This window comes from Streptoverticillium olivoreticuli subsp. olivoreticuli (genome assembly GCF_003391135.1).
Lineage (GTDB): Bacteria > Actinomycetota > Actinomycetes > Streptomycetales > Streptomycetaceae > Streptomyces > Streptomyces blastmyceticus.
This window is the reverse complement of record NZ_CP031455.1, coordinates 3056577-3171919: the sequence shown is the minus strand read 5'-3', so window position 1 is coordinate 3171919 and position 115343 is coordinate 3056577. Positions and strand designations below refer to the sequence as shown.

The window sequence follows — 115343 nt, the reverse complement described above, 5'->3', positions numbered from 1 at the left end:
CTGCGGCGCGGCGAGGTGGCCCTGGCCCGGCTGCTGCGCGCGGTGGCCGCGTTCGCCTTCCGGCCGTTGCTGCTGGCCGTCGCCGCACTGGCCGCCGCCGCCCGGCCCCACCGGGCGCCCGTACGGCCCGCGCGCCGCGTCCCGCCCCCGCGCACCCTCCCGCTCCTCGTCCACTCCGTCGTACGGCGCGGACCGCCCCTCTGCCCGGCAGCTGCCTGACGCACTGCCCGCAGCACAGCGGTCCCCCCATCCGTACCTCACCGGAGAAGACATCATGAGCAACCGCAACAACCCGCAGAACAAGCAGGCCGCCCGCGAGCGGCTGCGCGCCGAGCGCGAGCGCCAGGCCAAGAAGGACAAGACGCGCCGCCAGCTCGTCGTCGCCGGGTCGATCGTCGTCGTCCTCGCGATAGCCGGCGGCATCGGCTTCGCCGTGACCAACATGAACGACGGCGGCTCCGGCAAGGGCGAGTGGGCCGCCGTGGCGAAGCAGACGCTCGTCAAGCCCGCCAACACCACCGGTGACAACGGCAACGAGATCGTCATCGGCGACCCGAAGGCCAAGGAGACCCTCACCGTCTACGAGGACGTGCGCTGCCCGGTGTGCGCCATGTTCGAGCAGAACTCCGGCGAGCAGCTGCGCAAGGACGTCAAGGACGGCCGGTACAAGGTCCGCTTCGTCATGGTCAACTTCATCGACGACAGCCCGGCCGCCGGCACCGGCTCCAAGAACGCCGTCAGCGCCCTCGGCGCCGCGCTGAACGTCAGCCCCGAGGCCTTCGTCCAGTACAAGGAAGCGCTCTACTCCAAGCAGAACCACCCCGACGAGCGGGACGACGCCTACTCCGCCGACAAGAAGCTCATCGAGGTCGCCCAGCAGGTCCCGGCCCTCAAGGGCAACAAGGACTTCGAGAAGAACGTCACCGACCGCACCTACGCCAAGTGGGGCCTGGAGATGGGCAAGCTCTTCGGCAAGAACGGCATCAACGGCACGCCGACGCTGCTGCACGGCGACAAGAAGCTGACCAGCCCCGGCACGCAGAACCCGCCGATCGCCAAGGAGGACTTCGTCTCGGTGATCGACAAGGAGTTCGGCCCGAAGAAGTAGCGGACCGACGGTGGGCGGACGGGCCCCCGAGCCCCGTCCGCCCGCCCTCAGTCCCGGGCGATCGGCGCGACCACCGCGTCCGTGAGAGCCGCCAGGTCGGCGGGGGAGAGCTCGATCTCCAGGCCGCGGCGGCCCGCCGAGACACAGATCGTGGGATGCGAGCGCGCGGACGCGTCCAGCGCCGTCGGCAGCCTCTTGCGCTGCCCCAGCGGCGAGATGCCGCCCCGTACGTACCCCGTCGTGCGCTCCGCGGCCGCCGGGTCGGCCATCGCCGCGCGCTTGCCGCCCACCGCCGCCGCCAGCGCCTTGAGGTCGAGGGACCCGGAGACCGGCACCACCGCCACCGTCAGCGCGCCGTCCACCTCCGCCACCAGCGTCTTGAAGACCTGCCGGGGATCGACGCCCAGCGCCTCGGCCGCCTCCTGGCCGTACGCGGCGACGGCCGGATCGTGCTCGTAGGCGTGCACCGTGAACGGGGCGCCCGCCCGCTCCAGGGCGACGATCGCCGGGGTCGAACCGGACTGCTGCTTCTTCGGCTTCTTCACCGCGCCCTCCCGGCCGCTCAGTTGGGGCTGGTCGGCTGCTGCGTGAGGTTCACCGCGGGCAGCGACGGCAGCTTGGCGATCACCGCGGTCTCGGCGCGCAGCACCTTCAGCTCCTCCGCGAGCCTGCTCGCGGTGTCGGGGGCCTGGAGCAGCCGCTGCTTCGCGGGGGTGTCGAGCATCGCCGCCGCCGCGACCAGATAGGACAGCACGGACGGCTCCCCGGGCAGGTCGGCCTGCCCGGCCAGGGAGCTCTCGGCCGCGCCCGCCAGCCGCTTCTGGTACGCGCGGAACGCCCGCACGACCCCGGTGGCCAGCGCGCCCGCCTCGTCGCCCTGCTCCTCCTCCAGATACTCCACCTCGCCCGTCAGATACGGGCCCGAGGCATCGACGGACAGCAGCCGGAAGCGGCTGGTCCCGGAGGAGAGGACCTCGTACGTGCCGTCCGCGCGCTCGCGGATCGTGGCCGCCTCCGCCACGCAGCCGACCGAATAGAACGACTTCAGCGGGTCGGCGCCGAAACCGGACGCCGGTCCGGGCTCCGGCCGCGCGCCCTCCGGCAGGCCGGGCGCGGTGGGCGCGACCTCGTGGCCGTCGCGGATGGCGACGACCCCGAAGCGGCGCGGCTCCTCCTCCGGCAGCTCCGACAGATCGCGCATCAGAGCGCGGTAGCGCTGCTCGAAGACGTTCAGGGGGAGCACGAGGCCGGGGAACAGCACGGTGTTGAGGGGGAAGAGGGGGAGGCGTGCGGTGGTCACAGCCCGTAGCCTAATGGCCTGGGCGGTCGGCTGGTCGGGGGTTTTCCCGGGCTTGTGCGGATGCTCACTGGCGGCGGAGCAGGCGGGACGCCCCCGCCGCCACCGTGGTCGCCAGCACCCAGCCCAGGAGGATCAGGGCCGCCACCACCCACTGCGCCGCCCCCGTCGGTCTCCAGGCCTGCCCCTGGCCCAGGTCGATCACCGGCAGCAGGAGGTCCAGGGCGTACAGCCCGGGGTTCCACGCGGGCCCCTCGTGCTCCTTGATCGGCGTCAACGGGTGGTAGGTGAAATAGACCGTGGCCGCCGCCCACAGCACCGCCATCCACACCGCCGCCCGCCCCGGGCGGTAGCCGTACGCCACCATCCAGTCCTGGAGATACCCCCACGCCTTGCCCGCCAGCGGCAGCGTCTCCCGCCGCCTGCGCTGCTTGGCCAGCAGCACCTCCCGCGCGTCGGCGTCCTCACCGCTGTCGCGCAGGGCGCCCGCCAGCCGTTCGTACGGCTCCGGCGCGTACTCCGGGGTCGCGGCGGCCACCCACTCCAGCCGCCTGCTCAGCGGGAAGCGGCCGAGCGGTATCAGGTTCTCGTAGGAGAAACCGGCCATCACCAGCCCGCCGGGGCCCGGCCAGCTCTCCGCCCGGTCGACGAGATTGACGATCCGGGCCCCCGACAGCACGACCCGGCCGCGCTGCCCCCACTCGCCCAGGAAGCGCAGCTCCGGCGTCTGGATCCGGCGCAGCGACAGCTCCTGGTCCGCCTCCAGGACGAACCGCGCCTGGCTGAAGTCCACCGCGTCGCCGAACCGCCCGTCGTCCAGCCTTATCCCGCCCCGGCACTCGAAGCGCTGCACCCGCGTGCCACGCTCGGGCGTGGTGACGATGCCGTACGGGGGAGTGAACCCGCTGGCGAAGGCGGCGCTGCTGTAACCGGCCGCCGTCAGATAGAGGGTGCGCTCGACCGTCATCTGCGGGGCGTTGAGGGCGCGCCGCCCGTACGGATTGCTCAGGGTGCTGCCGCGCAGGCTGAGCGAGACCCCTATGGTCGCGCCCCGCATGCTCAGCTCGCCGTACGACCGCATCAGCTCCGCCTGGAGGTCCTGCCCGACCGACATGCCGTCGGCGGCGACCGACAGGCCCCGCCGGTCCTGGCGCACCACCACCTGATTGAGCAGCAGGTCCGTCCCTATGTGGGCGTCGGTCAGGCGGATGCCGTTCTGCACGACGCAGCGCGGCAGGTGCAGATCGCCCTCCGTGCGCAGCCGGGCGGCCTCCAGCCGGGGGATGGCGCAGCCGACCAGCCGCAGCGTGGTGAAGCGGCACTCCGGCAGCAGCACCTGCTGGTCGAAGCGGCAGTTCAGCATCTCGACGTACGGGACGACGGTCCCGCCCGACAGGTCGAGCGAGCCCGTGATCCGTACGCCGTTGAGCTTGAGGGCCGACACCCGGCCCGGCTGGGAGGGCGGCCCGTCGAGGAGGAGCAGGGCGACGATCCGGGCGCGCACGCTGCGCTCCGGACCCCAGGGATGCGGGCCGGAGGGGTCGTTCCACTCGGGCTGCGCCACGCGCAGATCGTGGGTGGCGCCCATCCGGAACGCCTGCCACATCCCCCATTCGGCGGTGGTGAGATCCAGCCCGGTGGGTGGTTCGCCGTCGTGCGGTTCGGTCACGGACCGTACCCCCTTCCGCCACGCATACCACTGGGTACCGTCCCCATTCCCGCCGTGTGACCGCTTGAACACCCATGGTGAGAGGTTGATGCGGCCCGGCGGCGCGTATCACCGGTTGGTACAGGGAGCCGTGTGCCGGGGCGGGTCTGAGACAATTGACCCTGTGATCTCCCGAATCGATCTGCGCGGCACCGCCTCCGGCGTCGACCGCGACCTGCTGCCCCGAGCCGAACTCGACGTGGAGGCCGCCCTGGAGAAGGTGCGGCCCATCTGCGAGGACGTGCATCATCGTGGCACCGCGGCCTTGATCGACTACGCGGAGCGGTTCGACGGCGTCACCATCGACCGGGTGCGGGTCGCGCCCGAGGAGATCACCGGCGCCCTGCGGGCGCTCGACCCGGCCGTGCGCGCCGCGCTGGAGGAGTCCATCCGCCGCGCCCGCATCGTCCACCGCGAGCAGCGGCGCACCGACACGACCGTCACCGTCGTGCCCGGCGGCACCGTCACCGAGCGCTGGGTCCCGGTCGACCGCGTCGGCCTCTACGTCCCCGGCGGCCGCTCGGTCTACCCCTCGTCCGTGATCATGAACGTGGTGCCGGCCCAGGAAGCGGGCGTCGGCTCGATGGCCGTCGCCTCCCCGCCCCAGGCCGACTTCGGCGGGCTGCCCCACCCCACGATCCTGGCGGCCTGCGCGCTGCTCGGCATCGACGAGGTCTACGCCGCGGGCGGCGCCCAGGCCATCGCGATGTTCGCCTACGGCACCGAGGACTGCCGCCCGGTCAACATGGTCACCGGCCCCGGCAACATCTGGGTCGCCGCCGCCAAGCGGCTGCTCAAGGGCCGCATCGGCATCGACGCCGAGGCCGGCCCCACCGAGATCGCCATCCTCGCCGACGCGAGTGCCGACCCCGTGCACGTCGCCGCCGACCTCATCAGCCAGGCCGAGCACGACCCGCTGGCCGCCGCCGTGCTCGTCACCGACTCCGAGGAGCTGGCCAAGGCCGTCGAGAAGGAGCTGGAGACCCAGGTCGCCGCCACCAAGCACATCGAGGACCGGATCGTCCCCGCCCTCGCGGGCCGCCAGTCCGGCATCGTGCTCGTCGACGACGTCGAGCACGGCCTCGCCGTCGTGAACGCCTACGGCGCCGAGCACCTGGAGATCCAGACCGAGAACGCCTCCGAGGTCGCCGCCCGCGTCCGCAACGCCGGAGCGGTCTTCGTCGGCCCCTACGCCCCGGTCTCCCTCGGCGACTACTGCGCCGGCTCCAACCACGTCCTGCCCACCGGCGGCTGCGCCTGTCACTCCTCCGGCCTGTCGGTGCAGTCCTTCCTGCGCGGTATCCATGTCGTGGACTACACCCGCGACGCCCTCGCCGAGGTCACCCACCACGTGGTGACGCTCGCCGAGGCCGAGGACCTGCCCGCGCACGGAGCCGCGCTCAAGGCGAGGTTCGACTGGAAGGTGCCACAGAGCAAGTGACCGGGATCGACGACCTGCCCATCAGGGACGAGCTGCGCGGCAAGTCCCCGTACGGAGCGCCCCAGCTCGACGTGCCCGTACGCCTGAACACCAACGAGAACCCCTACCCGCTGCCCGAGCCCCTCGTCGCCCGCATCGCCGAGCGCGTCGCCGAGGCCGCCCGGCACCTCAACCGCTACCCCGACCGGGACGCGGTCGAGCTGCGCACCGAGCTCGCGAAGTACCTCACCCGCACCGCGGGCCACGAGGTCACCACGGGCCAGGTCTGGGCGGCCAACGGCTCCAACGAGATCATCCAGCAGCTGCTCCAGACCTTCGGCGGGCCCGGCCGCACCGCGATCGGCTTCGAGCCGTCGTATTCGATGCACGCGCTGATCTCGCGCGGCACCGGCACCGGCTGGATCCCCGGCCCGCGCCGCGCCGACTTCACCATCGACGTCGACGCGGCCGTCACCGCCATCGCCGAGCAGCGGCCCCACGTGGTCTTCGTCTGCTCGCCCAACAACCCCACCGGCACCGCCGTCGAGGCCGACACCGTCCTTCGGCTGTACGAGGCGGCGCAGGCGGCCAGGCCCTGCCTGGTCGTCATCGACGAGGCGTACGGCGAGTTCAGCCACCGCCCCTCGCTGCTGCCGCTCATCGAGGGACGGCCGAACCTCGTCGTCTCCCGCACCATGTCCAAGGCCTTCGGCGCCGCCGGGCTGCGGCTGGGCTATCTGGCCGCGCACCCCGCGGTGGTCGACGCCGTCCAGCTCGTACGGCTGCCGTACCACCTGTCCTCCGTCACCCAAGCCACCGCGCTCGCGGCCCTGGAACACACGGACACGCTGCTCACCTATGTCGAACAGCTCAAGGCGGAGCGCGACCGCATCGTCGCCGAGCTGCGGGCCATGGACTTCGAGGTGACGGAGTCCGACGCGAACTTCGTCCAGTTCGGCCGCTTCGCGGACAGCCACGAGGCGTGGCAGGCCATCCTCGACCAGGGCGTCCTGGTCCGGGACAACGGCGTACCGGGACGGCTGCGGGTCACCGCGGGCACCCCCGCCGAGAACGACGCCTTCCTCGACGCGGTGCGCACCATTCGCAAGGAGAACAACTCATGAACCGCATGGGCCGCGCGCTGCATCTCCCGGGGGACGACCCCCGGACCCCCGGCCGGACCCACGTCGTAGGGGCCGCGCGTCGCGAACGGCACATCTGCAAGGAGACCAACCGATGAACCGCGTGGGCCGCGCAGAGCGCACCACCAAGGAGACCTCCGTCCTCGTCGAGATAGACCTCGACGGCAGCGGGCAGGTCGACGTGTCGACCGGGGTCGGCTTCTACGACCACATGCTCGACCAGCTCGGCCGCCACGGGCTCTTCGACCTCACCGTCAAGACCGACGGCGACCTGCACATCGACAGCCACCACACCATCGAGGACACCGCGCTCGCGCTCGGCGCCGCCTTCAAGCAGGCCCTCGGCGACAAGGTCGGCATCTACCGCTTCGGCAACTGCACGGTCCCCCTGGACGAGTCCCTCGCCCAGGTCACCGTGGACCTCTCCGGCCGCCCCTACCTCGTGCACATCGAGCCCGAGAACATGGCGCCCATGATCGGCTCGTACGACACGACGATGACCCGGCACATCCTGGAGTCCTTCGTCGCGCAGGCCCAGATCGCCCTGCACGTCCACGTCCCGTACGGGCGCAACGCCCACCACATCGTCGAGTGCCAGTTCAAGGCCCTCGCCCGCGCGCTGCGCTACGCCAGCGAGCGCGACCCGCGCGCCGCCGGGATCCTTCCCTCCACGAAGGGTGCGCTGTGAACAGCCTGTCCACCATCCTGATCGTCGTCGGCCTGTTCCTCCTCGGCGGCATGATCTCCTTCGCCAAGCAGGGCCTGCCCAAGGGCGTGATCGTGCTGCTCGGCATCGGCTGCGCGATGTGCCTCGTCGCCGGAGTGATGCGCCTGGAGGTCTGGGCATGAGCGACCGCAAGAAGGTCGTCGTCTTCGACTACGGCTTCGGCAACGTCCGGTCCGCCGAGCGCGCCCTCGCCCACGTCGGCGCGGACGTCGAGATCACCGGCGACTACGAGACGGCCATGAACGCCGACGGGCTGCTCGTCCCCGGCGTCGGCGCCTTCGAAGCCTGCATGAAGGGCCTGCGCGCCGCCCGCGGCGACTGGGTCGTCGGCCGCAGGCTTTCCGGCGGCCGCCCCGTCATGGGCATCTGCGTCGGCATGCAGATCCTCTTCGAGCGCGGCATCGAGCACGGCGTCGAGAGCGAGGGCCTCGACGAGTGGCCCGGCACGGTCGAGCCGCTCAAGGCGCCCGTCGTCCCGCACATGGGCTGGAACACCGTCACCCCCGCCGAGGGCTCCCGGCTCTTCGCCGGCCTCGACGCCGACGCCCGCTACTACTTCGTGCACTCCTACGCGGTGCGCGAGTGGGGCTTCGAGATCACCGCGGACCACATCCGGCCGCCCCAGGTCACCTGGGCCACCCACGGCGAGCCGTTCGTCGCCGCCGTGGAGAACGGCCCGCTGTGCGCCACCCAGTTCCACCCCGAGAAGTCCGGCGACGCCGGCGCCCAGCTGCTGACCAACTGGATCGAGACCCTGTGAGCCCCGTGATGCCGAAGCTCGAACTCCTCCCCGCCGTCGACGTCCGCTACGGCCAGGCCGTCCGCCTCGTCCACGGCGCCTCCGGCTCCGAGACCTCCTACGGCGACCCGCTCTCCGCCGCCCTCGCCTGGCAGCGCTCCGGCGCCGAGTGGCTGCACCTCGTCGACCTCGACGCCGCCTTCGGCACCGGCGACAACCGCTCCCAGGTCGCCGAGGTCGTCAGCTCCATGGACATCAAGGTCGAGCTGTCCGGCGGCATCCGCGACGACGCCTCGCTCGCCGCGGCCCTCGCCACCGGCTGCACCCGCGTCAACCTCGGCACCGCCGCCCTGGAGACCCCCGAGTGGGTCGCCAAGGTCATCGCCGAGCACGGCGACCGCATCGCCGTCGGCCTGGACGTCCAGGGCACCACCCTGCGCGGCCGCGGCTGGACCCGCGACGGCGGCGACCTCTACGAGACCCTCGCCCGCCTGGACGCCGAGGGCTGCGCCCGCTACGTCGTCACCGACATCGCCAAGGACGGCACGCTCCAGGGCCCCAACCTGGAGCTCCTGAAGAACGTCTGCGCCGCGACCGACCGGCCGGTAGTCGCCTCCGGCGGCGTCTCCTCCCTTGACGATCTGCGGGCGATCGCCAACCTGGTACCGGAGGGCGTCGAAGGCGCCATCGTGGGGAAGGCCCTCTACGCCAAGGCGTTCACCTTGGAAGAGGCCCTGGAGGCTGTGTCCGTATGAGCGAAGCCGTGCAGCGGGTGCGGAGCGACGACAGTCCCTGGGAAGAGACGTTCGGCTGTGCGCGCGCTGTCGCGGCGGGGGACCGGGTGCTGGTGGCCGGAACCCTGCCGTTCAACGGCTCCGTGCTGCACGGCGAGGGCGACCCCTACGAACAGGCCAAAGCGGCCTTCGGGAACGCCGTCGCCGCCCTGGCGGACTTCGGCCTCGGCCCCGAGGCCGTCATCCGCACCCGCATGTACCTGACCCACGCGCGGGACGTCGACGCGGTCGGCCGCGCCCACAAGGAGTTCTTCGAGGCGGTGCGGCCCGTGGCGACCCTGGTGGTCGTCTCCGGTTTCGTCGACTCGCGCGTGCTGGTCGAAGTAGAAGTAGAAGCGTACCGAGGAGCAACGAGCACATGACCCTGGCGGTCCGAGTCATCCCCTGCCTGGACGTGGACAACGGCCGGGTCGTCAAGGGCGTCAACTTCCAGAACCTGCGCGACGCCGGCGACCCCGTCGAAATGGCCAGGATCTACGGCGAGGAAGGCGCGGACGAACTCACCTTCCTCGACATCACCGCCTCCTCCGGCGACCGGGAGACGACCTACGACGTGGTGCGCCGCACCGCGGAGCAGGTCTTCATCCCGCTGACCGTGGGCGGCGGCGTCCGCACCGCGGGCGACGTGGACAAGCTGCTGCGCGCCGGAGCCGACAAGGTCGGTGTCAACACCGCGGCCATCGCCCGGCCCGAGCTGATCCAGGAGATCGCCGAGCGCTTCGGCCGCCAGGTGCTGGTGCTCTCCGTGGACGCCCGGCGCACCGCTGCCGGCTCCTTCGAGGTCACCACGCACGGCGGCCGCCGCGGCACCGGCATCGACGCCGTCGAGTGGGCCCACCGCGCGGCGGAGCTGGGCGCGGGCGAGATCCTGCTGAACTCCATGGACGCCGACGGCACGAAGGACGGCTACGACACGGAGATGATCGCGGCCGTGCGCAAGCACGTGACCGTGCCGGTGATCGCGAGCGGGGGCGCGGGGCGGCTGGAGCACTTCGCCCCGGCCGTCGAGGCGGGCGCGGACGCGGTGCTGGCCGCGTCCGTCTTCCACTTCGGCGACCTGAAGATCGCCGACGTCAAGCGCAGCCTCAGCGAAGCGGGGCACCCGATCCGCTGAGGGGCACCCGGGGCGCTGCCCCGGCCCCGGTCGTGGGTGCGGTCCGGTGGCCCGGTCACGCCCACCGGGGTGGTGCGCGAGCGCGGTGCGCGGCCGCGGGGCGTGTGTGGCTGGTCGCGCAGTTCCCCGCGCCCCTCACGGTGCGTGAGGAACTGCGCGGGGGCTGGGCACCCGGGGCCGGGGGCTAGAGGCCCAGCGCCGCTTCCTGGAGCTTGGCCACCGCGTTCTCGTCGCCCGTCAGCTCCACCCGCGCCGCCGCCTGGCGGCCGAACGCGAACAGGGTCAACTCCCCGGGCTCGCCCGTCACCGTCACCACGGGCGCGCCCCGGTGGGCCACCGCCGTGCGGCCGTCGGGGCGGCGCAGGACCAGGCCCACCGGCGACTTCCGGCCGAGCATCCGCGCCACCCGCTCCAGCCGGGCCCACAACGCGTCCGCGAACACCGGGTCCAGCTCGCGCGGCGCCCAGTCCGGCTGGGCGCGCCGGACATCCTCCGTGTGCACGAAGAACTCGACGGTGTTGGCGGCCTCGTCGACCTGCTTGAGGGCGTACGGCGACAGGCGCGGCGGCCCGGTGCGGATGAGCTGGAGCAACTCCTCGTACGGCTTGGCGGCGAACTCGGCCTGCACCCGCTCGAGCCGCGGGGCCAGCGCCTTGATCACCAGACCTGCCGCCGCGTCGGAGCGGCGCTCCCGCACGACGACATGGGCGGCGAGGTCACGGGTCCGCCAGCCGGCGCAGAGCGTGGGGGCGCCGGGGCCCGCGGTCTCCAACAGATCGGCCAGGAGCAGGCGTTCGCGCTGTGCGTGGGTCGACATGCGGCCACCCTACGGCCGGGGCCCGGCCCGTGCCACGGCGCCGCGACCGGCGGACCCCGCCCGACGCTACTCCGGCAGCGGCTCCGTCAGCTTCGCGCCGGTCGGCGTGATGCTGCGCGTGATCGTGCACGTGATCTGATTCTGGCCACGGTCGTATGTCCGCTTGGCCGGATACAGCACATACGAGTAGTACGTACGGCCGTCGGATATGGAACCCACCCGCTTCTGCGCGGTGGACTCGCACAGGTCCTTCGCCTTGTCCTGGATCGCCTGCTCGGTGTCGAACGAGCCCGTCAGCGTCGCGTTGGATATCACCTCGCCGTCGTGCGTGCCGTTGCACGACCGCTTGATCACCGAGGAGATGCCGGTGTGCAGGCTCGGGTGGTCGAAGCACTCGCCCGGCTTGAGCACCACATACGGCACCTGCCGATCCGAGGGCAGGCCCGTGTCGGAGGACGCGGAGGACGCGGAGGGCGCGGAGGGCTTGGGGTTCGACAGGCCGGAACCGGGCCCGGTGGCATCCGCGGACGGCGCGGACGACGTCACCGACGGGCTCGGCGAGCTCTTCCCCTTCGCCTCGGTGTCACCGCCGCCGCCCTTGGCCGTGAGGATGATGCCACCGACGACCAGCCCCGCCACCAGCACGACGGCGACCACGATCGCGGCGACCTTCGCGCCGTTGCCGCCCGACGGCGGCGGGGGCGGCGGCATCGGCGGCGCGAACTGCTGCCCGTACTGCTGCTGCCCGTACTGGCCGAAACCCTGCGGCTGCCCATACCCCGGCCCGCCGGCCGGCCCGCCCTGCGGCGGGCCGTAAGGCTGACCGTAGGGCTGCGCGGGCGGCTGCAGGGGAGGCTGCGCGGGCGGCTGGGCCGACGGCGGCCCGAAACCCTGGGGCGGGCCGAACCCGCCGCTGTCGCGGGGCAGTTCCGGGGAGTTCGGCGGCGGCGGAGAGGTCATGGTCGAAGCATGCCGTACGCCACTGACAACCCGTCCGCCGGGCTCCTGATCAAGACCGGGACCGGGAACCCGGCCCCCGCCACCGGGCGGGCACCACCCGGCCGGCCGCCCGTGGCGGCAGAATGGACACCATGACCGGCACCACTCGCCCCGCCCCCGGGACCACCGCCCTCGACCCCGCCCTCGCCGCCCGCCTCAAGCGCAGCGCCGACGGGCTGGTTCCCGCCATCGCCCAGCAGTACGACACCGGCGAGGTGCTCATGCTCGGCTGGATGGACGACGAGGCCCTCCACCGCACCCTCACCACCGGCCGCTGCACCTACTGGAGCCGCAGCCGCCAGGAGTACTGGGTCAAGGGCGACACTTCCGGCCACTTCCAGCACGTGAAGTCCGTGGCCCTCGACTGCGACGGCGACACCCTCCTCGTCAAGGTCGACCAGGTCGGCGCGGCCTGCCACACCGGCGACCGCACCTGCTTCGATGCCGATGTCCTGCCGCTGGGCCAGTAGGCTCCGCTGCCATGGCTGCCACGACCACGGGTGACATCACGCCCGACGCCGATACCTTCCGTACGCTCGCGAAGGACCGCCGGGTCATCCCGGTCACGAGGCGATTCCTCGCCGACGGGGACACCCCCGTCGGCCTCTACCGCAAGCTCGCGGCGGAACGCCCCGGCACCTTCCTGCTGGAGTCCGCCGAGAACGGCCGCACCTGGTCCCGCTACTCCTTCGTCGGCGTCCGCAGCGCCGCCACCCTCACCGTGCGCGACGGGCAGACCCACTGGCTCGGCACCCCGCCCGTGGGCGTCCCCACCGACGGCGACCCGCTGGAGGCCCTGCGCGCCACCGTCGCGGCCCTCCACACCCCCCACGACCTCATAGAGGGCACCGGACTGCCGCCCTTCACCGGCGGCATGGTGGGCTACCTCGGCTACGACATCGTCCGCCGCCTGGAGAAGATCGGCGAGCACGGCGAGGACACCCTGGGCCTGCCCGAACTGACCATGCTGCTCACCTCGGACCTCGCCGTCCTCGACCACTGGAACGGCACGGTCCTGCTGATCGCCAACGCGATCAACCACAACGACCTCGACACGGGCATCGACGAGGCCTACGCCGATGCCGTCGCCCGCCTCGACGCCATGGCCGCCGACCTCCGCAGGCCGGTCCCCACCGACCCCACCGCCCTGCCGCCCTCCGAACTCCCCGAGTACACCGCCCGCTGGGGCGGCCCGGACTACATGGCGGCCGTCGACGACATCAAGGAGCGCATCCGCGCGGGCGAGGCCTTCCAGGTCGTGCCCTCCCAGCGCTTCGAGACCCCCTGCACCGCCTCCGCGCTCGACGTCTACCGCGTCCTGCGGGCCACCAACCCCAGCCCGTACATGTACCTCCTGCGCTTCGAGGGGTTCGACATCGTCGGCTCCAGCCCCGAGGCACTGGTCAAGGTCGAGGACGGGCACGCCATGGTGCACCCGATCGCCGGCACCCGCCCGCGCGGCGCCACCCCGCAGGCCGACGCGGCCCTCGCCGAGGAGCTGATGGCCGACCCCAAGGAGCGCGCCGAGCACCTCATGCTCGTCGACCTCGGCCGCAACGACCTCGGCCGGGTCTGCGAACCCGGCAGCGTGGAGGTCGTCGACTTCATGTCCGTCGAGCGCTACAGCCACGTCATGCACATCGTCTCCACCGTCACCGGCCGCCTCGCCCCCGGCCGCACCGCCTTCGACGTGCTCACCGCCTGCTTCCCCGCGGGCACCCTCTCCGGCGCGCCCAAGCCCCGCGCCATGCAGATCATCGAGGAGCTGGAGCCCGCCCGCCGCGGCCTGTACGGCGGCTGCGTCGGCTACCTCGACTTCGCCGGCGACTCCGACACCGCCATCGCCATCCGCACCGCGGTGCTGCGCGACGGCACCGCGTACGTCCAGGCGGGCGCCGGTGTCGTCGCCGACTCCGACCCGGCCGCCGAGGACGCCGAGTGCCGCAACAAGGCCGCCGCCGTCCTGCGCGCGGTCCACTCCGCCAACCGGCTCGCACCCCGCGCCTGACCCGTCGCCCCGGCGCCCGGGAAGCCCCTGAGGGGACCCCCGGGCGCCCCGGCGGGCGGCACAAGAGATAGTGGTAACCGTGAGCGCAGCCGTACCCCACCCCCGTCCCCAGGCCGAGCCCGCCCCCCGCGCCGGTGGCGCCCGGCGGCACAGCGTCGGCGCAGCCCTGCTGTTCGGCGCGGCCGGAGCCGCACTCGTCCTCCTCGCCGGGGGACGCACCTGGGCCGAGGGCACGGCCGCCGCCGACATCGCCCAGAGCGCCGTCTCCAAGCAGGTCACCGGCCAGGACATCAACGGCCTGCCCGGCGCCCTGGCCGTCGTCGGCCTCGCCACGCTCGTCGCCGTCTTCGCCGTCCGCGGGGTGTGGCGCACCGTCGTCGCCGCGGTCCTCGCCCTCTGCGGCGCCGGGATCGTCGCCGGCGCCGCCACCGGCGCCTTCGACACCGGCGCGCTGGAGGAGAAGGCCGCCAAGGCCCAGGGCCTCACCAGCGCCGCCGTCGACCACGTCAGCCACACCCCCTGGCCGTGGGTCGCCCTCACCGGCGGGGTGCTGCTCCTCCTCGCCGGGCTGCTCGCCCTGCGCCACGGGCAGCACTGGCCCACGATGTCCGGTCGCTACGAGCGCGACGGCACCCCCCGCCCGCGCCGCGCCCGCACCGCCCCCGACCCCGAACGCCCCGAAGAGCTCTGGAAGGCCCTCGACCGCGGCGAGGACCCCACCGGCGAGTCCGACGGAGCGCACCCGACTCCCCCCGGCGACAGCCCGGGGAAGCGGCCGTGAAAGACGGCCGGGAACACGCCCCACCCCCAACTCAAGGCACCCCCGGGCGTCGGGGACAATGACCAAGAGCGTTCTCCGCGCCCGCGGGCGCGCCACAGCAACGAGGAGTCATAGTCATGGCGGGTAGCAGCCACGGACACACCCCGGCCGCCTGGACCGGTGTCATCATTTCCTTCATCGGCTTCTGCGTCGGCGGTGCGTTCATGGTGATCGCCAACCCGGTCGGGTTCTGGGCCGGCATCGGCATCGTCCTGCTCGGCGGCGTCGTCGGCGGCATCATGCGCCTGATGGGCTACGGCATGGAGCCCAAGGGACGCGCGAAGGTCCAGCCCCAGACCCAGGGCTGATCCGCCCCGATCTCCCGCCAAGGCGCGGCCCGGGCCCGTACGGACGAACGTACGTCGGCCCCGTGCTGCGCCTTCGTGCTGTCCGGCGCAGACTGCGACATGTGACGGACCGTGCCGACGGCCTGCCGTATGGCCGTACGACGGGCCGCGTGGACGACCACGCGCCCGCGCTTCCGCGCACCGCCGCGCCCGCCCCGGGCCCGGTGCGCCGCCTCACCGCCCCCGCCTGCGTCGCCGCCGGGCTCGCCGCCGCCGTCATCTGGATCGGCGCCGTCGACCCCAACCGGCCCGGCCACTACCCCGCCTGCCCGCTGCTGCGCTGGACCGGCCTGTACTGCCCCGGCTGCGGCGGGCTGCGCGGAGTCCACGCCCTCGCCCACGGCGACCTCGCGACGGCGCTGCGGGCGAACGCGTTGGCCGTCGCCGGCTACGCGGGCTTCCTCGCGCTGTGGATCGCGTGGGTGGCCGCGGCGCTGCGCGGGAAGGACGGCCTGCGGCTGCCGCTGCGCGCGGTCCACTGGTGGGCGCTCGGGGCGGTGGTGCTGGCGTTCACGGTCCTGCGGAACCTGCCGTGCGTCTCCTGGCTGGCGCCGCAGCCGTAGCGGGGGAGAAACCCGCGGAAGGCGCCATGTGACAGGACCGGCGTCAACCGGATGCGAATCCTTCGGTCTGTGGCAAGTACCATCACAATGCCTGGTGAGGAGATTTTGCCGCACCAGCCCAGACCATCCGAGTCCGGAAGGGGGCCGCTCGCGTGAGTGTGCTCGACGAGATCATCGACGGAGTCCGTGCCGACCTCGCGGAGCGGCAGGCGCGCGTCACCCTCGACGAGCTCAAGCAGCGGGCTGCCAAGGCCCCGCAGGCCAAGGACGGCGTGGCCGCCCTGCGCGGCGAGAACGTCAGCGTGATCTGCGAGGTCAAGCGCTCCAGCCCCTCCAAGGGCGCCCTCGCCGCGATCGCCGACCCCGCGGGGCTCGCCGCGGACTACGAGGCGGGCGGCGCGGCCGTCATCAGCGTGCTCACCGAGCAGCGCCGCTTCGGCGGTTCGCTCGCCGACCTGGAGGCCGTCCGGGCCAAGGTCGACATCCCGGTGCTGCGCAAGGACTTCATCGTCACCGCCTACCAGCTGTGGGAGGCCCGCGCCTACGGCGCCGACCTGGCCCTGCTGATCGTCGCGGCCCTGGAGCAGGAGGCCCTGGTCTCCCTCATCGAGCGCGCCGAGTCCATCGGCCTCACCCCGCTCGTGGAGGTCCACGACGAGGAGGAGGTCCAGCGCGCGGTCGACGCGGGCGCCCGGATCATCGGCGTCAACGCCCGCAACCTCAAGACCCTCGAGGTGGACCGCGGCAACTTCGCCCGCGTCGCGCCCGAGATCCCGGACCACATCATCAAGATCGCCGAGTCCGGCGTCCGCGGCCCGCACGACCTCATCGCCTACGCCAACGACGGCGCCGACGCGGTGCTCGTCGGGGAGTCCCTGGTGACGGGCCGCGACCCCAAGGGCGCGGTGGCCGACCTGGTCGCCGCGGGCGCGCACCCCGCGCTGCGGCACGGGCGGGGCTGACGCCCCGCATGACCGGCCGCCGCACCCGCCGCACGGGGCCGGGCCGCCGCCCGGCCGTCGTCGGCATGCCCGCGGCCGGGCGCTCCGCCCAGGATCCTTACGCGCGCCTGGCCCGGGGATGCCGTCCCCGGGGCTGCCGCGCACCGGCCCGCCGTGTCCGGGGCCGCAGGGTGAGGTACCACATCGGCTGCGAGCCCGGTCAGGTCAACGGGCGCCGATGGCGTGGCTGAGCGTCAGCTCAGCGATCACGTCAACTCACTCATCTCCTGAGGAGACCGGCATGCCCAGCGAATTCTTCATCCCGGACCCGGAGGGTCAGATTCCGAGCGCCGAAGGCTACTTCGGCGCGTTCGGCGGCAAGTTCATCCCCGAGGCCCTCGTCGCCGCCGTGGACGAGGTCGCCGCCGAATACGAGAAGGCCAAGGCCGACCCCGCCTTCGCGGCCGAGCTCAACGACCTGATGGTCAACTACACCGGCCGCCCCAGCGCCCTCACCGAGGTGCCGCGCTTCGCCGAACACGCGGGCGGCGCCCGGGTGTTCCTCAAGCGCGAGGACCTCAACCACACCGGCTCGCACAAGATCAACAACGTGCTGGGCCAGGCGCTGCTCACCAAGCGCATGGGCAAGACCCGTGTCATCGCCGAGACCGGCGCCGGCCAGCACGGCGTCGCCACCGCCACCGCCTGCGCGCTCTTCGGCCTGGAGTGCACCATCTACATGGGCGAGGTCGACACCGAGCGCCAGGCGCTCAACGTCGCCCGGATGCGGATGCTCGGCGCCGAGGTCGTCGCCGTGAAGTCCGGCAGCCGCACCCTCAAGGACGCCATCAACGAGGCGTTCCGCGACTGGGTCGCCAATGTCGACCGCACCCACTACCTCTTCGGCACGGTCGCCGGGCCGCACCCCTTCCCCGCGCTGGTCCGCGACTTCCACCGGGTGATCGGCGTCGAGGCCCGCCGGCAGATCCTGGAGCGGGCCGGCCGGCTGCCGGACGCCGCCGTGGCCTGTGTCGGCGGCGGCTCCAACGCCATCGGCCTCTTCCACGCCTTCCTGCCCGACACCGGCGTCCGCCTGATCGGCTGCGAGCCCGGCGGCCACGGCCTCGCCAGCGGCGAGCACGCGGCCACCCTCACCGCGGGCACCCCCGGCATCCTGCACGGCTCACGCAGCTACGTCCTCCAGGACGAGGACGGCCAGATCACCGAGCCGTACTCCATCTCCGCCGGACTCGACTACCCCGGCATCGGCCCGGAGCACTCCTATCTGAAGGACACCGGCCGCGCCGAGTACCGTGCCGTCACCGACGACGAGGCCATGCAGGCGCTGCGGCTGCTCTCGCGCACCGAGGGCATCATCCCGGCGATCGAGAGCGCGCACGCGCTCGCGGGCGCGCTGCAGGTCGGCAAGGAGCTGGGCCCCGACGGCCTGCTCCTGGTCAACCTCTCCGGGCGCGGCGACAAGGACATGGACACGGCGGCCCGCTACTTCGGGCTGTACGACGGCGGCAAGGGCGAGGGGGCCAACTGATGGCGGGCAACATCGAATTGCTGGGCTCCGTCCTGGCGGCGGCCGAGGCGGAGAACCGGGCCGCCCTCGTCGGCTATCTCCCGGCCGGCTTCCCCACCGTCGACGACGGCGTACGGGCGGTCACCGCGATGCTCGAAGGCGGCTGCGACATCGTCGAGGTCGGGCTGCCGCACAGCGACCCGGTCCTGGACGGCCCGGTCATCCAGACCGCCGACGACATCGCCCTGCGCGGCGGCATCAGGATCGTCGACGTGATCCGTACGGTCCGCGAGGCGCACGCCGCGACGGGCGCGCCGGTGCTGTGCATGACCTACTGGAACCCCGTCGACGCCTACGGGGTCGAGCGGTTCGCCGCCGACCTCGCCGCCGCCGGGGGAGCGGGCTGCATCCTGCCCGACCTCCCGGTCGAGGAGTCCGAGGTCTGGCGGAAGGCCGCCGAGCAGCACGGCCTGGCCACGGTCTTCGTGGTCGCGCCGAGCAGCCGGGACGAGCGGCTCGCCAAGATCACGGCGGCGGGCAGCGGCTTCGTCTACGCGGCGTCCCTGATGGGCGTCACCGGCACCCGCGAGTCCGTCGGGCAGGAGGCACAGGAGCTGGTGCGCCGCACCCGGGCGGTGACCGAACTGCCGGTCTGCGTCGGCCTCGGCGTCTCCAACGCCCGGCAGGCGCAGGAGGTGGCGCAGTTCGCCGACGGCGTCATCGTCGGCTCCGCCTTCGTCAAGCGACTGCTGGACGCCCCCGACCTGGAGTCCGGCCTCGCCGCCGTCCGCACCCTCGCGGGTGAACTGGCCGCGGGCGTACGCAAGCGCGGCTAACTCTTTTGGTGGAACCGGCGACCGGGGGCGCGCAGGCCGCGCCCCCGGTTCGTTTACGGGGACGTGAGCCAGAAGAACTCTGATGGGAAGCGCAGCGCCCGCGAGCGGCTGCAGGAACAGCGCCAGAGGGAGGAGTCCCGCGTCAAACGGAAGCGGACCCTCATCGCGGGCGTGATCGTGGTGGCCGTCCTCGGCGCAGGGGCCGGGATCGGGGCACTGGTGGCCAATTCCGGCAAGGGCAAGAAGCAGGAGAAGGCCGGTCCGCTGGTCGCCCCCCAGGGCGCCACCGGCAAGGACACCGTGATGATCCCGGTCGGCAAGTCCACGGCGAAGGCCACCCTGACCGTCTACGAGGACTTCCGCTGCCCCGGCTGCGGCCAGTTCGAGAACGCCTTCCGCGACACGGTCCACGACCTGGAGGACAAGGGCGAGCTCAAGGCCGAGTACCACCTGGTCACCCTGATCGACAACAACCTCGGCGGCAAGGGCTCCCTCAACGCGGCCAACGCGGCGGCCTGCGCCCAGGACGCCGGGAAGTTCGCCGCGTACCACGACGTGCTCTACAAGAACCAGCCGGAGGAGACCGACGACCAGTACGGCAAGAAGCCGCGCCTGATCGAGCTGGCCGGACAGGTCCAGGGGCTGGACACCCCCGACTTCCGCAAGTGTGTCGACGACGGCACCCACGACAGCTGGGTCAAGAAGTCCCAGGAGACCTTCAGCAAGTCCGCCTACCACGCGACGCCGACGATCCTCCTCGACGGCAAGAGCGTCTACGGCGACCAGGCCAATCCGCTGACCCCCGAGAAGCTGCGGCAGCTGGTCGCGGCCGCGAAGGGCTAGGGGCGTTACGCAGCTGTTGTGCCGGGTGGGTTGCCGTCCGCGTGGCCCGGCAGGGTAGCGTCAGTGGTGCCATGGACATCGCTTACATTCCCAGCCCGTCGACCGGAGTGATCCATCTCGGACCAATCCCGTTGCGCGGCTATGCCTTCTGCATCATCATCGGCGTCTTCGTCGCCGTCTGGCTCGGCAACCGGCGCTGGATCGCACGGGGCGGACGGGCCGGGACGGTCGCCGACATCGCCGTGTGGGCGGTGCCGTTCGGGCTTGTCGGCGGCCGGCTCTACCACGTCATCACCGACTACGAGCTGTATTTCGGTGCCGGGCGCGACTGGGTCAACGCCTTCAAGATCTGGGAGGGCGGGCTCGGCATCTGGGGCGCGGTCGCGCTCGGCGCGGTCGGCGCCTGGATCGGCTGCCGGCGCCGTGGCATCCCCCTCCCGGCCTGGGCGGACGCGCTGGCGCCCGGCCTCGCCGTGGCCCAGGCGATCGGGCGCTGGGGCAACTGGTTCAACCAGGAGCTCTACGGCAAGCCGACGGACCTCCCCTGGGCCCTCAAGATCGACGCGGACCCCGCGATCGGGCGGCTCGCCGGGACGTACCACCCGACGTTCCTCTACGAGTCCCTCTGGTGCCTGCTCATCGCGGGCCTGGTGATCTGGGCCGACCGCCGCTTCACGCTGGGACACGGGCGGGCGTTCGCGCTCTATGTCGCGGCCTACACGGTGGGGCGCTTCTGGTTCGAATACCTCCGCGTCGACGACGCGCACCACATCCTCGGCCTGCGGCTCAACGACTGGACGTCGATCGTGGTCTTCCTCGGTGCCGTCGCCTACATGGTCATCTCCGCGAAGCGGTGCCCCGGGCGGGAGCAGGTCGTGGAGCCGGCCGCGGTCGAAGAGGTGGCTCCTTCGGAGGAACCGGCGAAGAAGGCCTGACGCGGCTGCGCCGCTTGTCCTCAAACTCCCCCAGCTACCGCTGGGAGGTGCCCCCACGGGCTGGATTTTCCAGCCCGTCCGGCGTTTGAGGACAAGCGGCGCAGCCGCTTCGGGGGTCCGGGGGTTTCCCCCGGTTTCGGGAAGGGGCGGGGCTGGGGAACAAAACCCCTGAGGCAGGGCTCAGTCGGGCACCCCGCAGCCCCGGCTCTCCTCCCAATTTCCGAGCCCGCACCACAAAACCGCAGGTCACAGAGGTAAGTTCGGCCTTCCTTGCTAGCGCGGGCCATGCGTTCGTGCGTACCTTCGACGCAGGGGGCGAGCGAACGGTGCCCGCCCCAAGGGGAAGGGAGCACCCGGAGCAATGTCTGTCCTCGATGCGGTTGAGGCACCCCACGTGGCCCACCGCGACAACCACACGCACCGCGATGTGAACGGCGGTTGGCTGCGCCCCGCGGTCTTCGGTGCCATGGACGGACTCGTCTCGAACGTCGCCCTGATGACGGGCGTCGCGGGCGGTTCCGCCTCCTCGCAGACCGTCGTCATCACCGGCCTGGCCGGGCTCGCGGCGGGCGCGTTCTCGATGGCCGCCGGTGAGTACACCTCGGTCGCCTCGCAGCGCGAACTCGTGCTCGCCGAGCTGGACATCGAGCGCCGCGAGCTGCGCAAGCACCCCGCCGACGAGCAGGAGGAGCTTGCCGCGCTGTACGTCTCGCGCGGCGTCGAGCCGGAGCTGGCGCGCGAGGTCGCCCGGCAGCTGTCGAGCGACCCCGAGCAGGCGCTGGAGATCCACGCGCGCGAGGAGCTCGGCATCGACCCGTCGGACCTGCCGTCGCCCATGGTCGCCGCGGTCTCCTCCTTCGGCTCCTTCGCCCTGGGCGCGCTGCTGCCCGTCCTGCCGTACCTCCTCGGCGCCACCGAGCTGTGGCCCGCCGTGCTCCTGGCCCTGGCCGGCCTCTTCGCCTGCGGCGCCGTCGTGGCCCGGGTGACGGCGCGCAGCTGGTGGTACAGCGGACTGCGCCAGCTGCTGCTCGGCGGTGCCGCGGCGGGTGTGACTTACCTCCTCGGTATTGCGTTCGGCACCGCATTGGGGTGATGCTTATGCGGGCTGCCGCATAACGTGCGCGTTACCTTGCGGTTTCAAGCCCTTGACGATCGGGCACAATCCGGAAGCGCAGCGGGCAACGCCGCCCTCGCGGCGCTGTGTCCGGCGCAGCCGGGCCGGGTGATCCCACGGCTTCCGGGGCTCGCCACCTCGTCAGCAGAGTCCACATGCTGGACCCAAGCATCCGCTTTCCGAGAAGCGGGCCATCATGTAACCTGCACCAAATTTCTTTCGCAGAGGGCCAACGTCGTCCCTCGGCACATGCACATGCCATGACTGCCATGACGACGACGGGAGAGCCGATGCGCCCCATGTTTGCCGCATCCCACCCCGCCCAGCAGGGGATGTACGACCCGCGTAATGAGCACGACGCCTGTGGCGTGGGCTTTGTCGCGACCCTCACCGGCGAGGCGAGCCATGCGCTCGTGCAGCAGGCGCTCACCGTCCTGCGGAACCTCGAGCACCGGGGCGCCACCGGCTCCGAGCCCGACTCGGGCGACGGAGCCGGCATCCTGCTCCAGATCCCCGACGCCTTCCTCCGGGAGAACGTCGCCTTCGACCTCCCCGAGGCCGGGGCCTACGCGGTCGGCATCGCCTTCCTCCCCGCAGAGACCCCCGCCGCGGACGCGGCCGTCTCGCAGGTCGAGACGATCGCCGCCGAGGAGGGCCTGGCCGTCCTCGGCTGGCGCGAGGTCCCCGTCACCCCCGACCTGCTCGGCAACGGCGCCCGCGCCACGATGCCGGCCTTCCGCCAGCTGTTCGTCACGGACCGCGCCAGCACCGGCCTCGCCCTGGACCGCAAGGCCTTCGTCCTGCGCAAGCGCGCCGAGCGCGAGGCCGGCGTCTACTTCCCCTCGCTGTCCGCGCGGACCATCGTCTACAAGGGCATGCTCACCACCGGCCAGCTGGAGCCGTTCTTCCCCGACCTCTCCGACCGGCGCTTCGCCACCGCCATCGCCCTGGTCCACTCCCGCTTCTCCACCAACACCTTCCCCAGCTGGCCGCTCGCCCACCCGTACCGCTTCGTCGCCCACAACGGTGAGATCAACACCGTCCAGGGCAACCGCAATTGGATGCGCGCCCGCGAATCCCAGCTGGCCGGCGACCTGTTCGGCACCGGCGGCCCGGAGCGGACCTTCCCCGTCTGCACGCCCGACGCCTCCGACTCCGCCTCCTTCGACGAGGTCCTGGAGCTGCTCCACCTCGGCGGGCGGTCACTGCCGCACAGCGTGCTGATGATGATCCCCGAGGCCTGGGAGAACCACGCCTCCATGGACCCCGCCCGGCGCGCCTTCTACCAGTACCACTCCACCCTGATGGAGCCCTGGGACGGCCCCGCCTGCGTCACCTTCACCGACGGCACCCTCGTCGGCGCCGTCCTCGACCGCAACGGCCTGCGCCCCGGCCGCTACTGGGTCACCGACGACGGCCTCGTCGTCCTCTCCTCCGAGGTCGGCGTCCTCGACATCGAACCCGCCAGGGTCGTCCGCAAGGGCCGCCTCCAGCCCGGCCGGATGTTCCTCGTCGACACCGCCGAGCACCGCATCATCGAGGACGACGAGATCAAGGCGAAGCTCGCCGCCGAACAGCCCTACACCGACTGGCTGGAAGCCGGCCTGATCGACCTGGCCGACCTCCCCGAGCGCGAGCACATCGTGCACACCCACGCCTCGGTCACCCGCCGCCAGCAGACCTTCGGCTACACCGAGGAAGAACTGCGCGTCATCCTCGCCCCCATGGCGGGGTCCGGCGCGGAGCCCCTCGGCTCCATGGGCACCGACTCCCCGATCGCGGCCCTCTCGACGCGCCCCCGGCTGCTCTTCGACTACTTCACCCAGCTCTTCGCGCAGGTCACCAACCCCCCGCTGGACGCCATCCGCGAGGAGCTCGTCACCTCGCTGATCTCCTCCCTCGGCCCGCAGGGCAACCTCCTGGAGCCCACCGCGGCCTCCTGCCGCAGCGTCACCCTGCCGTTCCCCGTCATCGACAACGACGAGCTCGCCAAGCTCATACACATCAACGCCGACGGCGACCTGCCCGGCCTCAAGGCCGCCACGCTCTCCGGCCTCTACCGCGTCGGCGGCGGGGGCGAGGCGCTCGCCGCCCGGCTCGCGGAGATCCGCGCCGAGGCCGACGCCGCCATCGCGGGCGGCGCCCGCCTCATCGTCCTCTCCGACCGCCACTCGGACGCCGAGCACGCCCCGATCCCCTCCCTGCTGCTCACCTCCGCCGTCCACCACCACCTCATCCGCACCAAGCAGCGCACCCAGGTCGGCCTGATCGTCGAGGCCGGCGACGTCCGCGAGGTCCACCACGTCGCCCTGCTCATCGGCTACGGTGCCGCGGCCGTCAACCCGTACCTGGCCATGGAGTCCGTCGAGGACCTCGTCCGCGCGGGCACCTTCCTGCCCGGCCTGGAGGCCCAGGACGCCATCCGCAACCTCATCAAGGCCCTCGGCAAGGGCGTGCTGAAGGTGATGTCCAAGATGGGCATCTCCACCGTCGCCTCCTACCGCGGCGCCCAGGTCTTCGAAGCCATCGGCCTGGACGAGGAGTTCGTCGACACCTACTTCCAGGGCACCGCCACCAAGATCGGCGGCGCCGGCCTGGACGTCGTCGCCCGCGAGGTCGCGGCCCGGCACGCCAAGGCCTACCCCGCCACCGGCATCGCCGCCACCCACCGCCGCCTGGACATCGGCGGCGAGTACCAGTGGCGCCGCGAGGGCGAGCCCCACCTCTTCGACCCCGACACCGTCTTCCGGCTCCAGCACTCCACCCGCGCCCGCCGCTACGACATCTTCAAGCAGTACACCCGGCGGGTGAACGAGCAGGCCGAGCGGCTGATGACGCTGCGCGGACTGTTCTCCCTCAAGAACGGCCGCACCCCCGTGCCGCTCGACGAGGTCGAGCCCGTCAGCGAGATCGTCAAGCGCTTCTCCACCGGCGCCATGTCCTACGGCTCCATCTCGCGCGAGGCCCACGAGACCCTCGCCATCGCCATGAACCAGCTCGGCGCCAAGTCCAACACCGGCGAGGGCGGCGAGGACCCCGAGCGGCTCCACGACCCGGCCCGCCGCTCCAGCATCAAGCAGGTCGCCTCCGGCCGCTTCGGCGTGACCAGCGAATACCTGGTCAACTCCGACGACATCCAGATCAAGATGGCGCAGGGCGCCAAGCCCGGCGAGGGCGGCCAGCTGCCCGGCCACAAGGTCTACCCCTGGGTCGCGAAGACCCGGCACTCCACCCCCGGCGTCGGCCTGATCTCCCCGCCCCCGCACCACGACATCTACTCCATCGAGGACCTCGCCCAGCTCATCCACGACCTGAAGAACGCCAACCCCCGGGCGCGCATCCACGTCAAGCTGGTGAGCGAGGTCGGCGTCGGCACCGTCGCCGCCGGAGTCTCCAAGGCCCACGCCGACGTCGTCCTGATCTCCGGCCACGACGGCGGCACCGGCGCCTCCCCGCTGACCAGCCTCAAGCACGCGGGCGGCCCCTGGGAGCTCGGCCTCGCCGAGACCCAGCAGACCCTGCTGCTCAACGGCCTGCGCGACCGCATCGTCGTGCAGACCGACGGCCAGCTCAAGACCGGCCGCGACGTGATCATCGCCGCGCTGCTCGGCGCCGAGGAATTCGGCTTCGCCACCGCACCCCTGGTCGTCTCCGGCTGCGTCATGATGCGCGTCTGCCACCTCGACACCTGCCCCGTCGGCATCGCCACCCAGAACCCGGTGCTGCGCGAGAGGTTCTCCGGCAAGGCCGAATTCGTCGTCAACTTCTTCGAGTTCATCGCCGAGGAGGTCCGCGAGCTCCTCGCCGAACTGGGCTTCCGCACCCTCGAGGAGGCCGTCGGCCGCGCCGAGCTCCTCGACACCGCCCAGGCCGTCGGCCACTGGAAGGCCCAGGGCCTCGACCTGGCCCCCCTCCTGCACGTCCCCGAACTGCCCTCCGGCGCCGTCCGGCACCGCGTCACCGAGCAGGACCACGGCCTGGCCAAGGCGCTCGACAACGAACTCATCGAGCTCGCCGCCGACGCCCTCGCCGCCGACAGCGCCGAGGACGCCCGGCCCGTACGCGCCCAGGTCCCCATCCGCAACATCAACCGCACCGTCGGCACCATGCTCGGCCACCGCGTCACCAGGAAGTTCGGCGGCGCCGGGCTGCCCGACGACACCGTCGACATCACCTTCACCGGCTCCGCGGGCCAGTCCTTCGGCGCGTTCCTGCCGCGCGGCATCACCCTGCGCCTGGAGGGCGACGCCAACGACTACGTCGGCAAGGGCCTCTCCGGCGGCCGGATCGTCGTCCGCCCCGACCGCGGCGCCGACCACCTCGCCGAATACTCCGTCATCGCGGGCAACACCCTCGCCTACGGTGCGACCGGCGGCGAGATGTTCCTGCGCGGACGCGTCGGCGAGCGGTTCTGCGTCCGCAACTCCGGCGCCACCGTCGTCTCCGAGGGCGTCGGCGACCACGGCTGCGAATACATGACCGGCGGCCGGGCCGTCGTCCTCGGCGAGACCGGGCGCAACTTCGCGGCCGGCATGTCCGGCGGCGTCGCCTACGTCATCGACCTGGACCCCGACAACGTCAACAAGGAGCTGGTCACCGCCGTCGACACCCTCGACGCGGACGACCGGCGGTGGCTGCACGACGTGGTGCGCCGCCACCACGAGGAGACCGCCTCCACCGTCGCGGCCACTCTCCTCGCCGACTGGGACACGGCCGTGACCCGCTTCGGCAAGGTCGTCCCGGCCACCTACAAGGCAGTGCTCGCCGCCAAGGACGCCGCCGAGCGAGCGGGTCTCTCCGAGACCGAGACCCACGAGAAGATGATGGAGGCGGCGACTCATGGCTGACCCCAAGGGCTTCCTGACCACCGGCCGCGAGGTCGCGCGGACCCGTCCCGTCGGCGAGCGCGTCAAGGACTGGAACGAGGTGTACGTCCCCGGCTCCCTGCTCCCGGTCATCAGCAAGCAGGCCGGCCGCTGCATGGACTGCGGCATCCCCTTCTGCCACAACGGCTGTCCGCTCGGCAACCTCATCCCCGAGTGGAACGACTACGCCTACCGCGAGGACTGGCGGGCGGCCAGCGAGCGACTGCACGCGACCAACAACTTCCCGGAGTTCACCGGGCGGCTGTGCCCGGCGCCCTGCGAATCCGCCTGCGTCCTCGGCATCAACCAGCCCGCGGTCACCATCAAGAACGTCGAAGTCACCATCATCGACAAGGCCTGGGACCACGGCGACGTCACCCCCCAGCCCCCGGAGCGGCTCTCCGGCAAGACCGTCGCCGTCATCGGCTCCGGCCCCGCCGGCCTGGCCGCCGCCCAGCAGCTGACCCGGGCCGGCCACACCGTCGCCGTCTACGAACGCGCCGACCGCATCGGCGGCCTGCTGCGCTACGGCATCCCCGAGTTCAAGATGGAGAAGCGCCACATCAACCGCCGCATCGAGCAGATGCGCGCCGAGGGCACCAAGTTCCGCACCGAGGTGGAGATCGGCCGCGACATCGACGCCGCGAAGCTGCGGGGGCGCTACGACGCCGTCGTGATCGCCGCGGGTGCCACGACCTCGCGCGACCTGCCCGTCCCCGGTCGTGAACTCAAGGGCGTCCACTTCGCCATGGAGTACCTGCCCGTCGCCAACAAGGTGCAGGAGGGCGACCTGACGGTCTCCCCGATCACCGCCGAGGGCAAGCACGTCGTCGTCATCGGCGGCGGCGACACCGGGGCCGACTGCGTCGGCACCGCCCACCGGCAGGGCGCCGCCTCCGTCACCCAGCTGGAGATCATGCCCAGGCCCGGCGAGGACCGCGCACCGCACCAGCCCTGGCCGACCTTCCCCATGCTCTACAAGGTCACCTCGGCCCACGAGGAGGGCGGCGAGCGGGTCTACTCCGTCTCCACCACCCACTTCGAGGGCGACGAGGACGGCAACGTCCAGTGGCTGCACCTGACCGAGGTCGAGTTCACCGACGGCAAGCTCACCCAGAAGCCCGGCACCGAGCGGCGGATCCCGGCCCAACTGGTCACCCTCGCCATGGGATTCACCGGCACCGACGTCAGGAACGGCCTCGTCGAGCAGTTCGGCCTCGACCTCGACGAGCGCGGCAACATCGCCCGTGACGCCGACTACGCCACCAACGTCCCCGGCGTCTTCGCCGCCGGCGACGCGGGGCGGGGGCAGTCCCTCATCGTCTGGGCCATCGCCGAAGGCCGCTCCGCGGCCCGCGGCGTCGACCGCTACCTCACCGGCGCCAGCACACTGCCGGCCCCGGTGCGCCCCACGGACCGGGCACTGACGGTCTGACCGGCCCCCACGAACCCGCGGCACCCGCCTCCACCCCGACCGGAAGCGGGTGCCGCGTCATGATCTTGGGCTCAGCCGGCCGGCGATTCCCCCGCCTGCGCCGACAGACCGCTGAACTCCACCCGCGCGTCCTCCGTGTACACCCCGACGCTCCCCTTCAGGTACGGGTGCTCCCGGTCCTCGTACGCGACCAGGCCCCGCCCGTCCACGCTCACTTCCATCCGCGCGCCCTGCTGCGCGATCCGGACGTCCGACCACTTGCCGATCGGGAACTCCCCGGCCCCCGTCGCCAGGAAGCGCTGGCCGCCCGCGTACGCCGGATCCCGCTTGCCCAGCTCCCAGCCGTTCGGCTTGAGGGTGATGTAGTAGAAGTGCTCGGGGTCGGTGTACGCCCAGACCAGCCACGGCACTTCCCAGGGATTCGGCTTGGGCGTGCGCAGCTGGGCCACCGTCCGCATCCGGGCCCGGAAGTCCACCGCCCCGTACACCTCGGTGGAGACGATCAGACCCGCGTGCGTCTCCTGCGGTGCCCGCGCCGGCTCGGGGGAGAGCTCCAGGCCGTCGTGGCGGCCGATGTTCTCCCCGTGGCCGTCGAACACCGAACGCCATGGGCCGTGGACCGAACCCTCGGCCCACGGCCGTTCGGGCTTGCCGTCACCGGCCCCCCGGATGACGCTCACCGCCAGGGCGGCACCCGCCACCACGACGGCGGCGAGCAGAGCGAGGCCGAGCAGCCGGTGAACTCTCGTCATGCCGTCGAGTATGACCCCGGACCCTCGGGACGGGAGGCGACCAGTGGGACGACGCCCCGATCGGGTCCGGCGTCCGCGCCGAAGTCCTCCGCGAGCTGCGCGACGATGCGGTCGGTGGCGTGCCCGTCGCCGAAGGGGTTCCCGGCCGTCGCCATCCGCTCGTACGCGACCGGGTCGTCCAGCAGCCGCATCGCCGCGTCCACAATGGCCTCCGGCTCGGTGCCCACCAGCCGCGCCGCGCCCGCCTCCACCGCCTCGGGCCGCTCGGTGGTCGTCCGCAGCACCAGCGCGGGCTTGCCGAGGGTGGGCGCCTCCTCCTGGATGCCGCCGGAGTCGGTCAGCACGAGGTCGCAGGCGGCCAGGGTCGCGGAGAAGTCCACGTAGCCGAGCGGCTCCACGACCCGGATGGCGGGGTGGCCGGACAGCTCGGGGAGCAGCGCCTCCCGCACGGCGGGGCTCTTGTGCAGCGGCACCACCATCTCCACGTCGCCCCGGTCGGCCAGCTTGCACATGGCCCGGCCCATCGCCCGCATGGTGGCGCCCTGGTTCTCCCGGCGGTGCAGGGTGAGCAGGACGCGCCGCCGGTCGCTCTCGAAGAGGTTGCGCCCCGTGCCCTGCGCCAGGACCCACAGCAGATTGTCGATGACGGTGTTGCCGGTGGTGAACACCTCGGCCTCCGGCACGCCTTCGGCCGTCAGATGGGCGGCGGCGCGCGGGGTGGGGGCGAAGTGCCAGCGGGCCATGCGGCCTATGAGGCGTCGGTTCAGCTCCTCCGGGAAGGGGTTGTCGAGGACGCCGGTGCGCAGGCCCGCCTCGACATGGGCGATGGGGAGGTGTTCGTAGAACGCGGCCAGCGCGCCGGTCAGCGCGGTGGTGGTGTCGCCCTGGACGACGACGAGGTCGGGCCGTTCCGCGCGGACGACCTCGCCCAGCCCGTCCACCAGCCGCGAGGTGAGGGTGGACAGCTGCTGCCTCTCGCGCATCACGTCGAGCTCGGTGTGCACGGGCACCTGGAGGAGGTCCAGCATCTGGTGGAGCATCTCGCGGTGCTGGCCGGTGGTGACGACGACCGGGTCGAAGAGCGGGGAGCCGGCCATGGCGCGGGCCACGGGCGCCAGTTTGATGGCTTCCGGCCGGGTGCCGAGGACGAGCATGGCGCGTACGGGGGCGGTGATGATGTCCGAAGACATGGTTCTCCCTAGGAAGGGTGTGCCGATGTGCGGAGAGGGGCGCTGCGTTCAGGTGCGCGCGGTCTTCAGCCAGGTCTGTTTGCCGGTGAGCATCCGCCACAGGCCCCACCATCCGGCGGCGAACCAGATGTAGCCGTAGAGGATGAAGACGTGGGAGAGCAGGACCGCGCGCAGCAGCCCGAGTCCTTTCTCGCGCCGGGAGTAGACGAAGGCGTAGATGTACGCCGCGGTGAAGGACAGGACGTACGGGCCGAGCACCCACCACGGGGAGATCAGCGCGTGCCCGGCCTCGACGGAGCCGACGACCGTGCCGCCGAGGGCGACGAGGAAGGACAGCGGGAGCAGCGAGGTGAGCAGGATCAGCACCGGGCTGGAGAGGTGGTAGAGCAGGTCGACGGCGGCGCGGGTGGGGACCTCGCGCAGGATCAGCGGCACCAGGCCCGCCGACTGGAGGTGGCCCTGGAACCAGCGCGAGCGCTGGCGCACCAGGCGCCGCACGTCGAGGACGGCCTGCTGGGAGACCGCGGCGTGGGTGCAGTGCTGGTTGACCCAGCCGCGGGCGATCAGCCGGACGCCCAGGTCGAGGTCCTCGGTGAGCGAGTCGCTCCAGGGGCCGCCGCCGTCGGGTCCGATGAGCGAGTCCAGGGCGGCGAGCCGCATGAACTGCCCGTTGCCGCCCATGCCGACGCTGCCGATGTAGCGCCGGGCGCTTTGGAAGATGTCGCCGTAGATGACGAACTCCATGTCCTGGAGCCGGGCCAGCAGGCCCTTGTCGCGGTTGTACATCCGCACACCGATCTGGGTGCCGCCGGTGCGCGGGTCGTCGAAATAGGGGTCGACGGCCTGGACGACGTGCTGGTCGAGGCGGCCGTCGGCGTCCACGACGCAGACGATCACCTCGCTCGGGTCGTAGCCGTCGAGCAGGCCGGAGAGGCGCAGGTGGCGGATCCCGGCGTTGAGGGCCGCGCCCTTGCCCTTGCGGGCGTTCGGCAGGTGCCGCTGGAGGAGCTGGACCTTGCCGGGCGCCGCGCGTTCGGCGGCGGCGCGGGCGATGGCGGCGGTGCCGTCGTCGGACGCGTCGTCGATGACCAGGGCCATGAAGTTGCCCGCGGGCAGGGCGGTGATCCGGGCCAGGCTCTCACCGAGGACCCGCTCCTCGTTGAGGCAGGCGAGCAGGAAGACGTAGAGGCGCGGCCGGCGCGGACCGCGGCCGCGGCGCATCCGTCGCCTGGACAGGACGAACAGGGTGGTGTTGTAGCAGCCGGCCATCACGATGATGGCGATGGCGGCCCAGAGCAGCACTTCGCCGATCAAGACCGTTCACCGGTATTCCGCAACCGGAACCAGAGCTTGATCGACAGCATGGCTATCGCGGTCGCGCAGTAGAGCAGGAATCCCGCCCCCGCGGCTTCCTGCAATCCCTGGGCGAAAGGCAGGCCCGGGAGCACTTTCGGTGCCGCCGTCAGCCCGGCCATGGGCAGGACTGTGCCCAGAACAGGTTTCCCGTACATGAGTTCCCCCCGAATTCACCTCGCCATGAGGCGTGCGGACGGAAGGTATCAGAGTTGACGGGTTCTCTTGTCCGACTTGGTGGGAGTTGTTTGATCGGAATCCCAAATTCGGTGGAACGACTGTTTGTTAGGGCTGGTCGGCGCGGTGTGTGGCGGGTGGGACCAATAGTCCGAACCAATTCCTGTGAACAGAATTGCCTGCCGGGGATCGAGTTTGTCTATTGACAGCAGTTGTTATGGGCCAGAAGGATTGGCCAACTGTCGGACCTTGATCTGCATGGGGCGACGACAAAGAAAGCATCACCCAGGGGGAAACACAATGCAAAAAAGGAGAAGGAGGTCCAGGATTCCCCGGACCTCCTCCGTCATCATGGTCGTCGCCGCCCTTCTGGGCGGTCTGGGAATTGCCGCCACCGCCGAGGCCGCGAAGACCCCGATACCCAAGCCGCCCGGCAGGGAGGGCATCCACGCGATCTCGCTCTCCCCGCGGAGCGCGAAGGACCTGACCGCCTGGACGAAGTCCCGGCTGGCGCTGGAGAAGCAGCGGAAGGCCCACACCCTCGTCATCCGCCCGGCGGCCGCGGCGGACGCCACGAAGGCCGCCCCCCGGGGAGCCGCCGCCCCGCTGTCCGCCCCGGCGAAGACCGCTTCCACGCGGCCCGCCGTCGCACGGACCGCCCAGGTGAACCCCGTGAACTCCGTGCAGGCGCGGCCCGCCGCGCTGAAGCCGGCCGCCACGCCCGCCGCCACCTCCGCGCTCGTCCTCTACGACACCGCCGGCCCCTACGGGCAGCTGGGCGAGCTCTACGCCATGGCCGTCTCCAACCTCGCCGGCCACTTCGGCACCGTCACCGCCAAGCCCGTCTCCTCCTACACCGCGGGCATGACCGAGCAGTACACCGCCACGTTCTACATCGGCTCGACGTACTACGGGGGTTCCGTCCCCGACGCCGTGCCCGCCGCCTTCTACCGGGATGCGCTGACCACCGGCCACCCCGTCACCTGGATCGGCGACAACATCTGGAACATGGCCAACTCGGTCGGCGTCACCCAGTTCGAGCAGCACTACGGCTGGGACCCGACCAACTCCTACTTCGCGCCCAACGGCACCGTCGGGAACATCAACCAGGTCGCCTACAAGGGGCAGACGCTGACCCGGTCCATCCCGGCCGGACAGGACGGCGGCGTCCTCCACCCCGCCCTCCTCACGGGCCCGGGCTATCCGCAGGTCAACCAGCTGGCCCAGGCCACGGACGCCAACTCCGGCACCACCAGCCCCTGGGCGATCCGCTCGGGCAACCTCACCTACGTCGGCGAGATCCCCTTCAGCTATGTCTCCGAGAGCGACCGCGTCGTCGCCTTCGAGGACCTGCTCTTCGACTCGCTCGCCCCGGCGACCGCCGAACGGCACCGGGCGTTCGTGCGCCTGGAGGACATCAGCCCCAAGTCGGACCCGGCGCAGCTGACCGCCATGGCCGACTACCTGTCCTCGCAGAACATCCCGTACGGGATCAACGTCATCCCCGTCTACACCGACCCCAAGGGCGTCTACAACAACGGGGTCCCGCAGACGGTCACCCTGGTACAGGCCCCGCAGGTCGTCACGGCGCTCAAGTACATGCTCGCGCACGGCGCCGTCCTGATGAACCACGGCTACACCCACCAGTACAGCAACGTCAACAACCCCTACACCGGCGTCACCGGCGACGACTTCGAGTTCTTCAAGGCGCACGTCGACACGTCCAACAACGTCGTCTACGACGGGCCGCCCCCCGAGGACTCCACCCTCTGGGCGCAGACCCGCGTCACCTCGGCCCTCGCCGCCTTCACCGCCGCCGGGCTGCCCAGGCCGACGCTGTGGACCACCCCGCACTACGCCGCCTCCGCCGCGGACTACCGGGTCTTCGGTCAGAACTACTCGGCCCGACTGGAGCGTTCGCTGTACTTCGCGGGAACGCTGAATGGCGGGACGGTTGATTCCAGCCGCTATATCGGGCAGTTCTTCCCGTACGCGGTGAAGGACGTCTACGGTACGACCGTGCTGCCAGAGAACCTCGGCAACTACGAGCCCCAGCCGTACAACAACCACCCGGCCAGGCTCCCCGCCGACCTCATCGCCTCCGCCAAGGCCAACCTGGCCGTCCGCGACGGCGTGGCGAGCTTCTTCTACCACCCCTACTACGCGGTTGATCCGCTGAAGCAGACGATCGACGGCATCCGCGCCCTCGGCTACACCTTCGTCGGCCCCACGGACCTCGGCCAGTGAACGCGATGAAGAGGGCGGCCGCCGCACTGGCGGTCACGGCCGCCCTCTTCCTCGCGGGCTGCTCCTCCACCAGCGGCTCCCCGGACGGTTCCGCGACCGGCGGCACGACCGGCACCCGGCCCGACGACAGGAAGGTGAGCGGATTGCGCGGCATCACGCTTCCCTCGTGGAACACCGACGACTACGAGAGGCCCGAAGCGGGGCAGTTCCTCCGGCAGATCGCCGACACCGGGGCCCGCTGGGTGACCTTCACCCCCACCTGGTACCAGGACGGCCTCACCGACCCCGGCATGCACACCACCGAGGAGACCGCCGGGGACGACAGCCTCCGCCACATCATCGGCCTGGCGCACTCCACCGGCCTCAAGGTCATGGTCAAGCCGCACGTCGACCTGGTGAAGGGCCAGGACCGCGCGGAGATCCGGCCCGCGGACCGGGACGCGTGGTTCGCCGCGTACGGCCGCTTCATCACCCACTACGCGCGGCTCGCCGCCGACACCAAGGCCGAACAGCTCGCCGTGGGCACGGAGCTGGCCGGCACCTCGCAGGACGGCGCGCGCTGGAGCCGCGTCGTCGCGGCGGTCCGCAAGGTCTACGGGGGGCCGCTGACCTACGCCGCCAACTACGACGAGTACAAGAAGGTGCCCTTCTGGGGCGACCTCGACGTCATCGGCATCGACGCGTACTGGCCGCTGGCGGAGAAGGCCACCACGGACGCGGCCGGGCTGCGGGAGGCGTGGAAACCGATCGGCGACGAGCTGGCGGCCTTCTCCGCCCGGTGGCACCGGCAGATCCTCTTCACCGAGGCGGGCTACGTCAGCCAGCGCGGCACGACCACGGCACCGTACTCCTGGACCGTCTCCAAGAGGTCCGGCGACGACGAACAGGCCGCGGCGTACGAGGCGCTGCTCGCGGCGTTCGACGGCAAGCCGTGGTGGGCGGGCGTCTGCTGGTGGATGTGGGACGACTGGCCGGGCAGCGGCGAGACGGCGAAACGCCTCGCGTACACCCCGCACGGCAAACCGGCGGAACGCGTGCTGCGCCAGTGGTGGGGCGCGCGCTGAGCCTGTGCTTGATCCGGCTGATGCAAGCGCGAAACCGAGCCCGTCCGGCGTTTGAGGACAGGGCAGGACCCACGTCCCGGGCGCTCGATGATCCGCCGCACGCCGCAGGCGCTACGTATCGCAGTCCAGGACCGAGCCGCACAGCCCGCACCTGGCCCGCAGGCGGCCCTGCACCGGCACGCGCAGCCGCTGGTGGCACGTGGGGCAGGGGAAGCTGACCCGCAGCGGATCGTGGCCCTCGAACGCGTACCCCCCGGTGGGGGAGCTGTGCGCCGAGCGCCGGTCGCGCGCGTAGCGGTGGCGGCCGAGCCGGCCCGCGGCGGCCAGCGGGGGGCGCTGTCCGTCGCGGCGGGCCCGCGCCATGCCCTTCGTGTACGCGTCGTACGCCTGTGGGCTGGTGAACCACGGCGCGGGGTCCTCCCCGAAGGCCAGCGCCCGCTTGGCGAGGACGTAGCCGAACTCCTCGGGCGTGAGGTAGCCGAGCTTCTGCGTGGTGACGGACGACTCGCGGTACGCGTCGAGCAGCAGCCAGCCCGAACCGAGGTACGCGGCGGCGGTGTCCGTGAGGATCTCGTTGTCCCGGGTGCCGGGGAAGCCCAGGTCGAGCCGGTGCAGATAGACGTGCATGACCTCGTGCGCGAGGGCCGCGCCGATGTCCTTGCGGTGGGTCTTGAAGCGGGAGTTGAGCTCGATGAAGTACTCCGGGCCGGCGGCCAGCTCGACGCTCCCGGCGTGCCGCATCTCGCGGAAGCTGACGATCATCCGCGCGTCGGGCAGCCGGAGGTGGCGGACCATCGCCCCGGCGACCCGCTGGACGCCCAGGTAGGGGTTCTCGTCGTCGGAGAAGGCGACGTCCACGGGGAGCACGCTCGCCGCGAAGGAGTGCACCGTGTCGTAGGAGAGCCGTTTGTACAGCGCGGTGATCGCGGAGTGCACGGTGTCCAGGTGCGGAAACCCGTGCGCGATCTCGATCCCCGAGCCCACGCGACCACCCCCTGGGTCCGTCATGCGCCTTCCACTGTACGCGGGGGCCCGGCCGGGCGCGGGGCCGTCGCGCCCGCCGAGCGCCTGGCCGAAACGGAACGCTTGTCGCCCCTTCGTGCGCTCCTCATAATCACAGCGCGCCGCAAGGACTCATGTTCGAATATCGGATTGACATGAGCCTGACATTCGTCGGTGCAACCCTCCACGAAGGGAAGTCCGTTGCGCACCTTCCTCAAGGCACTGAAGAGAACCGTGGCCGTCGCCGCGGTCGCCGCCGCCACGTTCACCCTCCAGCCACTGACCGCCGCCCACGCCCACGACCCACAGGCCCGCCCCGGCGCGTCCGTCGTCGGCGGCACCCCCGCCCAGCAAGGCGAATTCCCCTGGATGGTGCGGCTGTCCATGGGCTGCGGCGGCGCCCTCTACACCCGGCAGATCGTCCTGACCGCCGCCCACTGCGTCGACGGCAGCGGCCCCAACACCTCGATCACCGCCACCGCCGGGGCCGTCGACCTCCAGTCCCCCCAGGCCGTCACCGTCAACTCCACCCAGGTCCTGCAGGCCCCCGGCTACAACGGCACCGGCAAGGACTGGGCGCTGATCAAGCTCGCCGAGCCCATCGACCAGCCGACCCTGAAGATCGCCGACACCACCGCCTACAACAACGGCACCTTCACCATCGTCGGCTGGGGCGCGGCCACCGAGGGCGGCCCCCAGGAGCGCTACCTCCTCAAGGCCACCGTCCCCTTCGTCGACGACGCCACCTGCCAGAAGGCCTACGGCGGCGCCCTCACCCCCGGCGACGAGATATGCGCCGGCTACCTCCAGCAGGGCGGCGTGGACACCTGCCAGGGCGACTCCGGCGGCCCGATGTTCCGCAAGGACGGCGCGGGCGCCTGGATCCAGGTCGGCATCGTCAGCTGGGGCCAGGGCTGCGCACGCCCCGGCTACCCCGGCGTCTACAGCGAGGTGAGCACCTTCGCCGCGAACATCAAGAGCGCGGCGGCAAGCCTCGGCGGCTGACGCCGCGGACCGGGCCGCCTGGCTCAGCCCGAACCGGGCCTCCCGGCTTGTCGGGTGCCGGTCCCGGGGCGTGAGCCCGATCCGCCGAATGGATCTCTCCGCTGCGCCGTCCGGTGGGTTGCGCCTACCCGGACGGCGCAGTCGGGCACTCTGCCCGGTACGGCTCTCCACGGCCCGTTCACGCGACCCCGGTATGACGTGGACGGGCCACCGTCATCCTTTCGGCCGATGCAGGAATGGTCGGACAGTCGACGTGTGGAGCCCATAAAGGTCCGTAACGTGAGAGCTGTGGCCGACCGCCGGCCGCGCGCCGACCCGTCCGTACGAAAGGGACCTCCGTGTCCGCCAAGCACCGCCTCGCCGCCGTCACCGTCCTCACCGCCGCCGTCGGTGCGGTGGTCTGGCCGACGGCCGGCGCCTTCGCCGCGGGTGCCTCGGGCGCCGCGGACAAGGACGGACACCCCGGCCGCCCCACCACCACCGTCCGCCAGATCCAGCTCCCGGACGGCAGCCACGCCCGCCTCACCTCCGGCGAGGGCGGCACCAAGGCCACGGTCACCACCCAGGGCAAGCAGCAGCGCACCATCGACACCACCCGCCCGGCCGCCGACATCGACCGGCTGCACCTGCGGATCATCGGCGGCGACACCGCCCGCCCCACCCTGCGCGCCGCCCTCGACGGCACCGAGCAGCCCAGCTACTACGACTTCACCTCCGGCTCCCTGCGCCACACCCCGGAGACCACCGTCACCGCGGGCGACGCGACGAAGGACACGACCAAGGACACGACCAAGGACCACCAGCGCGGCACCAAGGCCGCCCAGGGCCACGGCACCAGACCCGCCCACGAAGGCCGGACCCCGCACGGCACCTCGCACGCCCGTAACCCCACCCCGCCGGCCGCCACCGAGCACCACGGCAAGGTCCGCGCCGCGTCCAGCAACCCCGTCAAGCGCGTCGTCGAGGCGGGCGAGGCCATCAAGGGCCGGCACGACATCGGCACCCCCGCCATCGCCGGAGCGGCCCTGCTCGCCGCGGGCGGCGGCGCCTACGGCGTACGGATCGCGCTGCGCCGCTCGGGCCGCACGGAGAGGGACGCATGACCGCTGCGGTCGCGGCACCCCGCCGCCCCCGCTGACATGGACAGACCTCGGCAGGCACACGCAACGCGACGCAGCGGCAAGGAACAGGGCGAGGGACACAGCATGGCGATCACCGTGGTCATCGCGGACGACCAGGAAATGGTCCGCACCGGCTTCCGGATGATCCTGGAGAGCCAGTCCGACATCGACGTCGTCGCCGACGTCGTGGACGGCGAGGCCGCCCTGGCGGCCGTCGAGGAACACCAGCCCGACGTCCTCCTCCTCGACATCCGCATGCCCAAACTCGACGGGCTCGAGGTCACCCGCCGCCTGTCCGCCATCTCCGCCGCCCACCCCGAGCGCCACCAGCGCCCCCGCATCGTCATCGTCACCACCTTCGACCTCGACGAATACGTGCACACCGCGCTCCGCAACGGCGCCTCCGGCTTCCTCCTCAAGGACGCGAGCCCCGCCATGCTCGTCGAAGCCGTGCACGCCGCCGCCGTCGGCGACTCCCTCATCTCGCCCGCCATCACCGTCCGCCTGCTGCGCGACATGGCCCCGGCGGGCACGGCCCAACCCGCCCGCACCCCCTCCGAGCCGCTCACCGACCGCGAGGCCGACGTCGTCCGCTGCCTGGCGCGCGGCGCGACCAACGCCGAGATCGCCTCCGAACTCTTCGTCTCGCTGTCCACGGTCAAGACCCACCTCGCCAATGTGCAGCTCAAGCTCGACGCCCGTAACCGCGTCGAGATCGCCGCCTGGGCCTGGGAGAGCGGGCTGGCCACGGGCGGCACATGAACAGACTGGCCGGGTGGGCCACCCGGTACCCCCGCCGGGCCGCCGTGGCGAAGGCGGCCCTCGGCGCCGTCCTGCTGTGCCTGGTCGGCTTCGAGGGCTTCGCCCTCGCCCGGCAGCCCAGCCAGCCGCACGCCATGGTCCTCGCCTCCGGCGTCGCCGTCTGCCTGTGCGCCGTCCCCTACGGCTGGATCCCCCTGACCGTGCGCGCCGCCGTCGCGGTCACCGTCTCCCTGACCACCTCCGCCGTCCTCATGGCCACCGACCACCCCTCCGTCGTCTGGGGCATGGGCGAGGCCATCGCCCTGCTCGTCCTGCTGACCGCCGTCGTCCAGCAGGCCCCCACCCGCGTCGCCGCCACCCTCGGCCCGATGCTCGGCATCGCCTGCGTCGCCACCCCCATGCGCGACCTCGCCCCCGGGCGCTTCACCGCCGTCTTCGGCACCCTCACCGTCGTCGTCGCCGCGTACTCCCTGCTGCTGCGCAACCAGTCCGGCCAGCGCGTGCGCGACATGGCGGCCGTACGGACCGCCGAGCGGCTCGAACTCGCCCGCGAGCTCCACGACCTCGTCGCCCACCACGTCACCGGCATCGTCGTCCAGGCCCAGGCCGCCCGCTTCACCTCCCTCGACGGACCCGCCGCCGCGGCCGCGTTCGAACGGATCGAGACCTCCGCGAGCGAGTCGCTCAACGCGATGCGCCGCCTCGTCGGAGTCCTCCGCGAAGGCGACGCCCAGACCGAGCCCCTCGCGGGCCTCCCCGAAGTGCGCGCCCTCACCGAAGCCTTCGTCCGCACCGGCCCGCCCGTCGTCCTCTACATCGAACAGGGCCTGGAGGACTGGATCCCCGGCGACGTCGCCGCGGGCGTCCACCGCGTCGTCCGCGAGGCCCTCACCAACATCCGCAAGCACGCCGCCGACGCCACCGCCGTACGGATCGGGGTACGCGGCGTCGCCGCGGGCATCGAACTGCGCATCGCCGACGACGGCAGGAACGCGGCCACGCTGTCCGAAAAGGCCAGGGGAGGGGGATTCGGCCTCGTCGGCCTCAGCGAGCGGGCGAAGGCCATGGGCGGGCTGCTGCGGGCGGGCCCCGCGCCCGAGGGCGGCTGGGAGGTCACGGCCCTCTTCCCCGCCACCCGCCCCCACCCGCCACGCTGACCCGGCGCCCGGAAGGGGCGAGTCCTCCGGCGCCCGCCCGTGGCCGTTAGTCCAACACCCGTCCGCCCTTTGTCCATGGTCGGCCGCGCCCCCACACCCCAGGGTGGCGCCGTACGGACCGCGCGGAGGGAGCGAGCAGCATGACACCGGAAGGACCGCGGCACCCCGCGGACGACGGCCCCACCCGGCGGGCCGTCGTCCTCACCACCACCCTCGCCGGCCTCACCGCCGCCCTCCCCGGCAACGCCGCGAGCGCCGCACCCCGCGAGGCCGTACTGCGCTCCGCCGCGCTCGACGTCCGCGTCGACACCGCCTTCCCCCGTGTCGTCTCCTACACCGACCGCGCCACCGGAGCCACGCTGTACGGCCAGGAGGACCCCGTCACCACCCTCCTCGTCGACGGCGTCACCCACACCCCCCACGTCACCGCCACCACCCGCGGCGACCGCGCCCACTACACCCTCGCCCTCCCCGGCGGCACCCGCATCGACGTCGAGATCCACGCCGACGCCTGGCTCGTCCACTGGCGCGTCACCCGCATCACCGACACCCCCGCCCTGCGCGTCGGCACCCTGCGGATCCCCGGCCTCGCCCTGCTCAGCGTCCGCAGCACCCAGCCCGCCGCGACCCTGCTCGCCGCCCGCATCCAGCTCGACAAGAACAAGAACGGCGACACCTTCGTCCACCCCACCCCCACCACCCCCGCCGACGACCGGCCGACCGGCTGCGCCTACGCCGTCGTCAACGCGGGCCCGCTCGCCGCCGCCGTCGAGACCAACACCAGCCACGACCGGCCCGACGCGCAGAGCGCATGGGAGAACGGGCGGCTGTGGCGGCAGACCCTCCGGCGCGACGGCTACACCAAGGCCCAGCTCACCTGCGGCCAGTGGACCCACCGCGCCGCCGGAGCGGCCGTCCGCGACACCGAACCGCTGCCGTACGCGACCGTCGTCCTCACCCGCGACCGCAACGGCGACGGGCAGGCCGACTGGCAGGACGCCGCCATCGCCTTCCGCGACATCATGACCGACCCGCCCGGCGCCGACGAACAGCACCTGCGCGTCGTCCCGCACATCCCCTTCAACTTCGCCAGCCAGGCCACCAACCCCTTCCTGGCCACCCTCGACCACGTCAAACGCATCGCCCTGGCCACCGACGGACTACGGCAGTTCACCCTCCTCAAGGGCTACCAGTCCGAGGGCCACGACTCCGCCCACCCCGACTACGGCGGCAACTACAACGAACGCGCCGGAGGCCTCGCCGACCTCAACACCCTCCTGCGCGCGGGCAAGAAGTGGAACAGCGCCTTCGCCGTACACGTCAACACCACCGAGTCCTACCCCGTCGCCCACGCCTTCTCCGAGACCCTCGTCGACAGAGACGACCGGCAGTGGGACTGGCTCGACCAGTCCTACCGCATCGACGCCCGCCGCGACCTCCTCTCCGGCGACATCGTCCGCCGCTTCCGGCAGCTGCGCGACGAGACCGACCCCGCCCTCGACACCCTCTACATCGACGTCTACCGCGAATCCGGCTGGACCTCCGACCGGCTCCAGCGCGAACTGCGCGCACAGGGCTGGCGCATCACCACCGAATGGGGCCACGGACTGGAACGCTCCAGCCTCTGGTCGCACTGGGCGGGCGAGACCGACTACGGCCCCGACACCTCACGCGGCATCAACTCCCGGCTGATCCGCTTCATCCGCCACCACCAGAAAGACGTCTTCGCCGACAAATGGCCCCTCCTGGGCACCGCGAAACTCGGCTCCTTCGAAGGCTGGCAGGGCAAGACCGACTGGGAGCCCTTCCACCGGCAGCTGTGGACCGAGAACCTCCCCGCCAAATACCTGCAGGCGTTCCCGATCCACACCTGGGACGAACACCGCATCGAACTCGCCGGCGCCACCACGGTGTCCGACGAGGACGGCACCCGCCGCATCACCACCGACGGCCGCACCGTCTACGAGGGCGGCACCTACCTCCTGCCCTGGGAACCCCGCACGGCCACCGACCCCGCCAAGCTCTACCACTACAACCCCCACGGCGGCAGCACGACCTGGACCCTGCCGCGCGGCTGGTCCCGGCAGCGCACCGTCGTCCTCCACCGCCTCACCGACCGAGGGCGCGCCGACGCCCTCGAACTCCCCGTGCGCGACGGCAGGATCACCATCGAGGCCACCGCCGCACAGCCCTACGCCGTCACCCGGACCCACACCTCCACCCGCCTCCCCCGGAACCCCTCCTGGGGCGAGGGCACACCCCTGCACGACCCCGGCTTCCACTCCGGCACCCTGGACGGCTGGCAGGTCACCGGACCCGCCACCGTCACCCTCAGCGCCCTGGGCGACCGGGAACTGCTCATCGGAGCCGGGGGAGCGGCCACCGTCGCCCAACGGCTCACCCGCCTCGAAGCGGGCACCTACGCCGCGTCCGTCCAGGTCGAGGTCGGCGACACCGCGGGGGAGCGGCGCCGGGCCCGACTGGAGGTCCGCACGGCCGACGGAGTCACCGCGACGAACTGGACGGACACCTCCACGGCCGTCAACCACGTCGCCGCGGACCGCAAACACGGCACCCGCTTCCAGCGGATGACCACCCGGTTCACCGTGCCACCCACAGGCGGCCCCGTCACCCTGGCCCTGACGGCCGCGGCGGGCACCGCCCGCGTACGGTTCGACGCCGTGCGCGTCGTACGCACCGCACACCCACCGGCCACGGCCGAAGGCACCCTGGTCCACGAGGACTTCGAGGACGTCCCCCAGGGCTGGGGCCCCTTCGTCAAGGGCGACGCGGGCGGCGCCACCGACCCCCGCACCCACATCGCCCAGCGGCACGCCCCCTACACACAGCGCGGCTGGAACGGCAAAGCCGTCGACGACGTCATCGACGGCACCCAGTCCCTCAAATCCCGCGGCGAGAACCAGGGCGTGGTCTACCGCACCGTCCCCCACACCGCACGCTTCACCGCCGGACACCGCTACCGCGTCACGTTCCGCTACGAGAACGAGACGGCCGGGCAGTACGCGTGGATCACCGCCGCCGACGAACCCGCACCACGCGAGATCCAGCGCACGCCCCTGTCGGCGGCGACCTCGCCCACCACCCATACCTACGAGTTCACGGCACCCGCGAACGGCGAGACCTGGGTGGGCCTCCGCAAGGTGGGCGACAGCGGCACGGCGGAATTCGTCCTGGACACGTTCACGGTGCACGACCTCGGAGCGTAGGCCCCCACGCCCCCTGGCACGAAGAAGCCGCGTACACGAAGATCGGTCCAGGCGAAGCCGACACGGCGGGAGACCCGGACGCATGTATCACACATGGATGAGGTACTTCACCCCCGGCCCGGTCCACCACCGGCTCGGCCTCGTCTGCCTCGGCGTCGGACTCCAGCACGGCGAACTCCCCGCCGTCGGCCCCCGGACCCTCGACCACCACGTCGCCGTCGTCATCGGCGCGGGCACCGGCTGGCTCCGCACCCCCGACGGCCGCACCCGCACCGTCACCGCCCCCGCCCTCCTCTGGCTCGCCCCCGGCACCCCCCACCACTACGGAGCCGCCCCCGGCACCGGCTGGGACGAGAGCTTCGTCGACTTCACCGGCCCCGCCACCGGCGCCTACACCGAACTCGGCTACATCGAACCCCACCGCCCCCTCGTCCCCCTCACCGACACCGCGGGCGCCCGCGGTGTCGTCCACCGCATCGTCCGCGCCGCCCACCGCGGCAACCCCCACCTCGAAGTCGAGACCTCCGCCGCCGTCCACGAACTCCTCGTCGCACTCCACGGCGCCCGCGCCGACACCGCACCCGGCACCGACCCCGTCCTCGCGGCCCTCGCCCGCGACGCCTTCCTGCCGCTCTCCGTCGCCCAGCACGCCGCACGCCACGGCATGACCCCCACCGAGCTGCGCACCGCCGTGCGCCGCGGTGCCGGATGCAGCCCCAAGGACTACCTCCTGCACATCCGCCTCGGCCGCGCCAAGGAACTCCTCGCCGCGACCGAACTGCCCATAGCGGCCGTCGCCCGCCGCGTCGGCTACGACGACCCCGCCTACTTCAGCCGCCTCTTCGCCCGCCGTGTCGGCACCGCACCCGTACGCTTCCGCCGGCGCCAGGACCGCGCGGTGCCCGGCGGCTGGAGCGACCGGATCCCCGATCCGGAGCACCCACCGGTCATCGGACCTCGCCCTTCCGCATAGGCTCGGTAGACATGAGCGACAGTGCCAACGACGAGTTTGTCAGCGCCGAGCTGGGACGGCTGCGCGACAGCATCGACAACATCGACGCCGCGGTGATCCACATGCTCGCCGAGCGGTTCAAATGCACCCAGCAGGTCGGCCACCTCAAGGCCGCCCACAAACTGCCACCGGCGGACCCCGCCAGAGAAGCCCGCCAGATCACCCGCCTGCGCGAACTGGCCGAGAACGCGAAGCTGGATCCCGCGTTCGCGGAGAAGTTCCTGAACTTCATCATCGCCGAGGTCATCCGCCACCACGAGACGATCGCCCGCGCGTAGTCCCTGGGAGGGCGTCCTCAAACGCCGGACGGGCTGAGTTTCGCGGACCGTAGCCGCGAATTCAGCCCGTCCGGCGTTTGAGGACAGCGCGCGAAGCGTGCTTCGGGGTCTGGGGCGGAGCCCCCACGCGGCGGAGCCGCAAATCGGATGCAGCCGGGAAGGGGCGGGGTGGGGAACAAAGCCCGCCGCAGGCGCGGGGCGGGGCCAAGGCCGTACAGCGAACCCGGCAGCAGACCACCCGGAACCACTCCGGCCCAGCGCCAGCGCTACGGCACGATGACCCCATGCCCGTACTCACACGCGAAGAAGCGCAAACCCGAGCCCAGCTCCTCGACGTCCACCGCTACGAGATCGACCTCGACCTCACCCACGGCGACGACCTCTTCCGCTCCACCACCGTCATCCACTTCACCGCCCGCACGGCCGGCGACACCTTCGCCGAGATCAAGCCCGCGGCCCTGCACCGCGCCACCCTCGACGGCCACGCCCTCGACCCCGCGGCACTCGACGGCAACCGCCTCCCCCTCACCGGCCTCACCCCCGGCCCCCACGAACTGCGCGTCGAAGCCGACATGCGCTACTCCCGCACCGGCGAGGGCATGCACCGCTTCACCGACCCCGCCGACGGCGAGACCTACCTCTACAGCCAGGCGTTCCTCGACGACGGCCAGCGCGTCTTCGCCGCCTTCGACCAGCCCGACCTCAAGGCCGTCTTCGACGCCACCGTCACCGCGCCACCCGCCTGGACCGTCCTCGGCAACGCCGTCGCCACCCGCGTCGGAAACCCCGCGGAAGGACGCTGGAAGCTCGCCACCACCCAGCCCCTGAGCACCTACTTCGTCGCCTTCGCCGCAGGCCCCTGGCACTCCGTGCGCACCGAGCACGCCGGACTGCCCTTCGCCCTGCACTGCCGCCGCTCCCTCGCCGAACACCTCGACACCGACGCCGAGGAAATCCTCGACATCACCCGCCGCAGCTTCGACCGCTTCCACGAGATCTTCGAAGAGCCCTACCCCTTCGACTCCTACGACCAGGCATTCGTCCCCGAATTCAACGCCGGGGCCATGGAGAACCCCGGCCTCGTCACCTTCCGCGACGAATACGTCTTCCGCTCCGCCGTCACCGGCACCGAACGCCTCACCCGCGCCACGACCATCGCCCACGAGATGGCCCACATGTGGTTCGGCGACCTCGTCACCCTCCAATGGTGGGACGACATCTGGCTCAACGAGTCCTTCGCCGAATACATGGGCGTCCAGATCATCGCCGAGACCACCCACCACACCGACACCTGGACCGACTTCGCCGCCGGCCGCAAGGGCTGGGGCTACGACGCCGACCAGCGCCCCTCCACCCACCCCGTCGCCCCCGACGCCGACGCCGTCCGCGACACCGCCTCCGCACTCCTGAACTTCGACGGCATCTCCTACGCCAAGGGCGCCTCCGCGCTGCGCCAACTCGTCGCCTGGCTCGGCGAGAAGGACTTCCTCGCCGGCATCAACGACCACTTCGCCCGCCACCGCTTCGGCAACGCCACCCTCGCCGACTTCCTCGACTCCCTCGCCCGCGCCTCCGACCGCGACGTCCACACCTGGGCCGACACCTGGCTCCGCACCACCGGCGTCGACACCATCACCCCCGCCATCACCACCCCCGACACCGCCACCGGCTGGCAGGTCACCCTCCAGCACGACGGCACCCGCCCCCACCACCTCGCCCTCGGCCTCTACGACCCTCACCCCGACGACCCCCGCACCCTCACCCTCCGCGACCGCCCCACCACCGACCTCCCCGCGGGCGGCGACCACACCCTCACCCTCCCCGGCCCCCGCCCCGCGCTGCTCCTCCCCAACGACGGCGACCTCACCTACGCCAAGATCCGCCTCGACGCCGCCTCCTGGGACACCGCCCAGCGCTCCCTCTCCGGCCTCCCCGACCCCCTCGCCCGCGCCGTCCTGTGGAACGCCGCCCGCGACATGGTCCGCGACGCCGAACTCGCCCCCGCCGCCTACCTCGACGCCGCCCGCGCCCACCTGCCCCACGAAACCGACACCGCCATCACCCGCGGCGTCCTCGCCTTCGCCCGCCAGCAGATCGCCGACCGCTACACCCACCCCACCGCCCGCCCCATCGCCCTCGCCACCCTCACCGACCTCTGCCACGACCTCCTCGACCGCACCACCCACCCCGAAACCACCCCCGGCCACGACACCCAGGGCCTGCGCCTCACCGCCGTACGCACCCTCATCGACAGCGCCACCACCCCCGACACCCTCCAGGACTGGCTCACCGCCGGCACCGCACCCGGCGGACCCGCCCTCGACGCCGAACTCCGCTGGCGCGCCCTCGCCCGCCTCGCCACCCTCGGCGCCACCACCCCCGCCGCCATCGACGCCGAACTCGCCCGCGACCCCAGCGCCACCGGCCAGGAGGGCGCCGCCCGCTGCCGCGCCGCCCTCCCCGACCCCGCGGCCAAGGAAGCCGCCTGGGAAGCCATGTACGACCGCGACGACCTCTCCAACTACCTCTTCATCGCCACCGCCCAAGGCTTCTGGCAGCCCGAACAGCCCGACCTCCTGACCCCCTACCGCGACCGCTACTTCCCCGCCGCCACCGCGCTCGCCGCCCGCCGCGGCCCCGCGCTCGCCGACGCCGCCGGCCGCCACGGCTTCCCGCTGCCCTTCGTCGACACCGACACCCTCCGCCTCGGCGAGGAATGCCTGGACACCGCCGACCTCACCCCCGCGCTGCGCCGCAAACTCGTCGACCAGATCGACGACCTCCGCCGCGCCCTCACCGTCCGCGCCGCCCGGCCCTGACACTCCTGAAAAACGCCGAGGCTCCCGTGACCCTCAACAGGGTCACGGGAGCCTCGGCACACCCACACGGCGCCCGGCGCCGCCGGCGTCAGTCGCGCTTGTCGCCCACCGCGTCCGACGGCTCGGCCGTACGCAGCTCCTCCAGGAAACGGTCCACGACGCCGCTCTGCGACGCGAAGTCCGCCACCGGCTCACCGGCGATCCGGCCCGCCAGCTCCGTCGCCAGCACACCGACCTGCTCACGCAGCTCGGCCTCCGCGACCGCACGCTCGGCGTCGATCACGGCGTGCCCGGCGGAGATGATCTCCTCGCGCTGCCGCTGACCCTCGGCCCGCAGCTCCGCGATGATCGCCGTACCCTGCTCCACCGACTCCTGACGCAGCCGAGCGGCCTCGTGCCGCGCCTCGGCCAGCAGCTCCTGGTACTCGGCGTGGACGCGCGCGGCCTCCGCACGCGTCGCCTCCGCCTCGTCGAAGCGCCCGCCCGTGGCCTTCTCGCGCTCGACGAGGACCTTGCTGATCCGGGGGAGCAGCACCTTCGCCATCACGGCGAAAACGATGAAGAAAAGGACGAACCCAAGGACGAGCGGCGCGGGCTCGGGCTTGAGCGGCCCTACGTCGATAGCGAGAAAGTTCATGGCCATGGGTGCAGATTAGTCGACGACGAGCCCGAAGTCCGCCCCGCACCCCATTAGCAGACCCGACTCCCCGCCGCCGCACGGCATACCACCATCGGGCGAAACCCCTCCGGACCCCGGTCACCGAACGTGCGCCACCAGTAACTTGATGCAGTTACCGCCCACCCGGACCCCGGCCGCCCACCCGCAGGACAACCCAAAAGGGGGCACAACCATGCCCGAGACCGCCCACCCGCCCCTCCCGCCCCTCGCCGGAGGCACCCAGGGCCCCTCGGCACTCCGCCCCCTCCTCGACACCGTCCTCGACGCCCTCACCCAAGGCGCCACCACCCGGGCCGGCCCCCTCCCCGCAGGCGGCCCCCACACCGTCACCGCCCGCATCCGCGCCACCGCCACCCCCGTGCTCCCCGCCGACGGCACCGGCCCCCACGAATCCCTGCGCACACTCGTACGGGCCCTCGCCGAAGGCAGCGCCGACCCCGCCGACCCGCACTGCGCCGCCCACCTCCACACCCCGCCGCTCGCCCTCGCCACCGCCGCCGACCTCGCCGCCGGCGCCCTCAACCCCTCACTCGACTCCTGGGACCAGGCCCCCGCCGCCTCCGCCCTGGAAACCGAGGTGCTCCACGCCCTGGCCGCCCTCGCCTACCCCACCCGCCCCGCACCCGACGCCGTCACCACCACCGGAGGCACCGAGTCCAACCACCTCGCCCTCCTCCTCGCACGCGAAGAAGCAGGCGCGATCCACCGACGCGCACACGAGGGCGTACGCGACCCGGCGGGCGGAATCACACCCGGAACCAGGAGCGACAGGGCCGCGTACGACTGTGCGTACGGACCCGCGACCGCGACCACCCCGCACCGGACCGACCACGCCGACGCCCCCGGCACGCCACCCCCGCCCCTCCGCGTCATCTGCGGAGCCAACGCCCACCACAGCATCCACCGCGCCACCTGGCTCCTCGGCCTCCCCGCACCCCACGTCCTGGCCACCCCCACCGGCACCATCGACCCCGCACACCTGCACACCGCCCTCGACACCCACCACGCCACCCCCACCCTCGTCGTCGCCACCGCCGGCACCACCGACACCGGCCGCATCGACCCCCTGCCCCGCCTCGCCGACCTCTGCGACACCCACCGCGCCCGCCTGCACATCGACGCCTCCTACGGCGGACCCCTCCTCTTCAGCGACACCCTGCGCCCCGCCCTCGACGGACTCGACCGCGCCCACACCATCGCCCTCGACCTGCACAAACTCGGCTGGCAACCCATCGCAGCAGGCATCCTCGCCGTCCCCGACACCACCGCCCTGCACCCGCTCACCCACCACACCGACTACCTCAACGCCCCCGACGACACCCACGCCGGACTCCCCGACCTCCTCGGCCGCTCCCTGCGCACCACCCGCCGACCCGACATCCTCAAGATCGCCGTCACCCTCCGCGCCCTCGGCCGCAACGGCCTGGGCCGCCTCGTCGAACGCGTCTGCGCCACCGCACACCACCTCGCCGACCTCGTCGACGCCCACCCACGCTTCGAACTCCACGCCCGCCCCACCCTCAGCACCGTCCTCTTCCGCCCCACCGGCACCGACGACCACACCCTCGCCACCACCCGGCGCCGCCTCCTCCACAGCGGCCGCGCCGTCCTCGGCCGCGCCACCACCCCCGAAGGACTCTGGCTGAAAACCACCCTCCTCAACCCCCACACCACCCCCGACCACCTCCGCACCCTCCTCAACCTCGTGGAAGGCCACATCCACCCATGAGCAACGCCAACCCCCCGAAGAAGGCCGGCCGCACCACCCCCGACACCGCCACCCAACCCGGCCCCCGCACCACCCCCGACCAGCCCCTCGACATCGCCGGCATCGGCATCGGCCCCTTCAACCTCTCCCTCGCCGCCCTCGCCCACGGCATCCCCGCACTCCGCACCGCCTGCTACGACCAGACCCCCACCTTCCGCTGGCACCCCGGCCTCCTCATCGACGGCACCGCCCTCCAAGTCCCCTTCCTCGCCGACCTCGTCACCCTCGCCGACCCCACCAGCCCCTGGACCTTCCTCAACTACCTCAAGGACCGCGAACGCCTCTACCCCTTCTACTTCGCCGAGCGCTTCCACATCCAACGCGCCGAATACGACGCCTACTGCCGCTGGGTCAGCCAATCCCTCCCCGGCCTCCACTTCGGCCACCAGATCGACGCCCTCCGCTGGAACCCCGAACGCAACCTCTTCGAAATCGACTACACCCAACTCGACACCGAAGGAGAAGCCGAAGCACTCGGCCGCGCCTACGCCCGCAACCTCGTCCTCGGCGTCGGCACCACCCCCCACATCCCCGAACCCCTGCGCCCCCTCACCGAAGCCCCCGCCGTCCCCGTCATCCACTCGGCCGACTACCTCGACCACCGCGAGAAGATCCTCGCCGCCGACCACATCACCGTCATCGGCTCCGGCCAGTCCGGCGCGGAAGTCTTCCTCGACCTCCTCCGCAACCGCCCCACCGGCCGCGAAAAACTCCACTGGCTCGCCCGCACCCCCGCCTTCGCCCCCATGGAATACAGCAAGCTCGGGCTCGAACAATTCACCCCCGACTACACCCGCTACTTCCACGCCCTCCCCGAAGGCGTACGCAACCAACTCCTGCCCCAGCAATGGCAACTCCACAAGGGCATCGCCACCGAAACCCTCGCCGACATCCACGAAGAGCTCTACCGCCGCAGCCTCCACGGCGGCTGGCCCGACACCGTCCTCACCCCAGGAGTCTTCGTCCGCACCGCAGGACGCGTCGGCACCACTCGCGTCGAACTCCACCTCGAACACGCCCAGCAAGGCACCCGCTCCCGCATCACCACCGACGCCGTCGTCCTCGCCACCGGCTACCGCGAACGCCGCACCGACACCCTCCTCGCCGCCCTCGACCCCTACATCCGCCGCGACCACAGCGACCGCCCCCGCATCGACGAGAACCACCGCCTCGTCCTCGACCCCCTGGTCAAGGGCGCCGTCCACGTCCAGAACGCCGAACGCCACACCCACGGCATCGGCACCCCCGACCTCGGCCTCGCCGCCTGGCGCAGCGCCGTCATCCTCAACGCCATCACCGGAAAGACGGTCTACCCCCTCCCCGAGCGGACCGCCTTCACCACCTTCGGCCTGGAGCCGCGACCACAGCCGCGACCCCGGACCACCACCTCAGAAGACCGGCGCACCATCCCGCGTCAACTTCCAGTCCACTGACGCGAAACTCCCCACATCGATCGCCCCCTGGGCCCGCACCCACGAGATGATCGTGTTACGGATCTCCTCCGAATTCGCCCACACCTGCTTCGCCCGGGCGACATGCGGAAAATTCCCCCCGCCACTCGCCCGGTAGTTGTTCACCGCCAACACGAACCGCGCCGCGTCGTCCAGCGGCTTCCCGTCGAACATGAGCTTCGCGATCCGCGCCCCCGGCGCCTTCGCGATGTCGATCTCGTACGAGAGGCCGCTGACCGCGTCATAGTTGAAGTCCGGAATGTTCTCGGCATTCGTCAGCTTCGCCGGATCCACCACCGCACCCGCCGCCGTCCGCACGTAATAGCGCGCCGAGAACTCCAGATACTCCCGCATCTGCGCACCCGTCAGAACCCGCGCCTCCAGCGTGTTCTCGAACGGATAAAGACCCGCCACCTCACGGATCGTCACCTTCCCCGCCGGCACCCCCGCCGTACGCGAGAAACACGACGCCTGCGACAACACCGGCAACCCCGCGAACTCCGTCCCCGCCAACGCCGCCCGCACCGTCTCCGCCTGCACATGATTGATGAAATCAATCACCGGCGTGTCCTTGTACGGAGCCTCCGCCGCACTCATCGCCGCCGACGACGTACCGATCACCTGATTCACATACGCCACCACCTTCCGGTGCTCACCGCGCAACAACCCGGTGATCCTCCGGTCCTCGGCGACCGTATTCGAATTCAGCACCTTCGCCGCCACCCCGGCCACCCGCCAGCAACCCTTCTCCCACACCAGATCAAAGTCGAACAACGTCAACCGCTGCCCCCACTTCAACGGCTCCGACAACACCACCTCCTTGCCCGACTCCTTGTTCACCACCCGGTACTCGGGAATCTCCACATGCGCATGACCGACCAGAATCGCATCGATCCCCGGCACCTGCTCCGCCACCAACGCCGCCGCATTCTCGACATACGGCAACTGATCCCCGTACGACGACGTACCACTGCTCCCCGCATGCGCCGCGACAATCACCACATCCGCACCCATCGACCGAAGCTTCGGCACCCACTTCGCCGCCTGCTCCTCCAGCCCCGGGAACACCATCTTCCCCTGCACATTCGCCTTGTCCCAGATCGCGATCCCCGGATTCGTCAACCCCAGGATCGCCACCCGAACATCACGGCCGAACGGCGCCCGCACCCGCTTGATCACATACGGCGGAAAAGCCGGCCGCAACGTCTTCGCATCCAGCGCGTTTGCACCCAGCAACGGGAACTCGCACTGCTCCTCGAACTTCCGCAGCACCGGAATCCCGTAATTGAACTCGTGATTCCCCAACGCCGCCGCGTCATACCCGATCGCGTTCATCGCCCGCGCCATCGGATGCACCGGACCATGCGCCTTCGTGATCGGATCCACCCGCGCGTAATAATACGAAAGCTGAGTGCCCTGAATCGTGTCACCCGCATCGATCAGCAGCGTATTCCGCCGCCCCTTCTCCTTGCGGACCTCATTCACCAACGTCGAGATCTTCGCCAGACCCACATCGTTGTGCGCCTTGTCGTCGAACTCCGCATCAGTGAAATAGTCCCAGTTGAAGACATTCCCATGCAGATCCGTCGTCCCCATCACCGTCAACGCATAATGCCTGCCCCGCCCGCCACTTCGGCCCGGCACCGCCTCCCGCGCCTCGGCAGACCCGGCACCCACCGACCCCACCAGCGCGACACCCGCACCCGTGGCGGCCGTACGCCCCAGAAAATTCCTCCGGTTCAGCGGCACTTCAACTCCTTGATCCAGCTGCTCACGACACTGACAACGCGCGTAGATTCTGGCCTCGGCACCCCCAACCGGAACACCCCCACAAGGTTGCGAAACGGTGACTCCCGCGTAGCGCCCGCATGCACCCGGGCTGAGACGCTGACCCCATGACCACACCCGCACCCCTGCCCTACGGCACCCCCGACAGCCCCCGCCTCGCCGTCCGCGGCGAAGCCCGCCTCGAAGTCGACCCCGAAATCGCCCATATCGGCATCACCATCAGCGCCCGCGGCACCGACCGCACCACAGCCCTCGGCGACCTCACCCGCCGCAACAACCAGACCCTCGACCTGCTCAAGTCCTACGGCGACACCGTCGAAAAACTCGAAACCGGCACCTTCACCATCACCCCGCAACTCACCGAGAAGGGCCGCCACGAACGCATCCACGCCTACCACGGCAGCGTCCACCTCACCGCCACCCTCGGCGACTTCACCACCCTCGGCGAACTCACCACCCGCCTCGCCGCACTCGACCTCACCCGCGTCGACGGCCCCTGGTGGGCCCTGCGCCCCGACTCACCCGCCCACCGCGAGGCCCGCCAACAGGCCGTACGCGAAGCCGTGCAGCGCGCCCGCGAATACGCCGGAGCCCTCGGCGCCCGGCTCGTCGCCCTGGTGGAACTCGCCGACCTCGGAGCCGAGAACACGGCCCCCGTCGGACTGCCCCCCGCCCCCGGCGGAATGATGCGCTCCGCGGCGTACGGAGGCGCCGCCCCCACCCCCGCGCTCGACCTCGAACCCCAGCGCCAGAGCGTCTACGCACAGGTCAACGCCCGCTTCACCATGACACCCCCCGTCCTCTGAGACCGGCGCGCGGGGAGTGCGCGGAACGCTCATCAGAGCACCCCCGCGCACGTTTCACTAATTGTCAACAAGCTTTTACTCAACGGACGTTGGGGAGTCGCGGCCGGCCAATTCTCTACCCGCCGGTAGGTCATAAGGTCGTGCCATGCGCCGAGCAAAAATCGTCTGCACCCTGGGACCGGCCACCGACTCGTACGAGCAGATCAAGTCGCTCGTCGAAGCCGGAATGGACGTGGCCCGCTTCAACCTCAGCCATGGCACCTACGTCGACCACGAGGCGCGGTATCAGCGAGTGCGCAAGGCCGCCGAGGAGACCGGCCGCAGCATCGGCATCCTCGCCGACCTTCAAGGCCCGAAGATCCGCCTGGGCCGATTCCGCGAAGGTCCCGTACTTCTTGAACGCGGCGACGAGTTCACCATCACCGTCGAGGACATCGAGGGCGACCGCCACCGCTGCGGCACCACCTACGACGGCCTCGCCGCCGACGTCACCAGGGGCGAACGCATCCTCGTCGACGACGGCCGCGTCACCCTGGAGGTCACCTCCGTCGACGGCCCCCGCGTACGGACCGTCGTCATTGAAGGCGGCATGGTCTCCGACAACAAGGGCCTCAACCTCCCCGGCGTCGCCGTCTCCGTCCCCGCCCTCTCCGAGAAGGACGTCGAAGACCTCCGCTGGGCCATCAGGACGGGCGCCGACATCATCGCCCTCTCCTTCGTCCGCAGCGAGCACGACATCGTGGACGTCCACCGCGTCATGGACGAGGAGGGCCGCCGCCTCCCCGTCATCGCGAAGATCGAGAAGCCGCAGGCCGTCGAGAACCTCCAGGGCATCGTCGACGCCTTCGACGGCATCATGGTCGCCCGCGGCGACCTGGGCGTCGAAATGCCCCTCGAAATGGTCCCGATCGTGCAGAAGCGCGCCATCAAACTCGCCCGGCGCAACGCCAAACCGGTCATCGTTGCCACCCAGATGCTCGACTCGATGATCGACGCCTCCCGCCCCACCCGCGCCGAGGCCTCCGACGTCGCCAACGCGGTCATCGACGGCACGGACGCGGTCATGCTTTCGGGTGAGACCAGCGTCGGCAAATACCCCGTGGAGACCGTCAAGACGATGGGCCGCATCGTCACGGCGGCGGAAGAGGACGTCCTCGCCAAGGGCCTCCCACCGCTCAGCGAACGCGGCAAGCCCCGCACCCAGGGCGGCTCCGTCGCCCGCGCCGCCGCCGAGATGGGCGACTTCCTCGGCGCGAAGTACCTGGTCGCCTTCACCCAATCCGGTGACACGGCACGACGCCTGTCCCGCTACCGCTCCCCGATCCCCCTGCTGGCCTTCACCCCCGAGCCGGCCACCCGCTCCCAACTCAACCTCACCTGGGGCGTGGAGACCTTCCTGGGCCCCATGGTCCAGACGACCGACGAAATGGTCGACCAGGTCGACGAACACCTGCTGAAGATCGGCCGCTGCCAGAAGGGCGACATGGTCATCATCACGGCCGGCTCCCCGCCGGGGGTCGCGGGCACGACGAACCTGGTGCGGGTGCACCACATCGGAGAGGAGTAAAAAACCCGCCCGAACGCCGCCCGAAAGGCCCCTGTGACGACCTTCGCCGGGGGGACGGGCGAGCGGGCGTACGGGCCCGAGGGTGGTGGGGTCACGCCGCTCACGCACTGGCCCCAGAGGCCTTCCTACGCGCTCGCGCCATCCCTCCTGAGCTGGGCTTTCGCACCGCTCGGCCGTACCGTTCCCTCAGTCGAGAGGGGGACCGGATGGACCGGAACATACGCACGGTCGACGACGTACTCAAGCTCCTGGACGGCCTGTTCGCACCGGACGCCGACCGCTGGACGGCCGACGGGGCCACCTGGTGGGACGGCTTCTACACCGACCGTTCAAAGCCGGTGCCGTTCTTCGTGGCGAAGCCGGACGAGAACCTGGCCTCGTACGTCGACCGCGGGCTGATCACCCCCGGCCGAGCCCTCGACCTGGGCTGCGGCCCGGGCCGCAACGCGCTGCACCTGGCCGCACTGGGCTTCCAGGTGGACGCCGTCGACCTCTCCCCGACGGCCATCACCTGGGCCGAGGAACGCGCCCGCGAGGCCGGGGCCGACATCCGCTTCCACTGCGGCGACGCGTTCGCTCTGGCCGGGACGGAACTGACGGGCCCGTACGACCTCATCTACGACTCGGGCTGCTTCCACCACCTCCCACCCCACCGCCGCATCAGCTACCGCGCTCTTCTCGACGGCGCGCTCGCGCCGGGCGGCCACTTGGGGCTGACCTGCTTCGCATCGGGAGCGATGGGCTCCGAACTCCCGGATGCGGCCTTCTACCGGGAGTCGGGCCTCGGGGGTGGGCTCGCCTATACGCCGGAGGCGTTGCGCTGGATCTTCTCCGACCTGGAGGAGGTCGAAATCCGGCGGATGCGCGATGAATTGCCGGAGTCTTCGCATTACGGCGTGCCGTTTCTGTGGGCGGCGCTGTTCCGGCGGGGGGTGTAGGGGTCAGTATTTGGGGCCTATGTGGGTGTCCATGAGAGCGACGGATGCTTTGCGGGCGACCGAGATGTTGAACGGGGCGCCGTCGCGAGCCAGGACGCTCCATTCGACGCCGACGGCGGTGAGGGTGTCGCAGTAGAGCTTCCGGATGTCATCCGACTTGTTGGCGAACATGTACCGGGGGTACTCGTAGCGCTTGCGTACACCGCCGACGAGACGGGTGGTCCAGTTGGTGATGCGGCAACCGTCGGAGTGGATGAGCCCGCGGATGAACTCCCAAGGGTGGGCGTCCACGATTTCCTGTTGCCAGGGTTCGAGTTCGATGAGGCGCTCGTGCTTCTTGCCGGGGCCGTGCTGAGGGAACAGGCACCAGAGGTGCTTGGAGTAGATCTTCACGTTGTGGCATCCCTTGCTGCGGACGCGGCAGACGGAGTTGTCGGGGAGGACCGCGCGCATCGCCTTCTCGCAGTCGTCCATCAGCCCCGGCCAGTCGTCGGCGCACGTGATCATGAGGCTGGGTACTCGATGCCCGGAGTACTGGATGATGTGGCCGTCGCCGAGGTAGAGGCCCAAGAGGTAGGAGTACGCGGCCTCGTCGAGCTCACGGCCGTCGCATCTCGGGCACTTGGGGCTGTGGGCTCCTGGGCATTCCCCGCGCTTCGCCCGATCCATGTGAAGCCAATAGCTCACAGTGCCGAGGGGGATGTTCAGGGCGCGGGCGACGTCTGCGTTCTTGGAGCCGTTGCGGAGGAGTGTGAGAGCACGCTGGCGCGTTTCGATGTCGTACACGTCTGCGAGCGTGACTGGATCTCGGCCATCTCGGGCCGGTTCGAAGGCGTGTTCACCGAGGCGAGTGAAGATCACCAACGGGTGTCGAACCTTGGAAATGAAGGTGAAGTGCCCTGGGTGGGACTCGAACCCACACTGAATACTGTTTGAGAGTATCGTCTCTGCCGTTGGACTACCAGGGCTGGCCTACGAAACCAAGGTTATCGTAATGGGGCCGTGCTTCAAACATACCGCAGCTAGGTAGGCTCATGGGGCACCGCCTGCCCTTGATCGAGGAGACCCGTGACCGCCGCCGAGCCCACGCCGCCCGTCGACGACGAGCCGCAGCACACCCCTCCCCACATCACCCGCGTCGTGATCGCCGAGGACGAGGCCCTCATCCGGCTCGATCTCAAAGAGATGCTCGAAGAAGAGGGGTACTCCGTAGTCGGCGAGGCGGGCGACGGGGAGACCGCGGTCGCGCTCGCCCGGGAGCACAAGCCGGATCTGGTCATCCTGGACGTGAAGATGCCCGTCCTCGACGGGATCTCCGCCGCCGAGCAGATCGCCGCCGACTCGATCGCGCCCGTGCTCATGCTCACCGCCTTCTCGCAGCGCGAGCTCGTGGAGCGGGCGCGGGACGCCGGGGCGATGGCGTATCTCGTGAAGCCGTTCAGCAAGAGCGACGTGGTGCCCGCCATCGAGATGGCGGTGTCGCGCTTCACCGAGCTGAAGGCACTGGAGCAGGAGGTCGCCGACCTCTCCCAGCGGCTGGAGACGCGGAAGCTCGTGGACCGGGCGAAGAGCGTTCTTCAGACGCAGTACGGGCTGACCGAGCCGGCCGCGTTCCGGTGGATCCAGAAGACGTCGATGGACCGCCGGCTGTCCATGCAGCAGGTGGCCGAGGCGGTCATCGAGGACGCCGAGGAGAAGAAGGCCAAGGGGCAGTAGGCAGTACACAGCGAGGGCCCACGTCGTGAGGACGTGGGCCCTTCGTATGTCCTCAGTCCTCGCCCAGGTACGCCTTGCGCACCGATTCGTCGTGGAGCAGATCCGCGCCGGATCCGGAGAGCACGATCTTTCCGACCTCCATCACATGGCCGCTGTCGGCGAGCGACAGGGCCGCCTGCGCGTTCTGTTCGACGAGCAGGATCGTGGTGCCGGTGGCTTTGAGTTCGGCGATGGTCTCCATGATCTTCTGCATCATGATCGGGGAGAGGCCCATGGAGGGCTCGTCGAGCATGAGGAGCTTGGGGCGGGACATCAGGGCCCTGCCCATGGCGAGCATCTGCTGTTCGCCGCCGGAGAGGGTTCCGGCGGCCTGCTTTGCCCGTTCCCCGAGGATGGGGAAGAGCTCGTAGGCGCGCTGGATGTCCTGCCCGATGCCGTCGGTGTCCTTGCGGAGGAACGCTCCGAGCTGGAGGTTCTCGGCGATGGTGAGGCGCGGGAAGATATGGCGGCCTTCGGGGGAGTGGGCGAGCCCGAGGGCGACGATCTCGTGGGCGGGGGTGCCGACGATGCTCCGGCCGTCGAAGCGGACGGTGCCGCCGAGGGGTTCGATGAGCCCGGAGAGCGTGCGGAGCGTGGTGGTCTTGCCCGCGCCATTGGTGCCGATGAGGGTGACGATGCGGCCGGTTTCGACGGTGAAGGTGATTCCCTTGACGGCTTCGATCTTGCCGTAGGCGACACGGAGGTTCTCGACCTCCAGGAGGGCGGTCATCGGTCTTCCTCCGCGTGTGCTGCTTCCGCTTCTGCGGCTTCGACTTCGGCGAGTTCCTCCTGGCCGGGGGCGCCTTCGAAGGGTGTGCCGAGGTAGGCGGCGATGACGCGTTCGTCGGCCTGGACGGTTTCCGATGTGCCCTCGACGAGCTTTTCGCCCTGGACGAGGACGGCTACGCGGTCGCAGAGATTGAAGATGAAGCGCATGTCGTGCTCGATGACGAGGACGGCGGTGCCTTGTTCCCGGATGGCGCGGACGAGTGCTTCGGTGGCGCGGGTCTCCTGGGGGTTCATTCCGGCGGTGGGTTCGTCGAGGAGGAGGAGTCCGGGGTCGCTGGCGAGGGCGCGGGCGATTTCGAGCTTGCGCTGTTCGCCGTAGGGGAGGTTGCGGGCGAGGTGGTCGGCTTTGGGGGCGAGGCCGGTGAAGTCGAGGAGTTCCATGGCGCGTTGGGCGGAGGCGGCCTCGGCGCGGTGGAATCGGGGGCTGCGCAGGAGGGCGGAGAAGAGTCCTTCCTTGGTGCGGGTGTGGCGGCCGACGAGGACGTTTTCGAGGACGGTCATGTTGGCGAAGAGCCGGATGTTCTGGAAGGTGCGGGCGATGCCGGCTCGGGTGACGAGGTGGGGTTTGGGCGGGAGGACGGTGTCGCGGTAGGTGACGGTGCCTTCGGTGGGCCGGTAGAGGCCGGTGAGGCAGTTGAAGAAGGTGGTTTTTCCGGCGCCGTTGGGGCCGATGAGTCCGACGATTTCGTCGTGGTGGACGGTGAGGTCGACGGTGCGTACGGCGGTGAGTCCGCCGAAGCGCATGGTGACGCCGGTGGCGGTGAGGACGGGGGCGTTCGTGGTGGTGGTCATGGTGGTCACGCCTCCGCCTTGGTGATGCCGAGGGTTCCGGCGGCGTCCTCGTGGAATTCGAGTTGTTGCCTGCGGTTGGGGATGAGTCCTTCGGGGCGGAATCGCATGAGGAGGATGAGGGCGGCGCCGAAGGCGAGGAGTTGGTAGTCGTGGAGGAATTGGAGCTTGGCGGGGATGAGGTAGAGGAGCGCGGCGCCGAGGAGGGGGCCGCGGATGGTGCCCATGCCGCCGAGGATGACGGCGGCGAGGAGGAAGGCGGAGTTGGGGGGTACGGGTCCGGCGAAGACGTACTGCTCGGGTACGACGGTGTAGGCGACGTGGGCCTGCACGGTGCCGGCGAGTCCGGCGAGGGTGGCGCCGAGGGCGAAGGCGAGGAGTTTCAGGCGGAAGCTGTTGATGCCCATGGCGGTGGCGGCGGTCTCGTCCTCGCGGATGGCGATCCAGGCGCGGCCGATGCGGGAGTTGCCGGCGCGGCTGAAGACGAGGACGACGAGGATCGTGATGAGGAGCATCAGGAGGTAGTAGTTGGCGAAGGGGTTGAGGGTGATGCCGCCGAGGGAGTGGGTGGAGCCGAAGTTGTAGCCGAAGAGGATGAGGTCGGGGATGTTGGGGATGCCGTTGGGGCCGTTGGTGAGGGAGGGGCCGGATTCGCCGTTGAGGTTGCCGACGGTGATGCGGAAGATCTCCCCGAAGCCGAGGGTGACGATGGCGAGGTAGTCGCCGCGGAGGCGGAGGGTGGGGGCGCCGATGACGACGCCGAAGACGAGTGAGGCGGCGGCGCCGGTGAGGACGGCGGCCCAGAAGGGGAAGTGGACGCCGAGGGTGGAGGCGGTGGAGCCGGAGACGAGTGCGGCGGTGTAGGCGCCGACGCCGAGGAAGGCGACGTAGCCGAGGTCGAGGAGGCCGGCGAGGCCGACGACGATGTTGAGGCCGAGGGCGACGGTGGAGAAGATCAGGATGTTGACGGCGATCAGGGTGTATTGGTCGGTGGACTGGGTGAGGGGGAAGAGGGCGGCGGCGGCGAAGGCGGCGGTGATGGTGATGTTGCGGTGTTTGGCGGTGAGTTCGGTGAGCCTGGTGACGATGCCGGCCTTGCGGAGGGCGAGGGTGCCGAAGGCGGCGAGGATGAGGAAGCCGGTGAAGAGTTCGCCGTAGCCGGTGCCGATGCCGTAGGTGACGAGGCAGAGGGCGGTGCCGAAGGCGGCGGCGATGAGGAGGATCTCGGCCCAGGAGGGGAGCGGGCGGGCGGCGGGGAGCGGCCGGTCGGTGCGGCCGGGGCGTACGGTCCGGTGGGTGGCGCGGAGTGCGGTGGCGAGGGGGCCGGGCAGGGCGGCGAGGCGGCTGCTCGGGGGGTAGGAGGCGGTGGTGCGGCGGTCGATGGGGAGGCCGAGGGCGCCGGTGAGGGTGAGCAGGGTGGTGAGGGCGGCGATGTAGCCGCCGGGTTCGAGGTTGGCGAGTCCGCCGAGTTGTACGGCGATGGCGATGAGGGTGTACCAGGTGGTGGCGAGGGTTCCGGCGGCGAGGTAGGCGGTGGCGTCGTGGCGGCGGGTGGGGTTGAGCCAGCGGAGTCCGGGGGTGCCCAGGGTGGCGAGGGTGAGGGCGAGGGTGAGGAGGGCTCCGGTGAGGGTGAGGAGTTGGAGTCCGCCGGGGTAGCCGTTGACGGTGAGGTTGCCGGGGAAGGCGGTGGTCCAGGTCCAGGAGAGGAAGGTGGAGGCGGCGCTGAGGAGGGCGCCGGTGAGGGTGAGGGCGCGGGCGGCGCCGAGGGGGAGGGGGATGACGGGGGTGGTTTCGGTGGTGGTGGTCGTGGTGTCCGTGGGTGGGGTCATGGTGGTCACGCCCGATCCGCGACGCGTTCGCCGAGCAGTCCTTGGGGCCTGATCAGCAGGACGAGGATGAGGAGGACGAAGGCCCAGACGTCCTTCCAGCCGCCGCCTCCGAGTTGGTGCATGCCGGGGATGTTCTGGATGTAGGTGGTGGAGGCGGCTTCGGCGATGCCGAGGACGACTCCGCCGAGCATGGCGCCGTAGATGTTGCCGATGCCGCCGAGGACGGCGGCGGTGAAGGCCTTGAGGCCGAGGATGAAGCCCATTTCGAAGTTGATCTGTCCGGCGCGGAGTCCTTGGGCGACGGCGGCGACGGCGGCGAAGGCGCCGCCGATGGCGAAGGCCAGGACGATGATGCGGTCGGTGTTGATGCCCATGAGCTTGGCGGTGTCGGGGTCCTGGGCGGTGGCCTGCATGGCGCGGCCGGTGCGGCTGCGGGCGACGAAGAGGCCGAGGGCGAGCATGCAGAGGGGGGCGGCTATGAGGACGAAGAGGTCGTCGCGCTGGATGTGGATGTTGTTCGCCAGTTCGAAGGAGTCGCCTTGGAACTGGGGGAAGCCGCGGGATTTCTTGGCGTCGGGGTAGAAGGCCCAGACGAGTTGCTGGAGGGCGATGGAGAGTCCGATGGCGGTGATGAGCGGGGCGAGGCGGGGGGCGTCGCGCAGGGGGCGGTAGGCGAAGCGTTCGGCGGCGGTGGCGACGGCGACGGAGGCGATGGCGCCACCGATGAGCATGAGGGGGAGGGCGGCGGCGAGGGGGGTGTCGCCGGGGAGCCAGAGGTGGATGGTCAGGGCGCCGAAGCCCCCGATCATGACGATCTCGCCGTGGGCGAAGTTGATGAGCTGGACGATGCCGTAGACCATGGTGTACCCGATGGCGATGAGGCCGTAGAGGGCACCGAGGGCGAGTCCGCTGACCAGCGTTTGCGGCAGTGCGTGCACCGCGGGCCTCCGATGTGGTGTCGGATGTGGGTCCGCGCGAGGGCGTGGGTGGCGTCCTCGCGCGGTGTCCTGGGTGGGGGCGGGTGGGCCCGGGTGGGTCAGTCCTGGAAGGTGGCGCTCTTGACGGATTTCCAGGCGTCGCCCTTGACTTGATAGACCGTCAGTTGCTTGTTGGTGGTGTCGCCGAATTCGTCGAAGGAGACCTTGCCGGTGACTCCGTCGAAGGAGATCTTGCTCATGGCCGCGGTGACCTTGTCGCGGGCGTCGGCGGGGAGTTTTCCGTTGTTGTCCTCGACGGCTTTCTTGACGGCTTGGACGATGGCCCAGGCGGCGTCGTAGGAGTAGCCGCCGTAGGCGGCGTAGGGGTCCTTGTATCCGGCGGCGGCGTAGTTCTTGACGAAGGTCTTGGCGGAGTCGAGCTGGTCGACGGGGTAGCCGACGGAGGTGCCGAGGTCGCCGTCGTTGCTCTCGCTGGAGGCGGTGATGAAGGCGGGGTCGTAGATGCCGTCGCCGCCCATGGTGGGGATATGCGCGCCGGCCCGTTTGACCTGGTCGGAGAGGAGGCCGCCTTCGGGGTACTGGCCGCCGAAGTAGACGATGTCGGCGCCGGAGTTCTTGACCTTGTTGGCGACGCTGGAGAAGTCGGTTTCCTTGACGGTGATGTGGTCGGTGCCGACGACCTGGCCGCCGAGGCGTTTGAATTCCTCGGCGAAGATGGAGGAGAGGCCGACGCCGTAGGTCTGTTTGTCGTCGACGACGAAGGCCTTGGTCTTCTTGGCGTCGTTGTGGGCGTACTGGGCGGCGAAGCGGCCTTGGATGATGTCGGTGGTGGCGGTGCGGAAGTAGGTCTTGAAGGGGCGGGTCTTCTGGCCTTTGAGCCAGTTCGGGCCCTGGCTGAGTTCGGGGCTGGTGTTGGCGGGGGAGACCTGGGTGAGTCCGGCGCGGGCGAAGACGCCCTGCATGGACTGGGAGACGCCGGAGTTGAGGGGGCCGACGACGCCGAGTACGGCCTTGTCGGCGACGAGTGTGGTGGCGTTCTGCTGGCCGGAGGCGGGGACGGCCTGGTCGTCGAGGGGTTCGGTCTTGAAGGTGACGCCCTTGACTTCCTTGTTGTCGTTGGCGGTGCGGGCGGCGAGGTCGACGGAGTTCTTGATGCCTTGGCCGAGGGCGGAGAGGGAGCCGGTCAGCGGGGCGTCGACGCCGATCACGACGGTGGCCTTGCTGCCGCCGCTGTTGTCGCCACTGCCTTTGTCGTCGCGGGAGCCGCATGCGCTCAGGGTGAGGGCCCCGGTGGCGATCGCGGTGGTGAGGACGAGCAAGGAACGGTTTCGCACGGTGGAGTCCTTTCCCTGGCGCGGCCTCCTCTGCTGAGGTGCCGTATCGCCCGCCGGGCGGCGCGGCCGGGTGCGGGGTCGGGGTGCGGGCCGCTCGGGGTGGTGACTGGCCGTGACTCTAGGGGTGTGCGGCGGCGGGGGGCAGAGGTGCTGGCCATGATGTGACTGTCTTGTTATGCCTCAGGTCACTTCGGCGGTGTCCTTGTAGCAGTATTGCGCGGACAGTTCTCGCTTTTCGGGTGAACTCCAGCATCCGGATAGTGCGAAGGTGCAGTTCCGCTAATGCTTTTGCGGCGCGATGGCGTCCGGGGTGTGCCGCGTCGGCCGGCGGCGGCCGAAAAGATCGAGGGCGCGGGGCCGGGGGAGAAGTGGATCGCCGGTGCCGCCCGGTGTGAATGTCACGCACTGTTATGCGGGTGGGCGCCAGTTCTCCGAGCTGTGGGTGGCGCCGTCGGCTGCCGCGCAGCGCTGTTGCGCCTGATGCTCGATCAACTTCCGGGCGGCGGTGGTGCCGTGCTGCCGCTGTTCGGCGCGGGCGGCCCGCACGATGTCGTCGTAGATGACGTACTGGTCGTTGGAGAGGCCCTTCTGTTCCCAGTCGAGCCCGGCCCAGTGGCCGCCGGTGAGGTCTTCGCCGGCCCAGTAGGAGATCAGCTTGGCGCACACCTGGACGGGTGGGTCGGTGTGCGTGGCGGCGCTGGCGCCCTCGTCCCCGGAGCCGGAGCAGCCGGTGGCGAGGGCGGTCGCGAACAGCAGGGCGCACAGGGCGGTCGGCCGTGTGCGCCTCGGTGTCGTACGGGCCGGGTCCCTCATGGCGGGAAAGGTAGAGCTCCGCGCGCCGGGGAGGAAGGGGGTGCGGGGTGGTGGCCGGCCCGGATTTCGGGAGGTCGGGTCAGACGGCGGTGTTGGTGCTGTCGGCCGGGCGGAGGAGGCAGGTGAGGCGGGCGGTGCAGACCCGCTTGTCCTGCTCGTCGGTGATGGTGATCTCGTATGTGGCGGTGGTGCGGCCGCGGTGGACGGGGGTGGCCACTCCGGTGACCAGTCCGGAGCGTACGCCGCGGTGGTGGGTGCAGTTGAGGTCGACGCCGACGGCGATCTTGGTGGGGCCGCCGTGCAGCATGGCGCCGACCGAGCCGAGGGTCTCGGCGAGCACGGCGGACGCGCCGCCGTGCAGCAGGCCGTAGGGCTGGGTGTTGCCCTCGACCGGGATGGTGCCGACGACGCGGTCGGGGGAGGCCTCGTGGACCTGGAGGCCCATGCGGTCGCCGAGGTGGCCCGCGGAGAAGAGGGTGCGCAGGTCGTGCCCGCTGCCGGCCCATTCGTCCAGGACCTGCTGCGGGAACGTGGTCTGGCTCTGCTCGCCCATGGGTCCGGCTCCGTTCGTCCTTGTGTTCGTTGCGTGGTGAACGTCTTATCAGGTGGCCGGAGGCGGTCGGGGGCCGGGTGGGCGATCAGGCCGGACGGGCTGGTTCCACCCTGATGACCAGGGACTTGCTCGCCGGGGTGTTGCTGGTGTCGGCGGTGTGGTCGAGGGGGACGAGGACGTTGGTCTCGGGGTAGTAGGCGGCGGCGCAGCCGCGGGCGGTGGGGTAGTGGACGACGCGGAAGCCGTCCGCCCGTCGCTCGCTGCCGTCGGTCCATTCGCTGACGAGGTCGGCGTAGGAGCCGTCGGCGAGGTCGAGTTCGGCCGCGTCGTCGGGGTTGACGAGGACGACGCGGCGGCCGTTCTTGATGCCGCGGTAGCGGTCGTCGAGGCCGTAGATGGTGGTGTTGTACTGGTCGTGGGAGCGCAGGGTCTGCAGCAGGAGGCGGCCTTCGGGGGCGCGCGGGTATTCGATGTCGGCGGCGGTGAAGTTGGCCTTGCCGGTGGCGGTGGGGAAGCGGCGCTCGTCGCGGGGGGCGTGCGGCAGGGTGAAGCCGCCGGGGCGGGCGACGCGGGTGTTGAAGTCCTCGAAGCCGGGGATGACGCGGGCGATGCGGTCGCGGATCGTGCCGTAGTCCTTCTCGAAGTCCTCCCAGGGGGTGGTGCTGGAGGGGCCGAGGGTGCGGCGGGCGAGGCGGCAGACGATGGCGGTCTCGGAGAGCAGGTGGGGGCTCGCGGGCCGGAGGCGGCCGCGGGAGGCGTGGACCATGCCCATGGAGTCCTCGACGGTGACGAACTGGTCGCCGCCGTCCTGGCGGTCGCGCTCGGTGCGGCCGAGGGTGGGCAGGATCAGGGCGCGGGCGCCGGTGACGGCGTGGGAGCGGTTGAGCTTGGTCGACACGTGGACGGTGAGGCGGGCGCGGCGCACGGCGGCCTCGGTGACGTCGGTGTCGGGGGTGGCGGAGACGAAGTTGCCGCCCATGGCGAAGAAGACCTTGGCTTCTCCGTCGCGGAGGGCGCGGATGGCCCGTACGACGTCGAGGCCGTGTTCGCGGGGTGGGGTGAAGCCGAATTCCTTCTGCAGGGCGTCGAGGAAGGCGGGGGCGGGGCGTTCGAAGATGCCCATGGTGCGGTCGCCCTGGACGTTGCTGTGGCCGCGGACGGGGCAGACGCCGGCGCCGGGGCGGCCGATGTTGCCGCGCAGGAGGAGGAAGTTGACGACTTCGCGGATGGTGGGGACGGCGTGCTTGTGCTGGGTGAGGCCCATGGCCCAGCAGACGATGGTGCGGCGGGAGGCGAGGATCATCTCCAGGGCGCGCTCGATGTCCTCGCGGGCCAGGCCGGTGGCGCGCAGGGTCTCGTCCCAGTCGGCGGTGCGTGCTGCCTGCTCGAAGTCTTCGAAGCCGTGGGTGTGTTCGGCGATGAAGGCGGTGTCGAGGGCGCCTTCGGTCTCCAGGATGCGGCGGTTGAGGGCACGGAAGAGGGCCTGGTCGCCGCCGAGGCGGATCTGGAGGAAGAGGTCGGTGAGGGCGGTGCCGACGCCGGAGAGGCCGCGGGCGTTCTGGGGGTTCTTGAAGCGTTCCATGCCCGCTTCGGGGAGCGGGTTGATGGTGATGATCTTCGCGCCGCCGGACTTGGCCTTTTCGAGGGCGCTGAGCATGCGGGGGTGGTTGGTGCCGGGGTTCTGTCCGGCGACGATGATCAGGTCGGCCTTGTGGAGGTCTTCGAGGAGGACGCTGCCCTTGCCGATGCCGATGGTCTCGGTGAGTGCGGAGCCGGAGGACTCGTGGCACATGTTGGAGCAGTCGGGGAGGTTGTTGGTGCCGAATTCGCGGGCGAAGAGCTGGTAGAGGAAGGCTGCTTCGTTGCTGGTGCGGCCGGAGGTGTAGAAGACGGCTTCGTCGGGGGTGTCGAGGGCGTGGAGTTCCTCGGCGATGATGTCGAAGGCGCGCTCCCAGGTGACCGGTTCGTAGGCGTCGGAGCCTTCGGCGAGGTGCATGGGCTGGGTGAGGCGGCCCTGCTGGCCGAGCCAGTAGCCGCTGCGGTCGGCGAGGTCGGCGACGGGGTGCGCGGCGAAGAACTCGGGGGTGACGCGGCGGAGGGTGGCTTCCTCGGCGACGGCCTTGGCGCCGTTCTCGCAGAATTCGGCGGCGTGGCGTTTGTCGCCCTCGGGCCAGGCGCAGCCGGGGCAGTCGAAGCCGTCCTTCTGGTTGACCTTGAGCAGGGTGAGGGCGGTGCGTCGGACGCCCATCTGCTGGTGGGCCATGCGCAGGGAGTGGGCGACGGCGGGCAGCCCGGCGGCGGCGTGCTGTGGTGCGGCGACGTCGGGTGCGTCCTGGACCGGATCGCTGGTCGGCGGCTTGCCTGCCATCTCGCTCCCCCTTGAGCGGTCGGTGTGGTCGCGGATCCGTGGGTGTCGTGCGTGGGTGTGGTCCGCGGATGTCCGTACGTGCTGATCCTGTCACGGGGCACTGACACGGGTGCGGTCGAGGCGGCCGGCAGGTGCGTGTGGCCGGGATTGTCGGTGGTCCGTGGCAGGATCGGGGGCGTGGCAGCAAAGGCGACGAAGGCAGCGAAGATGAGCGCAGTGACCGGGTCCGAGGCGGCGGGGGGAGACCGGCCCCGCCTGCTCCTGATGGACGGGCATTCCATGGCGTACCGTGCGTTCTTCGCGCTGCCCGCGGAGAACTTCACGACGGTCGCCGGGCAGCCGACGAACGCGGTGTACGGCTTCGCGTCGATGCTGGCGAACACGTTGCGCGACGAGAAGCCCTCGCATTTCGCGGTGGCGTTCGACGTGTCGCGCAAGACGTGGCGCTCGGAGGAGTTCCCGGAGTACAAGGCGACGCGTTCGAAGACGCCCGACGAGTTCAAGGGGCAGGTCGAGCTGATCGGGGAGCTGCTCGACGCGATGCGGGTGCCGCGGTTCGCGGTGGACGGCTTCGAGGCCGACGACGTGATCGCTACGCTGGCGACGCAGGCGGAGGCGGCGGGTTTCCACGTCTCGATCGTCACGGGTGACCGTGACTCGTTCCAGCTGGTCTCCGACGATGTCACGGTGCTGTATCCGACGAAGGGCGTGTCGGAGCTGACGCGCTTCACGCCGGAGAAGGTGCAGGAGAAGTACGGGCTGAGCCCGTCGCAGTATCCCGACTTCGCGGCGCTGCGCGGTGACCCGTCGGACAATCTGCCGGGCATCCCGGGTGTGGGTGAGAAGACGGCCACGAAGTGGATCACCCAGTTCGGTTCGTTCGCGGAGCTGGTGGAGCGCGTCGAGGAGGTCAAGGGCAAGGCGGGGCAGAATCTCCGTGATCACCTGGAGTCCGTCAAGCTCAACCGCCGGCTCACCGAGATGGTGCGGGACGTGGCGCTGCCGATGGGTCCGGAGGGCCTGGTCCGTGAGGCGTACGACCGTACGGCGCTGATCGCGTTCCTGGAGGGTCTGGAGATCCGCAACCAGGGGCTGCGGGACCGGCTGCTGGCCGCCGACCCGGGTGAGGAGTCCGCGGAGGAGGCGGCTCCGGCCGCGGGTGCCGAGGTGGACGGTGTGGTGCTGGCCGCGGGCGGGCTCGCGCCGTGGCTGGCCGAGCACGGCTCGGGGCCGTTGGGTGTGGCCATGGTCGACTCGTGGGCGCAGGGCGGCGGGCGGGTCGCGGAGATCGCGTTGGCGTCGGGCGAGGGTCCGGCGGTGTGGTTCGACCCGGCGGAGCTGGACGAGGCCGACGAGCGGGCGTTCGCGCGGTGGAGCGGGGACGCGGGGCGGCCGAAGGTGATGCATGACGCGAAGGCGGCCATGCGGGTCTTCGCCGAGCACGGCTGGTCGGTCGCCGGGGTGGGCATGGACACCGCGCTGGCCGCCTATCTGGTCAAGCCGGGGCGCCGTTCGTTCGCCCTGGACGCGCTGTCGGTCGAGTATCTGGGCCGTGAGCTGGCGACGGCCGCGGCGGGTGACGGTCAGCTGGCGTTCGGTGCGGACGAGCAGGCCGAGGCGGATGCGCTGATGGGCCGGGCGCGTACGGTCCTGGACCTCGGTGCGGCCTTCACCGGCCGGCTGAAGGAGGTGGGCGCGGCGGAGCTCCTGACCGATGTGGAGCTGCCGACGAGTGCTCTGCTGGCCCGGCTGGAGCGGGCGGGCATCGCCGCGGACCGGGGCTGGCTGGAGCGGATGGAGCAGCAGTTCGCGGCGGCGGTGCAGCAGGCCGTGACGGAGGCGCACGCGGCGGCGGGCCACGAGTTCAACCTCGGCTCGCCCAAGCAGCTCCAGGAGGTTCTCTTCGGTGAGCTGGGTCTGCCGAGGACGAAGAAGACCAAGACGGGGTACACGACGGACGCCGATGCCCTGGCGTGGCTCGCCTCCCAGACGGAGAACGAGCTTCCGGTGATCATGCTGCGGCACCGTGAGCAGTCGAAGCTGCGCTCGACGGTGGAGGGCCTGATCAAGGCCATCGCGCCCGACGGGCGGATCCACACCACGTTCAACCAGACGGTGGCGGCGACCGGCCGGCTGTCGTCGACGGATCCCAATCTGCAGAACATCCCGGTGCGCACGGACGAGGGCCGTGCCATCCGCCGGGGCTTCGTGGTCGGTGAGGGCTTCGAGACCCTGATGACCGCCGACTACAGCCAGATCGAGCTGCGGGTGATGGCCCACCTCTCCGAGGACGAGGGTCTTATCGAGGCGTTCGCGTCCGGTGAGGATCTGCACACCACGGTCGCCTCGCAGGTCTTCGGTGTGGCCAAGGCCGAGGTCGACCCGGAGATGCGCCGGAAGATCAAGGCGATGTCGTACGGCCTGGCGTACGGCCTGTCGGCGTTCGGGCTGTCCCAGCAGCTCAATATCGCCCCGGACGAGGCGCGCCGGCTGATGGACACCTTCTTCGAGCGGTTCGGGGGAGTGCGCGACTATCTGCAGCGTGTGGTCGAGGAGGCCCGTGCGACGGGTTACACCGAGACGATGCTGGGCCGTCGCCGCTATCTGCCGGACCTCAACAGCGACAACCGCCAGCGCCGTGAGATGGCGGAGCGGATGGCGCTGAACGCGCCGATCCAGGGCACGGCCGCCGACATCGTCAAGATCGCGATGCTGCGGGTGGGTCAGGCGCTGGAGGCGGAGAAGCTCACGTCCCGGATGCTGCTCCAGGTGCACGACGAAATCGTGCTGGAGATCGCCCCGGGGGAGCGCGAGGCGGTGGAGGCGCTGGTGCGTCGTGAGATGGCCGGGGCGGTGGAGCTGCGTGCGCCGCTGGATGTGTCGGTCGGTGTGGGCGGCGACTGGGAGTCGGCGGCGCACTGACCGCTTGTCGGGTCCGTGCGGTGCCCGGGCGGGCCGGTTTTCCGGTCCGCCCGGTTCTCATCTGCGGCTCGTGTTGCTACGGTGCCCACTCCTGACGGACCATCAGCTCTCCCTCCGGGAGGCGGACGCATGCGCGCCCTCGCCGCCGCGGCCATCGGAGTGGCCGCCGCCCTCGCCCTCGTCTTCACGGTGACCACGATCGGGCCGCCCGGCGGGCGGACCTCCCCGAAGCCGCTCCTCACCTCCGTCCCCGCGCACCCGTAAGCGCCGTGCGCCGCAGAGCGAGCCTCGTCCTCCTCGCCTTCGCCGTCTTCTTCGCGGCCCTGTCGCCGCTGCTGCGCTGGTACGCCTCCCCCCGGCTGGCCAAGGTCCCCGCGGGCCGGTACCAGACCGTCGTCATGGAGGCGAAGGACGCCACCCTCATCGACTACAGCACCCTGGAGCCCCGCAAGGTCGCCCGGATCACCATGACCGAGACCCTCAAGGGCAACGTGGAACAGGCCCGCGAGGTCAAGGACGCGACCGGCCGGGACGTCGTCGTCTGGGACACCCTCACCTACGTCGCCGGGCCCGATGGCGCGATGGTCTCGAAGATCCCCGAGCGCTATGTCTTCGACGCGCACAGCCAGCAGCCCGTCCACGCGGGCGGCGAGCACGTCGACGACACGCCGGTGCGCCGTGACGGCATCGAGTTCAAGTGGCCCTTCCTCGTGCAGAAGCGCGACTACCGGTACTTCGACATGCAGACCCGGACCTCCGCGCCCATCCACTACGGGGGGACGCGGCGCTTCCACGGCCTGAGCGTCTACTACTTCGAGCAGACGATCCCCTGGACCCGCGTCCCCGTGCCGCGGGCGCTGCCCCTGGGTCTCACCCCCGACGCCATCCGGCAGATCGGCCTGGAGCGCTGGTACACCACCAAGCGCATGTTCTGGGTCGACCCCACGACCGGCGCGCCCGTCAACGGGGAGGAGGTCCACCAGGAGGAGATGCGCTGGATCGGCCACCCGGAGAAGAAACCGATCACCGCCTTCGCCGGGCACGTGAAGATGCGCCCGGACTTCGTCGACTCGACGGTCGCCCTCGTCACCTCGCAGCGCCGGCTGGTGCTGCTGCTCACCAGTTGGCTCCCCTGGGGATTCCTCGGACTGGGCGCCGGGCTGCTCGGCCTCGCGCTGCTGCTGGAGGCCCGCTCGCGCGGGGCGGCGGCCGCCGTGGATACCCCAGTGGGAGATCGGCGTGCACTTGTGCCGGAAATGTCACACGATGGAGGGAAACCCAAACAGCCGCCCCCCGGCGGGGGCAGCTGAACTGAGGAGGTCCACCGTGAAGGAGAGCTCCGAGGACACGTCCACCGCGTCCCGGCCGACGCGGCTGTACACCGGCGGTGAGCGGCCGTTCGACCCCGAGGACCTGGTCATGGCGTCGGGCCGGGACGTGACGCCCGAGCGGGTGGAGGCCGCGAAGCGGCTGATGGAGGAGAAGGGATCCGCGGCGGTCGAGCGCTACCTCCCCTGAAGAACCGCACAGACCAGCGCCGCTCCCGAGGTACGGCGGGAGCGGCGCCTTTCGCGCGCGAGCGGCTCCGACCCGCTAGCGGCGGGCGTTCGTCCTGCGGGTCGGCGCCGCCGTCGCGGGGTCCTCCGGCCAGGGGTGGCGGGGGTAGCGGCCGCGCAGCTCCGCCCGTACGGACCGGTAGCCGTCCTTCCAGAACGACGCCAGGTCCGCGGTCACCGCCGCGGGCCGGCCCGCCGGTGACAGCAGGTGCACGAGCACGGGCACCCGCCCGCCCGCCACCCGCGGCGTCTCCTGCCAGCCGAAGAGCTCCTGGAGCTTGACCGCCAGCACCGGCTGACCGCCGCCGTAGTCCACCCGGATCCGGGACCCGCTCGGCACCTCGATGCGCTCCGGGGCCAGCTCGTCCAGGCGCGCGGCGTCGCCGGACGCCCACGGGAGCAGCCGCTCCAGCGCCTTGCCCGCGTCCAGCCGCTCCAGGTCGCCGCGCCTGCGGGCCCGGTCCAGATCCCAGCCGAGCCAGTCGTCCACGCCCTCCAGCAACGCCTCGTCCGACACGTCCGGCCAGGGCGCGCCCAGCTCGCGGTGGAGGAACGCCAGCCGCTGCCGCAGACCGGCCGCCTCGGGCGTCCAGCGCAGCAGAGCGAGCCCTTCGCGCCGCAGTCCTTCGCGCAGGGCCTCCCGTACGAGCGAGGGGTCCGGGGCGGCCAGCGGGCGGGCGGTCAGTTCCACCGCCCCCAGGCGTTCGACCGACCGCGCGACCACGTCGCGCCGCTCCTCGTACCAGCCGACCTCCTCGCCCTGCCGGAAGAGGGCACCGGCCGCCTCCCGGGCGGTGTCCTCGTCGATCAGCGCGCCCAGCGTCACCCGCGCCGACGCGGCCGTCACGGGCCGGTCGGCCACGGCGATCGCCAGCCACTGCCCGCTGCGCAGCCGCGACCCGGCACCCAGCTCGGCGCCCGTGCCGGACACCATCAGATACGCGCCCTCGCCGCGCGCCCGCGCCACCCGCTCGGGAAACGCGAGCGCGGCGACGAGCCCGGCGACGGCGTCGTCACCCGGCGCCGCGCCGCCGACGCGATCCCCGCCGTCCTGTGCGGAAGGCCGCGGCAACGCCTGACCGGCTTCCCCGGCCGCGCCCCGTGCCGCGCTCTCCAGGCGGCGGGCTTCCGCGCGCCAGCGGGCCGCGTAGGCGTCGCCGCCGCGGCGGGCCGTGCGCCAGGCGGCCGCGAGGTCGTCGCCGTACTCGCGCGGCGGCTCCTCGCTCAGCAGGGCCACCACCTCGGCCGCGCGGCGCGCGCCCACCTCGCGCGCCCCGTCCAGCAGGGCGCGCGCCAGCCGGGGGTGGAGGCCCAGCCGGGCCATGCGGCGGCCGCGGTCCGTGGGCCTGCCGTCGGCGGTGACCGCTCCCGTGGCCGTCAGCACCTCGCGCGCCGCGGCCATCGCCCCGGCCGGCGGAGGGTCGAGGAGCGCGAGGCCGGACGCGTCCGGGTCGCCCCAGCACGCCGCCTGAAGGGCGAACGCCGTCAGGTCCGCGACCGTGATCTCCGCCGCCGGGAACCGCGGCAGCCGCGCGTCGTCGGCCTCCGTCCAGCAGCGGTACACCGCGCCCGGCGCCTCGCGCCCGGCCCGGCCCGCGCGCTGCCGGGCGGCGGCGCGGGACGCCCGTACGGTCGTGAGCGCGCTCAGCCCCCGCGCGTGGTCCACGCGCGGCTCGCGCGCCAGGCCCGCGTCCACCACGACGCGTACGCCCGGGACGGTGAGGCTGGACTCGGCCACCGAGGTCGCGAGCACCACCCGGCGGCCCCCCGAACCGCCCGCGAGCACCGCGTCCTGCACAGCGGCCGGGGCCCGCCCGTGCACCTGGAGGACCTCGGCGCCCAGCGCCTCGGGCCCGCCGAGCCGCCCGGCCACCCGCGCGATCTCGCCGACGCCGGGCAGGAAGCACAGCACGTCACCCGGCCGTTCCCGCAGGGCCCGGCGCACCACACTCGCGACGTGCTCCAGCAGGGCGGGGTCCACCCGCATCCCGTGCGGCGGCCGTACGGGGCGCTCCGGCGGGGCCCACACCACCTCCACCGGGTGCGAGATCCCTCGCGCCTCCACCACGGGGGCGTCGCCCAGCAGACGGGACCAGCCCTCGGCGTCGGTGGTCGCGGAGGCGGCGACCAGCCGCAGTTCGGGCCGGAGGGCGTCCCGTACGTCCAGGAGGAACGCGGCGGCCGTGTCGGCGTCCAGGTGCCGCTCATGGCACTCGTCGAGGATCACGGTGTCGACGCCCGCGAGTTCGGGGTCGCGCTGGAGGCGTTGCAGGAGCACACCGGTGGTGACGACCTCGACCACGGTCCGCGGGCCCACCCGCCGCTCGCCGCGCACCGTGAAGCCGACCCGGTCGCCGACGGCCTCGCCCAGCAGCCAGGCCATGCGCCGGGCGGCGGCGCGGGCCGCGATCCGGCGGGGCTCGGCGACGACGACGCGCCGGTGCGGGCCGTCGTCCAGCAGCCCGGCGAGGACCAGCGGCACCAGCGTCGTCTTGCCCGTGCCGGGAGGCGCGCACAGCACGGCCACCCCGCGCTCGTCGAGCGCGCGGGCGAGGTGGGGCAGGGCGGTGCGTACGGGCAGTCGGCCGAGGGCGTCGGTGTGGATCACAGGCCCCAGTCTCGCCCAGGCCCGCGCGCCCCCGGAAAACCCGGCGCCCGTGAGCGCCCGCTCAGTCGCGCTCGCACACGAAGATCGCCGTACCCGGGATCAGATGGCCGCGCAGCGGGGACCAGCCGCCCCACTCCTGCGTGTTCCACGCGGGCCACTCCGGCTCCACGAGGTCCACCAGCCGGAAGCCGCCGGCGACCACGTCCCGCACCCGGTCGCCGATCGTGCGGTGGTGCTCGACATAGACGGCGCGGCCGGACTCGTCCTGCTCCACATAAGGGGTGCGGTCGAAGTAGGAGGCGGCCACCGAGAGCCCCTCCGGGCCCGGCTCGTCCGGGAACGCCCAGCGCACGGGGTGGGTGACGGAGAAGACCCAGCGCCCGCCGGGCCGCAGCACCCTGCGCACCTCGCGCATCACCCGCACCGGGTCGGCGACGAAGGGCACGGCGCCGTACGCCGAGCACGCCAGGTCGAAGGAGCCGTCGGCGAAGGGGAGCGCGGTCGCGTCGGCCTCCACCAGCGGCACGCCGCCGCCGATCCGCAGGGCGTGCTGGAGCTGGCGGTGCGAGAGGTCGAGGGCCACGGGCCGCGCGCCCTGTGCCGCCAGCCAGCGGGAGCACTGGGCCGCGCCCGCGCCGATCTCCAGGACGTCGAGCCCCTTGAGCCCGCTCGCCGGGCCCAGCAGTGCCGCGTCGGCCTCGTCGAGCCCCTCCGGCCCCCAGACGAAACGGTCGTCGCCGAGGAAGGCGCCGTGCTCGGTCTGGTATTCGTCGGCGTTGCGGTCCCACCAGCCACGGCTGGCCCGGCTGCTCTCCGCCTCGCCGGTGGCCCGCCGGGTCGCTTCCGGCTCGTACTCATGGATCATTTGGACCGCTGTGTCCTTGGCGATAGTGGTTCGTCGAGGTTTGTCGTATCTTCTATGCGCCCGATCGGCGCCTGAGCGTAAAGCTACGGGGTGCGGCAGGCCCCTCGTGGCCTCGCGAAACATAAGTTGTGCCCGTTATGGGGGTTTCGTCCCGGGTGTGCGTCTTCGCGCATTGACCGTGCCTCGCCGCCCCCGTATGCTACAAGTTGCGCTGCGGGCCTGCGCGCCTCAGACATAGCAGGTCGCGCTCGCACTTGTTGTATGTCCCCTCGGTTGTCGAGGCGCTTTCGACCTTCTTCGAGAGCCTTCGGGAGATCTTCGGATCCCCTGAGGTTTTCGGATGGTGCGCCTCCAAGGCTGTCCGGCTTCGGCGGTGCGATACGGGTTCTCGGCGTAGCAGTACCTACGACTCACTGTCCGTACCGGAGCCTTTACCCACATGACGAGCAGCACCGAGACCACCGCCACCACCCCGCAGGTTGCGGTCAACGACATCGGTAACGAGGAAGCCTTCCTCGCCGCGATCGACGAGACGATCAAGTACTTCAACGACGGCGACATCGTCGACGGCGTCATCGTGAAGGTCGACCGGGACGAGGTCCTGCTCGACATCGGTTACAAGACCGAGGGTGTCATCCCCTCCCGCGAGCTCTCGATCAAGCACGACGTCGACCCGAACGAGGTCGTCAAGGTCGGCGACGAGATCGAGGCCCTGGTTCTCCAGAAGGAGGACAAGGAAGGCCGCCTGATCCTCTCGAAGAAGCGCGCCCAGTACGAGCGCGCCTGGGGCACCATCGAGAAGATCAAGGAAGAGGACGGGATCGTCACCGGTACCGTCATCGAGGTCGTCAAGGGTGGTCTCATCCTCGACATCGGCCTCCGCGGCTTCCTCCCGGCCTCCCTGGTCGAGATGCGTCGCGTCCGCGACCTCCAGCCCTACGTGGGCAAGGAGCTCGAGGCCAAGATCATCGAGCTGGACAAGAACCGCAACAACGTGGTCCTGTCCCGCCGTGCCTGGCTGGAGCAGACCCAGAGCGAGGTCCGCCAGACCTTCCTCACCACCCTGCAGAAGGGTCAGGTGCGCTCCGGCGTCGTCTCCTCCATCGTCAACTTCGGTGCCTTCGTGGACCTGGGCGGCGTCGACGGTCTCGTCCACGTCTCCGAGCTGTCCTGGAAGCACATCGACCACCCGTCCGAGGTTGTCGAGGTCGGCCAGGAAGTCACCGTCGAGGTCCTCGACGTCGACATGGACCGCGAGCGCGTCTCCCTGTCGCTCAAGGCGACGCAGGAAGACCCGTGGCAGCAGTTCGCCCGGACCCACCAGATCGGTCAGGTCGTCCCGGGTAAGGTCACCAAGCTCGTTCCGTTCGGTGCGTTCGTCCGCGTCGACGAGGGCATCGAGGGCCTGGTCCACATCTCCGAGCTGGCCGAGCGCCACGTGGAGATCCCGGAGCAGGTCGTCCAGGTCAACGACGAGATCTTCGTCAAGGTCATCGACATCGACCTCGAGCGCCGCCGCATCAGCCTCTCGCTGAAGCAGGCCAACGAGTCCTTCGGTGCCGACCCGTCCGTGGTCGAGTTCGACCCGACCCTGTACGGCATGGCCGCGTCCTACGACGACCAGGGCAACTACATCTACCCCGAGGGCTTCGACCCCGAGGCCAACGACTGGCTCGAGGGCTACGAGAAGCAGCGCGAGGAGTGGGAGCGCCAGTACGCCGAGGCGCAGCAGCGCTTCGAGCAGCACCAGGCGCAGGTCATCAAGTCCCGCGAGGCCGACGAGCAGGCCGCCGCGGAGGGTGCTGCCGCTCCGGCCGCCGCCTCCACCGGTGGCAGCAGCGTCTCCGGCGGTTCGTACTCCTCGGAGTCGGCCGACAACTCCGGCGCCCTGGCGTCGGACGAGGCGCTCGCCGCGCTCCGCGAGAAGCTGGCCGGCGGCCAGAGCTGAGGCTCCGACCGGCAGCTGACAGCTGACTGAACAAGGCCCGTTCCCCCTTGGGGGAGCGGGCCTTGTTCATGCCCTCACGGCCCCGCGGAGTGTGTCCGCACTGTGTCGTCATCCGGCCACCGGGAATGGGCCGGGCCTCCATGGGCGTTCCCCCGTACGGAACATGAGGAGGAGCGGTCACTGTGTTGGATCCGCAGGGTTTGTACGAATGGGAGCCCAAGGGGCTCGCCGTAGCCGACCTGGCCTTGGCCCAGGACACGGCCGGCCTGGTCATGCTCTACCACTTCGACGGTTACATCGACGCGGGGGAGACCGGCGAACTGATCGTCGACCGGCTGCTGGACGGCCTGCCGCACCAGGTGGTCGCCCGCTTCGACCACGACCGGCTCGTCGACTACCGCGCCCGCCGCCCCCTGCTGACCTTCCAGCGCGACCGCTGGAGCGCCTACGAGGCCCCGAAGATCGAACTGCATCTGGTGCAGGACGCCACCGGTGCCCCCTTCCTGCTGCTCGCGGGCCCGGAGCCGGATGTGGAGTGGGAGCGCTTCGCGGCCGCGGTGCGGCAGTTGGTGGAGCGGCTCGGCGTGCGACTGTCCGTCAACTTCCACGGCATCCCCATGGGCGTGCCGCACACCCGCCCGGTCGGCATCACCCCGCACGGCAACCGCACCGACCTGATGCGCGGCCACCGCAGCTACTTCGACCAGGCGCAGGTGCCCGGCAGCGCCGAGTCGCTCGTCGAGTTCCGGCTCGCGGAGGCGGGCCACGACGTCCTCGGTGTCGCCGCGCACGTCCCGCACTACGTCGCCCGCTCGCCCTACCCCGACGCCGCCCTGACCGCCCTCGAAGCGGTCACCGCCGCCACGGGCCTGGTCCTGCCGAACGCCGCGCACGCGCTGCGCACCGAGGCGCTGCGGACGCAGGAGGAGATCGAGCGTCAGATCGGCGAGGGCGACGAGGAACTGGTCGCCCTGGTCCGGGGCCTTGAGCACCAGTACGACGCGGTGGCCGGCTCCGAGACGCGCGGCAATCTCGTCGCCGAGCCCGTCGAGCTGCCGTCGGCCGATGAGCTGGGCGCCGAGTTCGAGCGTTTCCTGGCCGACCGGGAGGGCGACGGCGGTCACTGAACCGCCGCCCGCTACCGTAGGGCCCATGCTGACGGTGGGTCTCACGGGTGGAATCGGCGCGGGCAAGAGCGAGGTGTCACGGCTGCTCGCCTCCTACGGGGCGGTGGTCGTGGACTCCGACAAGATCGCGCGTGAGGTGGTCGAGCCGGGCACGCCGGGACTCGCGGCCGTCGTCGCCGAGTTCGGGCCGGAGGTGCTGACCGCCGAAGGTGCCCTGGACCGCGCCCGGCTGGGCGCGGTCGTCTTCGCCGACCCGGAGCGGCTGGCCGCGCTGAACGCCATCGTCCACCCCCTCGTCCGGGCGCGTTCCGCCGAGCTGTCGGCGGCGGCCGCGCCCGACGCGGTCGTCGTCCACGACGTGCCCCTCCTCGCCGAGAACGGCCTGGCGGCCCTCTACGACCTGGTCGTCGTCATCGACGCCGGTACGCGGACCCGCCTCGAGAGGCTCGTGCGGCTGCGGGGCATGACCCCCGACGAGGCGAACGCCCGCATGGCGGCCCAGGCGACGCGCGAACAGCGCCTGGCCGTCGCCGACTTCGTCATCGACAACGACGGCCCGCTGGAGGCACTGGCCCCACAGGTCGAGAAGGTCTGGGCACGGCTGCGGGAGCGCGCCGCGCACGGCACGGACTAGGGCAGGCCCGGGGGCGGTCAACTCCCCGTTCGGGTGAGGGAGTTCAGCGGCTGTGGCGCGTGGTGCGTTAGCATGCGGCCGCGTCGAACCGGTCCCGGCTACGGAAGCGAACTCCCCCGCATGGTCTTGTCTGTCTCAGCAACGCGACTGCACGGCTTTTCCTCCCTGCTGCGCAGGGCCGCGGACGACGCGGTCGAGGCGCGAGGCTACGTGCGGCGGCACGGCGCCGTCGATGCGATGGAGCAGGGCCTGCTGACCAGGGTCATCGATCTGCACGGCGACCTGGCGGACACCGTGGCGGCGGCCATGGGGCGGCTGGAGCGCGTCCTGCGGGAGTCGGCCGACGAGGTCGACCGGGCGGCCGACGGCTACCGGGCGTCGGATCTGCGGGAGGCGTCGCGGATGGACGCCACCCGCCGGAAGGTGCGGCAGTGACCGCCGGAACCGAATTCAGGGACGTGGTCCGGCCCACCGACTGCCTCCGGCCCCCTGGCACGCCCGAGGAGTTCACCTCCCCGATCGATACGCTCAATGCCGCCGGGGACCTGGTCAGCCCGTCGTTCTGGATGTCCAAGGTGCTGGATTTCGCCCTCGCCCTCGATCCTCTGGAGGAGGGCAGGAAATACTTCGCCGGGGACTGGGAGGCCTACGCGCGAAGTGCCGAGGCGTGGGCGAACCTCGCGGGATTCTGCGAGGGGCTCGCCACCAATATCGAGTCCGGAAACCACCTGCTGGGCGGGGCATGGCAAGGCGAGGCCGCGGCGGCCGCCGATGTCTATTTCGCTTCCCTCTGCGGGAAGCTGCGCGCCATCAAGGGCTCGTTGGAGACCATGCACAAGGAATACCTCGTGGCCGCCCACGGGGTATCGATGACCGGTGAGGCCGTCGCGCAGCTGATGGGTCTGATCGGGGACGCCGCGGCGACGGCCGCCATCGCCTGGGCGGCGGGCGGGCTGACGGCCTGGACGGGGTGGGGCGCGGGCGTCGGCTACGGCCTGGCGGCCACCGAGATCCTGCGGATCTGCGACCTGTGGGGCGAGGTGACCAAGACGGTCAACATGCTGCAGATGAGAATTGACGCGGTGTACGGACAACTCGCCGATATCGGCGCCGAATTGGCGGGCGTGCTCGATGAGTTTCCGCAGCCGCCCTCCCGGCCGTACAGCGCTCCGGAGGCCCGGGACGGGGGGAGCGGCCATGGGTGAACAAGAGGTCGGGCACGAGGAGTTCCTGGCTCCGGGCCGAGACCGGGCGCAGGCACGCGCTCTCCGGCGGTCGCTCCGGGAAATGGCGGACGGCGGCGCCGGGGAGATCCTTCAGGAAATGGCCCAGGACGTCCTTTCGGGGCGGATCGGTTTGCGGGAGGCCCTGCGCGTGGGGCCGTACGCCACCGCGCTCACCGAACGGGTGCGGGCCGCCCAGGCGGAATGGGAGGCGATGCCCGTGGCCGAGCGCGAGCGGCATCTGGCCGAAGCCCGCCGGTTCCTTGCGGCGGAAGGCGACGGCGGCGCGGCCGGATCCCGCACCGCGTGACCTTTGGCCCCGCCCGCTGCGAGGGCGGGGCGCGGGCCCCGACGCCGGTGAGCCCGGCCTCTCACATCAGCCCGTCCGGCCTCCGGGGGGGGGTAGGGCATGGTGGCCGGTCGCAACAGATCGGCCGAGCCGGCCACTTCCGCCAGCGCGTTCGCCAGGGCGACCAGGACCTCCCGTACCCGCGCGACCTCCTCCCGCAGCGTCGGCGTGTGCTCCCAGCCCCGCTCGTAGGAGACAGGGTCCACATCCGCCGGGCGCAGCGACTCGTACGCGGCCAGGCGGGGGTGCCAGGTCGCCAGCAGGGGGCGCAGCGCCTGGTTGAGGACGGTCACGGCCAGCGCCCCGAAGGTGATCTGGCCGGGGCCGCGCCGCGGGGCGACATCGGGGCCGTAGCGGCGCAGGATGTCGCGGGTGGTGCCGAAGAGGCTGTAGAACGAGGACAGCGCCTCTCTCAGGAAGCCTTCGTCCGGCCCCAGTTCCACTGTCGAGATCCGTGTGGCCAGCTCGGCGTACAGTTCCCAGGCGGCCTTCCGTTCGGCCTCGACCGGTTCCCAGACCCCGGTGATGTCCCCGAGCAGCGGGATCGCCATCCGGACCGTGATCTGCTTCGGCCTGGCCCGGCCGGCGGCGTTGCGCATCCGTCGCATGATCTTCCTCCCCGAGCCCCACAGTAGGCTAGGGATCGCCGGGAGGCAGGGGATCGGCCCGAACACCGTCGGTATCCGGCAAGGAAAGCCGGTGAGGGATGGCGCGCGGCCGGGGAGAAGGAGACGTGAGCGTGGCGGGATCGACCCCCCGGACCTGGGACGTGTTCCTCAGCTACAGCCGCGGTGACGCCCACCGCGTCGCACCGCTCCGTGACCGGCTGCTCGCCTCCGGCCTCGACGTCTTCGTCGACGAGGTCACCGTCGCCGGGTTCGTGGGGATCAGCGACGCGATCCGGGACGGCCTGTCCCGCTCCAAGGCGCTGCTGGCCTGTTACTCGGCCGCCTATCCCGAGCGGCAGGCCTGCCAGTGGGAGCTGACGGTGGCGTACCTCGCGGGGCTGCGCGAGGGCGACCCGCGGCGCCGCGTCATGGTCGTCAACCCCGAACCGACCGCGGACCATATCCACCCCGTCGAGCTGCGCGACGCGAAGCACTGGGCGCTCCCGGCCGGGCCGGTGGCGCTGGACGCGCTCGTCGAGGACGTGACCGCCCACGTCTCCGCGCTCGCGGACCCTATCGGCGCCACGGAGACCGGACCCGCCCCGTACTGGCTGCCCGGCCCGGCGCCCTCGCCCGCTCCCGCCTTCACCGGCCGGCTCCCGTATCTGTGGCAGGTGCACAGCTCCCTGCACCGGCACGCCGCGCCGCTCACCACCGGGCACACCGCCGCCCGCCCGGTACAGATCCGGGGCGCGGCGGGGATCGGGAAGACGCTGCTGGCCCAGGAGTATGCGACGTGGTTCGCCGCGGCCTACCCCGGGGGCATCCACTGGCTCGCCCGTGACCCGGGCCCGGCCGTCGGCGCTCCGTACGCCCCCTACGACAAGGGACTTCGCCGGCTCGCCGCCGCCCACGGTCTGTCGGGCGAGGGCGCCGCGGAGGAGGTCGTCGCACGGCTGCAGGACCACTTCGGTCACATCGGAGAACCGTTCCTCTGGATCGTCGACGACCTGCCCGGTGGGCTCACCACGCAACAGGTGGCCCGTCTGTGCGCACCGCATCCGCTGGGGCGCACCCTGCTCACGACCCGCAGCCGGATGTACGAGGCGCTCGCCACCCCCGTCGAGCCGGCGCCGCTCGGCGCCGATGCGGCGTACGCGCTGCTCACTCATACCGTCCCGCCCTCCGGCCCCGAGGAGCGGGAGGCGGCACGGGCGCTGTGCGCCGCCGTCGCCGGGCACCCCCTCGCCCTGGACCTCCTGGCGTCGGGCGCCGCCGACGGTTACACCTCCCTCCACGACCGCTTCCACACCCCCGGCCGTTCCCTCCTCGACGTCCTCGCGCGGCGTCGGGTGCTGCCCACGGGCTATCCCGCCGAGGTGACGGCGGCCCTCGTCCGTGACGTGCCCGCGGCGGGGCCGTCCGCGATGGATGTGCTCCGCCTCGCCGCCGCCTTCTCCCCGACGCCGCTGACCAGGGACGACGCGGTACGGGCCCTGTCGTCGGCGGTGGCGGTCCCCGATATCGCGACAGCCCGCCGCCTGGACGCGGGCATCGCCGAGCTCCACGGCCGCAGTCTCCTGGGCCCCGCGGGCGGCGGCGCCTGGGCGGCGCACCCGCTGATCCTGCACGCCTGGCTGCGCCACGACCCCGAACCGGCCCGCGCCGAGCAGCTGCGCCACGCCGTGCTCCGGACGCTGCGCACCTCCTACGGCACTACGCTGGACCGCATCGGAGGACGCCCCGGCGTGACCGGCACGAGCACGAGGGAGCCGCAGATGAGGCCGTACATGCCCACGCAGCGGGACGCCGCGCCCAGCGAGCTGGAGCGCATGGCCGCCTTCGACCTCCAGGTCGAACTCGCCACCCGCATCGGTGTCCAGGAGCTCGCTCCCGGATCCGGCAGCCTGCGTGAGGCGCTCGGTTCGCTGCACGCGATGTTCGAGTTCACGCGGTCCACGCTGCGGCAGTACAGCATCGGTCTCGCCGCCGACCAGCCGGCTGTGAAGGGTGTCCGCACCGTGCACGGCATCGCCTATGACCTCCTCAATCGCACTCTCCGTCCCTTCACCAGCGAGTGGCACCCGCGGCTCGCGGCGCACGAGGCGCTGCGCCCGGAGGGCACGAGCCCGGTCGCCCATGAGCAGTCCTGGGCGGATGCCCCCGCTTTGCGCGCGGCGCTCGCCGGTCTGCGGGCCCCTCTGCTCCACATCGTCGGCGAGCTCGCCGAGATCTCCGGTGCGGACTTCGGCCTCCCGGCTGCGAGCTGACGTCACGGGGCCCCGGCCTAGCGGGGGCCGCCCCCTCGGCGTGTGCTCCGTACCGGTTCGTACGGCGGCACATCCCGCCCAGGCTGGAAGTGCGGTCCCTGGCGTATGTGCCGGATGACCAGGCCCAGATCCACCGCGGTCACCACCACCAGCACCGCGCAGGCCACCGCCCACCCCGGATGCCCGGCCACCGCGAAGAGCACGGTCCCGGCGACGGCCCAGGCGAGCCCCCACGCGGCGAGCCCGCACCGCAGCCGCAGGGGGCTGCGGGCGTTCATGGGTTCATTGCCGGTACGCATCGCACACCATCTCCCACTATCAGCATCCCGCGATGCCCGTCACCGTGACGGATACCGATGGCGGCGGAGCGGACGGTCCCCGGCCGCCACGCGGAGCGCGGGCGGAAGCTTATGCCCTCGGCTGAATAACGCCCTGTCGCACACAGCCCGTTCGGACGTAAGCTCGCTTATTTGATGCCGTACGGCATACAGGTGAGGACAGAGCGCTGAGGGGACCGCATGAACCACCAGGGGCAGGAGTGGCGGATCGAGGTGCTCGCCGGTGGTGACACCTTGCGCCAGGAACGTCTCACCTGGGCGCTGCACGACACGCTCGCGAAGATCGACAGCCTGACGCTCGGATTCGCGGATTCCGCCGTATCCGCGGGGGACGGCCACAAGGGTGGGGCCATCGGTGACGTGGCTCTGTGGGCCGCGGTCGGCACCGCGGCACGACCGGTGTCACAGATACTGATCACGGCCATCAAGGAGTGGTGCGAGACGGAGCGGCAGCGGAAGGTCGAGCTCACCCACCGCGGCAGCACCGTCACCATCCCCGCGTGCCCCGACGAGGCGCAGCAGCGGATCATCCGCGAGTTCATGGACAAGGCCGCCGAGGACGAGACAGGGAACGAGGCCGAGTGACCCGGCTGATCCGCCGCAGGGCCCTGCTGATCGGCAACGAGACCTATGACGACAGCCGCTTCGGCCGGCTGCCGTCCACCCAGGTCGACACCTGGCAGCTGCACCAGGTCCTCCAGGACCGCAACATCGGCGCGTTCGTGTCCGTGAAGTCGCTCGCCGATCTCACCGCGGACGACATGCGCTTCGAGATCGCCGAGTTCCTCGACAGCTGCGAGGAGAACGAACTGGCGCTGCTGTATGTGTCCGGGCACGGCACCCGCCTCGTCCAGGCCGGCGGTGAGTTCCACTTCGTTGCCAGGGACACCGACTTCGACCGGGTGGCCGAGACCGGCGTGAGCGCGGGTTTCGTCAACGAGCGACTGGAGTCCTGCTGGGCTCCGCAGAAGATCGCGCTGATCGACTGCTGCCGGAGCGGCGGCTTCGCGGTAGGTCTGCGGACCTCGGACCGGAGCGCGCGGCAGGCCCCCAAATCCGGCGAGCAGGCGCTGCTGACCAGCCGCGGTGTGTATGTGCTGTCCTCCTCCCGCGCCGGCGAGGACTCCTACGCGGGTGCTGAGACGGCCGACGGCATCGAGCCGTCCTTGTTCACGGGAGAGGTCGTCGAGGCCCTCCGGACGGGCAAGGTGGGCAAGGACGGCACCGGCGAGGTCTCGGTGGACGACCTCTTTCAGTACGTCAACGGACGGATGAGGGCCAAGAGCCCCCAGCAGATACCCGTCAAATCCGCCCACGGCGTCGACGACCGCATCGTCCTCGCCGCTTGTCCGCAGGGTCGTGCCCCGCTGCTGGTGCCGTTCCACCGCAGACCCGATACCGGGCCGCAGACGACGGGATCCGCTCGGGAGCAGGCGGCCAAGGGGTCCGGATCCCGCGCCACTTGGGGCAGTCTGCTGGACTACTACCGGCAGTGTCTGCTGGCCGACGCGGCCGACACCCCGCTCATGTCCGTGCACGACGACGGGACGTCCTACGTCTGCCTGGACGGTCCGGAACGCCTCCTCTCCGGGGACCTGGACGACAACGGCTGCGCCCCGCTGCCGCCCGGGGCGGCCGACTTCATCGAAGCGGTGGCCCAGCAGGACGCCGATCTCTGGACCGGTTACCCGGCAGTGGTCCTCCACGGCCCCCGAAAGGGCGGACGGCCCTGGAACGCGCCCAGATTCGCCCCCCTGCTCGTACGCCGCGTCGAAGTCGTGCACGAGGGCGGCACGACGTGCCTCAAGCCGTATGGGCCCGTGCTGCCCCATCCCCGGCTCGCCCACGACTGGCTGGGCGAGGAACAGGCCGCGGACCTCGGCGAGACCTATCAGCCCACCTGGCACGCCGGCCAGCACGAGCGGATGGCCGTCGATGTGCGCAACCTCCTCCAGCAGGAGTTCGAACTCGCCTGCGTCCAGGAACCCAGGCCCGATCGGCTGGCCGACCGGATCGACATCCGGACCCCGGGTGACGGCGCGCGCAACGCCGCCGTCCTTTTCGCCGCGCCCCGGGACATCAGGGCCACGAGGAAGCTGTTGGCCGATCTGGACTACATATCCGGCAAGACTTCGCTCATCAGGACCACGGCCCTCGCCGCGCTCTCGCCCGACCCCGCAGAACGTGCCGAACCGCCCGCCGAAGGGGATCCGGAGTCCGTACGGCTCGTGACGCCACTGCCGTCCAACGAGGCGCAGTCGCAGGTCCTGCGCAGTGCGATGACCCGTCGCCTCACGGTGGCCACCGGTCCGCCCGGCACCGGAAAGAGCCAGCTCGTCGCCAACCTCGTCGCCACCGCCGTAGCCGACGGGCAGCGCGTGCTGGTCGCCTCCACCAACAACCAGGCGGTCGACGAAGTGTGGCGACGCTGTGAGCAGCTGTCGCCCGGCAGCGTCGTACGCACCGGCCCCTCCGGGGGCGAGCCGGACTACATGGCTCAGGAAGAGCAGGCGCTGCGTGAACTGCTGACTCTCCCCGCACCCGTACGGAACGTCACCACGGCGGCGATGGATGTCGATGTGGCGAACGAGCGCTGGGAGAACGCGCGGGGGGAGCTTGCCCTCACCGCGCGCATCGAACGCGAGCTGCTGCGGGCAGGAGAGGCACGCGAAGCGCACGCCGGGCGGTTGCGGCAGCCCGTCGCCGATCTCGCCGCGCTGGTCGCCTCCGCCGGGGACCCGGGCATTCTGGTGCGGAAGGCCTCAGGCCTTGCCGGAGCCCGCTTCCTGGGCGAATGGCGCCGCAGGCGACTGCTGCGCGGCCTCGGCATCGAGCCGAACGGGAACGGCACGCAGGACACCTGCTCGGCACTCGCGGAGTTCAGCGACGCCGAGCAGGCGTGGCGGTCGCGGCGCGAGCGGCTGCGCGCAGGGAAGGACGACGCCGCACTCGCCGGCCTGCTGGAGGAGGCCGAGGCCTCGGTCCGGGACGCCTCGGCGGAGCTCCTCGCAAGCGCCGTGCGAACGCATGCGAGCGCCGGGCGTGCGCAGATCATCGGGCTGTTGAACGCCCGCAACGCCCCCGACAGCGACTGGCCGGCGGTGCGGCAGGCGCTCTCCGGCGTGCGCGGCTGGGCGGTGACCAGCCTCTCGGCGCGGCGCTTTCCGACGGCCCCGGCCCTCTTCGATCTGGTGATCGTCGACGAGGCCAGCCAGTGTGCCATCCCGCACGTCCTGCCCTTGCTCTTCCGGGCCCGCCGCGCACTGGTCATCGGCGACGCCATGCAGCTTCCCCATATCACCAAGGTCACTCCAGACAAGGAAAGAGCGATCCGGCGCGGTGCCGGGCTGCGCTCCGACTGGCTGGAAGAGCACCGCCTCTCCTACCGCCGCCACTCCTCCTTCCACGCAGGCGAACGGGCGACGGGTGGCAGCCTGCTGCTCGACGAGCATTTCCGCTGCCACCCCGACATCGCCGCAGTCTCCAACCGGCTCTTCTACGACGGTCGGCTGACCGTCCTGACCGACACACGGGCCCGCGCTTCCCTCGACCGCCCCGCGGTGATCTGGGCACCGGTGCCCGGGCGCGCGGCACGCCCGTCGTCCGGCGGATCGTGGGCCAACAGCGACGAGATCGACAAGGTTGCCGCCAGCGTCGAGCACCTGCTGAAGCAGCTGCCCGCACACACCGGGGTGACCATCGGGGTGGTCACGCCCTTCAAGGCCCAGGCGGACGCTCTGCGGGCCCGGCTGCGCCCGTACGAGGACCGGGTGCGTACGGGAACGGTGCACACATTCCAGGGCGGTGAGCGGGATGTCATGATCTTCTCGCTCGTCGCCGGCCAAGGGATGAGCCCCGGTGCGATCAGCTGGGTCGACCGGCAGCTCAACCTCTGGAACGTCGCCGTCACTCGTGCGCGCTCCCACCTCATCGTCGTCGGGGACGACGAGTTGTGGCTGCGGCGTGGCGGGGTCGGGGCCGAGCTGGTCCGAGCAGCCCGGGCGACGGCCGGAGGCGACGACGGCCGCGAGCCCGACGAGCTGCTCCGGCGTCTGTACCGGACACTGTCGGCATCTGCCGATGCCGAGGTGGAGCTCGGCGCGAGTGTGTACGGCCACACCGCCGACGCGGTCGTGCGGTCGGAAGGCCGGACCACTGCCGTTCTGCTCGACCCGGGACCGTCGGAAGGCGCTGACGCGGCGAGGCACTTGCGCCTGATGCTGCGCCGCCGGAATCTGCTGGACGGCGGTGGTGACGCCGGCAAGGGCACGGCGGTCAGACTGGCTGCCTGGCAGCTGTACGACTCGGCCGGTTGCGATCTCAGACCAGGCGCCTGATCTCGCCGCGGACGCGGTAGAAGCCGCCGACGGCGGGGGCGAGGGCGTCCACGACGTAGCGGGCGCCCGGCTGGCGTATGTGGCGGGGGAACTGGACGTTCCAGCTGGGGTCGTGGCCGGGGGAGACTGCGTGGACGCGGACGCGGCCGGACTCCTTGACGCACTCGACCACGATGCCCGCGTCGGGGACGGTGGAGATCGTGGCGACCGTGGCCGCGGGGGTGTAGGTGGGCACGGCGGCGGCCGACTTGATGTCCACGGGGGTGGGGACGCTGCCGGACCGGGCGTCGGCGATGGCGGCCTCACCGGCGTCGACGCAGACCAGGGAGCCGTCGGTGGTGACCATGTAGAGCCGCTCGTCGAGATACTGCATGGACAGGGCCGAACCGCCGCCCGTGCCGAGCTTCCACAGGCGGGTGCCGTCGGCCGCGAAGCAGTAGACGGACGAGGCGGAGTCGCCCGCGAAGACATAGCAGCCGCCGGGGGTGGTGGCGCAGGAGTAGACCGCGGAGTCGCAGGCGTAGGTGGCCTCCACGGCGCCGGTGGCCTTCGCCAGGCGCTGGACGACGCGGCGGCCGGTGCCCGCGTAGACGGAGTGGTCCTCCTGCCAGCCGAAGAGCACGGCGCCCGAGGTGGCGGTGTGCCACAGCTCGCCGCTGCCGTCGGGGGCGTAGGCGGTCACCCCGGCGGTGTGGCCGTGATAGACGGCGTGCTCGTCACGGCGCACCATCCAGGCGTTGGAGCCGGTGCTTCTGCGTGACCACTGGTGCTCGTCCTCGTGGTCGATGACGGTCAGCCCGCCGTTGCGGTCCGCGACGTTGAGGACGCCCTCGCGGATGTCCAGCCAGAAGATGTCGACGTCCGAGGCGATTTCGTAGGCGGCGAACGGGAGCTTGGAGGAAAGGTCGTAGACGGTGCCGTCGTCGCAGCCCGCGTAGATCCAGAAGTCGTCCGCCACCAGGCACTTGACGCCGTCGGGCAGCCGGTAGTGGGCCAGCACCTCGCCGTCGTGGCCGAGCGCGTGGACGTCGCCGGACTGGTTGCCGACCCAGGCGCGGTCCTCGTCGATGTGGATGCCGAACGCGGAGGAGCCCGTGCGGAACCGCCAGAGCACCGGGGCGACCGCGCGCGCCGTGGAGGGCGCAGAAGTTACCTGACGGCGCGTCACCGGGCGGGCGGCGCGCTGCCCTTGCACCGCCGGGGCGTAGCCCTTGCGGACCTTCTCCCCTATCTTCTTCGCCGCGGCGGCCCGGGCCTTCTCCTCGGTCGGGAAGGTGGAGCTCTGCGCCTGCCCCGCACCGCCGATCCGTCCGTAGCGCACCGAGACGGTCGTGCCGTCGACGGACACTTCGTAGAACTTGTGCGCCGCGCCGTCGTCCTGCGACAGCTCCAGATACGTCGTGGTCCCGGCCATGGCACGCCCCCTCTCCGGGCCGGCCGTGGTGGCCGGTCCAACTGCCGGGAACGCTAGGGGCTGCCACTGACAATCGATTGCCGACCGCCCGGGGCGGAAAGGGGCACAAAGCCCGTAATGGCTAGAAAAGGGGCTCGGGGAGCACTCCTTCGAGTGACAGCAGGGCCCTCTTGATCTCCAGCCCGCTGCCGAACCCGCCGAGGCCGCCGTTGCTCTCGATGACGCGGTGGCAGGGCACCACGACGGGCAGCGGGTTGCTCCCCATCGCCACGCCCACGGCCCGGGCGGCCCCGCGCTCACCGACGCGGTCGGCGAGGTCCTGGTAGCTGACCACCGTGCCGTACGGGACCCGGGCGGCCAGCTCGCGCAGCACCCGCCGGTTGAACCCCGACGTCAGCGACCAGTCCAGCGGCACCGAGAACGTCTCGCGGCGGCCGGCGAAATACGCGGTCAGCTCGGCCGACGCCTGCGTGAGGAGCTCGTGCGCGGCGGAGGGCGGGGATGCGGGGCCGGTGCCGAGACGGCGCGTGAGCCGGTCGACGACCTCGGCTTCCCTCTCCGCGTCGGCCCGGAAGGCGACCTCCAGCAGTCCCTCCCGCGTCGCGGCGATCCCCAGGGGCCCGATGGAGACCTCCACCGTCGTCCAGGCCCATTCCCGCGCCCCGGCTTGCGGGTTCGTCCGCTCCACGTCCGTCACACGGCTCAGCCTAGAACGTTCCCGCCACACGGGCCACGGGCGTTTCCCGCCATCTCCTTGGAGCGCCCCACGGCCGGGGAAAAGGCCCCCGCACGCGGGAAGTGCCGTCCGCCTACAGGAAGTCCAGAGCCGTCCCGAGGAAGGAGAACGGCGAGCCCGGCGTCGAAGGCTCGTCCTCCTCGGCCAGCGCCGCCTCCACGACCTGCGGGGCGTTGCTGATCACCGCATCCACCCCCATGCGGGCCAGCGTGACGGCCCGGTCACCGTCGTCGACGGTCCACGCGGACACCTCCAGCGGCCTCCCGTGCGGCCCCTTCACCGCGTGGACGGAGCGCACCCACCTCGCGGTGACGCCGCGCTGGCTCGGGTTGATCTGGTCGGCGAACCTTGCGTACGCCCGGAGGTCCCCCGCCTTCGGCGCGCCCAGGAAGCCCGTCCGCACGTCCGGGCGCAGCCCGTGGAAGGTCCGCAGGGAGCGCGCGTCGAAGCTCTGGACGACCAAGTCGTGCCGGACGCGTGCCGGGCCGAGCCACCCGCAGCCGCGCAGCTCGGCCACCAGCTGCCGCTCGATGCCCGGGTAGCGCTCCGGGTCCTTGATCTCCAGCAGCAGCCGCTGGCGGTTGTGCTCGACGCGCCGGAGATAGCGCTTGAGCGTCGGCACCCGCTCCCCGGCGAACCTGCGGTCGAACCAGCTGCCCGCGTCCAGCTTCTCGACCTCCGCGAGGGTGAAGTCCGCGACCTTCCAGGGCGCGCGGCCCGGAAAGCGCCGCTCGACGTCGGTCGTCCGCCGCAGGGTGGTGTCGTGCAGGACGACCAGCGCGCCGTCCCTGGTGCGCTGGACGTCGTTCTCCACCCAGCGGACGCCCAGGCCGGCGGCCGTGTCGATCGAGGCGAGGGTGTTCTCCGGCGCCCGCACCGGGACGCCCCGGTGACCGATGGTGACGGGGATCCGCCCGGCGGCCCGCGCCGGCGGCACCCCGAACAGCAGCGTCGCCAGGCAGACGAGGACACCGGTCACGGCGGGTACGGGGCGGACGCGCATACGGGCTCCTCGCGCAGGGACACGGGGAGGGATACGGGGGCGGATCCCCCGGCGCCCGGCCGTTGTCAGTGGGGGGTCGTACGGTGGATCCATGCGGCCCGTATCGAAGATCGAACGCAAGGTGGCGCCTTTCGAGGTCGTCAGCCCCTTCCAGCCCAGCGGCGACCAGCCCGCGGCCATCGCCGACCTGGAGCGGCGCATCCGCGCGGGCGAGAAGGACGTCGTGCTGCTCGGCGCGACCGGCACCGGCAAGTCGGCGACCACCGCGTGGATGATCGAGAAGCTCCAGCGGCCGACCCTGGTGATGGCACCCAACAAGACCCTCGCAGCCCAGCTCGCGAATGAGTTCCGGGAGCTTCTGCCCAACAACGCGGTGGAATATTTCGTCTCCTACTACGACTACTACCAGCCCGAGGCATACGTACCGCAGTCGGACACCTACATCGAGAAGGACTCCTCCATCAACGAGGAGGTCGAGCGGCTGCGCCACTCGGCGACGAACTCGCTGCTCACCCGGCGTGACGTCGTCGTGGTCGCCTCGGTGTCCTGTATCTACGGCCTCGGTACGCCGCAGGAGTACGTCGACCGGATGGTCCCGCTCAGGATCGGCCAGGAGATCGACCGCGACGAGCTGCTGCGCCGCTTCGTGGAGATCCAGTACACCCGCAACGACGTGGCCTTCACCCGGGGCACCTTCCGGGTGCGCGGCGACACCATCGAGATCTTCCCGGTCTACGAGGAGCTCGCCGTCCGCATCGAGATGTTCGGCGACGAGATCGAGGCCCTCTCCACGCTCCACCCGCTCACCGGCGAGGTCATCTCCGACGACCAGGAGCTCTACGTCTTCCCCGCCAGCCACTACATCGCCGGCGCCGAGCGCATGGAGAAGGCCGTCGCGGGGATCGAGGCCGAGCTGGCGGAGACCCTCGCCCGGATGGAGAAGCAGGGCAAGCTGCTGGAGGCGCAGCGGCTGCGCATGCGCACCACGTACGACATCGAGATGATGCGGCAGATCGGCTCCTGCTCCGGCATCGAGAACTACTCGCTGCACATGGACGACCGCGAGCCCGGTTCCCCGCCCAACACCCTGCTCGACTACTTCCCCGAGGACTTCCTCCTCGTCATCGACGAGTCGCACGTCACCGTCCCGCAGATCGGCGCGATGTACGAGGGCGACGCCTCCCGCAAGCGCACCCTCGTCGAGCACGGCTTCCGGCTGCCGTCGGCCATGGACAACAGGCCGCTGAAGTGGGAGGAGTTCGTCGAGCGCATCGGGCAGACCGTCTACCTCTCGGCGACGCCCGGGAAGTACGAGCTGTCGCGCTCCGACGGCTTCGTGGAGCAGATCATCCGGCCCACCGGCCTCGTCGACCCCGAGGTCGTCGTCAAGCCGACCGAGGGCCAGATCGACGACCTGGTGCACGAGATCCGCAAGCGCACCGAGAAGGACGAGCGCGTCCTGGTCACCACCCTCACCAAGAAGATGGCCGAGGACCTCACCGACTACTTCCTGGAGCTGGGCATCCAGGTGCGCTATCTGCACAGCGACGTCGACACGCTGCGCCGTGTGGAGCTGCTGCGGGAGCTGCGCGCCGGTGAGTACGACGTCCTGGTCGGCATCAACCTGCTGCGGGAGGGCCTCGACCTGCCCGAGGTGTCGCTCGTCGCCATCCTCGACGCCGACAAGGAGGGCTTCCTGCGCTCGGGCACCTCCCTGATCCAGACCATCGGCCGTGCCGCGCGCAACGTCTCCGGCCAGGTCCATATGTACGCGGACAAGGTCACCCCCGCGATGGAGAAGGCCATCGAGGAGACCAACCGCCGCCGCGAGAAGCAGGTCGCGTACAACAAGGAGCGCGGCATCGACCCGCAGCCGCTGCGGAAGAAGATCGGCGACATCGTGGCCTCCCTCGCCCGGGAGGAGATCGACACCAGGGAACTGCTGGGCTCGGGCTACCGCAAGGACGAGAAGGGGAAGGCCCCGGTCCCGGCGGCGTCCGCGGGCAAGGCCGGCGCCAAGGCGAAGGGCAAGGCCAAGGCCGTCGTGGCGACGGACCGCCCGGCCGCCGAACTCGCCCAGCTCATCGAGGACATGACCGACCGTATGCGGGCCGCCGCCGCCGAGCTCCAGTTCGAGGTTGCCGCGCGGCTCCGTGACGAGGTGGGCGAGCTGAAGAAGGAGCTGCGCCAGATGAAGGAGGCGGGTCTCGCCTGACGGGGTGCGCGGCCCGGGATGTTGCAAGACCGCCACAAAAGGGCGCCCGGGCGGTGAGGTCGCCCGGGGCACTGCATAGGGTCGGCCGGGGAGGCCGTGCGGACGCGCGGCCACGGGAAAGAACGAGAAGGGACTGCGCGTGACGGTCAACTTGTCCAAGGGTCAGGGCATCAGCCTGCAGAAGGCCGACGGGGGCACCCTGACCGCGGTACGGATGGGGCTGGGCTGGCAGTCCGCACCCCGCCGCGGACTGTTCGGGTCGCGCACCAAGGAGATCGACCTCGACGCGTCGGCGGTGCTCTTCGCCGATGGCCAGCCGGTGGACGTGGTCTTCTTCCGTCACCTGGTCAGCGACGACGGCTCGGTCCGCCACACCGGTGACAACCTGGTCGGCGGCGCGGGCAAGGGCGGCGACGACGAGGCGATCCTCGTCGACCTCCAGCGCGTCCCCGTGCACATCGACCAGATCGTCTTCACGGTGAACTCCTTCACCGGCCAGACGTTCGCCGAGGTGCAGAACGCGTTCTGCCGCCTGGTCGACGAGACCACCGGTCAGGAGCTCGCCCGCTACACCCTCGACGGCGGGGGCCCGTACACCGCGCAGATCATGGCCAAGGTGCACCGCGCGGGAGCCGGGTGGCAGATGACCGCGATCGGTACGCCGTCCAACGGCCGTACCTTCCAGGACCTCATGCCGGCGATCCTGCCGAGCCTGTAGGGCGCACCGGCGGAAGCGATCGACCGGGCCCGGCGGAGCATGCCTCCGCCGGGCCCGCGGGCGCGCCCGCGATGCGCGGCGAGTACGACACGCGCGGCCGGGGACGGCGCCGCGCGGGGCACACATCACGAGGGGGCGCAGGCATGACGGCCGAGTTGGTGCGGGGGCAGAACCACCCGCTGGCGGAGACCCGACTGGAGATCCGCGTCTCGGCGGCCGACGCGATCGTGGCGGGTGCCACGCTCGGTGACGCCGACGGCAGGGTGGCCGGCGCCCGGAGCGTCGCGCACCCCGCTTCGCACAGGCTTCCCGGCCTGGAGGTGTCCCGGCAGGCCGCGGCCGAGCACCGGCTCGCCGTCGACCTGGGCGCGCTCGCGGAGTCCGTGCACCACGTCAACGTCCTGCTGGCCCTCCCGGACGGAGCGGGCGGCCCGGCCCGCTTCGGCGCGATGGCCGCGCCGTTCGTCGCCGTCACCGGCCTCGACGGGACCGAGGTCGCCAGCTACACGGTCACCGGCCTCGACTCCGAGTCGGCGGTCGTCGCCCTGGAGCTGTACCGCAGGCAGGGCGGCTGGAAGGTGCGCGCCGTCGGCCAGGGTTACGCGGGCGGCCTGGCCGCCATGCTGCGCGACCAGGGCCTCGAGGACGCCATGGGCATGGCGGCCGCCATCAACGAGGCGGTCACCCAGGGCGTGGCCCGGTCCATCGCGCCCCCGCAGGCGCCCGCGGCTTCCGGCTCCGCGCCGTCGGCGGCGCGGAGCGGCCGCGTCAGCTACCGGCACCCCGGCCGGCAGGCATCCGTGCCCGTCGCCGCCGCGGAGCCCGCAGCGGGCGCTCCGGCCCCCGCCGTGGCCTCCTCAGAGCCGGACCGGCCCGCGCCGCCCGTCGCCGGGGACGCCACGGGCTGGACGCTGGACGAGCGGCTCTACAACCAGGTGTGGGGCATGTTCGAGGACCTGGCGCGCTCGGCGGCCGCGTACCGCAGCGCCGTCGACTTCGCGGAGTCGCGCCTGGAGCGCGAGCTGGACCAGGTGCTCTCCGACCCGCTGACCCGGGTGGGGCCCGCGGCGGACGCCGCCCGCGACCGGGCCCGCGCCAAGCGGACGGACCTGGTCGAGCAGGCGCGCGCCGTCCTCGACCGTGACCTCGCCCAGCTGGCGGCCGAGTCCGAGGTCGTCGAACACGCCCTGCCGCCCGCCTTCGCCCGCTGGGACAGCCCCGTCTGGCAGGGGTACCAGCTCCCGCTGGAGACGCCCCTGGCGCTGCGGCTGGGCGATCTGCACCTGCCGGAGCGCACGGACCTGCGGATCCCCATGCTGGTGCGGCTGCCGCTGGAGCGCGGGCTGTGGATCGACAGCGGCCGGCCGTCCGGCCCCGAGGCGGGCCTGGTGGACGCGGCCGAGCTGCGCGGGCGGGCGATGGAGACCGCGGTCGCCCACGCCGCCCGGCTGCTGGCCGTCCACCCGGTCGGCGACTTCACGGTGCAGGTCATCGACCCGGCGGGGGCCGCGGGTGCGGCGCTCGCGCCGCTGCTGGCCTCCGGGGCGCTGCGCGAGCCTCCCGCGCCCGGCGCGCAGGGCGTGTCCGCGGTGCTGGACCGGCTGACGCGGCGGGTCGACCTGGTGCAGATGGCGGTCCGCGGCGGTGCCGCGGACTCCCTGCCGCCCGACCTCGACACCGCGGAGCAGCTGCTCCTCGTCAACGACTTCCCGCACGGCTTCGACGACCGGGGCGTGACCCAGCTGCGCTACCTCGCGGACGAGGGGCCGTCCGTCGGGGTGCACCTGATGATGGTCGCCGACCGCGCCGACGCCCGGGCATACGGGCCGGTGCTGGACCCGCTCTGGCGTGCCCTGTTGAGGATCACCCCGGTCGCCGACGACCACCTCGCCGACCCCTGGGTCGGGCACTCCTGGACGTACGAGCCGTCCGTGGTGCCGCAGGGGAGCGACGTGCTGCGGCAGGTGCTCTGGCAGGTAGGGCAGGCACGCCGGGCTTATGGCCTCTAGCGAAGGGCTTCTGACCAGGACTTTTGGTTTTTCCTTTACCTTTTCTTGGGTCTTCCTGTACTGTTTTTGTACGGAGGCGCCCGTGGTGTACCCCCGGTGCTCCTCCGGCAGCGACGACGCTGACAGTTGCCGTATGACGTGCCGGAGGAACAGTGGATGTCTCCCTGACCCTGTGGGTGCTGACCATTCTCGGTCTGTGCGCCCTCGTCGCCGCCGATTTCTTCATCGGCGGCCGCAAACCCCATGAGGTGTCCCTCAAGGAAGCGGGGATCTGGACCGTCGTCTGGGTCGCCCTGGCCGGGCTCTTCGGGCTGGGGCTCCTGCTCTTCGGCGGCGGCAAGCCCGCGGGCGAGTTCTTCGCGGGCTTCATCACCGAGAAGTCGCTGAGCGTCGACAACCTCTTCGTCTTCGTGCTGATCATGGCGAAGTTCGCGGTGCCGTCGATCTACCAGCAGCGCGTCCTGATGGTCGGCGTGCTGATCGCCCTCGTCCTGCGGGCCGTCTTCATCGGCGCCGGCGCGGCGATCATCGCCAACTTCTCCTGGGTCTTCTACATCTTCGGCGCCTTCCTCATCTGGACCGCCTGGAAGCTCATCCAGGAGGCGCGGAGCGACGAGGAGGAAGAGGAGTTCGAGGAGAACCGCTTCCTCAAGATGGTCGAGAAGCGCTTCCCCTCGACGGACCGCTACCACGGCACCAAGCTGTTCGTCGTCGAGAACGGCAAGCGCCTGATGACGCCGATGCTGATCGTCATGCTGGCCATCGGCACCACCGACGTGCTCTTCGCGCTGGACTCGATCCCGGCGATCTTCGGCCTCACCCAGGACCCGTACATCGTCTTCACGGCCAACGCCTTCGCCCTCATGGGCCTGCGGCAGCTGTACTTCCTGATCGGCGGACTGCTGAAGAAGCTGGTCCACCTCTCGTACGGCCTGTCGGTGATCCTCGGCTTCATCGGCGTCAAGCTCGTCCTGCACGCCCTGCACGAGAACGGCGTGGGGGTGCCCGAGATCAGCATCCCGGTCTCGCTCGGCGTCATCTGCGCGGTGCTGGTCGTCACCACGGTCACCAGCCTCCGCGCCTCGAAGAAGCAGGCGGCCGCCGAAGCGGCGGCCGCGGACGACGGCGCCCGGGTCTGAGCCCGGCCGGGCCCGGACCCGCTCAGGCGGGCGCGCCCTCGGCGACCGGCTCCGGGCCGGTCGCCGGTCGCGTCTCCGGCAGCAGCGCGAAACAGCCCAGGCCGAGCAGGGCGAGGGCGGCCAGATAGGCCGCCACGCCCCAGGGCGGGCCGTCGCCGCGGGCCACCTCGGTCGCGACGAGCGGGGTGACGGCGCCGCCCAGCACCCCCGCCAGGTTGTAGCCCACGGCCGCGCCCGTGCAGCGCACCCGCGGCTCGTACAGCTCGGGGAGATAGGCCGCGATGACGGCGAACACGGCCGTGAACGCCAGCGTCGCGCCCAGGAAGCCGAGCACCATCCACACCGGGCGCCCGCTGTACAGCAGGGCGACCAGCGGAACCGTCCAGAGCGCCATGGCGAGGCAGCCCGCCAGGCACAGCGTGCGGCGCCCGTAGCGGTCGCCCAGGAGCGCGAACACCGGGGTGGCCAGCGCCGACACCGAGACCGCCGCCATGATGCAGCCGAGCATGACCGTACGGTCCACGCCGAGCCGCTCGGTGGCGTAGGCCAGGGACCAGGTGGTGACCGCGTAGTAGAGGGCGTACGCGACGGTCAGGCCCCCGGCGGTGAGCAGGACGAGCCGCCAGTGGTCGCGCACGACCTCGGCGAAGGGCAGCTCCGCCTGGGTGCCATGGTCGGCCAGCTCGCGGAACTCCGGGGTCTCGGACAGCCTGGCGCGCAGCAGCAGCCCGCCCACCGCGAGGACGCCGGCGAACCAGAACGGGACCCGCCAGCCCCAGGACCGGAACTGTGCGTCGGTGAGCGTGGCCGACAGGGTGAGCATGATCCCGTTGGCGATCAGGAAGCCCACGGGCGGACCGATCTGGGGCACGCTCGACCACAGGACGCGCCGGTCCGGGGGAGCGTGCTCGGCGGTCAGCAGCACGGCCCCGCCCCACTCCCCGCCGAGCCCGAAGCCCTGCGCGAACCGCAGGACGACCAGCAGGACCGGGGCCGCGACGCCGATGGTGCCGTAGGCGGGCACCAGACCGACCGCGACGGTCGCGACGCCCGTCAGCAGCAGGGACATGATCAGGACCGGGCGGCGGCCGCGCCGGTCGCCGATGTGACCGAAGAACACCGACCCGAGCGGGCGCGCGACGAACCCGGCCCCGAAGGTGCCGAAGGCCGCGAGCGTGCCGACGAGCGGCGAGACCGTCGGGAAGTACAGCGGGCCGAGAACGAGGGCCGCCGCGGTGCCGTAGACGAAGAAGTCGTAGAACTCGATGGCGGTTCCCGCCAGGGACGCGGCTGCCAGGCGGAGCATGGCCGGTGGGCGTTCGTCCGGGGAACGGTCGGATCGCATGCAGTGCCCAACTTCCGGTGGACACGGCAGGCAACGGGGCGTGCGGGGGTACGGCCAGGGGCGCGCGGGGAGGCCCGCGGCGGCGGCGTGTGGCGGCGCCGCGCGACCTGGGAATCGGTAAGGACCGTCGGCCATGGCCGACGGTCCTTACCGATTCCTTCGCCTACGGGCTGCCGCCCTGCCCGCGCCCGGGGTCACCAGCCGCGGGCGCGCCACTCCGCGAGGTGCGGGCGCTCGGCGCCGAGCGTGGTGTCGGCGCCGTGCCCCGGATAGACCCAGGTCTCGTCGGGGAGCTGCCCGAAGAGCTTGGTCTCGACGTCCCCGAGGAGGCTCGCGAACGCCTTCGGGTCGTCGTGGGTGTTGCCGACGCCGCCCGGGAAGAGGCAGTCGCCGGTGAACAGGTGCGGGTGGCCGTGCGGGTCGTCGTAGACCAGGGCGATGCTGCCCGGGGTGTGGCCGACGAGGTGGCGCGCGGTCAGCTCGACGCGGCCGACGCGGATCGTGTCGCCGTCCTCGACCGGTACGTCCGTCGGCACGGGGATGCCCTCGGCGTCGTGGCGGCCCGCGTAGGTGCGGGCGCCGGTGGCGTCCACGACCTCGCGCAGCGCCTGCCAGTGGTCGCCGTGGCGGTGCGTGGTGACGACCGAGGCGATGCCGCTGTCCCCGATCAGGCCGATCAGGGTGTGCGGCTCGGCGGCGGCGTCGATCAGCAACTGCTCGTCCGTCGCGCGACAGCGCAGCAGATAGGCGTTGTTGTTCATCGGCCCGACCGCGACCTTCGAGATCATCAGGTCGGTCAGCTCGTGCACATCCGCCGGGCCGCCGACCTTCACCGCTCCGCTGTACGTCATGACTTCAGCCTATAGCGGGGGGAGTGCCGGAAGCGGGGCACCGCCGGTGTCCAGGCCCGCCCCCTTGTCGCCACGGCCCGCGAGCCAGCCCAGCAGGGCGGGGGCGGCGCCCGTGACGGTGACCGCCGGGCCCTCCGGGCCGCCGGTGTGCCACTGGCGGCCGTCGGTCGCGGTGACGGTGACGGGCGGCAGTCCGGCGTTGCCGGAGAAGCGCTCCGCGAGGTACGCGATCTGGCGGCCGGTGAACTCCTCCGGGAGGTCCTCCAGCCCGTAGCCGACGTTCAGGTCGACGTGGTGCAGTTCGACCTCGGTCAGGCGGCGGAAGGGGACCCGCACGGCCGCGTCGGTCACGCCGTTGCGCAGGGTGACGGTGCGGGTCCAGTCGTCGACGGCGCCGGCGGTCTCCAGGAAGCGTCCCGCGCTCTCGCGGAGGTCGGCGAGCTGGACGTCCAGGGGGCGGGGGGCGCCGCTCTCGATGTCCGCGTCCCTCGCCTCGCCACTGGCGTACATGGGCAGGCCGTTGAGGACATTGGCCAGAGCGTCCGCGTTGCGGGCGAGGTGGGCGAGCAGGTGACCACGGGTCCAGCCGGGAAGGCGTGACGCTTCGGCGACGGCGCCGTTGTCCAGTTTCGCGACCTCGGTGAGGAGCCGGTCGGTCGCTTCACGTACAGATGCCAGGTCGTGCACATGATCAATCATGCGGCGACGATAGCGCCGCCACTCGTCCGGGTGAAGTCGGACGGCTCCCACCGTAATTCGAATGTGCGTGCTATAGGCTCGTGTGTGGCATCGGATCCGACATCCGCGCGGCGCCCCCCATACCCTGGGTCGGGGGTGCGGCGCATCCCATCGCTCTCAAGAAAGGTGCCGACCGGCGTGGCTGACCGTCTCATCGTCCGTGGCGCTCGCGAGCACAACCTCAAGAACGTCTCGCTCGACCTCCCCCGTGACTCGCTCATCGTCTTCACGGGGCTCTCCGGATCGGGCAAGTCGTCCCTCGCGTTCGACACGATCTTCGCCGAGGGGCAGCGTCGTTACGTCGAGTCCCTCTCCTCCTACGCACGGCAGTTCCTCGGGCAGATGGACAAGCCCGACGTGGACTTCATCGAGGGCCTGTCCCCGGCCGTGTCCATCGACCAGAAGTCGACCTCGCGCAACCCGCGCTCCACGGTCGGCACCATCACCGAGGTCTACGACTACCTCCGCCTGCTCTTCGCCCGCATCGGCAAGCCGCACTGCCCCGAGTGCGGGCGGCCCATCGCCCGCCAGTCGCCGCAGGCCATCGTGGACAAGGTCCTGGAGCTGCCCGAGGGCAGCCGCTTCCAGGTGCTCTCCCCGCTGGTGCGCGAGCGCAAGGGCGAGTTCGTCGACCTCTTCTCCGACCTCCAGACCAAGGGCTACAGCAGGGCCCGGGTCGACGGCGAGACCGTCCAGCTCTCCGATCCGCCCAAGCTCAAGAAGCAGGAGAAGCACACCATCGAGGTGGTCATCGACCGCCTCACCGTCAAGGACAGCGCCAAGCGCCGGCTGACCGACTCGGTCGAGACCGCCCTGGGCCTCTCCGGCGGCATGGTGATCCTCGACTTCGTCGACCTCGCCGAGGACGACCCCGAGCGTGAGCGGATGTATTCCGAGCACCTCTACTGCGCGTACGACGACCTGTCCTTCGAGGAGCTGGAGCCGCGCTCCTTCTCCTTCAACTCCCCCTTCGGCGCCTGCCCCGACTGCACCGGCATCGGCACGCGGATGGAGGTCGACCCGGAGCTGATCGTCCCCGACGAGGACAAGTCCCTCGACGAGGGCGCGATCAACCCCTGGTCGCACGGCCACACCAAGGACTACTTCAGCCGTCTCGTCGGCGCCCTGGCCGACGAGCTCGGGTTTCGTACGGACATCCCCTGGGCCGGGCTGCCGCAGCGGGCCAGGAAGGCGCTCCTCAACGGCCACAAGACCCAGATCGAGGTGCGCTACCGCAACCGCTACGGCCGCGAGCGCGCGTACACCACGGCCTTCGAGGGCGCGGTGCCCTTCGTCAAGCGACGCCACTCGGAGGCGGAGAGCGACTCCAGCCGCGAGCGCTTCGAGGGCTATATGCGCGAGGTGCACTGCCCGACCTGCGAGGGCACCCGGCTCAAGCCGATCGTGCTCGCGGTCACCGTGCAGGGGCGGTCCATCGCCGACGTCGCCGCGATGTCGATCAGCGAATGCGCCGACTTCCTGCGGGAGATGAAGCTCACCGGCCGCGAGAAGAAGATCGCCGAGCGGGTCCTCAAGGAGGTCAACGAGCGGCTGAAGTTCCTGGTCGACGTCGGCCTCGACTACCTCTCGCTCAACCGCGCCGCAGGCACCCTCTCCGGCGGCGAGGCCCAGCGCATCCGGCTCGCCACCCAGATCGGCTCCGGCCTCGTCGGCGTCCTCTATGTGCTGGACGAGCCGTCCATCGGCCTGCACCAGCGCGACAACCACCGCCTCATCGAGACCCTCGTGCGCCTGCGCGACATGGGCAACACCCTCATCGTCGTCGAGCACGACGAGGACACCATCAAGGTCGCGGACTGGGTCGTGGACATCGGCCCCGGCGCGGGCGAGCACGGCGGCAAGGTGGTGCACAGCGGTCCCCTGAAGGACCTGCTGCGCAACAAGGAGTCGATGACGGGGCAGTACCTCTCAGGCAAGAAGGCCATCGCCACCCCGATCGAGCGCCGCCCCGTCGACCTCGACCGTCGGCTGACGGTGCGCGGAGCCCGGGAGAACAACCTCCAGGACATCGACGTGTCCTTCCCGCTCGGCGTGCTCACGGCCGTCACCGGCGTCTCCGGATCCGGCAAGTCGACGCTCGTCAACGACATCCTCTACACCCACCTGGCCCGCGAGCTGAACGGCGCCCGCGCCGTTCCCGGACGGCACACGCGCGTGGACGGCGACGACCTCGTCGACAAGGTCGTCCACGTCGACCAGTCGCCCATCGGCCGTACGCCGCGCTCCAACCCCGCGACGTACACAGGTGTCTTCGACCACGTCCGCAAGCTCTTCGCGGAGACGATGGAGGCGAAGGTGCGCGGCTATCTGCCGGGCCGCTTCTCCTTCAACGTCAAGGGCGGCCGCTGCGAGAACTGCTCCGGCGACGGCACCATCAAGATCGAGATGAACTTCCTGCCGGATGTGTACGTGCCGTGCGAGGTCTGCCACGGCGCGCGCTACAACCGGGAGACCCTGGAGGTGCACTACAAGGGCAAGTCCATCGCCGAGGTGCTGGACATGCCGATCGAGGAGGCGCTCGACTTCTTCGAGGCGGTGCCGACCATCGCGCGGCACCTGCGCACCCTGCACGAGGTCGGGCTCGGCTACGTCAGGCTCGGGCAGTCCGCGCCCACGCTCTCCGGCGGCGAGGCCCAGCGCGTGAAGCTCGCCAGCGAGCTGCAGAAGCGCTCCACCGGCCGCACGGTGTACGTCCTCGACGAGCCCACCACCGGGCTGCACTTCGAGGACATCAGCAAGCTGATCACGGTGCTGTCGGGTCTGGTCGAGAAGGGCAACAGCGTCATCGTCATCGAGCACAACCTCGACGTCATCAAGACGGCCGACTGGGTCGTCGACATGGGCCCGGAGGGCGGCAGCGGCGGTGGCCTCGTCATCGCGGAGGGCACGCCGGAAGCGGTTGCTTCTGTGCCGGACAGTCACACGGGGAAGTTCCTGCGGGAGCTGCTCGGGGACCGGGTGAGTGATTCGCCGCCGCCGCCGGCGGCGCGGGCGCGGGCGAAGAAGGCGCCCGTGAAGAAGGCCGCCGTGAAGAAGACTGTCGCGGCCAAGGCTCCGGCGAAGAAGGCCGTTCGGGCGCGGAAGGCGTAGCCGCCTGCGGCGGGCTTTGTTCCCCTACCCCGCCCCTTCCCGAAACTGGGGGCAAGCCCCCAGACCCCCGAAGCACGCTTCGCGCGCTGTCCTCAAACGCCGGACGGGCTGATTTCAGCCCGTCCGGCGTTTGAGGACGCTCCCGCAGGGAGCTCCCGCCGCAGGCGGCAACGGACCCGCAGTCGGGGGCCCGGGGGTGCCCCGAAGATCCGCCGACCACGGCGGCTCCGCCCCCGCGCGCGTGCACGTGAGCGCCGCCGCGCGGGCCGCGAAGCGCAGGACGTCCGGCCAGTCCACCGTGTCCAACGCCCCGCGCGTCAGCGCACCCCGCGCCGCCAGCCCATGCAGCAGCGCCGCGTTCACCGTGTCGCCCGCGCCGATCGTGTCCACGACCTCGACCGCGGGGGCCGGGACCGACTGCCGGGCGCCGTTCCGGGGGTGAACGGACAGCCCCGCCGCCCCGTGCGTGACGACCACCGCGGCGGGCCCCTCCGCCAGCCACTGCTCCGGGGAGCCGCCCAGCCAGCGGGCGTCCTCCTCCGACAGCTTCAGCAGGGTCACATGGGGCAGCCAGGAGCGGAAGCGGGCGCGGTAGGCGGCCGCGTCGGGGATCAGGCCCGCCCGGACATTGGGGTCCAGCAGCGTGAACACCCCGCGCTCCGCCTCCCGGCGCAGCAGCGCCTCGTACGCGCTCGCGCCCGGCTCCAGCACCAGCGAACAGGTGCCCAGGCACAGTGCCGACACCGCCTCCGGCAGCGGCCCCGGAAGCTCGAACAGGCGGTCCGCGGTGCCCTCCGCGTAGAAGGCGTAGCCCGCGGAGCCGTCCGCGCCGACGTCGGCCACCGCGAGCGTCGTCGGCTCCGGCCCGCGCTGCACCAGCGAGACGTCGACCCCGGCCGTCCGGAGACCGGCCAGCAGCGCCTCGCCGAAGCCGTCCGCCGACACCCGGGAACAGAAGGCGGCGGGCGCGCCCAGCCGCCCGAGCGCCACAGCGGTGTTGTACGGGCCCCCGCCACGCCGCGGCAGCAGCGCGGGCAGCGCGCCGCCCCCGCCGTCCCCGGCTTCTCCCGGCACCAGGTCGATCAGGGCCTCTCCGGCTACGACGATCACGAGGGGCGTCCTTTCCCGGCCGGTTCCCGCCGGGCATAGCCTGTCATGTCACCACCCGCCCCGAGGGGCCTCAAGCGGAATTCGAGGTGCCGGTAGGGTCGACGCGTCGTATCCGCAGTTCACCGTTGGAGCACCCATGACAAGCCCCGCCCCCGAGGCTTCTGCCGCCTTCTCCCTGGACCGCCGCACCGTGCTGCGAGGCACCGCGCTGGCAGGCGCCGCCGGGCTCGGCGTCACGGCGTGCTCGGGCGGCGGTCCGGGCGGCGCCAAGGGCGCGGCCACCCCCACGGCCCCGGTGGACCTCGGGGCCCCGGCCGACGTCCCGGTCGGCGGCGCGCGGCTCTACCGCGAGCAGCGCCTGGTCGTCTCGCAGCCCGCCAAGGGGGAGTACAAGGCGTTCAGCGCGGTGTGCACGCACGCGGGCTGTGTCGTCGACAAGATCGAGGACGGGAAGATCAGCTGCCCGTGCCACGGCAGCAAGTTCGACCCGGCCACCGGCAAGGTCCTCCAGGGCCCCGCCGGCGCGCCCCTGCCCGCCGTCCCGGTCAAGCTGGCCGACGGCAAGCTGATCGCGGGCCCGGAGGTCTGACAGGGGCACCGGGGAAGGCCGGGCCGCTCACGACCAGTCCCAGGCGATCCCCAGGATCCCCGGCCGCACCCCTTGTTCCACCAGATGCACCCCGCGGTGCCGCCCCGCCAGCGTCAGCTCCTGCTGCCCGGCGCGCGGCGCCCCCGCGGAGCTCTGGGCGAACCTGCGGCAGCGCACCGGCAGCGCCGCGCCGTCGAAGCGGACCTGGAGGACGTACTGCCCGCCCGCGAAGCTGAACCCCCGCACGTACTCGCTGCTCGGCCCGGCCGTGCCGTCCTCGAAGCCGTAGCCGAAGACATAGGTCTCCCCGGCCCGCAGCCGGGTGTCGAAGAGCAGCTCGGCCACGAGGACACCGGCCTTGGCGTGCCACCGCACGCGCCCCACCCGGCAGTTCTCGGTGGCCCGCACCGCCACCTGCCCGGGGTCGCAGCCGGTGTCCCCGTGATGGATGGCGACATAGCGGTCCACGCCGTCCCGGTGCGCGCGCACGACGTGCTGCGAGGCGCGCTCCAGGAGCTCGCGCCCGGAGCCGATCAGGACCCGTTCCAGATGGCAGACGGTGTGCAGCCCGCCGTCGGCCGGTGACTCCAGCTCGGCCAGCAGCCGTTCCAGCGCGCGCGACTCCTCGACCAGGGAGCGGTACGAGCGGGTGGCGGGCCGTTCCGCCCCGGTGCGGGGCTCCAGGGGTTCGAGCAGCCGGGTCAGGGAGTGCGGGGGGAGCTCCAGGACGTCCTCCAGCATGCGCACCGCACGCAGCGACTCGGGCCGCTGGGGCCGCCGCGCGCCCTGCTGCCAGTAGCTGAGACTCGTCACCCCGACCCGTACGCCGCGCTGTGCGAGCCGGTGCTGCACCCGGTGCAGGGCGAGCCCGCGCACGGACAGCGCGGTCCGCAGCGCCAGGTGGAACGGCCCGGTGCGCAGGGCCTGTACCAGTTCGTTCTCGGCCGCGTCGGTCGGTATGCCGCTCTGTGCCATCCGCTCGCCCCTCTGTGAATATTCACCGGTGGCAGGAGCGGTCCGGGCCACCGGACCGCTGTGATCCTCTTGGCCGGGCACCGGCCGTTCACATCCGGTTCGCGCTGTTCACACCGTCGGCTCACCCAGCATTGAAACCTGTTGACCAGTCACTGACAACACCCTGATGCTCCTGATCAGCGTCCGGACGCGCTCCTCCGTTTCAACCCCCCGCCTCGGGAGGAACGTCCATGTCCCGTGCATCGGCACAACAGAAAAAGACCGGAAAGAGCCGTATACGCGGCAGACGGCTGTCCGTCGCCGCGCTGGTCGCCTCCGCACTGCTCGCCGTCCCCACCACGGCGAGCGCCGCGACGGGCGGCAACCAGCCGGGTCTCGCCGCGTCGAAAAAGCTCAACATCACCATGCAGGCCCAGCAGAAGACCAATTGGTGCTGGGCGGGCTCCGGCAACACCATCGCCACCTGGTTCGGGCGCAACTACAGCCAGAACCAGTTCTGCAACGCCGCCTTCAACCGGCAGCAGGGCACGGAGTGCCCCAACAACCAGGCCACCCTGGGCAATGTGCAGAACGCCCTCGACTGGGCGGGCATCAACTCCGGCTCGTACGTGAGCGGCTGGCTGCGCTACTCGACCGTGCAGAGCGAGATCAGCGCCAACCGGCCCGTGGAGACCCGCATCCAGTGGTCCTCCGGCGGCGGTCACATGCACGTCCTCTACGGGTACGACGACTCCAACAGCTGGGTCTACTGGGGCGACCCGTGGCCGTCCAACAACCGCTACAACTGGGCCTCGCACGGCTGGTACGTCGACAACGACCAGTTCTCCTGGACCCACTCGCTCTACCGGATCGGGGCGTGAGGTCATGAGCACGCACACCAGGAAGAACGCGGCCCGTGCGGCGGCCGCCGGAGCGCTCACCGCGGCCCTGCTCGGCCTCGCCCCCCTCGCGCACGCCGACGGGAACCCGGTCCCCGCCCCCCTCGCCCCGCCCGCCGCGGGAATCACGGCCGCGCACGACGCGGCGGCCGCCCCCGCGACGCTCGACACCCTCTCCCGCTTCTTCGCCCGCGACGGAGCCGTCGCCAAGGCCAAGGCGCGGCCGAGGATCGACGGCGCGACGGTGCCGGTCTACACACTCGCCCCCGAGTTCGTGGCGGGCACGGCCGGCGCCCCGGTCGCCAAGCTCGAATTCCTCGCCAGCGAGGCGGTCTCGGCCGACGGGCAGAAGGCGTCGGTGTGGACGGTGAAGGACGGGAACGCCTGGAAGGTCGTCAACATCGCCACCGGCGACGACGAGACGCGCTACGCGGCCGAGGGCGCGAAGAAGCTCGGCGGCGGCACCGTCTTCCGCGAACCGCAGATCGACGCCTGGTACGTCCAGCGCGGCGACCGGGTCCTGCCGCTCGACGAGGACGCCACCCGGGCGATCGGCGCCGGGGGTACCACCGTCGAGAGCTACCGGGCCCGAGTCCACCGGGCGTACGGCGACAAGCTGCCGGGCTCCGCGTACGCCCGGCAGGGAATGGCCGGCGGCTACGCGGAGAAGCCGGCCGACGGGACGGCGGAGAGGACGGCAGAGGTCCGGACGGCGTCCGCGGCGCGGACCGGCGCGGGGAGCCCGCTGAATACGGCCTCCACCGCGACGGCCGCGGGCGCGGCCCTGGCCCTCGGCGCCTCCGCCCTGGTGGTCCGCCGGAGGCGGCGCCGCGGCTGACCGCGGCCCGCCGGGGGCCGCGCCGACGCGGCCCGCACCGGACCACCCGCACCAGGGGGCGGCCCCACAACGCCCCCGCTCCGGCCCCGGCGCGCACTCGCCGGGGCCGGAGGCGTGCCGTCCCCCGACGGCCCGGAACCGGCCCCCCGGCGGCACCCGCCACGGCTGGACGACGGAGTTGTCACTGCCCGCAAGTAGGGTGTGTGGCATGGCCGACCCCAGCAGCTACCGACCCAAGCCGGGACAGATCCCCGACTCGCCGGGGGTCTACAAATTCCGTGACGAGCACGGCCGCGTGATCTACGTCGGGAAGGCGAAGAGCCTGCGCCAGCGGCTCTCCTCGTACTTCCAGGATCTCGCCGGTCTGCACCCGCGCACGCGCACCATGGTCACCACCGCGGCCTCCGTCGAGTGGACCGTGGTCTCCACCGAGGTCGAGGCGCTCCAGCTCGAATACTCCTGGATCAAGGAGTACGACCCGCGCTTCAACGTCAAGTACCGCGACGACAAGAGCTACCCCTCCCTCGCCGTCACCCTGAACGAGGAGTTCCCGCGCGTGCAGGTCATGCGCGGCCCCAAGAAGAAGGGCGTGCGCTACTTCGGCCCGTACGCCCACGCCTGGGCGATCCGCGAGACCGTCGACCTGATGCTGCGCGTCTTTCCCGTACGCACCTGCTCCGCCGGGGTGTTCAAGCGCTCCGCCCAGATCGGCCGCCCCTGTCTGCTCGGCTACATCGGCAAGTGCTCCGCCCCGTGCGTCGGCCGCGTCACCCCGCAGGAGCACCGCGAACTCGCCGAGGAGTTCTGCGACTTCATGGCCGGGCGTACCGGCGCGTACATCCGCCGTTTGGAACAGCGGATGCACGATGCCGCCGAGGAGATGGAATACGAGAAGGCGGCCCGGCTCCGCGACGACGTGGAAGCGCTCCGCCGCGCCATGGAGAAGAGCGCGGTGGTGCTCGCCGACGCCACCGACGCCGACCTGATCGCCGTCGCCGAGGACGAGCTGGAAGCCGCCGTGCAGATCTTCCACGTACGCGGCGGGCGGGTGCGCGGCCAGCGCGGCTGGGTGACCGACAAGGTCGAGGCCGTCGACACCGCGGGCCTGGTCGAGCACGCCCTCCAGCAGCTCTACGGCGAGGAGAAGGGCGACGCCGTCCCCAAGGAGGTCCTCGTCCCCGCCCTGCCGGACCCGGTCGGGCCCGTCGGGCAGTGGCTCACCGAGCGCCGCGGCTCCCGGGTCGACCTGCGCATCCCGCAGCGCGGCGACAAGAAGGACCTGATGGCCACGGTCCAGCGCAACGCCGCGCAGGCCCTCGCGCTCCACAAGACCAAGCGGGCCTCCGACCTCACCACCCGCTCCCGCGCCCTGGAGGAGATCACCGAGGCCCTCGGCCTGGACTCCGCCCCGCTGCGCATCGAGTGCTTCGACATCTCCCACCTCCAGGGGCAGGACGTGGTGGCGTCCATGGTCGTCTTCGAGGACGGCCTCGCCCGCAAGAGCGAGTACCGCCGCTTCCAGATCAAGAGCTTCGAGGGGCAGGACGACGTCCGCTCGATGCACGAGGTCGTCGGCCGCCGCTTCCGCCGCTATCTGGCGGAGCAGCAGAAGGCGGGGGAGTGGTCCGAGGAGAACGCCGTCGAGGAGAACGGGGACGGTCCCGTCCGCACCGACGACGACCGGCCCAAGCGGTTCGCCTATCCGCCGCAGCTCGTCGTGGTCGACGGCGGGCAGCCGCAGGTCGCCGCCGCCCGGCGGGCCCTGGACGACCTCGGCATCAGCGACGTGGCCGTCTGCGGCCTCGCCAAGCGCCTCGAGGAGGTCTGGCTGCCCGACGACGACGATCCCGTCGTCCTGCCGCGCACCAGCGAGGGCCTCTACCTCCTCCAGCGCGTCCGGGACGAGGCACACCGCTTCGCGATCTCCTACCAGCGCAGCAAGCGCGCCAAGACCATGAAGGCCGGGCCGCTCGACGCCGTCGCCGGTCTCGGGGAGACCCGCAAGCGGGCGCTGATCAAGCACTTCGGTTCGGTCAAGCGGCTGCGGGCCGCGACGGTCGAGCAGATCTGCGAGACGCCCGGCATCGGCCGCAAGACGGCCGAGACGATCGCCGCCGCACTCGCCGCGACGGCGCCGCCGGCCCCTGCCGTCAACACCGCGACAGGCGAGATCATGGACGATGCGGAGGAATGATGGACGTGGACGCCCACGGCATCGGCCGGCGGCCCGCGGCCGGGCGGCGAGCGCCGTCCCGGTCACGGACACCGCGAGACCGCAGTATGGAAGACGGCGCCGCGCCCGCGGCACCGTCCGCAGAACGGGGGTAGCAGCATGACCGGGACCGATCGAGACGGAGCACAGGTGAGTACGGGCACGACGGCGGAGGCGGCCGGTGAGGCGGCGGGCATCCCCGAACTGGTGATCATCTCCGGCATGTCGGGGGCGGGCCGCAGCACCGCCGCCAAGTGCCTGGAGGACCTCGGCTGGTTCGTCGTGGACAACCTGCCGCCCGCCCTGATCCCCACCATGGTGGACCTCGGCGCCCGCTCGCAGGGCAATGTGGCACGGATCGCCGTGGTCGTGGACGTCCGCGGCCGCCGCTTCTTCGACAACCTCAGGGAGTCCCTCGCGGACCTCGCCGCCAAGAAGGTCAAGCGTCGCGTGATCTTCCTGGAGGCCTCCGACGACGCCCTGGTGCGCCGCTTCGAGTCCGTGCGCCGCCCGCACCCCCTCCAGGGTTCCGGGCGCATCGTCGACGGCATCGCCGCCGAGCGCGACCTGCTGCGCGAGCTGCGCGGCGACGCCGACCTGGTGATCGACACCTCCAGCCTCAACGTCCACGAGCTGCGCGCCAAGATGGACGCCCAGTTCGCGGGCGAGGAGGAGCCGGAGCTGCGGGCCACCGTCATGTCGTTCGGCTACAAGTACGGCCTGCCCGTCGACGCCGACCTCGTGGTCGACTGCCGCTTCCTGCCCAACCCGCACTGGGTCCCCGAGCTGCGCCCCTTCACCGGGCTCAACGAGGAGGTCTCGGGCTACGTCTTCAACCAGCCCGGCGCCAAGGAGTTCCTCGACCGCTACACCGAGCTGCTCCAGCTGATCGCCGCGGGCTACCGCCGCGAGGGCAAGCGCTATGTGACCATCGCGGTCGGCTGCACCGGCGGCAAGCACCGCTCGGTGGCGATGTCCGAGAAGCTCGCCCACCGCCTGGCCTCGGAGGGTGTCGAGACCGTGGTAGTCCACCGGGACATGGGGCGCGAGTGACCGGCCGCACGTTCCGGCTGCGCCGCGGCCGCCGGCTCGCCCCCGCCCGTGCGGGCGGCCGCGTCGGCCGCGGCGCACAGCCCAAGGTCGTCGCCCTCGGCGGCGGCCATGGCCTGTCCGCTTCGCTGGCCGCCCTGCGCCGGATCACCGGCGACCTGACCGCCGTCGTCACGGTCGCCGACGACGGCGGCTCCAGCGGCCGGCTCCGCGACGAGCTGGACGTGCTGCCCCCCGGCGACCTGCGCAAGGCGCTCGCCGCGCTGTGCGGCGACGACGACTGGGGCCAGACCTGGGCCCGGGTCATCAAGCACCGCTTCGCCAGCGAGGGCGACCTGCACGGACACGCCGTCGGCAATCTGCTGATCGTCGCCCTGTGGGAGCAGCTCGGCGACCATGTGCAGGCCCTGGACCTGGTCGGCAAGCTCCTCGGCGCGCACGGCCGGGTGCTGCCCATGTCCGCGGTGCCGCTGGAGCTCCAGGCGCTCGTGCGGGGCCACGACCCGGCCGAGCCCGAGGCGATCAGCACCGTGCGCGGCCAGGCCACCGTGGCGCTCACCCGTGGCGAGGTGCAGTCCGTGCACGTCGTGCCGGAGGACCCGCCCGCGGTGCCCGAGGCCGTGGAAGCGGTGCTCGACGCCGACTGGGTGGTGCTCGGGCCGGGCTCCTGGTTCTCCTCCGTGATCCCGCACCTGCTGGTGCCCGAGCTGCTCGAAGCGCTCCAGCAGACCAAGGCCCGCCGGGTGCTCTCGCTGAACCTCGCGCCGCAGCCCGGCGAAACCGATGGCTTCTCCCCGCAGCGTCATTTGGAGGTTTTGGCCCGACACGCCCCTAAACTCGCCCTGGACGTGGTGCTGGCCGACGAGGCCGCCGTGCCCGACCGGCAGAGCCTCACCGACGCCGCCAAGCGCCTGGGGGCCGCGGTCGAGCTGGCGCCGGTCGCCTCGCCCGACGGCTCCCCGACGCACGACCCGGAGCTGTTGGCCGCCGCGTACGACCGTATTTTTCGGATGCATGGAAGGATCGGCCCATGGCGATGACGGCAGCGGTGAAGGATGAAATCTCCCGGCTCCCCGTCACCCGGACCTGCTGCCGGAAAGCGGAGGTCTCGGCGATCCTGCGGTTCGCGGGCGGGCTGCACCTGGTCAGCGGGCGCATTGTGATCGAGGCGGAGCTGGACACCGGGATCGCGGCCCGACGGCTGCGCAAGGACATCCTGGAGATCTTCGGGCACACCTCCGACCTGGTGGTGATGGCCCCCGGCGGGCTGCGCCGCGGCAGCCGGTACGTGGTGCGGGTGGTGGCGGGCGGTGACCAGCTGGCCCGCCAGACCGGCCTGGTCGACGGCCGCGGCCGGCCGATCCGCGGGCTGCCGCCGCAGGTCGTCTCCGGTGCCACGTGTGACGCGGAGGCCGCCTGGCGCGGCGCCTTCCTGGCCCACGGCTCGCTCACCGAGCCCGGCCGCTCCTCCTCCCTGGAGGTGACCTGCCCCGGGCCCGAGGCGGCGCTGGCGCTGGTCGGGGCGGCCCGCAGGCTGCAGATCGCGGCCAAGGCGCGCGAGGTGCGCGGCGTGGACCGGGTGGTCGTCCGGGACGGTGACGCGATCGGCGCGCTGTTGACGCGGCTGGGTGCGCACGAGTCCGTGCTCGCCTGGGAGGAGCGGCGGATGCGCCGCGAGGTGCGGGCCACGGCCAACCGCCTCGCCAATTTCGACGACGCCAATCTGCGCCGCTCGGCGCGCGCCGCGGTGGCGGCGGGCGCCCGGGTCCAGCGCGCGCTGGAGATCCTCGGCGAGGAGGTCCCCGAGCACCTCGCCGCCGCGGGCCGCCTGCGCATGGAGCACAAGCAGGCCTCCCTGGAGGAGCTGGGCGCCCTCGCCGACCCGCCGCTGACCAAGGACGCCGTCGCCGGCCGGATCCGGCGGCTGCTGGCGATGGCCGACAAGCGGGCCCAGGACCTGGGCATCCCGGGCACGGAGTCGAACCTCTCGGACCTGTCCGACCTCTCGGAGGAGCTCGCCGAGGGCATGGTCGGCTGACCCGGAGAACCCGGGGCCCCGGCCCCTGAGCGTCGGACGGGCCGGTCTTTCCGGCCGTCCGGCGCTCGATGCCCCGTTGACATGACCATGAGCGTTTCATCAGCCTGGCGTGCGTGCACCCGATGTGCCGGACCACAGCAAGGGGGGCTCATGAGACGCAAGGCGAGATCGTTCCTCGCGGCCGCTTCGCTGGTGATCGGCGGGCTGGCCGCCGCACCCTTCGCACACGCGCAACCCGCTCCGCGCACCACCGCCGACGGCGGCACCCTCTCCGTATGGACCGCCAAGGTCACCTCGGCGCAGATCCCGCTGCTGCTCGCGGCGGGCATCGACGGCCATGAGCTGGGCGAGCGGGTCACCGTCGGCCGCAGCGCGCCGGTCGAGCTGACCCTCACCGGGACCCAGGCCGCTGACCTGCGCCGACAGGGCGTGGACCTCACCGAGAAGCGCGTCCCCGAGAAGACCCAGGAGCGGCTCCGGGCCGCCGGTGACGGCGTCTTCCGCCCGTACGGGCCCAAGGGCGGCCTGGAGGAGGAGATCGTCAACACCGGGCGGGCGCACCCCGGCCTCACCAAGGTCGAGAGCATCGGCAAGACCGTGCGCGGCCAGGACATCCTGGCCCTGAAGGTCACCAAGGACGCGGAGCGGACCCGCGACGGCGCCAGGCCGGCCGTGCTCTACATGTCCAACCAGCACGCCCGCGAGTGGATCACACCCGAGATGACCCGGCGGCTGATGCACCACTATCTCAACGGCTACGGCAAGGACGACCGGATCACCAGGCTGGTCGACCGCTCCGAGCTGTGGTTCGTGCTCTCCGCCAACCCCGACGGCTACGACTACACCTTCCAGAGCCCTGACACCCGCCTGTGGCGCAAGAACCTGCGGGACAACAACGGCGACGGAAAGATCACCCCCGGGGACGGCGTCGACCTCAACCGCAACTTCCCCTACAAATGGGGCTACGACAACGAGGGCTCGTCCCCCAACCCGGCCTCCGAGACCTACCGCGGGCCGTCCCCCGCCTCCGAGCCGGAGACCCGCGCCCTGGACGCCTTCGAGAAGCGCGTCCGCTTCACCTACGCCGTCAACTACCACTCCGCGGCCGAACTGCTCCTCTACGGCGTCGGCTGGCAGGTCGCCACGCCCACCCCGGACGACGTCCTCTACAAGGCGCTCGCCGGCACCCCGGAGAAGTCCGCGATCCCCGGCTACCGCCCCCAGCTCTCCTCCGAGCTCTACACCACCAACGGCGAGGCCGACGGCCACGCGGCCAACGTCAACGGCACGATGATGTTCACCCCGGAGATGTCGACCTGCCAGACCGCGGCCAAGGGCGACCCCGACCACCGCTGGGACCCGGCCGACTGCCGCTCCTCCTTCACCTTCCCCGACGACGAGAAGCTGATCCAGCGGGAGTTCACCAAGAACCTCCCCTTCGCGCTCTCCGTCGCCGAGACCGCCGCCAACAAGGCGGGCGACGACCGGCCGGTCTCCTCCGTCGGCCTGAGCGCACCGGACTTCACCCCCGACACCTTCACCACCTCCTACGCGCGCGGCGAGGAACAGGACGTCGCCGTCACCGCCCGCAAGAGCCTGCGCGACAAGCGCCTCAACTACCGCGTCGACGGCGGCCGTACGCACACCGCGCCGCTGGAGGCGTGGGAGGGCGGCAAGCGCTACGGCGGCCGGGACAACCTCCGCTTCGACCAGTACCGCGCCCAGGTCGAGGGCGCCGACCCCGGGTCCGCCGTCCAGGTCTGGTTCACCGGCCGTACGCGCGACGGCAGGCCCACCGCCAGCGAGCCGTTCACGTACACGGTCGCGAAGCGCCCCCGCGCCGACACCCTCGTGCTCGCCGACGAGGGCGGCACGGCGGCCGCCCGCAACGTGGCGGTCTACACCAAGGCCCTTGCCGACAACGGCCGCAAGGCCGCCGTCTGGGACGTCGCACGGCAGGGCGCACCCCACGCGCTCGGCGTGCTCGGCCACTTCAGGACCGTGGTGTGGTACTCCGGCGCGAACCGGCCCGGAGGCGACACCCTGCTCGCCGTGCGCGACTTCATCAACGCCGGGGGCAAGGTCGTCGCCGCCGGAACGCAGGCGGGCGGCAGCGCACGGGTCGGCCCGGCCGACACCGACGACTTCAGCCAGTACT

At 71.5% G+C, this 115343-nt stretch carries 98 protein-coding genes and 1 tRNA gene (2 of these 99 cut by a window edge); 65 read left to right on the top strand and 34 right to left on the bottom strand.

Annotated features, from left to right (window positions below):
• Together DXZ73_RS13425 and DXZ73_RS13420 are read left to right on the top strand one after the other, a co-directional pair.
• On the top strand, nucleotides 1-219 hold the 3' portion of the coding sequence (locus tag DXZ73_RS13425; RefSeq protein ID WP_116215598.1) for a hypothetical protein. The gene continues 459 nt to the left of window position 1, outside the view; the window shows 219 of its 678 coding nt (coding positions 460-678); its start codon lies off the left edge, out of view; it ends in the stop codon at nucleotides 217-219.
• Nucleotides 220-274: 55 nt separating this feature from the next.
• Nucleotides 275-1108, top strand: coding sequence for a thioredoxin domain-containing protein (locus DXZ73_RS13420; protein ID WP_116211226.1), 834 nt, complete (start codon nucleotides 275-277; stop codon nucleotides 1106-1108).
• 47 nt (nucleotides 1109-1155) lie between these two features.
• On the opposite strand, the gene ybaK is transcribed toward DXZ73_RS13420, so the two are convergent.
• From ybaK to DXZ73_RS13405, 3 genes are all read right to left on the bottom strand, one after another.
• Nucleotides 1156-1653: a Cys-tRNA(Pro) deacylase gene (gene ybaK, locus DXZ73_RS13415; protein ID WP_116211225.1), complete on the bottom strand. Its 498-nt coding sequence runs from the start codon at nucleotides 1651-1653 to the stop codon at nucleotides 1156-1158.
• A 17-nt stretch (nucleotides 1654-1670) separates the two neighbouring features.
• Entirely contained in the window at nucleotides 1671-2408 is a 738-nt protein-coding gene (locus DXZ73_RS13410; RefSeq protein ID WP_116211224.1) for an LON peptidase substrate-binding domain-containing protein, read from the bottom strand.
• A gap of 64 nt (nucleotides 2409-2472) precedes the next feature.
• Nucleotides 2473-4074 carry an oxidoreductase gene (locus DXZ73_RS13405; RefSeq protein WP_116211223.1) on the bottom strand — a complete coding sequence of 534 codons (1602 nt, stop codon included), beginning with the start codon at nucleotides 4072-4074 and terminating at the stop codon, nucleotides 2473-2475.
• Between the two features lie 163 nt (nucleotides 4075-4237).
• Between DXZ73_RS13405 and hisD the strand changes: the two genes are divergently transcribed.
• The 8 genes from hisD to hisF all read left to right on the top strand — a co-directional run bounded on the left by hisD (nucleotide 4238) and on the right by hisF (nucleotide 10049).
• The gene (gene hisD, locus DXZ73_RS13400) at nucleotides 4238-5554 is read left to right on the top strand and encodes a histidinol dehydrogenase (RefSeq protein WP_116211222.1); all 1317 of its coding nucleotides are present in this window, start codon (nucleotides 4238-4240) and stop codon (nucleotides 5552-5554) included.
• Entirely contained in the window at nucleotides 5551-6657 is a 1107-nt protein-coding gene (locus DXZ73_RS13395) for a histidinol-phosphate transaminase (protein ID WP_116211221.1), read from the top strand. The genes hisD and DXZ73_RS13395 overlap by 4 nt, the downstream gene beginning before the upstream one ends.
• Nucleotides 6658-6769: 112 nt before the next feature.
• Complete coding sequence (hisB, locus tag DXZ73_RS13390) at nucleotides 6770-7363, top strand: imidazoleglycerol-phosphate dehydratase HisB (protein WP_116211220.1); 594 nt, start codon at nucleotides 6770-6772, stop codon at nucleotides 7361-7363.
• The gene (locus DXZ73_RS38075) at nucleotides 7360-7524 is read left to right on the top strand and encodes a hypothetical protein (RefSeq protein ID WP_162890157.1); all 165 of its coding nucleotides are present in this window, start codon (nucleotides 7360-7362) and stop codon (nucleotides 7522-7524) included. The genes hisB and DXZ73_RS38075 overlap by 4 nt, the downstream gene beginning before the upstream one ends.
• On the top strand, nucleotides 7521-8162 hold the full coding sequence (hisH, locus tag DXZ73_RS13385) for an imidazole glycerol phosphate synthase subunit HisH (protein ID WP_116211219.1): 642 nt from the start codon (nucleotides 7521-7523) through the stop codon (nucleotides 8160-8162). Before DXZ73_RS38075 ends, hisH begins: the two co-directional genes overlap by 4 nt.
• 8 nt (nucleotides 8163-8170) lie before the next feature.
• A complete protein-coding gene (priA, locus tag DXZ73_RS13380) occupies nucleotides 8171-8896 on the top strand; it encodes a bifunctional 1-(5-phosphoribosyl)-5-((5-phosphoribosylamino)methylideneamino)imidazole-4-carboxamide isomerase/phosphoribosylanthranilate isomerase PriA (RefSeq protein ID WP_116215597.1) in 726 nt (241 codons plus the stop codon).
• Nucleotides 8893-9297, top strand: coding sequence for a RidA family protein (locus DXZ73_RS13375; protein ID WP_116211218.1), 405 nt, complete (start codon nucleotides 8893-8895; stop codon nucleotides 9295-9297). Before priA ends, DXZ73_RS13375 begins: the two co-directional genes overlap by 4 nt.
• A complete protein-coding gene (hisF, locus tag DXZ73_RS13370; RefSeq protein ID WP_116211217.1) occupies nucleotides 9294-10049 on the top strand; it encodes an imidazole glycerol phosphate synthase subunit HisF in 756 nt (251 codons plus the stop codon). The genes DXZ73_RS13375 and hisF overlap by 4 nt, the downstream gene beginning before the upstream one ends.
• Nucleotides 10050-10233: 184 nt before the next feature.
• Here the strand turns inward: hisF and DXZ73_RS13365 are convergent, their stop codons facing one another.
• Together DXZ73_RS13365 and DXZ73_RS38790 are read right to left on the bottom strand one after the other, a co-directional pair.
• A complete protein-coding gene (locus DXZ73_RS13365) occupies nucleotides 10234-10866 on the bottom strand; it encodes a TIGR03085 family metal-binding protein (RefSeq protein WP_116211216.1) in 633 nt (210 codons plus the stop codon).
• 66 nt (nucleotides 10867-10932) lie between these two features.
• Complete coding sequence (locus DXZ73_RS38790; protein ID WP_205519165.1) at nucleotides 10933-11826, bottom strand: hypothetical protein; 894 nt, start codon at nucleotides 11824-11826, stop codon at nucleotides 10933-10935.
• Between the two features lie 131 nt (nucleotides 11827-11957).
• On the opposite strand from DXZ73_RS38790, the gene hisI reads away from it, so the two are divergent.
• The 14 genes from hisI (at nucleotide 11958) to DXZ73_RS13290 (ending at nucleotide 28100) form a co-directional block, all read left to right on the top strand.
• Nucleotides 11958-12335 (top strand): phosphoribosyl-AMP cyclohydrolase, encoded by a 378-nt coding sequence (gene hisI, locus DXZ73_RS13355; protein WP_116215596.1) that lies wholly within the window; start codon nucleotides 11958-11960, stop codon nucleotides 12333-12335.
• Between the two features lie 11 nt (nucleotides 12336-12346).
• Entirely contained in the window at nucleotides 12347-13873 is a 1527-nt protein-coding gene (locus DXZ73_RS13350; RefSeq protein ID WP_116211215.1) for an anthranilate synthase component I, read from the top strand.
• A gap of 70 nt (nucleotides 13874-13943) precedes the next feature.
• Nucleotides 13944-14654: a TIGR02234 family membrane protein gene (locus tag DXZ73_RS13345; RefSeq protein ID WP_116211214.1), complete on the top strand. Its 711-nt coding sequence runs from the start codon at nucleotides 13944-13946 to the stop codon at nucleotides 14652-14654.
• A 116-nt stretch (nucleotides 14655-14770) separates the two neighbouring features.
• Entirely contained in the window at nucleotides 14771-15001 is a 231-nt protein-coding gene (locus DXZ73_RS13340; RefSeq protein ID WP_116211213.1) for an HGxxPAAW family protein, read from the top strand.
• A 149-nt stretch (nucleotides 15002-15150) separates the two neighbouring features.
• Nucleotides 15151-15603 (top strand): DUF2752 domain-containing protein, encoded by a 453-nt coding sequence (locus DXZ73_RS13335; protein WP_116215595.1) that lies wholly within the window; start codon nucleotides 15151-15153, stop codon nucleotides 15601-15603.
• 152 nt (nucleotides 15604-15755) lie between these two features.
• On the top strand, nucleotides 15756-16565 hold the full coding sequence (gene trpC / locus DXZ73_RS13330; RefSeq protein WP_116211212.1) for an indole-3-glycerol phosphate synthase TrpC: 810 nt from the start codon (nucleotides 15756-15758) through the stop codon (nucleotides 16563-16565).
• 8 nt (nucleotides 16566-16573) lie between these two features.
• The gene (gene trpM / locus DXZ73_RS40580; protein WP_116211211.1) at nucleotides 16574-16795 is read left to right on the top strand and encodes a tryptophan biosynthesis modulator TrpM; all 222 of its coding nucleotides are present in this window, start codon (nucleotides 16574-16576) and stop codon (nucleotides 16793-16795) included.
• A gap of 50 nt (nucleotides 16796-16845) precedes the next feature.
• Entirely contained in the window at nucleotides 16846-18093 is a 1248-nt protein-coding gene (gene trpB, locus DXZ73_RS13320; protein WP_116211210.1) for a tryptophan synthase subunit beta, read from the top strand.
• Entirely contained in the window at nucleotides 18093-18908 is an 816-nt protein-coding gene (gene trpA, locus DXZ73_RS13315) for a tryptophan synthase subunit alpha (RefSeq protein WP_116211209.1), read from the top strand. The genes trpB and trpA overlap by 1 nt, the downstream gene beginning before the upstream one ends.
• Nucleotides 18909-18971: 63 nt before the next feature.
• Nucleotides 18972-19751, top strand: coding sequence for a DsbA family protein (locus tag DXZ73_RS13310; protein WP_116211208.1), 780 nt, complete (start codon nucleotides 18972-18974; stop codon nucleotides 19749-19751).
• A 71-nt stretch (nucleotides 19752-19822) separates the two neighbouring features.
• Nucleotides 19823-20686 carry a prolipoprotein diacylglyceryl transferase gene (gene lgt / locus DXZ73_RS13305; RefSeq protein WP_116211207.1) on the top strand — a complete coding sequence of 288 codons (864 nt, stop codon included), beginning with the start codon at nucleotides 19823-19825 and terminating at the stop codon, nucleotides 20684-20686.
• 361 nt (nucleotides 20687-21047) lie between these two features.
• A complete protein-coding gene (locus DXZ73_RS13300; protein ID WP_116211206.1) occupies nucleotides 21048-21779 on the top strand; it encodes a VIT1/CCC1 transporter family protein in 732 nt (243 codons plus the stop codon).
• 290 nt (nucleotides 21780-22069) lie between these two features.
• Nucleotides 22070-26647: a glutamate synthase large subunit gene (gltB, locus tag DXZ73_RS13295; RefSeq protein ID WP_425315830.1), complete on the top strand. Its 4578-nt coding sequence runs from the start codon at nucleotides 22070-22072 to the stop codon at nucleotides 26645-26647.
• The gene (locus DXZ73_RS13290) at nucleotides 26640-28100 is read left to right on the top strand and encodes a glutamate synthase subunit beta (protein WP_116211205.1); all 1461 of its coding nucleotides are present in this window, start codon (nucleotides 26640-26642) and stop codon (nucleotides 28098-28100) included. Before gltB ends, DXZ73_RS13290 begins: the two co-directional genes overlap by 8 nt.
• Before the next feature lie 71 nt (nucleotides 28101-28171).
• On the opposite strand, the gene DXZ73_RS13285 is transcribed toward DXZ73_RS13290, so the two are convergent.
• Genes DXZ73_RS13285 through DXZ73_RS38070 form a run of 4 tightly spaced genes read right to left on the bottom strand, consistent with a single transcriptional unit; the run spans nucleotide 28172 to nucleotide 31517 of the window.
• On the bottom strand, nucleotides 28172-28852 hold the full coding sequence (locus DXZ73_RS13285) for a calcium-binding protein (RefSeq protein ID WP_116211204.1): 681 nt from the start codon (nucleotides 28850-28852) through the stop codon (nucleotides 28172-28174).
• On the bottom strand, nucleotides 28849-30042 hold the full coding sequence (wecB, locus tag DXZ73_RS13280) for a non-hydrolyzing UDP-N-acetylglucosamine 2-epimerase (RefSeq protein ID WP_240351329.1): 1194 nt from the start codon (nucleotides 30040-30042) through the stop codon (nucleotides 28849-28851). The genes DXZ73_RS13285 and wecB overlap by 4 nt, the downstream gene beginning before the upstream one ends.
• A gap of 48 nt (nucleotides 30043-30090) precedes the next feature.
• Nucleotides 30091-31356, bottom strand: coding sequence for a glycosyltransferase family 2 protein (locus DXZ73_RS13275; protein WP_116211203.1), 1266 nt, complete (start codon nucleotides 31354-31356; stop codon nucleotides 30091-30093).
• On the bottom strand, nucleotides 31353-31517 hold the full coding sequence (locus DXZ73_RS38070) for a hypothetical protein (protein WP_162890156.1): 165 nt from the start codon (nucleotides 31515-31517) through the stop codon (nucleotides 31353-31355). The genes DXZ73_RS13275 and DXZ73_RS38070 overlap by 4 nt, the downstream gene beginning before the upstream one ends.
• Nucleotides 31518-31923: 406 nt before the next feature.
• On the opposite strand from DXZ73_RS38070, the gene DXZ73_RS13270 reads away from it, so the two are divergent.
• Together DXZ73_RS13270 and DXZ73_RS13265 are read left to right on the top strand one after the other, a co-directional pair.
• Entirely contained in the window at nucleotides 31924-33819 is a 1896-nt protein-coding gene (locus tag DXZ73_RS13270) for a DUF2334 domain-containing protein (RefSeq protein WP_205519164.1), read from the top strand.
• 5 nt (nucleotides 33820-33824) lie between these two features.
• Nucleotides 33825-34883, top strand: coding sequence for a glycoside hydrolase family 113 (locus DXZ73_RS13265; RefSeq protein ID WP_240351728.1), 1059 nt, complete (start codon nucleotides 33825-33827; stop codon nucleotides 34881-34883).
• Nucleotides 34884-34994: 111 nt separating this feature from the next.
• Here DXZ73_RS13265 and DXZ73_RS13260 read toward each other — a convergent pair whose 3' ends face one another.
• Complete coding sequence (locus tag DXZ73_RS13260; protein ID WP_162890155.1) at nucleotides 34995-35891, bottom strand: hypothetical protein; 897 nt, start codon at nucleotides 35889-35891, stop codon at nucleotides 34995-34997.
• A gap of 195 nt (nucleotides 35892-36086) precedes the next feature.
• Between DXZ73_RS13260 and DXZ73_RS13255 the strand changes: the two genes are divergently transcribed.
• The 8 genes from DXZ73_RS13255 to pepN all read left to right on the top strand — a co-directional run bounded on the left by DXZ73_RS13255 (nucleotide 36087) and on the right by pepN (nucleotide 47266).
• A complete protein-coding gene (locus DXZ73_RS13255; protein WP_116211199.1) occupies nucleotides 36087-36890 on the top strand; it encodes a S1 family peptidase in 804 nt (267 codons plus the stop codon).
• 338 nt (nucleotides 36891-37228) lie between these two features.
• Nucleotides 37229-37993: a hypothetical protein gene (locus DXZ73_RS13250; protein ID WP_116211198.1), complete on the top strand. Its 765-nt coding sequence runs from the start codon at nucleotides 37229-37231 to the stop codon at nucleotides 37991-37993.
• Between the two features lie 102 nt (nucleotides 37994-38095).
• The gene (locus DXZ73_RS13245) at nucleotides 38096-38773 is read left to right on the top strand and encodes a response regulator (protein ID WP_116211197.1); all 678 of its coding nucleotides are present in this window, start codon (nucleotides 38096-38098) and stop codon (nucleotides 38771-38773) included.
• Complete coding sequence (locus tag DXZ73_RS13240; RefSeq protein WP_116211196.1) at nucleotides 38770-39930, top strand: sensor histidine kinase; 1161 nt, start codon at nucleotides 38770-38772, stop codon at nucleotides 39928-39930. The genes DXZ73_RS13245 and DXZ73_RS13240 overlap by 4 nt, the downstream gene beginning before the upstream one ends.
• Before the next feature lie 140 nt (nucleotides 39931-40070).
• The gene (locus DXZ73_RS13235) at nucleotides 40071-43157 is read left to right on the top strand and encodes an endo-alpha-N-acetylgalactosaminidase family protein (protein WP_116211195.1); all 3087 of its coding nucleotides are present in this window, start codon (nucleotides 40071-40073) and stop codon (nucleotides 43155-43157) included.
• A gap of 82 nt (nucleotides 43158-43239) precedes the next feature.
• Nucleotides 43240-44130 (top strand): helix-turn-helix domain-containing protein, encoded by an 891-nt coding sequence (locus DXZ73_RS13230; protein WP_116211194.1) that lies wholly within the window; start codon nucleotides 43240-43242, stop codon nucleotides 44128-44130.
• 11 nt (nucleotides 44131-44141) lie between these two features.
• Entirely contained in the window at nucleotides 44142-44447 is a 306-nt protein-coding gene (locus DXZ73_RS13225) for a chorismate mutase (protein ID WP_116211193.1), read from the top strand.
• A gap of 284 nt (nucleotides 44448-44731) precedes the next feature.
• Nucleotides 44732-47266, top strand: a complete 2535-nt coding sequence (pepN, locus tag DXZ73_RS13220) for an aminopeptidase N (protein ID WP_116211192.1) — start codon at nucleotides 44732-44734, stop codon at nucleotides 47264-47266.
• 88 nt (nucleotides 47267-47354) lie between these two features.
• On the opposite strand, the gene atpF is transcribed toward pepN, so the two are convergent.
• On the bottom strand, nucleotides 47355-47909 hold the full coding sequence (gene atpF / locus DXZ73_RS13215) for a F0F1 ATP synthase subunit B (RefSeq protein WP_116211191.1): 555 nt from the start codon (nucleotides 47907-47909) through the stop codon (nucleotides 47355-47357).
• A 208-nt stretch (nucleotides 47910-48117) separates the two neighbouring features.
• Between atpF and DXZ73_RS13210 the strand changes: the two genes are divergently transcribed.
• Entirely contained in the window at nucleotides 48118-49674 is a 1557-nt protein-coding gene (locus tag DXZ73_RS13210) for a pyridoxal phosphate-dependent decarboxylase family protein (protein WP_116211190.1), read from the top strand.
• Complete coding sequence (locus DXZ73_RS13205) at nucleotides 49671-51146, top strand: lysine N(6)-hydroxylase/L-ornithine N(5)-oxygenase family protein (protein WP_116211189.1); 1476 nt, start codon at nucleotides 49671-49673, stop codon at nucleotides 51144-51146. The genes DXZ73_RS13210 and DXZ73_RS13205 overlap by 4 nt, the downstream gene beginning before the upstream one ends.
• Here the strand turns inward: DXZ73_RS13205 and DXZ73_RS13200 are convergent.
• Nucleotides 51102-52913, bottom strand: a complete 1812-nt coding sequence (locus tag DXZ73_RS13200) for a bifunctional metallophosphatase/5'-nucleotidase (RefSeq protein ID WP_116211188.1) — start codon at nucleotides 52911-52913, stop codon at nucleotides 51102-51104. The genes DXZ73_RS13205 and DXZ73_RS13200 overlap by 45 nt on opposite strands.
• A gap of 146 nt (nucleotides 52914-53059) precedes the next feature.
• On the opposite strand from DXZ73_RS13200, the gene DXZ73_RS13195 reads away from it, so the two are divergent.
• The 3 genes from DXZ73_RS13195 to DXZ73_RS13185 all read left to right on the top strand — a co-directional run bounded on the left by DXZ73_RS13195 (nucleotide 53060) and on the right by DXZ73_RS13185 (nucleotide 56263).
• The gene (locus tag DXZ73_RS13195; protein WP_116211187.1) at nucleotides 53060-53758 is read left to right on the top strand and encodes an SIMPL domain-containing protein; all 699 of its coding nucleotides are present in this window, start codon (nucleotides 53060-53062) and stop codon (nucleotides 53756-53758) included.
• A 145-nt stretch (nucleotides 53759-53903) separates the two neighbouring features.
• Nucleotides 53904-55325, top strand: a complete 1422-nt coding sequence (gene pyk / locus DXZ73_RS13190) for a pyruvate kinase (protein ID WP_116211186.1) — start codon at nucleotides 53904-53906, stop codon at nucleotides 55323-55325.
• A gap of 206 nt (nucleotides 55326-55531) precedes the next feature.
• Nucleotides 55532-56263 carry a class I SAM-dependent methyltransferase gene (locus tag DXZ73_RS13185; protein ID WP_116211185.1) on the top strand — a complete coding sequence of 244 codons (732 nt, stop codon included), beginning with the start codon at nucleotides 55532-55534 and terminating at the stop codon, nucleotides 56261-56263.
• Between the two features lie 3 nt (nucleotides 56264-56266).
• Here DXZ73_RS13185 and DXZ73_RS13180 read toward each other — a convergent pair whose 3' ends face one another.
• Both DXZ73_RS13180 and DXZ73_RS13175 read right to left on the bottom strand, forming a co-directional pair.
• Nucleotides 56267-57049: a helix-turn-helix domain-containing protein gene (locus DXZ73_RS13180; RefSeq protein WP_116211184.1), complete on the bottom strand. Its 783-nt coding sequence runs from the start codon at nucleotides 57047-57049 to the stop codon at nucleotides 56267-56269.
• Nucleotides 57050-57158: 109 nt separating this feature from the next.
• Nucleotides 57159-57231 (bottom strand) — tRNA-Leu (locus DXZ73_RS13175).
• Between the two features lie 100 nt (nucleotides 57232-57331).
• On the opposite strand from DXZ73_RS13175, the gene DXZ73_RS13170 reads away from it, so the two are divergent.
• Entirely contained in the window at nucleotides 57332-57979 is a 648-nt protein-coding gene (locus DXZ73_RS13170) for an ANTAR domain-containing response regulator (protein ID WP_116211183.1), read from the top strand.
• A 52-nt stretch (nucleotides 57980-58031) separates the two neighbouring features.
• On the opposite strand, the gene DXZ73_RS13165 is transcribed toward DXZ73_RS13170, so the two are convergent.
• The 8 genes from DXZ73_RS13165 to DXZ73_RS13130 form a co-directional block, all read right to left on the bottom strand.
• Nucleotides 58032-58748 (bottom strand): ABC transporter ATP-binding protein, encoded by a 717-nt coding sequence (locus DXZ73_RS13165; RefSeq protein WP_116211182.1) that lies wholly within the window; start codon nucleotides 58746-58748, stop codon nucleotides 58032-58034.
• Complete coding sequence (locus DXZ73_RS13160) at nucleotides 58745-59599, bottom strand: ABC transporter ATP-binding protein (protein ID WP_116215592.1); 855 nt, start codon at nucleotides 59597-59599, stop codon at nucleotides 58745-58747. The genes DXZ73_RS13165 and DXZ73_RS13160 overlap by 4 nt, the downstream gene beginning before the upstream one ends.
• A 5-nt stretch (nucleotides 59600-59604) precedes the next feature.
• A complete protein-coding gene (locus tag DXZ73_RS13155; protein WP_116215591.1) occupies nucleotides 59605-61425 on the bottom strand; it encodes a branched-chain amino acid ABC transporter permease in 1821 nt (606 codons plus the stop codon).
• Nucleotides 61426-61430: 5 nt separating this feature from the next.
• Nucleotides 61431-62363 carry a branched-chain amino acid ABC transporter permease gene (locus DXZ73_RS13150; protein ID WP_116211181.1) on the bottom strand — a complete coding sequence of 311 codons (933 nt, stop codon included), beginning with the start codon at nucleotides 62361-62363 and terminating at the stop codon, nucleotides 61431-61433.
• A 98-nt stretch (nucleotides 62364-62461) separates the two neighbouring features.
• Nucleotides 62462-63697 carry a branched-chain amino acid ABC transporter substrate-binding protein gene (locus DXZ73_RS13145; RefSeq protein WP_116211180.1) on the bottom strand — a complete coding sequence of 412 codons (1236 nt, stop codon included), beginning with the start codon at nucleotides 63695-63697 and terminating at the stop codon, nucleotides 62462-62464.
• A 408-nt stretch (nucleotides 63698-64105) separates the two neighbouring features.
• Nucleotides 64106-64510, bottom strand: coding sequence for a hypothetical protein (locus DXZ73_RS13140; RefSeq protein WP_116211179.1), 405 nt, complete (start codon nucleotides 64508-64510; stop codon nucleotides 64106-64108).
• Nucleotides 64511-64589: 79 nt separating this feature from the next.
• The gene (locus DXZ73_RS13135; protein WP_116211178.1) at nucleotides 64590-65063 is read right to left on the bottom strand and encodes a PaaI family thioesterase; all 474 of its coding nucleotides are present in this window, start codon (nucleotides 65061-65063) and stop codon (nucleotides 64590-64592) included.
• Between the two features lie 85 nt (nucleotides 65064-65148).
• The gene (locus DXZ73_RS13130) at nucleotides 65149-67431 is read right to left on the bottom strand and encodes an FdhF/YdeP family oxidoreductase (RefSeq protein WP_116211177.1); all 2283 of its coding nucleotides are present in this window, start codon (nucleotides 67429-67431) and stop codon (nucleotides 65149-65151) included.
• A gap of 207 nt (nucleotides 67432-67638) precedes the next feature.
• Here DXZ73_RS13130 and polA point away from each other — a divergent pair, with 207 nt between their 5' ends.
• The 4 genes from polA to DXZ73_RS13110 all read left to right on the top strand — a co-directional run bounded on the left by polA (nucleotide 67639) and on the right by DXZ73_RS13110 (nucleotide 71871).
• Nucleotides 67639-70353, top strand: a complete 2715-nt coding sequence (gene polA, locus DXZ73_RS13125; protein WP_116211176.1) for a DNA polymerase I — start codon at nucleotides 67639-67641, stop codon at nucleotides 70351-70353.
• Nucleotides 70354-70482: 129 nt separating this feature from the next.
• The gene (locus DXZ73_RS13120; protein WP_116211175.1) at nucleotides 70483-70617 is read left to right on the top strand and encodes an SPW_0924 family protein; all 135 of its coding nucleotides are present in this window, start codon (nucleotides 70483-70485) and stop codon (nucleotides 70615-70617) included.
• A gap of 5 nt (nucleotides 70618-70622) precedes the next feature.
• Nucleotides 70623-71663 (top strand): DUF3068 domain-containing protein, encoded by a 1041-nt coding sequence (locus DXZ73_RS13115; protein ID WP_116211174.1) that lies wholly within the window; start codon nucleotides 70623-70625, stop codon nucleotides 71661-71663.
• Nucleotides 71664-71679: 16 nt separating this feature from the next.
• Nucleotides 71680-71871: a hypothetical protein gene (locus DXZ73_RS13110; protein WP_116211173.1), complete on the top strand. Its 192-nt coding sequence runs from the start codon at nucleotides 71680-71682 to the stop codon at nucleotides 71869-71871.
• Between the two features lie 75 nt (nucleotides 71872-71946).
• On the opposite strand, the gene hrpB is transcribed toward DXZ73_RS13110, so the two are convergent.
• Both hrpB and DXZ73_RS13100 read right to left on the bottom strand, forming a co-directional pair.
• Nucleotides 71947-74517 carry an ATP-dependent helicase HrpB gene (hrpB, locus tag DXZ73_RS13105; protein WP_116211172.1) on the bottom strand — a complete coding sequence of 857 codons (2571 nt, stop codon included), beginning with the start codon at nucleotides 74515-74517 and terminating at the stop codon, nucleotides 71947-71949.
• 61 nt (nucleotides 74518-74578) lie between these two features.
• Nucleotides 74579-75382, bottom strand: a complete 804-nt coding sequence (locus tag DXZ73_RS13100; RefSeq protein WP_116211171.1) for a class I SAM-dependent methyltransferase — start codon at nucleotides 75380-75382, stop codon at nucleotides 74579-74581.
• Nucleotides 75383-75821: 439 nt separating this feature from the next.
• Between DXZ73_RS13100 and rpsA the strand changes: the two genes are divergently transcribed.
• From rpsA to DXZ73_RS13070, 5 genes are all read left to right on the top strand, one after another.
• A complete protein-coding gene (gene rpsA, locus DXZ73_RS13090; RefSeq protein WP_116211170.1) occupies nucleotides 75822-77330 on the top strand; it encodes a 30S ribosomal protein S1 in 1509 nt (502 codons plus the stop codon).
• A gap of 182 nt (nucleotides 77331-77512) precedes the next feature.
• Nucleotides 77513-78457: a PAC2 family protein gene (locus tag DXZ73_RS13085; RefSeq protein WP_116211169.1), complete on the top strand. Its 945-nt coding sequence runs from the start codon at nucleotides 77513-77515 to the stop codon at nucleotides 78455-78457.
• Between the two features lie 25 nt (nucleotides 78458-78482).
• On the top strand, nucleotides 78483-79091 hold the full coding sequence (gene coaE, locus DXZ73_RS13080; protein WP_116211168.1) for a dephospho-CoA kinase: 609 nt from the start codon (nucleotides 78483-78485) through the stop codon (nucleotides 79089-79091).
• 120 nt (nucleotides 79092-79211) lie between these two features.
• Nucleotides 79212-79526, top strand: a complete 315-nt coding sequence (locus DXZ73_RS13075) for a hypothetical protein (RefSeq protein ID WP_116211167.1) — start codon at nucleotides 79212-79214, stop codon at nucleotides 79524-79526.
• Entirely contained in the window at nucleotides 79523-80296 is a 774-nt protein-coding gene (locus DXZ73_RS13070) for a hypothetical protein (protein WP_116211166.1), read from the top strand. Before DXZ73_RS13075 ends, DXZ73_RS13070 begins: the two co-directional genes overlap by 4 nt.
• Before the next feature lie 111 nt (nucleotides 80297-80407).
• On the opposite strand, the gene DXZ73_RS40275 is transcribed toward DXZ73_RS13070, so the two are convergent.
• A complete protein-coding gene (locus DXZ73_RS40275) occupies nucleotides 80408-81271 on the bottom strand; it encodes a hypothetical protein (protein ID WP_205519163.1) in 864 nt (287 codons plus the stop codon).
• 131 nt (nucleotides 81272-81402) lie between these two features.
• On the opposite strand from DXZ73_RS40275, the gene DXZ73_RS13060 reads away from it, so the two are divergent.
• Nucleotides 81403-83541 (top strand): tetratricopeptide repeat protein, encoded by a 2139-nt coding sequence (locus tag DXZ73_RS13060; protein WP_240351328.1) that lies wholly within the window; start codon nucleotides 81403-81405, stop codon nucleotides 83539-83541.
• A 17-nt stretch (nucleotides 83542-83558) separates the two neighbouring features.
• Here DXZ73_RS13060 and DXZ73_RS13055 read toward each other — a convergent pair whose 3' ends face one another.
• Nucleotides 83559-83840 (bottom strand): DUF6343 family protein, encoded by a 282-nt coding sequence (locus tag DXZ73_RS13055; RefSeq protein WP_116211164.1) that lies wholly within the window; start codon nucleotides 83838-83840, stop codon nucleotides 83559-83561.
• A 219-nt stretch (nucleotides 83841-84059) separates the two neighbouring features.
• Here DXZ73_RS13055 and DXZ73_RS13050 point away from each other — a divergent pair, with 219 nt between their 5' ends.
• Together DXZ73_RS13050 and DXZ73_RS13045 are read left to right on the top strand one after the other, a co-directional pair.
• Entirely contained in the window at nucleotides 84060-84464 is a 405-nt protein-coding gene (locus tag DXZ73_RS13050; protein WP_116211163.1) for a hypothetical protein, read from the top strand.
• Nucleotides 84461-88216 (top strand): caspase, EACC1-associated type, encoded by a 3756-nt coding sequence (locus DXZ73_RS13045; protein ID WP_116211162.1) that lies wholly within the window; start codon nucleotides 84461-84463, stop codon nucleotides 88214-88216. Before DXZ73_RS13050 ends, DXZ73_RS13045 begins: the two co-directional genes overlap by 4 nt.
• Here the strand turns inward: DXZ73_RS13045 and DXZ73_RS13040 are convergent.
• The 3 genes from DXZ73_RS13040 to DXZ73_RS13030 all read right to left on the bottom strand — a co-directional run bounded on the left by DXZ73_RS13040 (nucleotide 88200) and on the right by DXZ73_RS13030 (nucleotide 91369).
• The gene (locus tag DXZ73_RS13040; RefSeq protein ID WP_116211161.1) at nucleotides 88200-89630 is read right to left on the bottom strand and encodes a WGR domain-containing protein; all 1431 of its coding nucleotides are present in this window, start codon (nucleotides 89628-89630) and stop codon (nucleotides 88200-88202) included. The two genes, DXZ73_RS13045 and DXZ73_RS13040, sit on opposite strands and share 17 nt — an antisense overlap.
• Nucleotides 89631-89751: 121 nt before the next feature.
• Complete coding sequence (locus DXZ73_RS13035) at nucleotides 89752-90327, bottom strand: methylated-DNA--[protein]-cysteine S-methyltransferase (RefSeq protein WP_240351327.1); 576 nt, start codon at nucleotides 90325-90327, stop codon at nucleotides 89752-89754.
• A gap of 112 nt (nucleotides 90328-90439) precedes the next feature.
• On the bottom strand, nucleotides 90440-91369 hold the full coding sequence (locus DXZ73_RS13030) for a glycerophosphodiester phosphodiesterase (protein ID WP_116211160.1): 930 nt from the start codon (nucleotides 91367-91369) through the stop codon (nucleotides 90440-90442).
• Nucleotides 91370-91460: 91 nt separating this feature from the next.
• On the opposite strand from DXZ73_RS13030, the gene uvrB reads away from it, so the two are divergent.
• The 4 genes from uvrB to DXZ73_RS13010 all read left to right on the top strand — a co-directional run bounded on the left by uvrB (nucleotide 91461) and on the right by DXZ73_RS13010 (nucleotide 97450).
• Nucleotides 91461-93584 carry an excinuclease ABC subunit UvrB gene (uvrB, locus tag DXZ73_RS13025; RefSeq protein WP_116211159.1) on the top strand — a complete coding sequence of 708 codons (2124 nt, stop codon included), beginning with the start codon at nucleotides 91461-91463 and terminating at the stop codon, nucleotides 93582-93584.
• Nucleotides 93585-93723: 139 nt separating this feature from the next.
• On the top strand, nucleotides 93724-94302 hold the full coding sequence (locus DXZ73_RS13020) for a TerD family protein (protein WP_116211158.1): 579 nt from the start codon (nucleotides 93724-93726) through the stop codon (nucleotides 94300-94302).
• 143 nt (nucleotides 94303-94445) lie between these two features.
• A complete protein-coding gene (locus DXZ73_RS13015) occupies nucleotides 94446-96311 on the top strand; it encodes a TerD family protein (RefSeq protein WP_116211157.1) in 1866 nt (621 codons plus the stop codon).
• A gap of 152 nt (nucleotides 96312-96463) precedes the next feature.
• Complete coding sequence (locus DXZ73_RS13010) at nucleotides 96464-97450, top strand: TerC family protein (RefSeq protein ID WP_116211156.1); 987 nt, start codon at nucleotides 96464-96466, stop codon at nucleotides 97448-97450.
• Between the two features lie 22 nt (nucleotides 97451-97472).
• Here DXZ73_RS13010 and DXZ73_RS13005 read toward each other — a convergent pair whose 3' ends face one another.
• The 3 genes from DXZ73_RS13005 to DXZ73_RS12995 all read right to left on the bottom strand — a co-directional run bounded on the left by DXZ73_RS13005 (nucleotide 97473) and on the right by DXZ73_RS12995 (nucleotide 100345).
• A complete protein-coding gene (locus DXZ73_RS13005; protein WP_116211155.1) occupies nucleotides 97473-98756 on the bottom strand; it encodes an MFS transporter in 1284 nt (427 codons plus the stop codon).
• Nucleotides 98757-98989: 233 nt separating this feature from the next.
• Nucleotides 98990-99646, bottom strand: coding sequence for an MBL fold metallo-hydrolase (locus tag DXZ73_RS13000; protein WP_116211154.1), 657 nt, complete (start codon nucleotides 99644-99646; stop codon nucleotides 98990-98992).
• Nucleotides 99647-99655: 9 nt separating this feature from the next.
• A complete protein-coding gene (locus tag DXZ73_RS12995; protein WP_116211153.1) occupies nucleotides 99656-100345 on the bottom strand; it encodes a maleylpyruvate isomerase family mycothiol-dependent enzyme in 690 nt (229 codons plus the stop codon).
• Nucleotides 100346-100522: 177 nt separating this feature from the next.
• On the opposite strand from DXZ73_RS12995, the gene uvrA reads away from it, so the two are divergent.
• Nucleotides 100523-103495 (top strand): excinuclease ABC subunit UvrA, encoded by a 2973-nt coding sequence (gene uvrA, locus DXZ73_RS12990; protein ID WP_116211152.1) that lies wholly within the window; start codon nucleotides 100523-100525, stop codon nucleotides 103493-103495.
• A gap of 114 nt (nucleotides 103496-103609) precedes the next feature.
• On the opposite strand, the gene DXZ73_RS12985 is transcribed toward uvrA, so the two are convergent.
• On the bottom strand, nucleotides 103610-104605 hold the full coding sequence (locus tag DXZ73_RS12985; RefSeq protein WP_116211151.1) for a carbohydrate kinase family protein: 996 nt from the start codon (nucleotides 104603-104605) through the stop codon (nucleotides 103610-103612).
• A 136-nt stretch (nucleotides 104606-104741) separates the two neighbouring features.
• Here DXZ73_RS12985 and DXZ73_RS12980 point away from each other — a divergent pair, with 136 nt between their 5' ends.
• On the top strand, nucleotides 104742-105194 hold the full coding sequence (locus tag DXZ73_RS12980; protein ID WP_116211150.1) for a Rieske (2Fe-2S) protein: 453 nt from the start codon (nucleotides 104742-104744) through the stop codon (nucleotides 105192-105194).
• 27 nt (nucleotides 105195-105221) lie between these two features.
• On the opposite strand, the gene DXZ73_RS12975 is transcribed toward DXZ73_RS12980, so the two are convergent.
• Complete coding sequence (locus tag DXZ73_RS12975) at nucleotides 105222-106169, bottom strand: hypothetical protein (RefSeq protein ID WP_116211149.1); 948 nt, start codon at nucleotides 106167-106169, stop codon at nucleotides 105222-105224.
• Nucleotides 106170-106399: 230 nt separating this feature from the next.
• On the opposite strand from DXZ73_RS12975, the gene DXZ73_RS12970 reads away from it, so the two are divergent.
• The 7 genes from DXZ73_RS12970 to DXZ73_RS12940 form a co-directional block, all read left to right on the top strand.
• The gene (locus DXZ73_RS12970; RefSeq protein ID WP_116211148.1) at nucleotides 106400-107029 is read left to right on the top strand and encodes a papain-like cysteine protease family protein; all 630 of its coding nucleotides are present in this window, start codon (nucleotides 106400-106402) and stop codon (nucleotides 107027-107029) included.
• A gap of 4 nt (nucleotides 107030-107033) precedes the next feature.
• Nucleotides 107034-107885 carry a hypothetical protein gene (locus DXZ73_RS12965; protein WP_116211147.1) on the top strand — a complete coding sequence of 284 codons (852 nt, stop codon included), beginning with the start codon at nucleotides 107034-107036 and terminating at the stop codon, nucleotides 107883-107885.
• A 208-nt stretch (nucleotides 107886-108093) separates the two neighbouring features.
• Complete coding sequence (gene uvrC, locus DXZ73_RS12960) at nucleotides 108094-110079, top strand: excinuclease ABC subunit UvrC (protein WP_116211146.1); 1986 nt, start codon at nucleotides 108094-108096, stop codon at nucleotides 110077-110079.
• A 138-nt stretch (nucleotides 110080-110217) separates the two neighbouring features.
• Complete coding sequence (gene rapZ, locus DXZ73_RS12955; RefSeq protein WP_205519162.1) at nucleotides 110218-111150, top strand: RNase adapter RapZ; 933 nt, start codon at nucleotides 110218-110220, stop codon at nucleotides 111148-111150.
• The gene (locus DXZ73_RS12950; RefSeq protein WP_116211144.1) at nucleotides 111147-112187 is read left to right on the top strand and encodes a gluconeogenesis factor YvcK family protein; all 1041 of its coding nucleotides are present in this window, start codon (nucleotides 111147-111149) and stop codon (nucleotides 112185-112187) included. Before rapZ ends, DXZ73_RS12950 begins: the two co-directional genes overlap by 4 nt.
• Entirely contained in the window at nucleotides 112178-113185 is a 1008-nt protein-coding gene (whiA, locus tag DXZ73_RS12945; protein ID WP_116211143.1) for a DNA-binding protein WhiA, read from the top strand. Before DXZ73_RS12950 ends, whiA begins: the two co-directional genes overlap by 10 nt.
• 150 nt (nucleotides 113186-113335) lie before the next feature.
• Nucleotides 113336-115343, top strand: partial view of a M14 family metallopeptidase gene (locus DXZ73_RS12940; RefSeq protein WP_116211142.1) — the 5' portion only. It continues 953 nt past the right edge of the window; only the first 2008 of its 2961 coding nucleotides appear in the window; the start codon lies at nucleotides 113336-113338; the stop codon falls past the right edge of the window.

Coding starts and splice junctions, on each gene's coding strand:
- DXZ73_RS13225 (WP_116211193.1), top strand. CDS start 44,142: ATGAGCGACAGTGCCAACGACGAGTTTGTCAGCGCCGAGCTGGGACGG.
- DXZ73_RS13340 (WP_116211213.1), top strand. CDS start 14,771: ATGGCGGGTAGCAGCCACGGACACACCCCGGCCGCCTGGACCGGTGTC.
- trpA (WP_116211209.1), top strand. CDS start 18,093: ATGGCGGGCAACATCGAATTGCTGGGCTCCGTCCTGGCGGCGGCCGAG.
- hisF (WP_116211217.1), top strand. CDS start 9,294: ATGACCCTGGCGGTCCGAGTCATCCCCTGCCTGGACGTGGACAACGGC.
- DXZ73_RS13290 (WP_116211205.1), top strand. CDS start 26,640: ATGGCTGACCCCAAGGGCTTCCTGACCACCGGCCGCGAGGTCGCGCGG.
- DXZ73_RS12995 (WP_116211153.1), bottom strand. CDS start 100,345: ATGATTGATCATGTGCACGACCTGGCATCTGTACGTGAAGCGACCGAC.
- DXZ73_RS13075 (WP_116211167.1), top strand. CDS start 79,212: ATGGTCTTGTCTGTCTCAGCAACGCGACTGCACGGCTTTTCCTCCCTG.
- DXZ73_RS13120 (WP_116211175.1), top strand. CDS start 70,483: ATGCGCGCCCTCGCCGCCGCGGCCATCGGAGTGGCCGCCGCCCTCGCC.
- atpF (WP_116211191.1), bottom strand. CDS start 47,909: ATGGCCATGAACTTTCTCGCTATCGACGTAGGGCCGCTCAAGCCCGAG.
- trpB (WP_116211210.1), top strand. CDS start 16,846: ATGCCCAGCGAATTCTTCATCCCGGACCCGGAGGGTCAGATTCCGAGC.
- DXZ73_RS38790 (WP_205519165.1), bottom strand. CDS start 11,826: ATGACCTCTCCGCCGCCGCCGAACTCCCCGGAACTGCCCCGCGACAGC.
- DXZ73_RS12975 (WP_116211149.1), bottom strand. CDS start 106,169: ATGGCACAGAGCGGCATACCGACCGACGCGGCCGAGAACGAACTGGTA.
- polA (WP_116211176.1), top strand. CDS start 67,639: ATGAGCGCAGTGACCGGGTCCGAGGCGGCGGGGGGAGACCGGCCCCGC.
- DXZ73_RS13230 (WP_116211194.1), top strand. CDS start 43,240: ATGTATCACACATGGATGAGGTACTTCACCCCCGGCCCGGTCCACCAC.
- DXZ73_RS13245 (WP_116211197.1), top strand. CDS start 38,096: ATGGCGATCACCGTGGTCATCGCGGACGACCAGGAAATGGTCCGCACC.
- DXZ73_RS13050 (WP_116211163.1), top strand. CDS start 84,060: ATGAACCACCAGGGGCAGGAGTGGCGGATCGAGGTGCTCGCCGGTGGT.
- pepN (WP_116211192.1), top strand. CDS start 44,732: ATGCCCGTACTCACACGCGAAGAAGCGCAAACCCGAGCCCAGCTCCTC.
- DXZ73_RS13235 (WP_116211195.1), top strand. CDS start 40,071: ATGACACCGGAAGGACCGCGGCACCCCGCGGACGACGGCCCCACCCGG.
- DXZ73_RS12980 (WP_116211150.1), top strand. CDS start 104,742: ATGACAAGCCCCGCCCCCGAGGCTTCTGCCGCCTTCTCCCTGGACCGC.
- DXZ73_RS13420 (WP_116211226.1), top strand. CDS start 275: ATGAGCAACCGCAACAACCCGCAGAACAAGCAGGCCGCCCGCGAGCGG.
- DXZ73_RS13160 (WP_116215592.1), bottom strand. CDS start 59,599: ATGACCACCACCACGAACGCCCCCGTCCTCACCGCCACCGGCGTCACC.
- DXZ73_RS13365 (WP_116211216.1), bottom strand. CDS start 10,866: ATGTCGACCCACGCACAGCGCGAACGCCTGCTCCTGGCCGATCTGTTG.
- priA (WP_116215597.1), top strand. CDS start 8,171: ATGCCGAAGCTCGAACTCCTCCCCGCCGTCGACGTCCGCTACGGCCAG.
- uvrB (WP_116211159.1), top strand. CDS start 91,461: ATGCGGCCCGTATCGAAGATCGAACGCAAGGTGGCGCCTTTCGAGGTC.
- rapZ (WP_205519162.1), top strand. CDS start 110,218: ATGACCGGGACCGATCGAGACGGAGCACAGGTGAGTACGGGCACGACG.
- pyk (WP_116211186.1), top strand. CDS start 53,904: ATGCGCCGAGCAAAAATCGTCTGCACCCTGGGACCGGCCACCGACTCG.
- whiA (WP_116211143.1), top strand. CDS start 112,178: ATGGCGATGACGGCAGCGGTGAAGGATGAAATCTCCCGGCTCCCCGTC.
- DXZ73_RS13155 (WP_116215591.1), bottom strand. CDS start 61,425: ATGACCCCACCCACGGACACCACGACCACCACCACCGAAACCACCCCC.
- DXZ73_RS13165 (WP_116211182.1), bottom strand. CDS start 58,748: ATGACCGCCCTCCTGGAGGTCGAGAACCTCCGTGTCGCCTACGGCAAG.
- DXZ73_RS13265 (WP_240351728.1), top strand. CDS start 33,825: ATGAAGAGGGCGGCCGCCGCACTGGCGGTCACGGCCGCCCTCTTCCTC.
- DXZ73_RS13300 (WP_116211206.1), top strand. CDS start 21,048: ATGTCTGTCCTCGATGCGGTTGAGGCACCCCACGTGGCCCACCGCGAC.
- DXZ73_RS13260 (WP_162890155.1), bottom strand. CDS start 35,891: ATGACGGACCCAGGGGGTGGTCGCGTGGGCTCGGGGATCGAGATCGCG.
- DXZ73_RS13000 (WP_116211154.1), bottom strand. CDS start 99,646: ATGACGTACAGCGGAGCGGTGAAGGTCGGCGGCCCGGCGGATGTGCAC.
- DXZ73_RS13040 (WP_116211161.1), bottom strand. CDS start 89,630: ATGGCCGGGACCACGACGTATCTGGAGCTGTCGCAGGACGACGGCGCG.
- hisH (WP_116211219.1), top strand. CDS start 7,521: ATGAGCGACCGCAAGAAGGTCGTCGTCTTCGACTACGGCTTCGGCAAC.
- lgt (WP_116211207.1), top strand. CDS start 19,823: ATGGACATCGCTTACATTCCCAGCCCGTCGACCGGAGTGATCCATCTC.
- DXZ73_RS13205 (WP_116211189.1), top strand. CDS start 49,671: ATGAGCAACGCCAACCCCCCGAAGAAGGCCGGCCGCACCACCCCCGAC.
- DXZ73_RS13270 (WP_205519164.1), top strand. CDS start 31,924: ATGGTCGTCGCCGCCCTTCTGGGCGGTCTGGGAATTGCCGCCACCGCC.
- DXZ73_RS13130 (WP_116211177.1), bottom strand. CDS start 67,431: ATGGCAGGCAAGCCGCCGACCAGCGATCCGGTCCAGGACGCACCCGAC.
- uvrC (WP_116211146.1), top strand. CDS start 108,094: ATGGCCGACCCCAGCAGCTACCGACCCAAGCCGGGACAGATCCCCGAC.
- DXZ73_RS13210 (WP_116211190.1), top strand. CDS start 48,118: ATGCCCGAGACCGCCCACCCGCCCCTCCCGCCCCTCGCCGGAGGCACC.
- hisI (WP_116215596.1), top strand. CDS start 11,958: ATGACCGGCACCACTCGCCCCGCCCCCGGGACCACCGCCCTCGACCCC.
- DXZ73_RS13140 (WP_116211179.1), bottom strand. CDS start 64,510: ATGAGGGACCCGGCCCGTACGACACCGAGGCGCACACGGCCGACCGCC.
- DXZ73_RS12970 (WP_116211148.1), top strand. CDS start 106,400: ATGTCCCGTGCATCGGCACAACAGAAAAAGACCGGAAAGAGCCGTATA.
- DXZ73_RS13135 (WP_116211178.1), bottom strand. CDS start 65,063: ATGGGCGAGCAGAGCCAGACCACGTTCCCGCAGCAGGTCCTGGACGAA.
- gltB (WP_425315830.1), top strand. CDS start 22,070: ATGACGACGACGGGAGAGCCGATGCGCCCCATGTTTGCCGCATCCCAC.
- DXZ73_RS13015 (WP_116211157.1), top strand. CDS start 94,446: ATGACGGCCGAGTTGGTGCGGGGGCAGAACCACCCGCTGGCGGAGACC.
- DXZ73_RS12965 (WP_116211147.1), top strand. CDS start 107,034: ATGAGCACGCACACCAGGAAGAACGCGGCCCGTGCGGCGGCCGCCGGA.
- trpM (WP_116211211.1), top strand. CDS start 16,574: ATGACCGGCCGCCGCACCCGCCGCACGGGGCCGGGCCGCCGCCCGGCC.
- DXZ73_RS13055 (WP_116211164.1), bottom strand. CDS start 83,840: ATGCGTACCGGCAATGAACCCATGAACGCCCGCAGCCCCCTGCGGCTG.
- DXZ73_RS13100 (WP_116211171.1), bottom strand. CDS start 75,382: ATGATCCATGAGTACGAGCCGGAAGCGACCCGGCGGGCCACCGGCGAG.
- DXZ73_RS38070 (WP_162890156.1), bottom strand. CDS start 31,517: ATGGCCGGGCTGACGGCGGCACCGAAAGTGCTCCCGGGCCTGCCTTTC.
- DXZ73_RS13285 (WP_116211204.1), bottom strand. CDS start 28,852: ATGACGAGAGTTCACCGGCTGCTCGGCCTCGCTCTGCTCGCCGCCGTC.
- wecB (WP_240351329.1), bottom strand. CDS start 30,042: ATGTCTTCGGACATCATCACCGCCCCCGTACGCGCCATGCTCGTCCTC.
- DXZ73_RS13030 (WP_116211160.1), bottom strand. CDS start 91,369: ATGCGCGTCCGCCCCGTACCCGCCGTGACCGGTGTCCTCGTCTGCCTG.
- DXZ73_RS13005 (WP_116211155.1), bottom strand. CDS start 98,756: ATGCTCCGCCTGGCAGCCGCGTCCCTGGCGGGAACCGCCATCGAGTTC.
- DXZ73_RS40275 (WP_205519163.1), bottom strand. CDS start 81,271: ATGCGACGGATGCGCAACGCCGCCGGCCGGGCCAGGCCGAAGCAGATC.
- DXZ73_RS13350 (WP_116211215.1), top strand. CDS start 12,347: ATGGCTGCCACGACCACGGGTGACATCACGCCCGACGCCGATACCTTC.
- DXZ73_RS13240 (WP_116211196.1), top strand. CDS start 38,770: ATGAACAGACTGGCCGGGTGGGCCACCCGGTACCCCCGCCGGGCCGCC.
- coaE (WP_116211168.1), top strand. CDS start 78,483: ATGCTGACGGTGGGTCTCACGGGTGGAATCGGCGCGGGCAAGAGCGAG.
- rpsA (WP_116211170.1), top strand. CDS start 75,822: ATGACGAGCAGCACCGAGACCACCGCCACCACCCCGCAGGTTGCGGTC.
- DXZ73_RS13375 (WP_116211218.1), top strand. CDS start 8,893: ATGAGCGAAGCCGTGCAGCGGGTGCGGAGCGACGACAGTCCCTGGGAA.
- hisB (WP_116211220.1), top strand. CDS start 6,770: ATGAACCGCGTGGGCCGCGCAGAGCGCACCACCAAGGAGACCTCCGTC.
- DXZ73_RS13195 (WP_116211187.1), top strand. CDS start 53,060: ATGACCACACCCGCACCCCTGCCCTACGGCACCCCCGACAGCCCCCGC.
- DXZ73_RS13185 (WP_116211185.1), top strand. CDS start 55,532: ATGGACCGGAACATACGCACGGTCGACGACGTACTCAAGCTCCTGGAC.